This is a genomic window from Pseudomonas oryzicola, from assembly GCF_014269185.2.
Lineage (GTDB): Bacteria > Pseudomonadota > Gammaproteobacteria > Pseudomonadales > Pseudomonadaceae > Aquipseudomonas > Aquipseudomonas oryzicola.
In genome coordinates this window covers 2862912-2974627 of the sequence record NZ_JABWRZ020000001.1, presented here as the reverse complement: position 1 = coordinate 2974627, position 111716 = coordinate 2862912, and the positions used below count along the sequence as shown (strand labels likewise).

At 61.3% G+C, this 111716-nt stretch carries 105 protein-coding genes, 3 pseudogenes and 1 riboswitch (2 of these 109 cut by a window edge); of the genes and pseudogenes, 52 read left to right on the top strand and 56 right to left on the bottom strand.

The genetic code is table 11. The features are described 5' to 3' along the window. From gnuR to HU760_RS24715, 3 genes and pseudogenes are all read left to right on the top strand, one after another. A protein-coding gene (gene gnuR / locus HU760_RS13790; protein WP_186676847.1) for a transcriptional regulator GnuR crosses the window boundary here: on the top strand, window positions 1-936 show its 3' portion. 84 nt of this gene lie to the left of the window's left edge; only the last 936 of its 1020 coding nucleotides appear in the window; the start codon falls outside the window, past its left edge; the stop codon is at window positions 934-936. A gap of 66 nt (window positions 937-1002) precedes the next feature. Continuing rightward, a pseudogene (locus HU760_RS24720) lies at window positions 1003-1821 on the top strand (PAS domain-containing protein); the annotation flags it as partial. Between the two features lie 42 nt (window positions 1822-1863). Next, window positions 1864-2358, top strand: a complete 495-nt coding sequence (locus HU760_RS24715) for a methyl-accepting chemotaxis protein (protein ID WP_437179857.1) — start codon at window positions 1864-1866, stop codon at window positions 2356-2358. On the opposite strand, the gene HU760_RS13780 is transcribed toward HU760_RS24715, so the two are convergent. From HU760_RS13780 to HU760_RS13745, 8 genes are all read right to left on the bottom strand, one after another. After that, window positions 2333-5602, bottom strand: a complete 3270-nt coding sequence (locus tag HU760_RS13780; protein WP_186676850.1) for a transporter substrate-binding domain-containing protein — start codon at window positions 5600-5602, stop codon at window positions 2333-2335. The genes HU760_RS24715 and HU760_RS13780 overlap by 26 nt on opposite strands. Window positions 5603-5615: 13 nt before the next feature. Next, complete coding sequence (locus tag HU760_RS13775) at window positions 5616-6230, bottom strand: response regulator transcription factor (protein ID WP_186676853.1); 615 nt, start codon at window positions 6228-6230, stop codon at window positions 5616-5618. A gap of 218 nt (window positions 6231-6448) precedes the next feature. Beyond that, window positions 6449-6691 carry a DUF1272 domain-containing protein gene (locus HU760_RS13770; RefSeq protein WP_186676855.1) on the bottom strand — a complete coding sequence of 81 codons (243 nt, stop codon included), beginning with the start codon at window positions 6689-6691 and terminating at the stop codon, window positions 6449-6451. A gap of 65 nt (window positions 6692-6756) precedes the next feature. Further along, window positions 6757-7509, bottom strand: a complete 753-nt coding sequence (gene cobM / locus HU760_RS13765) for a precorrin-4 C(11)-methyltransferase (RefSeq protein ID WP_186676856.1) — start codon at window positions 7507-7509, stop codon at window positions 6757-6759. Window positions 7510-7543: 34 nt separating this feature from the next. Continuing rightward, the gene (locus HU760_RS13760) at window positions 7544-7930 is read right to left on the bottom strand and encodes a cobalamin biosynthesis protein (RefSeq protein ID WP_186676857.1); all 387 of its coding nucleotides are present in this window, start codon (window positions 7928-7930) and stop codon (window positions 7544-7546) included. Beyond that, complete coding sequence (locus HU760_RS13755; RefSeq protein WP_186676858.1) at window positions 7930-8616, bottom strand: CbtA family protein; 687 nt, start codon at window positions 8614-8616, stop codon at window positions 7930-7932. Before HU760_RS13755 ends, HU760_RS13760 begins: the two co-directional genes overlap by 1 nt. A 9-nt stretch (window positions 8617-8625) precedes the next feature. Then, window positions 8626-8814: a CbtB domain-containing protein gene (locus HU760_RS13750; RefSeq protein ID WP_186676859.1), complete on the bottom strand. Its 189-nt coding sequence runs from the start codon at window positions 8812-8814 to the stop codon at window positions 8626-8628. A gap of 92 nt (window positions 8815-8906) precedes the next feature. Beyond that, a riboswitch (cobalamin riboswitch) is annotated at window positions 8907-9128 on the bottom strand. Window positions 9129-9247: 119 nt separating this feature from the next. After that, window positions 9248-9727: a GNAT family N-acetyltransferase gene (locus HU760_RS13745; RefSeq protein WP_186676860.1), complete on the bottom strand. Its 480-nt coding sequence runs from the start codon at window positions 9725-9727 to the stop codon at window positions 9248-9250. A 124-nt stretch (window positions 9728-9851) separates the two neighbouring features. On the opposite strand from HU760_RS13745, the gene HU760_RS13740 reads away from it, so the two are divergent. The 5 genes from HU760_RS13740 (at window position 9852) to HU760_RS13720 (ending at window position 13892) form a co-directional block, all read left to right on the top strand. Continuing rightward, on the top strand, window positions 9852-10481 hold the full coding sequence (locus tag HU760_RS13740) for a LysE family translocator (RefSeq protein ID WP_186676861.1): 630 nt from the start codon (window positions 9852-9854) through the stop codon (window positions 10479-10481). A 21-nt stretch (window positions 10482-10502) separates the two neighbouring features. Further along, window positions 10503-11387, top strand: coding sequence for an alpha/beta fold hydrolase (locus HU760_RS13735; RefSeq protein WP_186676863.1), 885 nt, complete (start codon window positions 10503-10505; stop codon window positions 11385-11387). Between the two features lie 178 nt (window positions 11388-11565). After that, window positions 11566-12453, top strand: coding sequence for a pirin family protein (locus tag HU760_RS13730; RefSeq protein ID WP_186676866.1), 888 nt, complete (start codon window positions 11566-11568; stop codon window positions 12451-12453). Between the two features lie 63 nt (window positions 12454-12516). Beyond that, a complete protein-coding gene (locus HU760_RS13725; RefSeq protein WP_186676870.1) occupies window positions 12517-13428 on the top strand; it encodes a DNA-3-methyladenine glycosylase family protein in 912 nt (303 codons plus the stop codon). Window positions 13429-13631: 203 nt separating this feature from the next. After that, a complete protein-coding gene (locus HU760_RS13720; protein ID WP_063914185.1) occupies window positions 13632-13892 on the top strand; it encodes a DUF1652 domain-containing protein in 261 nt (86 codons plus the stop codon). A gap of 20 nt (window positions 13893-13912) precedes the next feature. On the opposite strand, the gene HU760_RS13715 is transcribed toward HU760_RS13720, so the two are convergent. From HU760_RS13715 to alkB, 3 genes are all read right to left on the bottom strand, one after another. Beyond that, entirely contained in the window at window positions 13913-14527 is a 615-nt protein-coding gene (locus tag HU760_RS13715) for a Yip1 family protein (RefSeq protein WP_186676872.1), read from the bottom strand. Between the two features lie 84 nt (window positions 14528-14611). Beyond that, window positions 14612-14899, bottom strand: coding sequence for a hypothetical protein (locus HU760_RS13710; protein WP_170030093.1), 288 nt, complete (start codon window positions 14897-14899; stop codon window positions 14612-14614). A gap of 168 nt (window positions 14900-15067) precedes the next feature. After that, entirely contained in the window at window positions 15068-15715 is a 648-nt protein-coding gene (alkB, locus tag HU760_RS13705; protein ID WP_186676874.1) for a DNA oxidative demethylase AlkB, read from the bottom strand. Between the two features lie 263 nt (window positions 15716-15978). Here alkB and HU760_RS13700 point away from each other — a divergent pair, with 263 nt between their 5' ends. From HU760_RS13700 to HU760_RS13680, 5 genes are all read left to right on the top strand, one after another. Then, window positions 15979-16998, top strand: a complete 1020-nt coding sequence (locus tag HU760_RS13700; protein WP_186676876.1) for a LacI family DNA-binding transcriptional regulator — start codon at window positions 15979-15981, stop codon at window positions 16996-16998. A gap of 66 nt (window positions 16999-17064) precedes the next feature. Then, entirely contained in the window at window positions 17065-17856 is a 792-nt protein-coding gene (locus HU760_RS13695; protein WP_186676882.1) for an AP endonuclease, read from the top strand. Beyond that, on the top strand, window positions 17849-18799 hold the full coding sequence (locus tag HU760_RS13690) for a sugar kinase (protein ID WP_186676883.1): 951 nt from the start codon (window positions 17849-17851) through the stop codon (window positions 18797-18799). The genes HU760_RS13695 and HU760_RS13690 overlap by 8 nt, the downstream gene beginning before the upstream one ends. A 58-nt stretch (window positions 18800-18857) precedes the next feature. Beyond that, the gene (locus HU760_RS13685) at window positions 18858-20150 is read left to right on the top strand and encodes an MFS transporter (protein WP_186676884.1); all 1293 of its coding nucleotides are present in this window, start codon (window positions 18858-18860) and stop codon (window positions 20148-20150) included. Window positions 20151-20160: 10 nt separating this feature from the next. Further along, complete coding sequence (locus HU760_RS13680; RefSeq protein WP_186676887.1) at window positions 20161-21135, top strand: 2-hydroxyacid dehydrogenase; 975 nt, start codon at window positions 20161-20163, stop codon at window positions 21133-21135. A gap of 29 nt (window positions 21136-21164) precedes the next feature. On the opposite strand, the gene HU760_RS13675 is transcribed toward HU760_RS13680, so the two are convergent. From HU760_RS13675 to HU760_RS13665, 3 genes are all read right to left on the bottom strand, one after another. Next, window positions 21165-22130, bottom strand: coding sequence for an endonuclease (locus tag HU760_RS13675; RefSeq protein WP_186676895.1), 966 nt, complete (start codon window positions 22128-22130; stop codon window positions 21165-21167). Between the two features lie 69 nt (window positions 22131-22199). Further along, window positions 22200-23384: an MFS transporter gene (locus HU760_RS13670; RefSeq protein WP_186676898.1), complete on the bottom strand. Its 1185-nt coding sequence runs from the start codon at window positions 23382-23384 to the stop codon at window positions 22200-22202. 125 nt (window positions 23385-23509) lie between these two features. Then, window positions 23510-24391, bottom strand: coding sequence for a LysR family transcriptional regulator (locus HU760_RS13665; protein ID WP_186676900.1), 882 nt, complete (start codon window positions 24389-24391; stop codon window positions 23510-23512). A 186-nt stretch (window positions 24392-24577) separates the two neighbouring features. Here HU760_RS13665 and HU760_RS13660 point away from each other — a divergent pair, with 186 nt between their 5' ends. From HU760_RS13660 to HU760_RS13640, 5 genes are all read left to right on the top strand, one after another. Then, window positions 24578-26221: an acetolactate synthase large subunit gene (locus HU760_RS13660; protein ID WP_217858970.1), complete on the top strand. Its 1644-nt coding sequence runs from the start codon at window positions 24578-24580 to the stop codon at window positions 26219-26221. Window positions 26222-26412: 191 nt separating this feature from the next. After that, a complete protein-coding gene (locus tag HU760_RS13655; RefSeq protein ID WP_186674053.1) occupies window positions 26413-27033 on the top strand; it encodes a dTMP kinase in 621 nt (206 codons plus the stop codon). 34 nt (window positions 27034-27067) lie between these two features. Then, window positions 27068-27502, top strand: coding sequence for a YeeE/YedE family protein (locus tag HU760_RS13650; RefSeq protein ID WP_186674054.1), 435 nt, complete (start codon window positions 27068-27070; stop codon window positions 27500-27502). 1 nt (window position 27503) lies between these two features. Then, the gene (locus HU760_RS13645; RefSeq protein ID WP_186674055.1) at window positions 27504-27923 is read left to right on the top strand and encodes a DUF6691 family protein; all 420 of its coding nucleotides are present in this window, start codon (window positions 27504-27506) and stop codon (window positions 27921-27923) included. A 134-nt stretch (window positions 27924-28057) separates the two neighbouring features. Beyond that, window positions 28058-29434, top strand: coding sequence for an LLM class flavin-dependent oxidoreductase (locus HU760_RS13640; protein ID WP_186674056.1), 1377 nt, complete (start codon window positions 28058-28060; stop codon window positions 29432-29434). A 42-nt stretch (window positions 29435-29476) separates the two neighbouring features. On the opposite strand, the gene HU760_RS13635 is transcribed toward HU760_RS13640, so the two are convergent. Beyond that, complete coding sequence (locus HU760_RS13635; protein WP_186674057.1) at window positions 29477-30241, bottom strand: SDR family oxidoreductase; 765 nt, start codon at window positions 30239-30241, stop codon at window positions 29477-29479. Between the two features lie 23 nt (window positions 30242-30264). Beyond that, a complete protein-coding gene (locus HU760_RS13630; protein ID WP_186674058.1) occupies window positions 30265-31062 on the bottom strand; it encodes an SDR family NAD(P)-dependent oxidoreductase in 798 nt (265 codons plus the stop codon). 110 nt (window positions 31063-31172) lie between these two features. On the opposite strand from HU760_RS13630, the gene HU760_RS13625 reads away from it, so the two are divergent. Together HU760_RS13625 and HU760_RS13620 are read left to right on the top strand one after the other, a co-directional pair. Continuing rightward, window positions 31173-32123: a GlxA family transcriptional regulator gene (locus HU760_RS13625; RefSeq protein WP_186674059.1), complete on the top strand. Its 951-nt coding sequence runs from the start codon at window positions 31173-31175 to the stop codon at window positions 32121-32123. 46 nt (window positions 32124-32169) lie between these two features. Next, window positions 32170-32631 (top strand): MaoC family dehydratase, encoded by a 462-nt coding sequence (locus HU760_RS13620; RefSeq protein WP_186674060.1) that lies wholly within the window; start codon window positions 32170-32172, stop codon window positions 32629-32631. A 45-nt stretch (window positions 32632-32676) separates the two neighbouring features. Here the strand turns inward: HU760_RS13620 and HU760_RS13615 are convergent, their stop codons facing one another. The 3 genes from HU760_RS13615 to HU760_RS13605 are packed head-to-tail and all read right to left on the bottom strand — an operon-like array spanning window position 32677 to window position 37901. Next, complete coding sequence (locus tag HU760_RS13615) at window positions 32677-34281, bottom strand: hypothetical protein (RefSeq protein WP_186674061.1); 1605 nt, start codon at window positions 34279-34281, stop codon at window positions 32677-32679. A 60-nt stretch (window positions 34282-34341) separates the two neighbouring features. Next, the gene (locus tag HU760_RS13610; protein ID WP_186674062.1) at window positions 34342-36078 is read right to left on the bottom strand and encodes a DUF8225 domain-containing protein; all 1737 of its coding nucleotides are present in this window, start codon (window positions 36076-36078) and stop codon (window positions 34342-34344) included. Further along, entirely contained in the window at window positions 36075-37901 is a 1827-nt protein-coding gene (locus HU760_RS13605) for a tyrosinase family protein (RefSeq protein ID WP_186674063.1), read from the bottom strand. The genes HU760_RS13610 and HU760_RS13605 overlap by 4 nt, the downstream gene beginning before the upstream one ends. 159 nt (window positions 37902-38060) lie before the next feature. Between HU760_RS13605 and HU760_RS13600 the strand changes: the two genes are divergently transcribed. Together HU760_RS13600 and HU760_RS13595 are read left to right on the top strand one after the other, a co-directional pair. Then, on the top strand, window positions 38061-38540 hold the full coding sequence (locus HU760_RS13600; RefSeq protein ID WP_186674064.1) for an Lrp/AsnC family transcriptional regulator: 480 nt from the start codon (window positions 38061-38063) through the stop codon (window positions 38538-38540). A gap of 107 nt (window positions 38541-38647) precedes the next feature. Then, window positions 38648-39208, top strand: a complete 561-nt coding sequence (locus tag HU760_RS13595) for a hypothetical protein (protein ID WP_186674065.1) — start codon at window positions 38648-38650, stop codon at window positions 39206-39208. A 133-nt stretch (window positions 39209-39341) separates the two neighbouring features. On the opposite strand, the gene HU760_RS13590 is transcribed toward HU760_RS13595, so the two are convergent. Further along, a complete protein-coding gene (locus HU760_RS13590; RefSeq protein ID WP_186674066.1) occupies window positions 39342-40910 on the bottom strand; it encodes a phospholipase D family protein in 1569 nt (522 codons plus the stop codon). A 293-nt stretch (window positions 40911-41203) separates the two neighbouring features. Between HU760_RS13590 and HU760_RS13585 the strand changes: the two genes are divergently transcribed. After that, window positions 41204-42112 carry a LysR family transcriptional regulator gene (locus HU760_RS13585; protein ID WP_186674455.1) on the top strand — a complete coding sequence of 303 codons (909 nt, stop codon included), beginning with the start codon at window positions 41204-41206 and terminating at the stop codon, window positions 42110-42112. Between the two features lie 161 nt (window positions 42113-42273). Here the strand turns inward: HU760_RS13585 and HU760_RS13580 are convergent, their stop codons facing one another. Beyond that, complete coding sequence (locus tag HU760_RS13580; protein ID WP_186674067.1) at window positions 42274-43281, bottom strand: zinc-binding alcohol dehydrogenase family protein; 1008 nt, start codon at window positions 43279-43281, stop codon at window positions 42274-42276. Window positions 43282-43462: 181 nt separating this feature from the next. Here HU760_RS13580 and arfB point away from each other — a divergent pair, with 181 nt between their 5' ends. Continuing rightward, entirely contained in the window at window positions 43463-43876 is a 414-nt protein-coding gene (gene arfB, locus HU760_RS13575) for an alternative ribosome rescue aminoacyl-tRNA hydrolase ArfB (protein WP_186674457.1), read from the top strand. A 56-nt stretch (window positions 43877-43932) separates the two neighbouring features. Here the strand turns inward: arfB and HU760_RS13570 are convergent, their stop codons facing one another. The 4 genes from HU760_RS13570 to HU760_RS13555 are packed head-to-tail and all read right to left on the bottom strand — an operon-like array spanning window position 43933 to window position 46300. Further along, the gene (locus HU760_RS13570; RefSeq protein WP_186674068.1) at window positions 43933-44400 is read right to left on the bottom strand and encodes a DoxX family protein; all 468 of its coding nucleotides are present in this window, start codon (window positions 44398-44400) and stop codon (window positions 43933-43935) included. A 10-nt stretch (window positions 44401-44410) separates the two neighbouring features. Next, window positions 44411-45166, bottom strand: coding sequence for an HvfC/BufC N-terminal domain-containing protein (locus tag HU760_RS13565; RefSeq protein WP_186674069.1), 756 nt, complete (start codon window positions 45164-45166; stop codon window positions 44411-44413). Beyond that, window positions 45163-45996 carry an MNIO family bufferin maturase gene (bufB, locus tag HU760_RS13560; RefSeq protein ID WP_186674070.1) on the bottom strand — a complete coding sequence of 278 codons (834 nt, stop codon included), beginning with the start codon at window positions 45994-45996 and terminating at the stop codon, window positions 45163-45165. The genes HU760_RS13565 and bufB overlap by 4 nt, the downstream gene beginning before the upstream one ends. A gap of 16 nt (window positions 45997-46012) precedes the next feature. Further along, complete coding sequence (locus HU760_RS13555) at window positions 46013-46300, bottom strand: BufA1 family periplasmic bufferin-type metallophore (RefSeq protein ID WP_186674071.1); 288 nt, start codon at window positions 46298-46300, stop codon at window positions 46013-46015. 228 nt (window positions 46301-46528) lie between these two features. Here HU760_RS13555 and HU760_RS13550 point away from each other — a divergent pair, with 228 nt between their 5' ends. After that, a complete protein-coding gene (locus HU760_RS13550; protein WP_186674072.1) occupies window positions 46529-47119 on the top strand; it encodes a sigma-70 family RNA polymerase sigma factor in 591 nt (196 codons plus the stop codon). After that, entirely contained in the window at window positions 47106-47747 is a 642-nt protein-coding gene (locus HU760_RS13545) for a DUF1109 domain-containing protein (RefSeq protein WP_186674073.1), read from the top strand. The genes HU760_RS13550 and HU760_RS13545 overlap by 14 nt, the downstream gene beginning before the upstream one ends. Before the next feature lie 41 nt (window positions 47748-47788). Here HU760_RS13545 and HU760_RS13540 read toward each other — a convergent pair whose 3' ends face one another. The 9 genes from HU760_RS13540 to HU760_RS13500 all read right to left on the bottom strand — a co-directional run bounded on the left by HU760_RS13540 (window position 47789) and on the right by HU760_RS13500 (window position 59575). Next, window positions 47789-48853, bottom strand: a complete 1065-nt coding sequence (locus HU760_RS13540) for a hypothetical protein (protein ID WP_186674074.1) — start codon at window positions 48851-48853, stop codon at window positions 47789-47791. Window positions 48854-48941: 88 nt separating this feature from the next. Further along, window positions 48942-51335, bottom strand: coding sequence for a hypothetical protein (locus tag HU760_RS13535; RefSeq protein WP_186674075.1), 2394 nt, complete (start codon window positions 51333-51335; stop codon window positions 48942-48944). Between the two features lie 10 nt (window positions 51336-51345). Next, window positions 51346-52500 (bottom strand): hypothetical protein, encoded by a 1155-nt coding sequence (locus tag HU760_RS13530; protein ID WP_186674076.1) that lies wholly within the window; start codon window positions 52498-52500, stop codon window positions 51346-51348. Continuing rightward, window positions 52479-53915: an alkaline phosphatase family protein gene (locus HU760_RS13525; RefSeq protein WP_186674077.1), complete on the bottom strand. Its 1437-nt coding sequence runs from the start codon at window positions 53913-53915 to the stop codon at window positions 52479-52481. Before HU760_RS13525 ends, HU760_RS13530 begins: the two co-directional genes overlap by 22 nt. Beyond that, complete coding sequence (gene eboE / locus HU760_RS13520; RefSeq protein ID WP_186674078.1) at window positions 53902-55137, bottom strand: metabolite traffic protein EboE; 1236 nt, start codon at window positions 55135-55137, stop codon at window positions 53902-53904. Before eboE ends, HU760_RS13525 begins: the two co-directional genes overlap by 14 nt. Further along, window positions 55134-56018: a TatD family hydrolase gene (locus tag HU760_RS13515; protein ID WP_186674079.1), complete on the bottom strand. Its 885-nt coding sequence runs from the start codon at window positions 56016-56018 to the stop codon at window positions 55134-55136. The genes eboE and HU760_RS13515 overlap by 4 nt, the downstream gene beginning before the upstream one ends. A gap of 58 nt (window positions 56019-56076) precedes the next feature. After that, window positions 56077-56817: an EboA domain-containing protein gene (locus HU760_RS13510; protein ID WP_186674080.1), complete on the bottom strand. Its 741-nt coding sequence runs from the start codon at window positions 56815-56817 to the stop codon at window positions 56077-56079. Then, on the bottom strand, window positions 56814-57704 hold the full coding sequence (locus HU760_RS13505; RefSeq protein ID WP_186674081.1) for a UbiA family prenyltransferase: 891 nt from the start codon (window positions 57702-57704) through the stop codon (window positions 56814-56816). Before HU760_RS13505 ends, HU760_RS13510 begins: the two co-directional genes overlap by 4 nt. Further along, a complete protein-coding gene (locus HU760_RS13500; RefSeq protein WP_186674082.1) occupies window positions 57701-59575 on the bottom strand; it encodes a 3-dehydroquinate synthase in 1875 nt (624 codons plus the stop codon). The genes HU760_RS13505 and HU760_RS13500 overlap by 4 nt, the downstream gene beginning before the upstream one ends. A 690-nt stretch (window positions 59576-60265) precedes the next feature. Between HU760_RS13500 and HU760_RS13495 the strand changes: the two genes are divergently transcribed. Then, window positions 60266-61003, top strand: a complete 738-nt coding sequence (locus tag HU760_RS13495; RefSeq protein ID WP_225932815.1) for a DEAD/DEAH box helicase family protein — start codon at window positions 60266-60268, stop codon at window positions 61001-61003. A gap of 702 nt (window positions 61004-61705) precedes the next feature. Continuing rightward, window positions 61706-62251, top strand: a complete 546-nt coding sequence (locus HU760_RS13490; RefSeq protein WP_186674083.1) for a hypothetical protein — start codon at window positions 61706-61708, stop codon at window positions 62249-62251. A 13-nt stretch (window positions 62252-62264) separates the two neighbouring features. On the opposite strand, the gene HU760_RS13485 is transcribed toward HU760_RS13490, so the two are convergent. After that, window positions 62265-62495, bottom strand: coding sequence for a hypothetical protein (locus HU760_RS13485; protein WP_186674498.1), 231 nt, complete (start codon window positions 62493-62495; stop codon window positions 62265-62267). 51 nt (window positions 62496-62546) lie between these two features. On the opposite strand from HU760_RS13485, the pseudogene HU760_RS13480 reads away from it, so the two are divergent. Beyond that, window positions 62547-62897: pseudogene (locus HU760_RS13480) on the top strand (IS3 family transposase); the annotation flags it as partial. On the opposite strand, the gene HU760_RS13475 reads toward HU760_RS13480, so the two are convergent. The 3 genes from HU760_RS13475 to HU760_RS13465 form a co-directional block, all read right to left on the bottom strand. After that, on the bottom strand, window positions 62894-63172 hold the full coding sequence (locus tag HU760_RS13475) for a hypothetical protein (RefSeq protein ID WP_186674084.1): 279 nt from the start codon (window positions 63170-63172) through the stop codon (window positions 62894-62896). The pseudogene HU760_RS13480 and the gene HU760_RS13475 overlap by 4 nt on opposite strands. A gap of 493 nt (window positions 63173-63665) precedes the next feature. Beyond that, window positions 63666-64031, bottom strand: a complete 366-nt coding sequence (locus HU760_RS13470) for a hypothetical protein (protein ID WP_186674085.1) — start codon at window positions 64029-64031, stop codon at window positions 63666-63668. Between the two features lie 158 nt (window positions 64032-64189). Next, entirely contained in the window at window positions 64190-64558 is a 369-nt protein-coding gene (locus HU760_RS13465) for a phage/plasmid replication domain-containing protein (RefSeq protein ID WP_225932861.1), read from the bottom strand. A gap of 12 nt (window positions 64559-64570) precedes the next feature. On the opposite strand from HU760_RS13465, the gene HU760_RS13460 reads away from it, so the two are divergent. Beyond that, the gene (locus HU760_RS13460) at window positions 64571-64777 is read left to right on the top strand and encodes a hypothetical protein (protein ID WP_186674087.1); all 207 of its coding nucleotides are present in this window, start codon (window positions 64571-64573) and stop codon (window positions 64775-64777) included. Window positions 64778-65136: 359 nt separating this feature from the next. On the opposite strand, the gene HU760_RS13455 is transcribed toward HU760_RS13460, so the two are convergent. Continuing rightward, the gene (locus HU760_RS13455) at window positions 65137-65385 is read right to left on the bottom strand and encodes a hypothetical protein (RefSeq protein ID WP_186674088.1); all 249 of its coding nucleotides are present in this window, start codon (window positions 65383-65385) and stop codon (window positions 65137-65139) included. A 1397-nt stretch (window positions 65386-66782) separates the two neighbouring features. Between HU760_RS13455 and HU760_RS13445 the strand changes: the two genes are divergently transcribed. Further along, window positions 66783-68063 carry a tyrosine-type recombinase/integrase gene (locus tag HU760_RS13445; RefSeq protein ID WP_186674089.1) on the top strand — a complete coding sequence of 427 codons (1281 nt, stop codon included), beginning with the start codon at window positions 66783-66785 and terminating at the stop codon, window positions 68061-68063. A 275-nt stretch (window positions 68064-68338) separates the two neighbouring features. On the opposite strand, the gene HU760_RS13440 is transcribed toward HU760_RS13445, so the two are convergent. Then, a complete protein-coding gene (locus HU760_RS13440) occupies window positions 68339-69103 on the bottom strand; it encodes a hypothetical protein (RefSeq protein ID WP_186674090.1) in 765 nt (254 codons plus the stop codon). Then, entirely contained in the window at window positions 69100-70743 is a 1644-nt protein-coding gene (locus HU760_RS13435; RefSeq protein WP_186674091.1) for a hypothetical protein, read from the bottom strand. Before HU760_RS13435 ends, HU760_RS13440 begins: the two co-directional genes overlap by 4 nt. 515 nt (window positions 70744-71258) lie before the next feature. On the opposite strand from HU760_RS13435, the gene HU760_RS13430 reads away from it, so the two are divergent. After that, a protein-coding gene (locus HU760_RS13430) for an IS3 family transposase (protein ID WP_186674092.1) occupies window positions 71259-72397 on the top strand; the annotation gives its coding sequence in 2 pieces (ribosomal slippage) (window positions 71259-71502 and window positions 71502-72397; 1140 coding nt in all). A gap of 344 nt (window positions 72398-72741) precedes the next feature. Here HU760_RS13430 and HU760_RS13425 read toward each other — a convergent pair. From HU760_RS13425 to HU760_RS13410, 4 genes are all read right to left on the bottom strand, one after another. Then, window positions 72742-73788: a Wadjet anti-phage system protein JetD domain-containing protein gene (locus tag HU760_RS13425; protein ID WP_225932814.1), complete on the bottom strand. Its 1047-nt coding sequence runs from the start codon at window positions 73786-73788 to the stop codon at window positions 72742-72744. A gap of 2 nt (window positions 73789-73790) precedes the next feature. After that, window positions 73791-78053 (bottom strand): coiled-coil domain-containing protein, encoded by a 4263-nt coding sequence (locus HU760_RS13420; protein WP_186674093.1) that lies wholly within the window; start codon window positions 78051-78053, stop codon window positions 73791-73793. A 63-nt stretch (window positions 78054-78116) separates the two neighbouring features. Beyond that, window positions 78117-78842 (bottom strand): hypothetical protein, encoded by a 726-nt coding sequence (locus tag HU760_RS13415; protein WP_186674094.1) that lies wholly within the window; start codon window positions 78840-78842, stop codon window positions 78117-78119. Next, window positions 78829-80307 carry a hypothetical protein gene (locus tag HU760_RS13410; protein ID WP_186674095.1) on the bottom strand — a complete coding sequence of 493 codons (1479 nt, stop codon included), beginning with the start codon at window positions 80305-80307 and terminating at the stop codon, window positions 78829-78831. Before HU760_RS13410 ends, HU760_RS13415 begins: the two co-directional genes overlap by 14 nt. Before the next feature lie 134 nt (window positions 80308-80441). Here HU760_RS13410 and HU760_RS13405 point away from each other — a divergent pair, with 134 nt between their 5' ends. Further along, entirely contained in the window at window positions 80442-81329 is an 888-nt protein-coding gene (locus HU760_RS13405) for a helix-turn-helix transcriptional regulator (protein WP_186674096.1), read from the top strand. Between the two features lie 248 nt (window positions 81330-81577). Here the strand turns inward: HU760_RS13405 and HU760_RS13400 are convergent, their stop codons facing one another. From HU760_RS13400 to paaY, 7 genes are all read right to left on the bottom strand, one after another. Beyond that, entirely contained in the window at window positions 81578-82006 is a 429-nt protein-coding gene (locus HU760_RS13400; RefSeq protein ID WP_186674097.1) for a hypothetical protein, read from the bottom strand. A 569-nt stretch (window positions 82007-82575) separates the two neighbouring features. After that, window positions 82576-83019: a hypothetical protein gene (locus HU760_RS13395; protein WP_186674098.1), complete on the bottom strand. Its 444-nt coding sequence runs from the start codon at window positions 83017-83019 to the stop codon at window positions 82576-82578. Between the two features lie 140 nt (window positions 83020-83159). Next, window positions 83160-83813, bottom strand: coding sequence for an HAD family hydrolase (locus tag HU760_RS13390; protein WP_186674099.1), 654 nt, complete (start codon window positions 83811-83813; stop codon window positions 83160-83162). A 72-nt stretch (window positions 83814-83885) separates the two neighbouring features. Beyond that, entirely contained in the window at window positions 83886-85232 is a 1347-nt protein-coding gene (locus HU760_RS13385; RefSeq protein WP_186674100.1) for an MFS transporter, read from the bottom strand. A 157-nt stretch (window positions 85233-85389) separates the two neighbouring features. Beyond that, window positions 85390-86448, bottom strand: a complete 1059-nt coding sequence (gene qhpR, locus HU760_RS13380; protein WP_186674101.1) for an AraC-like transcriptional regulator QhpR — start codon at window positions 86446-86448, stop codon at window positions 85390-85392. Between the two features lie 209 nt (window positions 86449-86657). Beyond that, on the bottom strand, window positions 86658-87581 hold the full coding sequence (gene paaX / locus HU760_RS13375; protein WP_186674102.1) for a phenylacetic acid degradation operon negative regulatory protein PaaX: 924 nt from the start codon (window positions 87579-87581) through the stop codon (window positions 86658-86660). A gap of 77 nt (window positions 87582-87658) precedes the next feature. Beyond that, on the bottom strand, window positions 87659-88258 hold the full coding sequence (gene paaY, locus HU760_RS13370; protein ID WP_186674103.1) for a phenylacetic acid degradation protein PaaY: 600 nt from the start codon (window positions 88256-88258) through the stop codon (window positions 87659-87661). Window positions 88259-88612: 354 nt separating this feature from the next. Here paaY and paaF point away from each other — a divergent pair, with 354 nt between their 5' ends. The 16 genes and pseudogenes from paaF to HU760_RS13290 all read left to right on the top strand — a co-directional run bounded on the left by paaF (window position 88613) and on the right by HU760_RS13290 (window position 104494). Next, window positions 88613-89386 (top strand): 2,3-dehydroadipyl-CoA hydratase PaaF, encoded by a 774-nt coding sequence (gene paaF / locus HU760_RS13365; protein WP_186674104.1) that lies wholly within the window; start codon window positions 88613-88615, stop codon window positions 89384-89386. A gap of 34 nt (window positions 89387-89420) precedes the next feature. Next, window positions 89421-90212 carry a 2-(1,2-epoxy-1,2-dihydrophenyl)acetyl-CoA isomerase PaaG gene (gene paaG, locus HU760_RS13360; RefSeq protein ID WP_186674105.1) on the top strand — a complete coding sequence of 264 codons (792 nt, stop codon included), beginning with the start codon at window positions 89421-89423 and terminating at the stop codon, window positions 90210-90212. 2 nt (window positions 90213-90214) lie between these two features. Further along, on the top strand, window positions 90215-91732 hold the full coding sequence (paaH, locus tag HU760_RS13355) for a 3-hydroxyacyl-CoA dehydrogenase PaaH (protein ID WP_186674106.1): 1518 nt from the start codon (window positions 90215-90217) through the stop codon (window positions 91730-91732). After that, window positions 91725-92165, top strand: a complete 441-nt coding sequence (gene paaI, locus HU760_RS13350; RefSeq protein ID WP_186674107.1) for a hydroxyphenylacetyl-CoA thioesterase PaaI — start codon at window positions 91725-91727, stop codon at window positions 92163-92165. The genes paaH and paaI overlap by 8 nt, the downstream gene beginning before the upstream one ends. Next, on the top strand, window positions 92158-93378 hold the full coding sequence (pcaF, locus tag HU760_RS13345; protein WP_186674108.1) for a 3-oxoadipyl-CoA thiolase: 1221 nt from the start codon (window positions 92158-92160) through the stop codon (window positions 93376-93378). The genes paaI and pcaF overlap by 8 nt, the downstream gene beginning before the upstream one ends. A 121-nt stretch (window positions 93379-93499) precedes the next feature. Next, window positions 93500-94819, top strand: a complete 1320-nt coding sequence (paaK, locus tag HU760_RS13340; protein WP_186674109.1) for a phenylacetate--CoA ligase PaaK — start codon at window positions 93500-93502, stop codon at window positions 94817-94819. Between the two features lie 258 nt (window positions 94820-95077). Then, on the top strand, window positions 95078-96067 hold the full coding sequence (gene paaA / locus HU760_RS13335; protein ID WP_186674110.1) for a 1,2-phenylacetyl-CoA epoxidase subunit PaaA: 990 nt from the start codon (window positions 95078-95080) through the stop codon (window positions 96065-96067). Between the two features lie 25 nt (window positions 96068-96092). Continuing rightward, entirely contained in the window at window positions 96093-96374 is a 282-nt protein-coding gene (gene paaB / locus HU760_RS13330; protein WP_186674111.1) for a 1,2-phenylacetyl-CoA epoxidase subunit PaaB, read from the top strand. Window positions 96375-96382: 8 nt separating this feature from the next. After that, window positions 96383-97141 carry a 1,2-phenylacetyl-CoA epoxidase subunit PaaC gene (gene paaC / locus HU760_RS13325; RefSeq protein ID WP_186674112.1) on the top strand — a complete coding sequence of 253 codons (759 nt, stop codon included), beginning with the start codon at window positions 96383-96385 and terminating at the stop codon, window positions 97139-97141. Next, window positions 97128-97661 carry a 1,2-phenylacetyl-CoA epoxidase subunit PaaD gene (gene paaD, locus HU760_RS13320; protein ID WP_186674113.1) on the top strand — a complete coding sequence of 178 codons (534 nt, stop codon included), beginning with the start codon at window positions 97128-97130 and terminating at the stop codon, window positions 97659-97661. Before paaC ends, paaD begins: the two co-directional genes overlap by 14 nt. A gap of 15 nt (window positions 97662-97676) precedes the next feature. Continuing rightward, on the top strand, window positions 97677-98753 hold the full coding sequence (gene paaE / locus HU760_RS13315; protein ID WP_186674114.1) for a 1,2-phenylacetyl-CoA epoxidase subunit PaaE: 1077 nt from the start codon (window positions 97677-97679) through the stop codon (window positions 98751-98753). Window positions 98754-98922: 169 nt separating this feature from the next. Next, window positions 98923-99231 (top strand): DUF485 domain-containing protein, encoded by a 309-nt coding sequence (locus tag HU760_RS13310; protein WP_186674115.1) that lies wholly within the window; start codon window positions 98923-98925, stop codon window positions 99229-99231. After that, window positions 99222-100790: pseudogene (locus tag HU760_RS13305) on the top strand (cation acetate symporter); the annotation flags it as partial. The gene HU760_RS13310 and the pseudogene HU760_RS13305, both read left to right, overlap by 10 nt. 39 nt (window positions 100791-100829) lie before the next feature. Next, window positions 100830-102062 carry an OprD family porin gene (locus HU760_RS13300; protein WP_186674117.1) on the top strand — a complete coding sequence of 411 codons (1233 nt, stop codon included), beginning with the start codon at window positions 100830-100832 and terminating at the stop codon, window positions 102060-102062. 38 nt (window positions 102063-102100) lie between these two features. Beyond that, complete coding sequence (paaZ, locus tag HU760_RS13295; RefSeq protein ID WP_186674118.1) at window positions 102101-104158, top strand: phenylacetic acid degradation bifunctional protein PaaZ; 2058 nt, start codon at window positions 102101-102103, stop codon at window positions 104156-104158. Between the two features lie 156 nt (window positions 104159-104314). Then, window positions 104315-104494: a hypothetical protein gene (locus HU760_RS13290; RefSeq protein ID WP_186674119.1), complete on the top strand. Its 180-nt coding sequence runs from the start codon at window positions 104315-104317 to the stop codon at window positions 104492-104494. A gap of 26 nt (window positions 104495-104520) precedes the next feature. Here the strand turns inward: HU760_RS13290 and HU760_RS13285 are convergent, their stop codons facing one another. Together HU760_RS13285 and HU760_RS13280 are read right to left on the bottom strand one after the other, a co-directional pair. Next, window positions 104521-104790, bottom strand: a complete 270-nt coding sequence (locus HU760_RS13285) for a DUF6555 family protein (protein ID WP_186674120.1) — start codon at window positions 104788-104790, stop codon at window positions 104521-104523. A 144-nt stretch (window positions 104791-104934) separates the two neighbouring features. Then, complete coding sequence (locus HU760_RS13280) at window positions 104935-105144, bottom strand: con-10 family general stress protein (protein ID WP_114170448.1); 210 nt, start codon at window positions 105142-105144, stop codon at window positions 104935-104937. Between the two features lie 263 nt (window positions 105145-105407). On the opposite strand from HU760_RS13280, the gene HU760_RS13275 reads away from it, so the two are divergent. Continuing rightward, window positions 105408-109547, top strand: a complete 4140-nt coding sequence (locus tag HU760_RS13275; RefSeq protein ID WP_186674121.1) for a CheR family methyltransferase — start codon at window positions 105408-105410, stop codon at window positions 109545-109547. A gap of 90 nt (window positions 109548-109637) precedes the next feature. Next, window positions 109638-110036: an NUDIX hydrolase gene (locus HU760_RS13270; RefSeq protein ID WP_186674122.1), complete on the top strand. Its 399-nt coding sequence runs from the start codon at window positions 109638-109640 to the stop codon at window positions 110034-110036. Between the two features lie 85 nt (window positions 110037-110121). Here the strand turns inward: HU760_RS13270 and HU760_RS13265 are convergent, their stop codons facing one another. Further along, a complete protein-coding gene (locus HU760_RS13265; RefSeq protein WP_186674123.1) occupies window positions 110122-110673 on the bottom strand; it encodes an ATP-dependent Clp protease proteolytic subunit in 552 nt (183 codons plus the stop codon). Window positions 110674-110723: 50 nt separating this feature from the next. After that, entirely contained in the window at window positions 110724-111110 is a 387-nt protein-coding gene (locus tag HU760_RS13260) for a low affinity iron permease family protein (protein WP_186674124.1), read from the bottom strand. Between the two features lie 191 nt (window positions 111111-111301). On the opposite strand from HU760_RS13260, the gene HU760_RS13255 reads away from it, so the two are divergent. Next, window positions 111302-111716, top strand: partial view of a DUF72 domain-containing protein gene (locus HU760_RS13255; protein ID WP_186674125.1) — the 5' end (the start) only. Its footprint extends 503 nt past the window's final position; 415 of the gene's 918 nt are visible here — the first part of the coding sequence; the start codon lies at window positions 111302-111304; the stop codon falls past the right edge of the window.

The following is a 111716-nucleotide window of genomic DNA, read 5'->3' as shown; positions in this document are numbered from 1 at the left end:
TCGCGCGCCTTGCGTGGCGTCAGCACGGTTGCCCCGGAGCTGGTGGAAAAGGTCCTTGCCGCAGCGGCGAGCCTGGGCTATGTGGCGAACCCGGCGGCCCGTGCCCTGGCCTCGGCCCGCAGCCAGTCGGTGGTGGTATTGATACCTTCGTTGTCCAACCAGCTGTTCATCGACACGCTGGAAGCCATCCACGATGTCATGCGTCCGCGTGGGTTGGAGGTATTGATCGGCAACTATCACTACGATCTGGCCGAGGAAGAGAACCTGATCCGCAATTACCTGGCCTACCAGCCCTGCGGCATGCTGTTGACCGGTTTCGAGCGCAGCGAGGCGTCGCGGCAAATGCTGGCGGCCAGTGGTGTGCCCTGTGTGCACATGATGGAACTGAACGGCGATGCCGGGGCATTGTCGGTCGGTTTTTCCCAGCAGCAGGCCGGCCGCGCTGCGGCGCGCCATTTGATCGAACGCGGGCGCAAGCGCCTGGCGTTTATTGCTGCGCAGCTCGACCCACGGGTGATGCAGCGCGCCGAAGGCTTCCGCCAGGCGCTGGCCGAGGCCGGCTTGCAGGCGGCCGAGCTGGAGGTGCTGGCGCCGGAACCGTCTTCCATCGCCCTCGGTAGCGCGCTGTTCAGCCAGCTGCTGCAACAGGCGCCGGATGTCGACGGCATCTTCTTCTGCAACGACGACCTGGCCCAGGGCGCGGTTCTGCAGGCGTTGCGCCAAGGGGTCGAGGTGCCACGGCAGGTGGCGATGGTCGGTTTCAACGACCTGCCGGCTTCGGCGCACATGGTGCCGCGGCTGACGTCGATTCGCACGCCCAGGGCCGCCGTAGGACGCGGTGCGGCACAAGCGCTGCTGGCGTTGCTCGATGGCAAGCGGGTACCGAACGCCCAGCAGGACCTTGGCTTCGAATTGATGGTGCGGGAAAGTACCTGAACGTCGAACGACTCTGTAGCGCGCAAAGGTGATGGCACTGTGCTTGCATGGCCCTGACGGCGATCTATGCTCAGGACACCGCGCATACAGGAGGCCGTCGCCATGTTCGATTTTCATCGCAAATCCGATCTGGTCGAGATCCGGCGCAGCCAACAGGCTTTGGCCGGCCTGCAGGCCAAGCTGGCGGCGATCAGCCACTCAATGGCCATGATCGAGTTCGCCCCCGACGGCACCATCCTCGACGCCAACGAACGTTTCTGCCAGGCCATGGGTTACAGCGCCGACGAATTGCGCGGCAAGCATCACCGGCTGTTCTGCCACCCGGACTATGCGAAAAGCGCGGAATACCAGCAATTGTGGCGTGAGCTCGGGCAGAGCAAAGCCATCAGCGGAACCTTCGAGCGCGTCGCCAAGGCTGGCCGCGAAGTCTGGCTGGAGGCCAGCTACATGCCGGTGCTGGATGAGCCGCAGCAGGTCAGCAGTGTGATCAAGATAGCGTCCGATATCAGCCAGCGGGTGGTCGAGGAACACGAGAGCGAAAGCCTGCTCAAGGCCATCAGCCGGTCGATGGCGGTAATCGAGTTCACCCCGCAAGGCCGGGTGATCACGGCCAACCAGAACTTTCTCGACACCATGGGCTATCGCCTGGAAGAGGTGATCGGCCGCCATCACGGGTTGTTCTGCCTGGCGCATGAGCGCGAGTCGGCAGGCTACCGCGAGTTCTGGGCATCGCTCAACCGTGGCGAATACCATTCGCACCGCTTCGAGCGCCTCGACAAGCACGGCCGGACGGTCTATCTGGAGGCTTCCTACAACCCGATCTTCGACAGCAAGGGCCGCTTGTACAAGGTGGTCAAGTTCGCCAGCGACATCACTCGCCAAGTCAGTACCCAGCAGAGTGCTGCCGATGCCGCCCATGCCAGCTCGGTGCAAACCGACGCCTGCGCACGCAAGGGCACCCAGGTGGTGCAGCAGGCCGTGCAGGTGATCGAACAGATCTCCCATGAGCTTAACGACGCTGCTCGCAGCATCGATGCGGTGAGTAAACAGTCGGATGTGATCGGCCAGATCGTGCTGACCATTCGCGGGATTGCCGACCAGACCAATCTGCTGGCGTTGAATGCAGCCATCGAGGCGGCCCGCGCCGGCGAGCACGGTCGCGGTTTTGCCGTGGTAGCCGACGAGGTGCGCAGCCTGGCGGCGCGGACCAGCAAGGCCACCCTGGAAATTGTCGAGGTAGTGCGGCAGAACCATGACCTGTCACTGTTGGCGGTGGCCAGCATGCAATCCAGCCTGACCCGCACCGGGCATGGCGTGGCCCTGGCCAACGAGGCCGGCACGGTGATCATGGAAATTCAGCAGGGTTCACGGCACGTGGTGGATGCCATCAGCCAGATCAGTTCGACGCTGCAATTGCACTGAGCGCATCGCCCAGCTCGCCTAGCAGCGTCTGCAAGCTGTGTTCAAGTTGCGGGCGCAGTTGCGCCGTTGGCAGGCCCTGACCCTGGGCCTGTTCGATGGCTTCGCACGCTTTGACCAGCGCGCGCATCTTGAGCATCTTCGCGCCGCCCTTGATCCGGTGAGCCAGGGCGCTCACGGCCTCGTCGGGAGCGTCTGCAGCCAGTGCGCGCAACGTGGCCAGGTCTTCGCTGACGCTTTGCGACAGTTGTTCCAGCAAATGCCGGGTCAGTTGTTCATCGTCCTGGGTCAGGTGGCGCAGCTCGCCGAGGTCGAACCCACTGGCGGGGTGTGCTGGTGGCTGGTGCCGGGGCTGGGCCTGGGACAGATGGGTCTTGAGCGTACGTAGGCCGATCGGTTTGAACAGGCATTCGTCCATGCCGCTGGCCAGGCAGCGGGCGCGCTCCTCGGCCTGGGCGTTGGCGGTCACGCCGAGAATCCGGCACGGCGCCAGGCCGCGCTCGCCCTCGAGGCTGCGGATACGACGGGTCAACTGGTGGCCGTCCATGACCGGCATGCTGCAATCGGTAATCACCAGGTCGAAGTGAGCGGTCTGCCAGTGTGCCAGCGCGACTTCGCCGTTTTCGGCCAATGTCACGCAGTGCCCCAGGCTATGCAGCTGGCGCTCCAGCAGCAGCAGGTTGGCGGGGTAGTCGTCGACCACCAGTATGTTCAGCGGGCCGCTGCTGCTTTCCAGTGGCGGGGCATCCTGTTCGGCCTGGGACGGTGCTGTACAGGCGGGCAGTTGCAGGTTGATCTGCACCTTGGTGCCCACGCCTTCGACGCTCTGCAAGCTCAAGGTACCGCCCATCAGCTCGGCCAGGGTTCGGCTGATGACCAGGCCCAGGCCCGCGCCCTGGCGGGCCCGCGGGCCCTCGGCCTGGACAAAGGCGCTGAACAGCCGGGCCTGGTCGGCAGGGCTGATGCCGATGCCTGTGTCCCGCACCGTCAGTTCCACCGTCAGTTGGTCGGTGTCGGAGGCCAGGAGCAGCAGGCTGGCCTGGACCTCGCCACGGTCGGTGAACTTGATGGCGTTGCTGATCAGGTTGGACAACACTTGCTTGAGGCGCAGCGGATCAGCCAGGACCCAAAGCGGCGCAGCAGGCAGTTCGCTGTGCAGGTGCAGGCCTTTGGCTCGCGCGTTGCCTTCGAACACACGCACACTGGCCCGTACCAGCTCGACCAGGTTGGTGGGCACCGGCTGCAGGGTGATATGCCCGGATTCGATACGGGAAATGTCAAGAATATCGCCGATCAGCTCAAGCAAGCCGATGGCCGAATCGTGCGCGGTTTGCAAGGTCTGGGAGTCGCAGTGGCCGCTGCGGCTATCTTCCAGGGCCAACTCGAGCAAGCCGATCACCGCATTCATCGGGGTACGGATTTCATGGCTCATGGTGGCCAGGAAAGTACTTTTGGTCTGGCTGGCCTGCTCGGCATCGTCCTTGGCCTGACGCAGTTGCTCCAGCAGGCCTCGGCTCAGTGCCAACTGCGCTTGCAGGGCATGCTGGGCCTCGGTGCGCTGATTGATCAGTTTGCGCAGGTAGCTGTTCCAGAACACCACCCCGGCCAGCAGCAAGGCCGACAGCACCAGTACCTGCAGGGCCAGGGTGCGGTAGTCACGCCAGGGGCTGTCGCTGACCAGGGTGCTGGTGCGCCAGCGGTTGATCAACTGGTCCAGTTCGTCCGGGGGGATGCTCAGCAGTGCCTTGTCGAGGATTGCCTGCAGCTGGGGCTGATCTGCGGCCACGGCAAAGGCCGCGACGGCTGGGTCTTCGTCGAGCACAGTGGTGATGCGCAAGCGGTCCTTGAACACGTGGTTGATGTAGTAGGCTGCATTGATATGGCTGCTGAGGGCGACGTCTGCATCGCCGTTGGCCACGGCCTCCATCAGGCCCAGCGGGTTATCCACCTCGACCACTTTGGCCTGGGGGTAGCGCCGCTGCAACATGGCCCGTTGCGGGGAGCCGCGTACCAAGGCAATGCGCTGGCCGTGCAGGGCGTTGGCCAGTACGGGCGACGTGGGCTCGCTGCGGGTGACCAGTACCCGTGGGCTGACCAGGTAGGGGCGGGTATAGCGCAATCGCTTCGAACGGTCCGCACCGTAACCCAGGGCACCGATCATCTGCGCATCACCACGCATCAGGCGCTCGATCATCGCATGTGCCGAAGGGCTTTCGACCGGCCGGAAGCGTAGCCCCGTGCGCAGCGATATCTGCTTGAGCAGATCGAGGGTGATGCCGCTGGGGTGATGCTGGGCATCGTTGAAGGTCAGCGGTGCCAGCGATGTATTGATCAGTACGCTGACGTTGGGATTGGCGGCAATCCAGGCTTCTTCTTCATCGGTCAGGGCGGCAAGGTGGCGCTGCAGCAGCAGGCTGGTGTTGCCGCTACTCCAGCGACGCAGGATGTTCAAGCGTTCGCTTTCGCTGATGCGCGTCAGCGCCTTGTCGACCAGCCGGCGCAGGCGCGGGTTGTCATTGGCCAGGGCGAAGGCAAACGCTCCGGGCGCGACCTGACAGAAGTGATCGATCTTCAATGTGCCCTGGTAACTCTTGCCAATCGTGAAGTCGGTGCTGATGGCATCGCCCAGGTAGGCGTCGGCCTCACCCAGTTCGACGGCAGCCAGGCCAGCGAGGGTGGAGCGATACAGGCTTAGGTGGGCCTTGGGATACAGGGCATGGACAGTGTTGGCGGGCAAGTAGTGGTCGACCATGGCCAGGCGCAGGCCAGCGAGGTCCGAGGCGCTTTTCAAGCGCTGTCCCTCGCGGGTGACGATGACCGGAAGGTCTTCGGCGTAAGGGGCACTGAGACTGAGCTGGGCGTCGGCCGCCTCGAATGCGTTGGAACTGCCCAACAGGTCGATACGGCCATCGCGTAGCGCAGCAATGGCTTCGTGGCGGCTGTCGAAACGGCGTACCTCGATATCGACGCCTAGCTGCTCGCCAATGATGCCTGCGTAATCGGCGCTCAGACCTTCATAGTCACGTTGGCTGACATTGATTTCCAGCGGCGGGTAGTCGGGCCGCGAACTGCCCAGCAGCAGACGTTGACGTTGCTGCAACCATTGCCGGTCCTCGCTGGAGAGTGCCAATGGAGCGGCGGCACTGAGCGAGCGGGCCAGCAACTGGCGGGGCTCGCTGTTGGCCAGCAGCGCACTGGAACTGGCCAGAGCAACGGCCAGGAGGGCGCTCGCCAGCAGGTGTTTCATCGCGGCTGCACGCTCACTGGGCACCGTTGCGCTTGGCCAGGTCGACCATTTCCACCAGGGATTCGGTCTTGAGTTTTTCCATGATGCGGCCCCGGTAGGTGCTGATGGTCTTGGCGCTGAGGTTCATGCAGAAGCCGATGTTCTTGTTGTTCTCGCCGCGCGCCAGGCGCCGCAGCACTTCCATTTCACGGTTGGACAGGCTGGCCAGGCGCACCGGCTCGCTTTCCAGGGAGTTGCTGTTGACCGACATCTGCGGGAAAGTCGAGTAGCCCTTGACCAGGGCCTTGAGGGCAAACAGCAATGCCTCGTGGTCTTCTTCCTTGGTGACGAAGGCACCGATCCCGGCGTCCAGGCAGCGCCGTACGTACAGGTCGGTCGCTTGCCCGGTCAGGACCATGATCTTGGGCACCGGCTCCAGGCATTGCAGGCGTTTGATCACCTCCATGCCATCCAGACCGGGCAGGCCGATATCGAGAATGACCACATCCGGGCGCAGTTCGCGCGCTACCTGCGCCACTTCACTGCCATTGCCGGTCTCACCGATGACATGGAAGCGCTCGCGCTCGAGCAGTATGCGCAAGGACAGCCGGACGATGGGGTGGTCGTCAACAATCAGTACGGTTGTCATGAGGGAAACTCCTGTCGGGATGTGGTCCGCTTCCTGGAACACTCAGGAATACGTCGGCAAGTGGGTTTATCGGAAGCGCTGCACGATACGACCATTCCCGAAATTTGGTAATGCCGAGTATAGAAGTGTTGAAAGTCCCCGCGCTTGTTGTTGAAAAGTCCTACAAATATGGGAAGCATCACCCTACCAAAGCGGTGATGTCCATTGGTTGAGGTCGGTCAAGCGCAGGCGGCATGCGCCTTGTTCACACGCTGGGTTGAGGCAGGATTGTTGGTCAGCGCCTGGCCAACCCGCGTCGGGCGGGCCACCAGCTGGCCGGAGCAGTTCGGGCAGCGCCCCTGGAAACGGGTTTCGGCACAGGTGCGGCAGAACGTGCATTCGAACGAGCAAATCAACGCATCAGGGCTGTCACCCGGCAGGTTGGTATCGCAGCACTCGCAGTTGGGGCGTAGATCCAGCATTGGCATGACTCCTGTTCGCGGTAGGAACAGGGAGTCTGCTATGCCTGCGACGAGCCTGGCAATGCTCAGTTTCCAGGGCGATACAGATGGGCGTGCCCGGCACGGTACAAAGCCGACTCGGCGAACGGTGTGTCGCCGAGCACAGGGCCGACCAGGATCAGCGTGGTACGCCGAAAGTCCTTCGCTGCTGCGCGTTGGACGATATCGCCCAAGGTGCCACGCACCCAGTCCTGGTCTGGCCAGGTGGCGCGATGCACCACCGCCACCGGGCAGTGGGCGCCGTAGTGCGGCAGCAATTCATCGACAATGCGCGGCAGGTGCCGGACCCCCAGGTGAATCGCCAGCGTGCTGCCATGCCGCGCCAGGTCGCCCAATTGCTCGCCGGGTGGCATTGGCGAGCTATCGCCATAGCGGGTCAGGATGATCGTCTGGGCGACGTTCGGCAGGGTCAGTTCGCAGCCGAGCAGGGCGGCGCTGGCCGCTGTGGCAGTGACCCCTGGAACGATCTGGTAATCGATGCCCAACGCCTGCAGGTGGCGGATCTGTTCGCCAATGGCGCCGTACAGGCTGGGGTCGCCGCTATGTACCCGGGCCACGTCATGGCCTCGCTCATGCGCGCTGCGCATGGCGGCGATGATCTGCTCCAGGTGCAGTTCGGCACTGTTGATCACGGTCTCGGCCTGATGGCCCGCGAGCACCGCGGCAGGGACCAGCGAGCCGGCATAGATGATCACCGGGCACTGGCGGATCAGCCGTTGCCCCTTGACTGTGATCAGTTCCGGGTCGCCAGGGCCGGCACCGATGAAATAGACCGTCATGGAAAGTCCTTGCAGAAAAGTTGCGGTGAAACCTTCAACAGGCCAGGGCGAGGGTCGCCGGGCCCAGTACCTGACGCGTCAGCAGCAACCTGGCGGTGCCACGTCGCTGGGTGGCCAACGCCAGTGCTGAGCTTTCTGCCACGCCCCAGCAGCCGCTGTGGGCATGCGCTGTGGCAGAGCGGTGGCTGAGCTGCGCCTGGTAGGCTTGTAGCTGCGCGGTAGGGTACAGCACCAGGGGCACGGCGAGGCGTTCGGCCAGCTGTTGCAGGCCAGGTTCGTCGGCCTTCAGGCTGATACTGGCGATACCATGCAGGTCGGCCAACGCCAGGCGCTGATTGCTCAGGGCCTGGTGCAGCAACGCTTCCAATGCCTCCGCCGGGCAACCCCGGCGGCAGCCGAAGCCGGCATAGAAGGCCGTCATCAGGCCTGTTTGGCGCGGCGGAACAGCCAGGCGCTGAGCAGGCCCAGGGCCAGCCAGAAGGCGGCGTTGGTCAGCCACGAGGCAAGCTTGAACTGGCCTTCCAGCGCCTCGGGGGCCAGGCTTTCATGCACCTCGGGTTGTGGCGCGCCAATCACATGCGGGACCACCAGCAGGGCGGCGCCCAGCACTTTCAACAGCCAGTGGCGGGCGAACACCAGCAAGGCCAGGCCCAGGGCGGTAGCGCTGGCCGTGCCAATCCACCAGGCCTGGCGTTGCTCCAGGTCGGCGGCAGCGGTGCCTGGCAATTCCGGCGGCAGGCCCAGTGTCGGGGCCAGGCAGAACACGGCAAAGCCGGCCAGGCCCCACAACGCACCGATGCTGACGCGCCGCGGTTCGCGCAGGCTGTACAAGGCGCTCAGGATCAGGGCGAAACCGACTGCGACCACCAGGTTGCCGCCGGTGGTCGACAGCACACGCTGCCAGCCGTCTTCCGGCGACCAGGCTTCAGCGTTGTGCTCATGGGCAGGCACTTCGCCGTCATGTTCGTGGTGGGTGGCGGGCGCCGACGACTCGTAGGTTTCCGCTTCAAGAATCAGCGGAGCGACCCAGAAGCTTTGCAGCAGGGTCAGCAGCAAGGCTGCCAGCAGCCCGCTGAAGCCCGCGACACGGGCAATGCGCATGATCATCAGGGGTACTCAGTGGCAGGGGAAGGCGGCGCTGTGGCGGGTGTCGTGGGCAGCGTTGTGCACGGCCTCGATGTGCGAGAAACCGGCGAAATACACCAGGCACAGGCCCAGCAGGCTGGCGCCGACGGCGATCACGACGCGCTGGCTGAGGGTGACGGGGGTGGTAAGGCTGTGTTGCTTGGCGCTGATGACGGGCATGACGCGTTCCTCTGCTGTTTGGGGCAATGGGCAAGCGCGGCAGCCCCGGGCGTGACGGCCCAGGGGGATGCAACAGCGCCCGCCCACCGCGGGGTGTTCATGAACGCCAGGCCGGTCTCCGGGCTTGCGAGGAGGAGTCGGGCTCCTGGAAAGCATCACCTTCCCATGCCCGACTACAGGGCACAGTGGTCTTGACGCTTCGCTCGCTTACCGTTGCGGGGGCAGCACCGGCTTTGCCCGGCCCTGCTGGAGAGCCATGACGCACCGGTTTCCCGTTTCACCCCCAAGGGGGCACCTGAACGCGAGGTGTAAGAAGAGCATGGGGCGGGCCTGGCGTCAATTGCCAGATGCCTCTGGGGCAGTGCATTGGCTGGCGCCGGGCATGCGCTGCGAAGGGCTGCGCGGCAGCCGCGGCAATGCGCGAATGGCCTGATCAACCGCGCGCAAATGCCGCCAGCTTTTCGCCATCCAGTCGATAGCGTACCCACTCATCCTGGGCCTCGGCCCCCAGCGATTGGTAGAACCCGATCGCCGGCTCGTTCCAGTCCAGTACGCTCCATTCAAGCCGTCCGCACTGGTTGGCCAGCGCTTCGCGGGCAATGTGTCGCAGCAGTTGCCGCCCGGCACCGTCGCCGCGTTGTTCAGGGGTCACGTACAGGTCCTCGAGATAGATGCCGTTGCGCCCCAACCAGGTTGAATAGCTGTAGAAATACACGGCAAAGCCGATCGCCCGGCCATTGCGCTCGCAGATCAGGCTGTGCACCGTGCTGCCTTCGCCGAACAGGCTGTGCTCGATATCGGCAACGCTGGCGATCACCTCGTGGCGGGCGCGTTCGTATTCGGCCAGTTCGGTGATGAAGGCCAGGATCTGCTCGGCATCGGAGCGTACGGCAGGGCGAATGGTGACGGTCATGGCGACGGCTTCCTTGGGCTCGTGATGTCGGTACAGTAATGTGTATCTACGTAATTTGTCGAAACTGTACCAGTCGCGGAGAAGGCAACTTCGCTAGTGTGGCAGCACCCATGAAGAAAATGGAATGCCCGCCATGCTTGCCTCTGCCGACCTGCTGACTGCCTTTGTGCTATTTGCCTTCGTATCCTCGATCACGCCAGGCCCCAACAACACCATGCTGCTGGCGTCGGGGGTGAACTTCGGTGTGCGCCGCTCGATTCCGCACGCCATGGGCATCAGTGTCGGTTTCATGGTGTTGGTGCTGGCTGTCGGCCTGGGCCTGGGCGAGGTGTTCAAGGCTTGGCCGACGCTGTACACGGTACTGCGCTATGCCGGCGCCGCCTACCTGCTGTACCTGGCCTGGAAGATCGCTACCTCCGGGCCGGTCGGCACGGCCTCGTCCAGCGCCCGTAAACCGTTGGGCTTCTGGGGGGCTGCGGCATTTCAATGGGTCAACCCAAAGGCCTGGGTGATGGCGGTGGGGGCCATTACTACCTATACACCGACGCAGGGCTACGTGGCCAACGTGATCGTCATTGCGGCCTTGTTCGCCTTGGTCAACCTGCCCAGCGTAGGGGTCTGGGTGATGTTTGGCAGCGCCCTGCGCAAGCTGTTGCAGAACCCGCGCTGGCTGATGCTGTTCAATGTCCTGATGGCCTTGCTGCTGGTGATTTCACTGTACCCATTGCTGTTTGTAGAATCGGCGTTTTCCTGACCCCGCGAGTACAGCAAGCCGATGCAGTTGGTTCCCTGGTCCCATGAATGCGCCGAAGGTTTCACCCTGCGTGGCTGGCGGACCCCAGCCAGTGGCAGGCCGTTGCTGCATTTTTTGCACGGCAACGGCTTTTGCTGCCTGGCCTATCAGCCACTGCTGATGCGTTTGAGCGAGCATTTCGACCTGTGGCTCAGCGATGTCCAGGGCCATGGCGACAGCGACCATGGCGGGGTATTTCGAGGTTGGAATCGTACCGCTGCGCTGGCTGTGGACGCTTTCGCCGCCGGGCGTGGCGAGTATGGCGACGTACCGCGATTTGCCGTGGGGCACAGCTTCGGGGGCGTGCTCACGGGGCTGATCCTGGCCAATGAGCCGCAACTGTTCAACCGCGCCGTGCTGCTTGATCCGGTATTGTTCAGTCGGCGCATGCTCGGGGTAATGGGCGCGGCCGCATTGCTTGGCCTGCACCGGCGCCACGCCCTCGCACGCAAGGCCGCCGGCCGCCGCAGCCACTGGCCTGATCGAGAGGCAGCGCTGGCTTCGCTGCAAGGCCGCGGTATTTTCAAGGGGTGGACCGATGCAGCGCTGCAAGCGTATGTCGAGCATGCCATCGGTGATTGCGGTGAGGCGGTGGTACTCAAGTGCCGACCCAGCCGCGAAGTGGAAATATTCAGTTCGTTCCCCCGACGCCTTTGGGCCAGCCTGACGGCGATCCGCACACCCACGCAGGTGTTGTATGGCGAGCACACGTATCCCTTCGTGCCGCATTCGGTCCAGCGCCTGGCCGCGCTCAATCCTCTGGTGACCGGCAGGCAGGTTGCCGGTGGGCACTGCTTCATGCAGGAATATCCCGAGGCTTGTGCCGATGCCGTGCGGGCCTTCCTGCTGCAGCAGCCGGCGGGGTAGTTTTCCAGGCAGCATTGGGCAGGACGGCGTGGGGAATGTTGGGCTTTGCCCGAGCCTACGCACACACGCCATATGCTTCTGATTGTCCTCCAGGTGGAACGATGTATGTCGTTTCAGCCAGCTACTGCCTGATTGGCATCGCTGGTAAGGTGATCGCAGTCAAGAGAGGAGTCTTCTCATGAAAAGCATACTGGGTATCCACCGCAGCCCTCACGCCCATTGGGTGGGTGATGGCTTCCCGGTGCGCAGCCTGTTCACCTACGACAGTCTGGCCAGCAAGATCAGCCCGTTTCTGTTGCTGGATTACGCTGGCCCTCATCCGTTCACCCCGACCAGCGCGCGGCGCGGCGTCGGCCAGCATCCCCACCGCGGCTTCGAGACCGTGACCATCGTCTACCAGGGCGAGCTGGAGCACCGAGACTCCACGGGTGCTGGTGGCTTGATCGGGCCCGGTGACGTGCAATGGATGACCGCTGCCAACGGCATCATCCATGAGGAGTTCCATTCCCAGGGCTTTGCCCGCAGCGGTGGCATGCTGGAAATGGTCCAGCTGTGGGTCAATCTGCCGGCGCGGGACAAGCGAGCAGCTGCTGGCTACCAGACGCTGCTGGCCAAGGATATCCCGGTGGTCATGCTGGACAGCGAGGGCGGTAGCCTGCGGGTGATCGCGGGTGACTATCATGGGTACTCGGGGCCGGCCCGAACCTTTACCGCCATGGATGTCTGGGACTTGCGCCTGAATGCCGGTGCCACGCTGCGCCTGCCGGTGGCCGCCGGGCGCAACGCGGCGCTGGTGGTGTTGCGCGGCAACGTGCGCATCAACCACGAGCGCGAAGCTGGCCCGGCCAGCCTGGTGTTGCTTGACCGGTCGGGTGAAGATGTCGCCGTCGAAGCGCTGGATGGCGCCAGCGTACTGCTGCTCAGCGGTGAGCCGATCGATGAACCGATCGTGGGTTATGGCCCGTTCGTGATGAACAGTCAGGCGGAGATTGCCGAGTCGTTCGATGATTTCCATGCCGGGCGGTTCGGGCAGATGCACGATGCGCGGGATACGGCGGAACCTTGACTGAAGAACCTGTACCGGCGAAAGGGCCGGTACAGGCAATGCATTTGCTGGCATGATGCGGCCATGGTCAAACTCACTTCCCTGCACATGGTGCGCCGATCACTGCCTGGCACCAGCCACCATACCCTGTGGCTACGCTACCGCGCCCCTTACCATTGGCCCTCGACCCTGGACTTCCTCGCCGCCCGCTGTATCCCTGGCGTCGAGACTTGTGTGAACGGCACCTACCGCCGGTCGCTGGTGGCTACCGGGCGGCATGCGGTGGTGCACGCCACACCTTCGGGTAACCAGTACCTGCGCATCCGTCTTGAAGGCGTTCCGGCCCGGGCGCTGCCAGGCCTGATCGCCAGGCTGAGGCGGGTCTTCGACCTTGATGCCGACCCCGCGTACATCAATGCCGCGCTTTCCCACGATCCGCTGATGGCCCGCTTGCTGCAGAAGCGCCCAGGCTTGCGCGTGCCACAAGGCTGGGACGCCTGTGAGCAGGCTGTGCGCACGGTGCTGGGCCAGCAGATCAGCGTGGCCGGGGCCATGACCCTGGCCGGCCGCCTGGTGCAACGCCATGGTGAAGCCCTGCGCCTGGCTGTGCCGGGCTTGAGCCACGTTTTCCCGGCACTGTCGGTATTGGCGGCTGCGCAGTTCGATAACATGGGGATGCCACGTGCACGTGCAGCGACCCTGGGTACGCTGGCCAACGCCTTGCTCGCCGAACCCGGGTTGCTGCAGCGCGGGCAACCGCTCGATGCACTGCTGCGCAACCTGTGCCAGCTCAAAGGGATCGGCCCTTGGAGCGCGTACTATCTGGCACTGCGCCAGGCCGGCGCAGCCGACGCCTTGCCGTTGGGCGACGTGGCCTTGGCCAAGGCGCTGCGCAGGCTGGAAGGCGATGAGGCGAACCTGGCCGAACGGGCCCTGGCCTGGCAGCCCTGGCGGGCGTATGCGGCCCAGCACCTGTGGGCTTCGCTGGGGGCCTGAGGGGACCGCTCGTCGTTAAATTCGCCATTGCATCCGAACACTCGGCGCGCACCGGCAATCTTCCACTAAGGTGCTAAAGGATTCCCGCATGATCATTGTCCAGGCGCTATGAATGGCTGCCCAGGCATGCGCAATATCAATTGGCACCCCGCCTGGCAAAGGTGTACTCACACAACAGGCCATCCCACAGAGAGGGTCATACCATGTCGTTGATAGGAGTTTCGATGCTGGAGATGCGGCAGATGATCGAGCAGGCCTGCCTGCCCGACCGCTGTGAAGTCAGCTGCCCGGACGGCGCCAACCTGACCATCCGCCTGGGTCAGGGCCAGAGTCTCGATGAGGGCGTGACCCTGAGCGGGGTCCCGCTGCAAAGCCTCAACAGCTGCCGCGACCTGGTCAACCTGGTCGGGCAGCTGCACGCGCTGCGTGACAGTCACCCCGCACCACTCAAGGCGATTGCCTGAGGGGGCCCTTTGCGCTCCGGTCAGCCCAGGCTGGCCGGGCGCACATATTCCGGCATCAGGCCGTTGAACCAGAACAGGATCATCGCCACCAGGATGGTCACCAGCAGCAACAGACCTACCCCCCACACACAGGTCGCGAACAGCATGGCCTGTTCTTTCTTCAGCCGCAGGAAGGTCTGCAATCCGCCATACAGCAATACACTGGCATACGCCGACGCCGCCAAAAGCGCGACCACGGCCAGCCAGCGGATCGGCAGCAGGCCGACCACCCCGGCAAAGAACCACGGCGTGGCGCAGTAGGCAGCAAAGCCGATGCACTGGTTAAGGCTGGGCTGAGCATCGAAACCTCGCGACATCCAGCGAATCATTACCCCCATCAGCATGACCCCGACCACCGTGGTGACGTAGAGCAAGGCGGCCAGCTGCGCGGCACTGCCCATGCTCAGGCGCACCCGCTCCTCGGCCGCAAGGCTCCAGCCGAACGTGGTGGTGCCGACGAACAGGCAAACGGCCGGGATCAATGCCATGACCAGCAGGCGCGGCAGGTATTGCTGCGGGTGGTCTTCTTCTGCCCGGCGGATGTCCAGCCAGGCGTCGGCGGGATGTGTGAAGAGCTTGAGCAACGGACTGTTCATGACGTTCTCCGGCAGGCGTGGGCTCTTTTGTATGGAGATGCGCCGTGCCTGGCAGGTTCAGCCGGGTTGCCCACCGTTGATCGGCTATTGCAGTTCCAGCAGCAGGTTCAGCCCGCCATCCCCGCACTTGCCCTGGTCGCGAACCACGCCGTGGTAGCTGCGCCCATCCCAGACAAACGCCACGCTGTGGGCGCGCTCCACCTTGTCGGGCAACGGCGGGCAGATGTGCAGGCGCAGGCCTGGGCGACCTTGCAGGTTGAGGGCGGCAATCTGGCACTGGCATTCCATGCTCTGCGCGACCGGGCCGAACAGGGTGTCGCGTACGTAATCGAGCTGCAGGGAGGCATTGGGCGCGCGGCAGGGCATTTTCATGGTCGCGCTACTCCGGTGCAAAGACGGCTGGCAGAGTACAGGTAGGGCATGGCGGGCTCCAGGCTGAAAATGGCGTGGCCTATCTTTTGAAGCTTGCCAGGCCAAGATGTTCAACCTGTTTCATGCGCGTTCATCCAATTTGCGCCGATGCTGCAGCACAGGCCTGGTTCAGCGCCCGGCCTTGCGCAAGGTCAGGTTGATCCGCCGTTCACCCAGGCGCGGATGCACGCCGGGCTTGATCGGCAGCACGCCATGGAAGCGCAAGCGGTCTTCACCACCCCAGACCAGCACATCGCCATGGTTCAGGGCGATGTGGCGGGTCTTGTCGGCGCGCTGCAAGCCACCGAACAGGAACACCGCCGGCAAGCCCAGGGACAGCGACACGATCGGTTGACTGAAATCCTGCTCGTCGCGGTCCTGATGCAGGCTGAGGCGGGTACCGGGAAGGTAGTGGTTGACCAGGCAGGCATCCGGCACGAAACCGTCGAACCCGGCCATGGCCGCCGCACGGCTGGCCAGGGCAAGCAGTACCGGGGGCAGGGCGGGCCAGGGTTGGCCGCTGAGCGGGTCGCAGTGGCTGTAACGGTAGCCCTGTTCATCACTGACCCAACCCAGCGTGCCGCAGTTGGTCAGCCCTACTGCCATGCGCAGGCCGCCCGGGGTGTACATGTGCCGGAAGGGCGCGGCACGCAGCACCGGGCGCAGGGCGTCGAGCAGAGGCTCGACTTCGGCCAGGGCAAAGCCGGGCAGCAGCACGGTGTGGCTGGCCAGGCGTTGCGCCTGGGTGCCGAACAGGTCGAGGTCGGACTGGATCATTGGCTGGAGTGTCGGGCCGGGTAGCAGCCATTGTACTGCGCTTGACGGGCCAGGCCTATTCATGGGCAAGCCCGTTGCTAACCACAAGTCATGTTGAGCGAAATGAAATCTATTGATAATTATCAATAGGTTGACGCTGATAATTAAAGTCAAAAATCACCATTTGCACGGCTTGTCGACCAACGGCAGGTTGACGAACGCGCACGGTTTTGCTGTATTGAAACCGGTTTCATCGCTACCAGCACAAGCATAAGGAACAACCCATGCCCGACGCGCCTGCCCATGCCCGTGAACGAGTCACCATCAGCGAAGTCGCACGTGTCGCGGGCGTTTCCAAGGCCACCGTCTCGCGTTATATCGGTGGCGATCGGCAGTTGCTGGCCGAAGCCACTGCCAAGCGCCTGGAGCAGGTCATCGAGCGCCTCGGTTACCGCCCCAACCAGATGGCTCGTGGCTTGAAGCGCGGTCAGACGCGGCTGGTCGGCATGCTGGTAGCCGATATCCTCAACCCCTATTCGGTGGCCGTTATGCACGGCGTGGAAACCGCCTGCCGCCAGCACGGCTACAGCCTGGTGGTATGCAACACCAACCGCGACGACGAGCAGGAACGTCACCACTTGGTGGCGTTGCAGTCGTACAACGTCGAAGGGCTGATCGTGAACACCCTCGGCCATCACCCCGGTGAACTGCTCAATCTGCAGCGCGACATCCCCATGGTGCTGGTCGACCGCCAACTGCCCGAGCTGAATGTCGACCTGGTGGGGCTGGACAATGCCGACGCAGTCGAGCAGGCCCTGGACCACCTGCAAGCCCAAGGCTACCGCGATATCCTTGCGGTCACCGAGCCGCTGGATGGCACCAGCTCACGCCTGGAGCGGGTTCAGGCGTTCGCCGCGTCGATCGGCCGTCGCCCTGGCATGCGCCAGCAGGTGCTGGAGAGCACCCCTGCCTTGAATGGCCAGCTGGCTTCGTTTCTCGCCGGCAATGGCCATGGCCCGCAGGCCATCTTCACTTTCAACGGCATCGCCACCCTGGCCGTGACCCGGGCCCTGCACGACGCCGGCTGCAATCTGTTCGCGGACGTCGGGCTGATTGCCCTGGACGACCTCGACTGGTACCCCTTGGTCGGCAGCGGCATCACCGCACTGGCCCAGCCCACCGAGCGTATCGGCATGGCAGCATTCGACAGCCTGCTGGCTCGTCTGCGCGGCGGTAGCGGTGCGGCCAGGCGCATCGACTTCAAGGCCAACCTGATCATCCGCGGTTCAACTCCCCGACAGTAGCCAACGGCAGGTGACTGCCTGCTGGTGCCGTCAAAAAATGAAACCGGTTTCACAAGGACAACAACAATGTACGCGAACCCCGTTTCCATCAGCCTCTCCAGTTACGGTGCCGATTTTGTCAGGCAGCGTGGCCAGGAGCAGTTCCTTGACCTGCTGGCTGCCGCTGGCGTTAGCCGGGTGGAATTGCGCGAGGAACTGTTTACCTGTGCACCGGATACTGCAGCGCTGGCTGCGGCCATTGCCACGCTGCGCCTGGACTGCGTGTATTCCACACCACTTGAACTGTGGACGGCGCGAGGCCTGCCTGACCCACAACTGGTGCACAAGCTGGCAACCGCACACGCCCTTGGCGCGGTGGCACTCAAGGTTTCCCTGGGGCACTACCGGGAAGGTTGCGATATCGCGGCCCTGGCACGGCTGTTGCCAGGGCCCGGGCCGGTGTTGCTGGTGGAGAACGACCAGACCGTGCAGGGTGGCAGAATCCAGCCGCTGCAGCAGTTTTTCCAGCGTGCGGAAGACCATGGGCTGAGCCTGGGCATGACGTTCGACATTGGTAACTGGCAGTGGCAGGGCGAGCCTGCCCGGCAGGCCGCACGCCTGCTCGGCCGCTGGGTGCGTTACGTGCATTGCAAAGCCGTGCAGCGCCTGGCCGATGGCCGCCTGGTTGCCGTACCACCCCAGGCCGCGGACCTGCAGGAATGGGTTGCGCTGCTGGCCGAGTTTGTCCCCGGTGTGGTGCGCGCTGTCGAATATCCCTTGGCCGGCGATGATCTGCTGGTGCTGACCCGCACCCACGTGCGCAACTTGTCGGCGCTGGGGCGGCGTGCAACAGCGCACGAGGAGCCGAGCCATGCATGAACATGACGTGCTGTGTTTCGGGGAGACCATGGCCATGTTCGTCGCCGAGCAGACCGGTGACCTGGCCAGCGTCGACCAGTTCGGCAAACGCATCGCCGGTGCTGACAGCAACGTGGCCATCGGCCTGGCGCGGCTCGGCTTCAAGGTCCGCTGGCTGAGCCGGGTGGGTGACGATTCGCTGGGCCGTTTCGTGCTCGACAGCCTGCGCCGCGAAGGCCTGGATTGTTCGGGCGTGGAAGTCGATGCCAGCTATCCCACCGGCTTCCAGCTCAAGGCCCGCTGCGACGATGGCAGTGATCCGGCAGTGGAGTACTTCCGTCGTGGCTCGGCGGCCAGCCGACTGTCGCCGGCAATGATTCGCCCGGGCTGGCTGCAGGCTCGCCACCTGCACGCCACCGGGATCCCGCTGGCTCTGTCGGAAGGTTCTCGGGCGCTGTCCCATGCCCTGGTGGATGGCATGCGCGCCGCCGGGCGCAGCATTTCCTTCGATCCCAACCTGCGTCCCTCGCTGTGGCCTGACCAGGGCAGCATGGTGCGCGAAATCAATGCCCTGGCGGCCAAGGCTGACTGGGTGTTGCCAGGCCTGGAGGAGGGCCGGCTGCTGACCGGCCAGCAGGCTCCAGCAGACATCGCGGCGTTCTACCTCGACCTGGGGGTGAACCGGGTGGTGATCAAGCTGGGCGAGGCGGGTGCCTACTTCCGCGGTGCCGAAGGCGAAGGCCTGGTCGCGCCGGTGCCGGTCAGCCGCGTAGTGGACACCGTCGGTGCCGGCGATGCCTTCGCTGTCGGCGTGCTCAGCGCGCTTCTGGAAGGGCGGTCCATGGCCGAGGCCGTGGCGCGTGGCAACTGGTGCGGCAGCCGCGCCGTGCAGTCGCGGGGTGACATGGAAGGGCTGCCGCTGCGCCATGAACTGGAGGCTCACGACTTGCGCAGACGTGCATGAACACCTCGTACCTCGAATCACCTGCTGCAACAAAAACAACAAGCTCAGGAGAAATCACATGCAAAAGCAAAACCTGGCCCCTCGCCGCTGGTGGTACATCATCCCGATCGTGTTCGTTACCTACAGCCTGGCGTACCTGGACCGCGCCAATTACGGCTTCGCCGCCGCTTCCGGGATGGCCGAAGACCTGCACATCACGCCCGTACTGTCATCGCTGCTGGGGGCGCTGTTCTTCCTCGGCTACTTCTTCTTCCAGGTACCCGGCGCTATCTATGCCGAGAAGCGCAGTGTGAAGAAGCTGATCTTCGTCTGCCTGATCCTCTGGGGCGGCCTGGCCACGCTCACCGGTATGGTCAGCAACGTATACATGCTGGTCGGCATCCGTTTCCTGCTCGGGGTAGTGGAGGCGGCAGTGATGCCGGCGATGCTGGTGTACCTGTGCCACTGGTTCACCCGTGCCGAGCGTTCGCGTGCCAATACCTTCCTGATGCTTGGCAACCCGGTGACCATCCTGTGGATGTCGGTGGTGTCGGGCTATCTGATCAAGCATTACGACTGGCGCTGGATGTTCATCATCGAAGGCCTGCCTGCGGTGGTCTGGGCGTTCTGCTGGTGGCGCCTGGTCGACGACCGCCCGGCCCAGGTGGACTGGCTGAGCGAGCAGGAAAAGACCGCCCTGCAGCAGGCGCTGGCCGCCGAGCAGCAAGGCATCAGGCCGGTGAAGAACTACCGCGAGGCGTTCCGTTCGCCGCAAGTGATCATCCTCGCGCTGCAGTATTTCTGCTGGAGCATCGGCGTATACGGCTTCGTGCTGTGGCTGCCGTCGATCCTCAAGCAGGCGGCCAAGGTCGATATCGTACAGGCCGGCTGGCTGGCGTCAGTGCCGTACCTGGCGGCGGTATTGGCCATGGTTGGCGTGTCGTGGGCGTCTGACCGCTTGCAAAAGCGCAAGCGCTTCGTCTGGCCGCCGCTGCTGATCGCCGCCGTGGCCTTCTATGGCTCGTACGCCTTGGGTAGCCAGCACTTCTGGCTGTCTTACGCGCTGCTGGTGGTGGCCGGCGCCTGCATGTACGCACCCTATGGGCCGTTCTTCGCGATCGTGCCCGAAATCCTCCCGGCCAATGTCGCTGGCGGCGCCATGGCGCTGATCAACAGCATGGGGGCGCTGGGCTCGTTCGGCGGTTCGTGGCTGGTGGGCTACCTCAATGGCGCCACCGGTGGGCCCGGTGCCTCTTACCTGTTCATGTGTGGCGCGCTGCTTGTCGCAGTGGCGCTGACCGCCGCACTGGATACTTCCCAGACGTCCGGCCAGGCCAAGCGCGGCGGTTCACGTCTGGCCATGAGCCAATAGGAAACCTGCAATGAAGAAGCGAATCGTGCTGTACAAACGCCTGTCCGATGACCTGATGGCGCGCCTGCAGGCGCGCGTCGAGGTGACCTGGGTGGATCTCGGTCAGCCTGACGGCCTGGCCCGCCTGCGCGACGCCTTGCCGGGGGCGCACGGGTTGCTGGGGGCCAGCCTGCGGCTGGACGCTGGCCTGCTCGACCTGGCACCACAGCTGGAAGTGGTTGCCAGCGTTTCGGTCGGCGTGGACAACTATGACATTGCCGAACTCAACCGGCGTGGGGTGATGCTGACCAACACCCCCGACGTGCTCACCGAGACCACCGCCGACACTGGCTTTGCCTTGATCCTGGCCACTGCCAGGCGGGTTGTGGAACTGGCGAACTGGGTCCGCGCCGGCCACTGGCAGGCGAGTCTGGGCGCGGCGCATTTCGGTAGCGATGTGCATGGCAAGACGCTGGGCATCGTCGGGATGGGCCGCATTGGCGAGGCCTTGGCCCGGCGCGCTGCGGCTGGCTTCGGCATGCGTGTGCTGTATCACAGCCAGCGGGCCAAGCCCCAGGTGGAGGCGCGTTATGCGGCGCGTCAATGCAGCCTGGACGAGCTGCTGCAACAGGCGGACTTCGTCTGCCTGACCGTGCCGCTGAGCGCCGCCACCGAAGGCCTGATCGGTGCACGGGAACTGGCGCTGATGAAGCCTGATGCCATCCTGGTGAACATTTCCCGCGGGCGGGTGGTGGATGAGGTCGCGCTGACTCAAGCACTGCGCGGGCGGCGCATACGCGGCGCCGGGCTGGATGTGTTCGTGCAGGAGCCGTTACCGCTGGGCTCGCCACTGCTGCAGCTCGACAACGTGGTGGCGACCCCGCATATCGGCTCGGCGACCGAGGAAACCCGCCAGGCCATGGCACGTTGCGCGGTGGACAACCTGCTCAGCGCACTGGCGGGGGAGCGGCCGGCGAATCTGGTCAATGAGCTGCGCAGGGCTTGAGTGGAGCGCGATGGAAGTGGGCAGCTGGCTTACCGGCAGTTGCCCGCCTTGCGATAACCCGCCGCCTGCGCTTCACCCTCGGTAGCAAACGTGACCTGGTTCTTTGACGTAACCTGGGCATACCCCGGGCAGCCGTTGGCCAAGTGATAAACGTGGCTGTTGCGGTTGCCAAGCACTGGCCCCGCCGCCCCGGAGCTGGCCAGGCTCGGCTTGCCTTCGGCTTTGGCGGGCTTCGCCGTTACCGCTTGCACCACGCCGTTACCCACCGGCTTGTAGTCGGCTGTCCATTTGCGCTCCCCGGTCACGAACGGGTTGCTATGTCCCATGATCGCAGCGATGCGGCGATCACGCTCTTTTTCCCAGGCCGACACCGGGTACTGCCTGTCCCAGGCCATCAGTACCTGTTGCTGCTGGCGCGACATGTTCAGCTTGTAGCGGTCGTACATGTAGAACGTGGTGCGCGCCACCAGGCCCTTGACTTCATCCCGCGGCTCGGCAGCACGCTGCTCGAAGTCGACCTTGGTGCTGCACTGCCCGTATTGCCCGGCATTGCCACTGACCATGGCGTAGTTGAAGTTGCTGCGGTCACCGTTGACCTCACCCACCGCCGGGTACAGGTTGAACAGGTCGGCCTCCATGGCGCGGAACACCGGGTCGTCATCCACGCAGTGTTCGCGGCCGCCGTTCTTCCAGCACTGGCGCTGGTTGCCGAAGGTGTAGGCGGGCACGATGTGTTCCCACTCGGTGCGCTCGGCGCGGTTTTGCTGCTTGCGTGTCTGGTAGCCGCACGAGGCGGTATCGATACGCCCACCGGACTTGCCCACCCAGGTCCACTTGCAGCCGCAGTAAAGCTCGCCCATGGCGCTGCTGGCCTGGTCCATGTAGACCTTCTGCTTGGCCACTACCTTGGCTTCGGTGAAGGTCGCTGGCGGATTGGCCAAGGCAGGGAGGTTGAAGGAAAACAGTAAGGTTATGGCGTAAAGCAGTGATTTCATGGGGAAAACATATTTCAGGGAGGGGCCGGCATTGTAATGGTTTCGCCGAGGCTGACCAGCCCGCTGAACTTAATGCCCGCCTTTCATCCGCCGCGCCGCCAGGTAGATCAGCAGACCGAGCAAGGCGGTCGCCGCGCCGATGTACCCGGTGCTGGTCCAGCCCATGCCTGCGCTGATCGCCAGGCCACCCAACCATGGCCCAAGCGCATTGGCCAGGTTGAACGCCGCATGGTTCGATGCTGCCGCCAGGCTCGGCGCTTCATGAGCGATGTCCATCAGGCGGATCTGCAGCGGTGCTGCCAGGGCAATCATGGTCCCGACCAGGCCAATGCCGAGCAGCAGGCTCCACAGTGCCTGGGCAGCGAAGGTGAAGAACAGCAACACGGCCATCGACCACATCAGCACCAGGCCCACGGCGCGGAACTGCAGGCGGTCGAACAGCTTGCCGCCAGCCAGGTTGCCGACGATGCCGCCCACGCCGAACGCAGCCAGGCCGAACGGAATCCACTGCGGCGACACCCGGGTCACCTGCAACATGGTCGGCGCCAGGTAGCTGAACACGCAAAACATACCGGCAAAGCCGATCGCGGCGATGGCCAGCGCCATCCATACCTGCGGCAGGGTAAAGGCTTGCAGTTCCTTGCGCGGGTCGCTGCGCACTTCATCGTGGCGTTGGGGCACGAAGCGCCAAACCAGCGCCAGGGTGCACAGGGCGATAATGCCAACCAGCACGAATGCCGAACGCCAGCCGAAATACTGGCCCAGCAACGTGGCGACCGGGTTGCCGAGCAGCATGGCCAACGTCAGTCCCAGCATTACCCGTGCCACAGCCCCGGCCCGCTGGTTGTTCGCCACCATGCTCGAGGCAACCACCGCCGCAATACCGAAATAGGCACCATGGGGCAGGCCACTGATGAAGCGGAAAGCGACCAGGCCGCCGAACGAGGGGGCGAAGGCGGTCGCCAGGTTGCCGAGGGCATACAGTGCCATCAATAACAGCAACATGTGCTTGCGCAGCAACCGGGCACCGAGAATGGCCAGTGTCGGGGCGCCGACGACCACCCCCAATGCATAGGCGCTGATAGCATGGCCTACCTGGGGCTCGCTCAGTTGCAGGTTGCTGGCGATGTCCGGCATCAGGCCCATGATGGCGAACTCGCCGGTGCCGATGGCAAAACTGCCCAGCGCCATGGAGGCTTCCATTTTCGCCACGGTGCTTTTGTGCGGGAGAGGGGCTAATTCCTGAACTGACATCTGAATCCTTGTTGACACATGCTGAAACGTTCCAGGCGGCATGATAGTCAATTCAACGCGGCAGCGTCGATGAGACGCGCGGGGTAGCACTGGCATTGGCTGCGAAAGAGCCGACCGGGCCGCCCTCAGCGCTCCAGATAATGAGTTTGCGCGGCAAAGTCGATGAACCGCTTGCTGGCCAGTGACAGGTATTCCCCCGAGCGCCAGCACAGGCGGAAGCTCATCAGCTGCGCTGGCCGGAACGGTACGCCGACGATGCCTGGCGTGCGCTGCTGCACCGAGCGCAGCAGGGTGGCCACACCCATGTTGTCCAGTGCGGCTTGCACCACCAGCGAGACGAAGTTGCTCTGCAGTGCCACCTGGTAGGTGATGCCGTGTTCAGCGAAGAACGCGTCCAGCAGGTGACGCTGCACGAAGGTGCGGTCGAACACCACCATGTCGGTATTGCGCAAGTCCTCGGCGGTGAGGAAGGCCTTGTCGGCATACGGGTGATCGGGGTGCATGCACGCCAGCATCTCGTCGCTGCCCAGCAGGATCGATTCCTTGTCGGGCGGCACGCGTCTGGACTCCAGCAGCGCCAGGTCGATTTCCCGCTGTTCCAGGCGATGGCCAATGTCCTCGGCGCTGCCTTCGAACACGGTCATGGCGATGCCTGGGTACAACCGGCGGAAGGCGTTCATCAACCCGGGTACATAGTGCAGGCCGAACATCGGCGGGATACCCAGGCGTACTTCGCCGCGCTTGAGGTCGGCCATGTCGCGCAGCTCCTGCCGGGCCACGTCCATTTCGCGCAGGGCCGAGGCAATCCGTGGCAGGAACCGCTCGCCCTCGGCGGTGAGGATGACTTTGCGGGTTGTGCGGTTGAACAGGGTCACGCCCAGTTCTTCTTCCAGGCGGGTAACGGCCATGCTCAGCGCCGGCTGGGCGATGTGCAGGTGCTGCGCGGCCTTGGTGAAGCTGCCCTGGCGAACGATTTCGACGCAGCAACGCAATGCCTTGAGATTCATTGTGGGGGACTACCAATTCAGAGGAGTTGCATTCATAACGAACTGTGATGTCAGGCATCATAACAATATATTTATTATTATTAACCAGAGGGCCTACGATGCGCGCCACTGAGACATCCTGCAACATCTCAGTCACGCAGCTTGATAAATCTGCAATCCCACGAAGATTTTGAGGTAGTACCCTAAATGGCCAAGGCCGCCGATGTCGTTGTGCAATGCCTGGAAAACGAAGGTGTCGAGTATGTATTCGGCATTCCAGGTGAGGAAAACCTCGATTTGCTGGAATCCCTGCGCAAGTCGAAGATCAAACTGGTACTTACCCGTCACGAGCAGTCCGCAGGTTTCATGGCTGCCACCTACGGTCGCCTGACCGGCAAGACCGGCGTCAGCCTGTCCACCCTCGGCCCTGGCGCCACCAACCTGGTTACCGCCAGCGCCTATGCCTACCTGGGCGGCATGCCGATGATGATGATCACCGGCCAGAAGCCGATCAAGAAGTCCAAGCAGGGTCGTTTCCAGATCATCGACGTGTGCGGCATGATGGACCCCATCACCAAGTACACCCACCAGTTCGCCTCGGCCGACAACATCCCGGCCCGCATGCGCGAAGCCTTCCGCCTGGCTGAAGAAGAAAAGCCGGGTGCAGTCCACCTGGAACTGCCGGAAGACATCGCCGCCGAGCAGACCGACGCACTGCCGATTCCGCCAAGCCTGCACCGCCGCCCGCTGGCCGAGCACGTGGCCATCGAGGCTGCCGTGCAGAAGCTGCAGAACGCGCGCAACCCGATCCTGGTGATCGGTGCCGGCGCCAACCGCAAGATGACCGCCAAGGTCCTCAAGCAGTTGATCGACAAGACCGGTATTCCGTTCATCACCACCCAGATGGGTAAAGGTGTGGTCGACGAACGCCACCCGCGCTTCCTCGGCAACGCTGCGCTGTCGTCCGGTGACTTCGTCCACCGTGCGATCGAAGCGGCCGACCTGATCGTCAACATCGGCCACGACGTGATCGAGAAGCCGCCATTCTTCATGGTCCGTGGCGGCACCGAGGTCATCCACATCAACTTCCGCTCCGCTGAAGTCGATGCCGTGTACTTCCCGCAGGTGGAAGTGATCGGTGACATCGCCAACGCCGTCTGGCAGATCAGCGAAGCGCTGACCGACACCTCGCACTGGGACTTCACCCGCCTGATGGCCATCCGTGAAGCCAACGAAGCACAGATAGCCGAAGGTGCCGACGACAACCGCTTCCCGGTCTACCCGCAGCGCCTGGTGGCCGACATCCGTCGCGTGCTGCCGTCCGAAGGCATCGTGGCCCTGGACAACGGCATCTACAAGATCTGGTTCGCCCGCAACTACAAGGCGCACAAGCCCAACACCGTGCTGCTGGACAACGCCCTGGCGACCATGGGCGCCGGCCTGCCATCGGCGATGGCGGCGCACCTGGTGCACCCGGACCGCCCGGTGATCTCGGTGTGCGGCGACGGCGGCTTCATGATGAACAGCCAGGAGCTGGAAACTGCAGTACGCCTGGGCATGCACATCACCGTGGTGATCCTGCGTGACGACGGCTACGGCATGATCCGCTGGAAGCAGGCCAACATGGGCTTCACCGATTTCGGCCTGGACTACGGCAACCCGGACTTCGTCAAGTACGCCGAAGCCTATGGTGCCAACGGCCACCGTGTGGAAAGCGCCGACGGCCTGCTGCCACTGCTCGAGCACTGCATCAAGACCCCGGGCGTGCACGTGATCGACTGCCCGGTCGATTACAGCGAGAACGACCGCATCCTCAACAGCGAGCTGCGTGAGCGCGCGCTGGCGGTGTAACGCCTGAAAGGAGCGGCGCCAACTCGACACTGGCGCCGTTCCCCCTGCCTTGTAAACCCGCTGTTCCCTCGCCCTGTTCAAACCCTTGCACCGATGTCGGAGTATCCTACGCTCTGAGAGAGCAGGGGAGCCTTGCAGTCATGCCTCGATCAATGGTCTCATCCCGCGCCTAAACCGACTGGTATCGAGCAATGACCCGCCCGCTGTTTGTTTCCCTCGATGGGCCCAAGGGCACCGGCAAGACCACGCTGCTTGAGGCCGTTACCAGAGCCTTGAGGGCCGCCAATCAGACCGTCATCCGGCTGAGCGAGAAGAAAAACGACCCCTGCCGGAGAGAAACCATGGCCCTCGTCAACCAGCTGGCCAGGCATCCCTGCCGGGACCTGGAGTTGAGCGTGTGCGAGCGCCTAGCCGAAAGCCGTGCCTGGATTTCCCGGCAGGTGCTGCCGGCGCAACCACCGGGCAGCATCATTCTGATTGATCGCTGGTATCCCTCGGATGCCGCATTCCGCCGCACAGTACCGTTCGACGAGATCCTGCGGCTGAACATCGCACGAAGTGTGCGGGTGCCGGACTTGCATGTCGGGGTTGTCACCGCCGCGGTTACCTCATGGGCACGGGCGGCGGCACGCACGCGAGGGTTGGGCAGTACGGTAATGCACAGCCTGGACGAGCAGGTGGCTTGTACCGAGGCGTTCGAACGTGCGGTTGTGGAGCATGGCTGGGTACTGTGCCGTAATGAAGGGCCGATCGAGCAGGCAACGCGGCAGATCGTGGCCGAAATCACCGCCTGCATCGATCGTCTCGCCTGATCTTGGCCCCATTTCTGTTGCAGGGAGAAATACGATGGCAATTGATTCGCTGGCGTTCACACCATGGTCCGCGCTGGCCGGTGGTGTGTTGATCGGGCTCGGCGCAGGCCTGTTCGCAGTGCTGAACGGCCGTATCGCCGGGATCAGCGGTTTGCTCGGTTCGTTGTTGCAAGGTGGGCAAGGGCGCGGTGAGAAGCTGGCCTTTATTCTGGGGTTGCTGGCTGCACCGCTGCTGTGGGGGATGTTCGCCACAGTGCCTGTCCCCCGATTCACTGCGGCAGCCGGCACGCTCGTGGTGGCTGGGTTGCTGGTCGGGCTTGGCACGCGCTACGGCAGCGGCTGTACCAGCGGCCATGGTGTCTGTGGCCTATCGCGGCTGTCTCCCCGTTCAGCCGTGGCAACGCTGTGCTTCATGGCCAGTGGTTTTGCCACGGTGTATGTCGTCCGACACCTCGTACAAGGGGCCTGACATGCGTGCTCTGAGTGGATTTATCGCCGGGCTGCTGTTCGGCGTAGGGTTGCTGCTGGCGGGAATGGCCGACCCGGCCAAGGTCCTTGCCTTCCTCGACATCGCCGGGCGGTGGGACCCTTCGCTGGCGCTGGTGATGATCGGTGCTATTGCTGCGGCATGGTTGCCGATGCGCTGGGCGCGCGGGCATTCGACGGCGTTGTTGGGCGGGGCGATACAGTTGCCTGACCGACGTGACGTGGATCGCCGCCTTGTTGGTGGCAGCCTGGCGTTCGGCATTGGCTGGGGGCTTGCCGGCATGTGCCCGGGCCCAGCGTTGGTGCTGCTGCCGGGAGGCTACTGGCAGGCCTGGCTGTTCGTGGCAGCGATGCTGGGCGGCATGGCTGTGTTCGAGTGGCTGCAGGTGCGCCGGCGCATGTAGATGCATTCGCGCTGTCAGGGCGCGGCGGGCGACCTATAGCCCAGTGGTACATGCTTATTCGATATCGGTAGTTCAAATCGTTTTTATATTTCTATTTACTATTTAAAAACCTTTTGCCTACCGAGTAACCGCCGATGTCCGACCCGAAACCCCTATTGTTTGCGCTTTACGAACAGGCCAGTGTCGGCTGCGGTGGCGCACCGAGTCTGTGGACGCATCCGGCTGATGAACGTCTGACCGCCAATACCTTCGATTTCTGGTCCAACCAGGCCCGTATCGCCGACCAGGCCAACCTCGACATGTTGTTCTTCGCCGACGTGCTGGGTTTCTACGATGTATTCGGCGGCAACGCGGATGCAGCGGTGAAATGGGCCGTCGAGGCGCCTGCCAACGACCCGTTGATGATCATTCCCGGGCTAGCTGCCATCACTCGGCAATTGGCGTTCGGCGCCACTGTTACCACTACCTACGAGCATCCCTTCACCCATGCCCGGCGGTTCAGCACGCTGGACCACATGACCCATGGCCGGATCGGCTGGAACATCGTCACGTCGTATCTTTCCAGCGCGGCGCGCAATTTTGGCCTGGAACAGATGATCCGGCATGGCGATCGCTACGCGCGTGCCGAGGAATTCATGGACGTGGTGTACAAGCTGTGGGAAGGCAGTTGGGCGGAAGATGCGGTCGTCGCCGACAAGGTCCGCCAGGTGTATGCCCAGGGTGACCGGGTCAAGCCTGTCGACCACATTGGCGAGTATTATCGGGTGGCCGGGCCACACCTCTGTGCACCGTCACCACAGCGCACGCCCTTGCTGATCCAGGCAGGCTGGTCAGGCAGGGGCCGCGAGTTCGCCGCCAAACATGCCGAGCTGATATTCATTGCCAAGTCCGACCCCCACGAAATTCGCCAGGGCCTGGAAGAAATCTGGGCGATGGCCGAGGCCCGCGGCCGCAACCGGGGCGATGTGCAGTCGTTGACGGTGTTGCGGATCGTCACCGCGAAAACCGAGATCGAGGCGCGGCGAAAGTACGATGAGCTGCAAAGCCACTACCACCTGGAAGCCCAGCTCGTCAGTTACGCTGGCGACACCGGCTTCGACCTCAGTCGCTATGCCGACAGTGATGCACTGTCGAATCATACCGAGGGCCTGACCTCTTACATGATGCGACCGGATGGCAGCGGCAAGCCATTGACCGCGGGGGATGTCAGAAAACGCTTCGCCAGCGTCACTCGGGGCACCGACCTGATCCTGGTGGGCACGCCGCAGCAGGTCGCCGATCGAATCGAAGCACATGCGCGCATTTCGGGTACCAGTGGCTACATGCTCAACCCGTTGACCAGCCCCGGCACGCTGGAGGATTTTGTCGAGTTGGTAGTACCTGAGTTGCAGAAGCGTGGGCTTTACCGAAGCCAACCGCAGGCCGGGACCTTCCGCTCCCGGTTGAGAGCGGATGGTGCCAGCCGGTTGCCACCCAGTGCCTATGGCGCGTCATTCCGTTCGGCCTGGTGACGGCCTGGCCGTGAATGGGTGCGGGTGGCCTGCGGGGCCAGTTCAGGCAACCGGGATCGGGTTGTCGACCAACGCCTGGTTGAACTGGTCGATCAGCGCGTGCTCGTTGATCCCCTGGTTGGCGCGCAGCGCGACCACTCGGTCCACCAGCACCTCGGTTGTCGCGCTCTCGAGCTTGACCAGGGTTTCCTCAATGAAGGCATCGAGCGGCATGGCACGTTCATCGCCGCTTTTGTGGACCAGGTCGGTATCGACCCAAGGCGGGGCGATTTCCAGCACTTTCACGCTGGTGTCGCGCAGGCTGAAGCGCTGCGACAGGGAATAGGAGTGCAGGGCAGCCTTGGTCGCCGAATACAGTGCGGTGGCCGCCAGTGGCAAGTAGGCCAGCACCGAGCTGTTATTGATGATGTAGGCATCAGGCTGGTGTTTCAGGTGCTCCACGAAAGCGGCACTGACACGCACCGGGCCGAGCAGATTGGTCTGCAGCAGGCTCACTGCCTGGGCGTCGTCGTAGTCGCCTGATGCCGGGTTGTCGAAGGGCATGATACCGGCGTTGTTGATGATCACGTTCAGCGAAGGGTGGCGGCGGATGACTTCCTGGGCGACTTGCCTGATCTGCTGCGGGTCGTTGATGTCGAGCCTCACGGTATCGATACCGGGGTTGGACTGGGCGATCTCGTCCAGCAGTGCCTGGCGGCGGCCCGCCACGATCACCTGATTGCCACGCTGATGGAAAGCCTCGGCCAGGGCGCGACCGATGCCCGAGGTGCCGCCGGTAATGAAAATGGTGTTGGCGCTGAGTTTCATCGGTGGGGTTCCTGTCCTGGCGATCAATTGGTGGCGTAGCGCGGGGCCAGCCGGTTGCTGGACAACTGGCTGAACAGGGCTTGACGGCTGGCTTCGTAGCGCTCGAACGCCTCGAGGTCATGCAGCGAGGGGATGGAGATCAGTTTGCCGGCGTCGAAATCCTGCAGGGCGCCGTCTACCAGGTCTTCGGCCGACATCACGATAGCGGGGTCCAGGCTTTCGACCGGCAAGCCGCCTATCTGCCAGAAGTCGGTCGCGGTGGCGCCGGGCAGTACCGCCTGGATCCTGATGCCTTGGTCGGCAAGTTCCCTGTGCAGGGAATGGCTGAAAGCGGTGACATAGGCCTTGCTGCCGCCATACACGCCATTGAGCCGCTCGGGGGCGAGGCTCACCACCGAGGAGATGTTGATCACCGCGCCTTGCCGGCGAGTGACAAAGCCCGGGACTGCTGCGTAGGTCAGGCGGGTGAGGGCGGTGACGTTGAGGGTGATCATTTCGGCCATGCGCTCGACATCACTGTCCAGCAGGCTGGTATGGGTGCCGATGCCGGCGTTGTTCACCAGCAGGCTGATACTGGCGTCTTCGCGCAGCTTGCGCTCTACCTTGGCCAGGTCATCCGCACTGGCCAGGTCTGCCGGAAACACTTCTACATTCTGTCGGGTTGCGGTGGTAAGGCGGCTGGCCAGGTCGTTCAGGCGCTCCCGGTTGCGCGCCACCAGTACCAGGTCGTAGCCGCGACGGGCCAGGCGTTCTGCGTAGATCGAGCCGATTCCGGTGGACGCGCCGGTGATGAGCGCGGTGCCTTTGAATTGCTGCGTCATGGTCATGCTCCAGTGGCGGGGTGCGGTGTGGAGCCATGATGACAAGGGTTACGCTTGTCTCAAACGACGTATATGGTACGCTTTCGAGACATTGCAGCAGGAGTTTGGCGATGCACCGGGTCGGCTATCTGATGACCGAAGGCTTCCAGGTCATGTCCCTGGCGACGCAGGCAGTGTTCGAGTTTGCCAATATCGTCGCGGGCGAAGCGGTCTACAGGATTCAGAACTTTTCCATTCACGGCGGCACCGTGCGCTCTTCCCTGGGCATGCACATCGATACGCTGCCCCTGGGTGCTCCAGGCCTGGCCGACACCTGGATGGTCACCGGTACCTTGACCCCCTTGACTGCCCCTGATGAGGCCGTGCTGGCCAGCGTGCGCGCTTTTGTCGAAGGCGCCCGGCGCACCGCTGGCCTGTGCACCGGCACCTTCGTCCTGGCCCATGCGGGAGTGCTGGAGGGGCGACGAGCGACGACGCACTGGGCCTATGCAAAAAAGCTGCGCGAAATGTATCCGCAGGTCGAGGTGGAGGAAGACCGCATTTTCATCGTCGATGGGCCGCTATGGACCTCCGCCGGCATGACTGCAGCCCTGGACATGGCGCTGGGCATGGTAGAGAAAGACCTTGGCGCAGAGGTGGCCAGGTCGGTGGCGCACAAGCTGGTCATGCACCAACGCCGCTCAGGCGGGCAATCCCAGCATTCCGAGCTGCTGGCGCTGTCGCCCCGGTCCGACCGTATCCAGGCCGCGCTGGATTACGCCCGCAGGCACCTGAACCGTTCGTTGAGCGTCGAGGAGCTGGCCGGGGTAGTGCATCTGAGCCCGCGGCAGTTTACCCGGGTGTTCACCGCCGAAACCGGGCAATCACCGGCCAAAGCCGTGGAAAGCCTGCGCCTGGAGGCCGCCCGGTTGCTGATCGAGCAGAGCCGGCACAGCCTCGATGTGGTCGCCAGGGAGACTGGCTTCAGGGACCGTCGGCACCTGCGCGAGGTATTCATCCGCGGCTTCGGCGTGCCGCCGCAAGCGGTGCGCAGGGATGCCAGGCGGGTAGTTTCTGCATGAACAACAGGGCGCCAAAGGCCCTTCACACCGAACCAGGAGCGTGCATATGGCTGCTGTCGAGCAGAACAAGCTGTTTTTCGAAGACCTTGCGGTAGGTGCGTCCTTCGTCAGCGAGTCCTATGAAATGACCACCGAGCGCATTTTGCAGTTCGCCTCCGAGTTCGACCCGCAACCGTTCCATACCGATGCCGAGGCAGCGCAGGCGAGTTTTTTCAATGGCCTTGCGGCCAGCGGGTGGCACACGGCGGCGGTAACCATGCGCTTGCTGGTTGAAAGCGTTCCGCTGGCTGGCGGGCTGATCGGTGCCGGCAGCGAGATCAGCTGGCCGCGGGCCGTGCGTCCGGGCGATTGGTTGCGGGTCAGGACGACCGTGAAGGAACTGGTCACTTCCAAGTCCAGGCCAGAACGGGGCATGGCGGTGCTGGAAAGCGAAACCTGCAACCAGGACGGTGCCGTGTGCCAGCGCAGCGTGGCCCGGGTGCTGGTGTTTCGCCGCGAACCAAGCTAGGGCGCAGCTGGAGGCGGGGCGATCGATGATCGCCCCGTTTGCGCATCAGCGACGGTCCTTCAGGGTTTCGAAGGCTTGGACACGCTTGATCAGGCTGTGCTTGCTGGCGGAACTGGCACTGTTGAACAGGAACGAGAAGTCCGAGGCCAACGAGTTGCTGCCGGCAATCGTCGCGTACTGATGGCACTGGTTGCAGCCATCACCTTGCACATAGGTTTCCAGGGTGGTGTTGGCCACCGGTACGTTGCCCTGGCTGATGAACGGCCCGTACGACAACGGCACTGGCGCTTTGGCGCCTGGTTCCGGGCTAGGCGGATTGGGCGCGAGGGTCCAGAGCACATTGATCAGCTTGTAATACTGGAACACCGACTTGCCCTGGCTGTGCTGCGCGAAATTGGCTTGTACGGCGCTGTTGAGCGCTTGCAGGTCGCCAGGCAGAGGATGCTCGCGGGTGGTCTGGACCGGCTGGTCCCGGGGGAACAGATCGGTGCAGTCCCTGTCGGGGTGGTGCTGATTGCATTTGATGCGGGGCTCGTTCGGTTGACACTCAGGGCCGCTGCCACAGTCCGGGTTGTTGAAGGCGAAGCCGTTCGGCGGGGTTTGTTGCGGCGGTACCTGACCCGGTTCGGGTACGTTGTCGACCTGCTCGAAGGTGGTCCAGATGAAGTTCGGTGAGGCCTGGGTCTTGTTGATGATATGCAGGCCCACCAGTCCCACCACCTCCTGGGTACACGCCAGCGTGTCGGGGCGCTTGAGCCAGGCGACGGTGGTCAGGTAGCGCCCGAACAGTTCGGGTTTGCCGGTCAGTATGCGCCAGGCAGCCTTGAGTTCGATCGCGCCGAGTTGTTCCTGTGGCACGGGAGATGGCGGCAGTGAGCGCATCGGTTCGCCGATGGGAAGCGACAGCCCTTGCGGTGTAGTGCCGTCGGCGTTTTGCGCGACCTTCAACTGGTTGGCGGCGTCGTAGAGGCCCTTGGCGACGATGTAGTCGAACTCGGCCTTGCCCACCTTGCGTTCGAAAAACACCAGGTTGCCCGCCTGATCCGTCAGCCAGCCGCCAGACGCTTCCATGACCGAGTCGGGAATGGACGCGAGCGTGCCGCTGGACAGGTGGAAACCGTGCACGGCGTTGATCGCAGCTTCGGAGGTGGCGTTCATGAACTTGCGTGCACCGACCTTGAGGGCCTTGAGGCTACCCTGGGTGCCGCAACCGGATGGCACCAGGGTTTGGACGCCCCAGCCGCTGGGCTTGGGCGCGCCAGGCAGGAAGATGTCGTTGGCGTCCTTGTAGCTTGCCCACACCGGCGCGACGCTCATCGGCTGGCCCGGGTCGGAGGGCACACCGAACTGGGCCAGGGTACTGTTCATGTCGGGTTCGCCGGCCAGGCTGGGGGTCGCTGGCCAGCCGGGGTTCACCGGCCAGTTCAGGGCAATGAACAACTGCCAGCCAAAACAGTTCATGAACGCCTGGTTGCTCGCATTGAAGTTGTTGACCGGCAGGAATCCGCCACTGGCCGGGTTGAACACCAACTGCTGCTGCACGCAGGCGTCGGCTTCCGACATTGGCGCCGCCGAAGCGGGTGGCAGAGTCGACAGGCACAGCAGCATGCCGCTCAGCAGCGACAGAAGGCTCAAGCGTAACCTGGACATCATTGCGCTCCTTGCAAACAGTGAAGCCGCACCCGAAGGTGCGGCGATAGGGGGCGTGGTTCAGGCACCAGGCACCAGCGCCAGGCCGGACTCCCAAGGGTGGTCTGCCGCACTCACGTTCACGTCCTCGCCCGGATTGAGCGCACGGACCGTCACCAGGCCGGGGGCTGCGCTGGGGCTGACCGTGATGGTCAGGATATAGGCCTGGGTGCCGCCCGCGTTGGTTTGCCCGGGAATGGCCGAAGCGTCAGGCAGGAACCGGGTGACCTGCGCGGTAATGCCGGGGTTGGAGAATTGCACCCTGGCGGTCTGTGCCGTGGTGTTCGGGTCGGCGCCTTGTACCACCAGCACGAACTGATTGCTGCTGCCCGGTGCAAGCCAGGCCGGCAGGTCGGTGGGGGATTGGCCGTAGAACAGGTCCAGCGGCAGCAGTTGCACCGGCCAGGGCTGCTGACCGGTGACCCGGTCCTGCACGCAGAAGAAGGTTTGCGGGGGGGCGGTGAGTGGTTTGGCGGTGACGCTCAGGCCCACCAGCAGCTGTTCGGCGATGACCCACACATAGTCGATCGGTTGCTTGTTGATGGTGATTTCGTTGATCGAGAAGCCTGCGCTTTCCGGCACTTCGAACACCGCCTGGAGGATCTGGTCGGAACCATTGGCAGCCGACTTGGCAGTGCCGCGCGTGACCCGCCAATACTGGCTCACGTCCTGCCCTTGCGGGCCTTTCCAGGCACTGAAATTTGTGGGTTGCTGAAGGTACAGGCCAATGGGGTTGGTCAGTGACAACCGGTTGTTCACTGCCTTGGAATTGGCGATGAAGCCGATGTGCGGGTCGGAGTTGCGATAGTTCTGCCCATACTGCGCGCAGCAGATCAGCGACTGGGCGTTCTGGCTGCTGGTGATCGGGCGCAGGATGGTGGCGGCGGCGGCCAGGTATACCTCGGCGCTGAGGGTGTTGGGGCCGGAGGTCAGGTGCATCGCCCCGCCATACTGGCCGGGCACACAGGCCGTTCCGGCGTTCCATTTGTTGACCGTGTCATAGGCCGGCAGGCCAGTGGTGGGGTCGATGACCGGGTCGCCGGCCTTGCCGGTCGGGCAGTCTGCGGTGTAGCGCAGGTACAGGTCTTCGAGCTGCACGTTGGGGTCGATGTATTCGCGGTACAGGCCCAGAACTGCGTTCGGGTCGATGCGCCACATGGCCAGGTAGTACGCGGGGTTTTCGCAGGTAAAGGTGATCTTGCGCATGTTGCCTTTGGCATCGCGCACGATCGACCATTCGCAGTATTCGTCAAGCCAGCCCCGTGGGCCGGAGGGCGAGAACGCGGTGTACTTGCCGTTCCAGTCGATGCTGGGGCAGCGCTTGGCCGGCAGTTGCAGCAAGGTGCCCTTGTTGTCTGGGTCGTAGAGCGTGTAAAGGGTGTTGTCGAGGGTGATCTGGCCATGATCGGCCAGCGCCATCACCTGTTGCAGAGTCATGGCTTTGTCGCCCAGCTGGGGTACGACCGCCGCACCGTTGTTATAGAAGAATGTCCAGAGCCGGTTGGGGAAGGGCGCCCAGGTGATCGCCGGAACAACCACGGCACCGAAACCTTCCACCAAAGGGTTGTAGTAGCCCGAGCGAGGGGCGTCGTACAGGCTCGACCACGGGTTGCCGATGATGGACGATTCGGTCCAGCCGGTGAGGTAGTTGTTCCAGTCGCTTTCGAACTGTGGGAGCTGGTCCTCCAGGCCCAGCTTGTTGTAGTCCTTGGGCGCTTGTTCGGCGGGAGAGGTGAACTGGTTGAAGGGCGTGCTCATGTCGGTTCTCCAGGTGTGCGTGAGGTGGAAACGGAGCAGCAACCGGCGACCGGAGGCGGGCCGGCGAGGGTTTGGCGTGGGTCGCTCCACACCAGTTGGGCGATGAAACCGGGCAGGTGGGCGTATTCGTCAGGTGTCAGCACGTGGCCACTGTCGGGGTGGGTCACCACCAGCGACAGCTGTACCGCATCGCCGGGGCCAAGGCCCAGCGCAGTGGCGTTGCGGGCCGCATTCAGTGCGCGCGACACGCCATGGGTGATGCAGCGGCCCTTGTCGTCCACCAGGCCCATGCCGATGCGGCTGAAGCGTCCCACGTAGTGAGGGTTGTCGGCGCTGACGTGCTGCATGGTGGCGTCGGGCTGGTCGAGAAACACGTCGATCAGATAGGTGTCGTGAGTGCAGCGCACGTGATCGAACACCACCCACGGTCCGGGCTCCGCGGCGTTGTTTTCGGAGGTGCCGGCCACTGCGCCGTGTTTGCAACAGGCATGGGTAGCCGCCTTGCGCGTGCCAAATTGGGGCGCCACCGGTACACCGTAGTCGTAGCCGATATGGCGGCTGTCCTGGGCCATGTCGCCGAGGGTGGTGTAGCGCCAGGCGTCGGCGCTGGTAAAGGTGACCTGCGTGGCGTCGCGGCCAGAGAATGGCTGGAGTAGGCACTGCGTGGTGAATTGCGCCCCTGGGTTGGCCCTGATCCAGACTTCGAGCATGCGGTCGATGTTGGCGTGATAGGAGCAGAACACTGGGTCGAAGGCGGTGTAGGCGTTGTCGGCCATGTCGCCGCCGATCCAGCCGTGATAATTGTCGTGGGGTTGCTCGTACAGGCCGTCGAAGTTGAGGGCACGGTTGGGGTAAAGGCTGTCCTCCTGGGGCGGGTCGAACACCGGGATGTTGGCCCAGGGATAACCGGGCACACCCTGTGGCTGGCTGAAGGTGGTGAATCTCAGGGCATCCACCACCTGCTGCTGGAAAATCCGACTCATGCCGTACAAGCGGGTGCGATCCAGGCGCGATTCTTCTCCGCGGGTGTAGAACAGTGGGTTGCGCTGCACATACCGGCAGTCCACGTCATTGGCTGCGCTGCTGGCGCATACCTTGGAGCGCCCGTCCTTGGCGGCGGCAAAGCGCAGGGGGTTGAGTCGGGTTTCGCCGCTGTGCGGGTGCACATAGGTTGCATCGAGAAACGCCTGGGGCAGGCCGGCCTGCGGGCTGCCATCGACGCTGGCATCTTCGGCCATCCAGTCCCAGTACGGGATGGCGCAGTCGAGCAGTTGTTCGAGGTACAACAGGTACGCCCGGTGCCAGAGGGCGAACGCCTCCTGGTAATGCAGGCACCAGTTGGTATGGATGTAGGCGTAGCGTTGCCATGGCGAACCTCTGTCGGGGTCGCCCACCTGCATCACGTCGTCCAGGCGGGCGCGGTACAGGTTGAGTTCCTCCAGGCTCAGCGCGCGAATGTCCTGCCGTACCCGCTTGAGCGGGTGGGGCAGGTCAGGTGGCGGGATGCGCTCGGCCACATCGAAGGGCGAACTGGCGTCGAGTCGCCAACCCTGGTTGACCCACAGCCTGAAGGTTTCCAGTGCATCAATGGGCCAGAACTGTTGCTGGTCGAGGGTCAGCGGCATGTTGCGCGAGGCCAGGTGCTGGTAGATGGTTTCTGACCAGGCCTTCACCGACGCCGGGTCATCCAGATACACGAAATAGCCGTTCATGCACCCGGCCCAGGAGGCAGCCACGGCCGCACGCTGCGCAGCAGGGATCCAGTAGGGGGCGGTAAAAAGGCCGAGGATGTCCGCCGTCCACGTCGGTTTGGCAATGATCATAAGGTCCCTCTCATGCGCCCTGGAGGCCAGGTCTGGCCGGGCTGCTAAGCTGAGTTGATGTTAGAGGGCCAGCGCGCAGGGAATCGTGCAACTTGGCGCGTCCGTGCGGCGGATTCATTGCATTTTTTCAAGGAAGACACGGGAAAAATGACAGACGCCATGGATCTGAAGATTCTGGGAAAGCTGCAAAAGGATTGCTGCCAGAATCTGGAACTGCTCAGTGACAGCGTCGGGCTGTCCTCTACCAGTTGCTATCGGCGGATCAGGCGCCTGGAGAGCGAGGGCATCATCAAGGCCAAGGTCGCGATACTGGACGAGCGCAAGCTGGGCATTCAGGTGACCGCCCTTTTTCTGGTCAAGCTGGACCGCGACAGCAACGACATCGACCGCAAGATGCAGCACATCCTGGCCAGCCACCCGGAGATTCAGGACTGTTACCTGATGACCGGCGAGTTCGACTTCGTCATGGTGGCCAAGTTTCGAGATGCTACCGAGTACACCGACTATATCTACCGGTTTCTCGATACGTACCGGAATATTCCGATTCGTACGTATACCTCTACCTTGGTAGTGCGTACGGTGAAGAAATCTTATGAGTTGCCACTGGGAGGAGGGTTGCAGCACGCCGTCGATGCCTGAAGTTGGAAGGCGCTTATCGATCGGCGCGAAGAAGTCAGTGCAGGCCGCTCAATCTGTGCTGTAATAGCGCTCCGTTCAGTCAGTTTTGAAACTCACAGGAGTGACCCATGTTTGAATGTTTGACCCTTTCTTCGACAGGTGTCAATTTTAAAAATTGCAAGAAATTTTTGATGGTGATGTTTGCATGGGTTATCTCGAGCGATGTCTTGGCATCGAGCGCGGTCATGAAAACAGAGTCTATTCGTTCACTGCAATTGACCGTTCAACTTCCGGAGCAGTTGAATGTTATGCCTGAAGATATGGCCAAGATAAAATACCCATCAGAACGAAGGCCGCAGGTCATTTACGGCAACGAAAATGGCACTGTGTCGTTTGGCATATCAAAGCTTAAAAAGCCTGAGCTGGTTCAAATCGATGAAGTAAAGGATGGGCTAATGGAGATGATGAGCAATCTGGAACCTCAAGCCTCACCGGTTACCGTCGACGGCCATAAGGGATGGATAATACAGTTCACAACAAAGGGTTTGGATGCCAATATTCTGAACATGCAGTTATACCTGATGACCAATGAAAATCTGGTCATTGCGACCTTTAACATGACAGTCGAAAAACTCAGTGAGTTCCAGGCGCTCGGAGAGAAAACGCTTCGGTCGATTGTTTTTAACTAAACTGCAGGGCGCAAGGGTGTAGCGCTGGAGCTGGTCGAGTTTCGCAGGCTTGCCGTCCTTGCGACGCCTCCTTGGCAGATACTGGCGCAAACACTCGGTAGGTGAGCCAACAGCGAGTTGGGGTACAAGCACCTCATAACATTTTTTCCAACCCAATCGTGCTGCTGAGCCATGAGTTGAAACGTCGCCACCATCCCCCCGGCTCCTTGTACAACGTATGTTGTATGCCATTGTCTTCGGTGACCCAGACCAGATGGTTATTTTCCAGCCGGACGTGATAACTGAGAGCAGGTGTCATGCCTTCGAGGGCCAATCTGCGCACCTGCCCGGCGAGCGCTGGATCATCGACCAGAACCCCCACCTCGGTGTTCCACAGCAACGAGCGTGAATCGAAGTTGAACGAACCGATAAACGCTTTCTGCTGGTCGAAAATCATCGCCTTGGTATGCAGGCTGGAGTCGGAACTATTGGCGGAACCCTTGTGCGAAAGGCGCGGCCTTCCGTGGCCAGTGTCACCCGATTGGCGGCGTAATTCGAACAACTGTACACCATGCTCCAGCAAGGTTTTGCGGTAAGGGGCGTAGGCACCCTGCGTGGCGGGCACGTCGTTGGCTTCCAGTGAGTTGGTCAGCAAACTGATCGACACCCCAGCGTCGGCACGGCGGGTCAAGTACAACACTCCCGGTTGGCCGGGCACCATGTAGGCCGAGACCAGGATCAGTTCCCTGCCGACCCCGTTGAGCTCGGGCTCCAATTGGGTGGCCAATAGCAGGTACGGGGCTGGTTCGCCACTTGACAGGACTTTGCTCGGTGCATCCCACATCGCTTTATTCCAAGCCCAAATCAACTCCCCTCGCCAGTTGTTCAGGCGTGGCTGTGTGGTATAGCTCATCAGCTTGCTATAAAGCGCAGGGTTCTGTTTGCGCGTTTCCTCGAGAGATTCGTCAAGCCGGGCCCGAAGTTTGCTCAGCTCTCTGGCCGTCGGTTTGATCGAAGTAAACTGCTCGATGGGCTTGCTCAGGACACTGTTCCAGTACTGGTCAAAGCACTGTCCCAACTGTTCTGCAACTGGGCCGACACTGAGCATGTCGATGTCAGTGAAGTTCCTGTTGGGCTCGGCATCGAAGTATTCGTCGCCTAGATTGCGTCCTCCGACGATGGCCACGCTGTTGTCCACCAGCCACAGCTTGTTGTGCATACGCCGGTGCTGCTGCGACAGGTTGAACAGCCGGCCCAGTGTACGTGTCACCACGGTACTGCGGCCCAAGTGCAGCGGATTGAACACGCGAATCTGCATATGCGGATGCGCCGCCATTGTTGCGATCATGCGCTCAAGGTCGTCGCTAGTGGTGTCATCGAGCAAAATCCTCACGCGGACGCCGCGATTGGCGGCGGCGAGCAACTCGCGCATCAGTATCCGTGTACTGAAACCGTCGTGGACGATGTAGTACTGCAAGTCGATGCTGCTTTGTGCGTTGCGAATCAGCTCGGCGCGGGCGGCGAAAGCCTCGGCACTATCAGGGAACAAGCGAAACCCCGATTGACCTTGATGGGGAGCAGCCTGGGCCTGGACCGAACGACCGAACGCCGAATCGTTCGCCGGCAAGGCCTGACTCGGTTCTTGAGCGATTCTGGCTGTCGTACAGCCCCCAGACAGCAGTATGAGTAACAGTAGGGCAAGCAGGGGCTGGTTGGTTATCACGGAGCGTACCCGGCTGATGGTGATGAAGGTATCGGATTCCGAAGAATGGCCATTCCCTTACCACCAGCATTGGGCCGTCACGACCGTGTGCAATGCTTCTTCGATCTGCGGTGTTGTTTGCAAAGCGTAGTTCAACCCGCGATGACTGCGCTGCTGCCACTGCTCAGCCTCACTGCTGGATACAGCACAGGGACCCGGCTCCCATTCTTGCGCGTGAAGGCTGGGCGTGAATCGACAATGTCGCTACCCTTGGGCCCTCGCGCCCAGGTCAAGAATTGTCCACTGTAAAGAAAATAGTTCGGGTTGATGATCTTCAGGTCTTCGTCACCACAGCATCTGCAGGGAGTTTCTCGGCAGCGGCCAGGTTACTGGATATCTCGCCGGCACTGGCCAGTGGGGCCGTCCAGCGCCTGGAGGGCAGCCTGGGCGCCAGGTTGTTCGTGCGCTCCACGCGGCGCTTGCGGCTATCGGACGATGGCGAGCGATACCTGGCCCATGCTCGCCAAGCCCTGGAGGCACTGGGTAACGGTGAGGTTGCCCTGACCGAGGGCCGTGATGAAATCGCCGGCGTACTACGCCTTTCCATGCCTTCGGATCTCGGCAGAAATGTGCTCCTGCCCTGGCTTGATGAGTTCCAGCAGTCGCATCCCAAGTTGCTGCTGCAACTGCGGGTCAGCGATCAGGTAGCTGATCTTGTCGGCCAGCAACTGGATGCGAGTATCAGATATGGGCAGCTTGCAGATTCCAGCCTTGTCTCGCTGATGCTCGCCGCGAAAAATCGCAGAACGGTTTGCGCGTCACCCGACTATATCGCTCGACATGGCGCGCCAGCCACTCTGCAAGATCTGGCCCGGCACAACTGCCTGCGCTATGTGATGGGCGAACAGACCTACGAGCGATGGAGCTTCGATACGCACGATGGAGTCAGTACCGTACAGGTGACCGGCGACCGCGTTAGCGACGACGCCGATATCGTTCGGCGCTGGGGCGTTGCAGGTTTCGGCATCATCTACAAATCCAGGCTGGACGTTCTGACGGACCTGCGCGCAGGGCGCCTGATCGAGTTGTTCGCGGGTGATTGCGGTCAACCTGCACCTTTGCAACTGGTGTGCGCTCACCGAACATCGCTCACGCCGGCTGTTCAGGCGCTGAGAGCGTTCTTGACCGAGCGTTTCGAGCAGATCCTGGCTGTTGGTGGATGAAGATGACAGGGCTGGCGGCCCCGTCTTTCCATGCGGCTATCTCACTACCTCGGCGCTGGCTCGGCGTTTGTCTTGCCCGTCGTTGACGCTGCAGGGCGTGTGGGCCCGGGCGAACTTCGCATTGCCGCTCACAGCGCAGCAAGGTTTGAGCGGCTGAACGATCAGAAGCCTTCCAGGACAATCTTGCCTTTCGCCTTGCCGCTTTCAATCAGCGCGTGGGCCCGTTTGAGGTTGCTGGCACTGATGCTGCCGAAATGCTCGCCGACGGTAGTCCGGATAACCCCGTCGTCGATCAGTGACGACACCTTTTCCAGCAGCTGGTGCTGCTTGACCATGTCCTCGGTCTGATACAGGGATCGGGTGAACATGAGCTCCCAGTGCACTGACAATGATTTGCGCTTGAACGGCACTATATCGAGCTGCGCTGGGTCATCGATCAGTGCGAGCTTGCCCTGCGGGCGCAATACTTCGACGATCTGCGCAAGGTAGGTATCGGTGTGGGTCAGGCTTATGACGTAATCCACCGGGTGGAGCTTGAGTTGCTCCAGCTGCGGGGCAATGGGTGCCGAATGGTCGATGACGTGATGCGCCCCGAATTCAGTGACCCATGCCAGGGTTTCAGGGCGCGAAGCGGTGCCGATCACCTGGAGCTGAGTGAGCTTGCGTGCGAGCTGTAGCAGGATCGAACCAACACCGCCGCCAGCGCCGATGATCAACAGGCTCTGACCGGCGCCGCCATTTTCCTGCACACCCAGACGGTCGAACAGCAGCTCCCAGGCAGTGATGGAAGTCAGGGGCAGGGCAGCGGCGCTGGCGTTATCCAGGGTGCGAGGCTTGTGCCCGACGAGGCGTTCATCGACCAGGTGGAATTCACTGTAGGCCCCAGGGCGGTCGATTGCGCCGGCGTAGAACACTTCATCACCAGGCTGGAACAGCGACACCTGGTCACCGACCTGGCGAACGATACCGACTGCATCCCAACCCAACACTTGAGGGCAGTCGCCGCCACGGCTGGCTCTGACCTTGGTGTCGACCGGGTTTACCGCGATGGCTTTGATTTCGATCAGCAGATCCCTGGCGCCGGGTGTGGGCTTGGGCAGTTCGTGCTCGAACAGTGACCGGGCATCTTGAATTGGAAGGCCTGGGGTGTCGTAGACGATGGCTTTCATGCGGCGGTGACCTTGCAGGTTAGGAGTAGTGACAGGTTAGTCGTCGGGCGTTTTCCGAAAAACAAGGCTCGTGGCGGAAGTCTTTCCGCGTTTCGCTGAAAATCAGGTGAAAGAATTTTGTGTTGTTCTATGGCAGCGCGGCGGGGGCGGTGATAATGGGGGCAATTACCAGGGCCATGCCATGCTGACCATCTCCAACCAAGTGCATCTGCCGGATGCCGAAATCGAACTGACATATATCCGCGCGCAAGGCGCGGGTGGGCAGAATGTCAACAAGGTGTCCAGCGCCGTGCACCTGCGCTTCGACATCCCGGCCTCATCGTTGCCCGAATTCTACAAGGAGCGGCTGCTGGCGCTGCGTGACAGTCGCATCACCGGCGACGGCGTGTTGATCATCAAGGCGCAGCAGTACCGCACCCAGGAGCAGAACCGTGCTGATGCACTGGCGCGCCTTGCCGAGTTGATCATCGCTGCCGGCAAGACCGAGAAGAAACGCCGCCCGACCAAGCCAACCCTCGGCTCGAAGACCCGCCGCCTGGAAGGAAAAGCCAGGCGGAGTACCGTCAAGGCAGGGCGGGGGAAAGTGGAGTTCTAGTGCTGATAGCCGATGGCCACGTCCTGGTTGCCATCCATTCATTGCAGGCGAAGCATTCAGCGAATGCCCAGCACTCGGTCCAGCGACCAGCTTCCAGCCCCTCGACCGACCAGCAACAGCAGCAGGCCCGCCCAGACCAGATGGGTGGGCCAGGCATCCGGGTAGACGAACACCTCGATCACCGTGGTCATGCCCAGCAGCGCCAAGGCTGACAGGCGAGTGAACAGGCCCAGTACCAGCAGCATCGGGAAGAAGTGCTCCGCGTAGGTTGCCAGATGCGCGGCGATGTGCGGTGGCAGCAGCGGCAACATGTATTCGGTGCGGAACAACTCGTAGGTGCTCGGGGTGATGCTCAGGAGGCCCTCGACCTTGGTGCGCCCGGAGAGAAAGAAGGTCGCGGCGATCCCGAATCGCGCCACCAGGAAGAGAAACGCGTCGCCGAGCCGGTGCTGCAAGATGTCGGCCAGGCGATTCCAGCGCTGGCGCAGGCCGCTGTGGTGAAGGGGAGTGCGGGCGATATCCATGGTGGCTTTCTCAGGTGACGTTGATGGGACGGAACACCCCGGCGCCGAGCAGGTGGCCGAGCAGGTCGTGGAAGTCGAGATCAGGTTGTGCAGCGAGCGCCAGGGCTGAGGCTCGGTCCAGGTCGTTGCCGGCTGCGCAGGCGTCCAGGAAGGCGCAGCCGCCAGCCTCCAGCGCATGCCAGGTGACGCCTTCGGCATGCCCGACGAGCAATGCGCCCTCGCCTCGCCAGGGCAGTTCCTCGGGTATCGGCAGGGCTTCGCGGTTGCAGCGCCAGATGCTGTAGATCGGTTGCCCGCTGAACCAGCTCCAGCGCACGCAGGTGCGCGGTGCCAGGTGGCAGGCGGCGAGGTCGGAGGTGGTCATGCCGGCGAGGCTGGGGAGTTCCAACAGCGCTTGCGCAGGGGCGATGAAGGCCTCGGTCCACAGCCGGTCCAGGCGCGCCACGGGGCCAAGGTAGGGTAGTTCCCGCGCGGGTTCGAACGCTTCGAGGAAGTCTGCGAAACCCTCCCCGTACAGAATCAGCCGGGCGTCGCTGGGCGGCGTCTCGCGGGCGTGGATGGCGGCCGCTGCACGAAGCCAGGCTGTCCCGACCAGGCGTTCGATGGTCGGGAAGTTGTCGCACAGCGCATCGACGCAGCTGTTGAACACGGTATTGCGATACACCTCGAAGGCTGCCTGCACGGTGACGCTTTGCAGTGCCGGGGCAGCGCGCTGGTAGAGGGCGTCGACGAAGGCGTCCTGGAAGGCACCGAGTGCGGTTTTCATGTGCTCACCTGAGCCAGGTTGAGGATCGCCTGGGCGCGCTCGCGCTCGGCCTGCAGGACGTCGAAGGCTGGCAGATGGTCGTCGCGCTCGATCAATGTCGGCCTAGGCCCGATACGTTGAATCAGGTGCCCGTAAAGCGCCCAGACCGCTTCGGCGACAGGTGCATCGTGGGAGTCGATCAGCAGCTCGCCGCCGCCGTCGTGACTGTATCCGGCCAGGTGGATTTCGAGGATGGCCGCCGCCGGGAAGCGATCAAGATAGCGCTTGGCATCGAAGCCCAGGTTGTGTGCACTGACGTGCACGTTGTTGACGTCCAGCAGCAGGCCACAGCCAGTGCGCAGTGCCAGTTCCGCGAGGAAGTCGATCTCATCCCAGTCGTGGCCCTGCAGGCGCAGGTAATGGCTGGGGTTCTCGATGGCGATGCGCCGGCCCAGAGCTTCCTGGGTGCGTTGGATGTTCTCGGTTATGCGCGCCAGGGCCGCATGGCTGCGTGGGAAGGGTAGCAGGTCCGGGAGATACTGGCCGCGCCAGCTCGACCACGCCAGGTGCTCGGAAATCAGCGGCGGTTGCACGCGCTCGACCAGCGCGCGCAAGCGCTGGAGGTGTGCCTCGTCAGGTGGGGCATCGGCCGCCAGGGACAGCGAAACCCCATGCAGCGACAGCGGATGCCGCTCGGCGATCCGCTCCAGCCAGGCAAGGCGGGGGCCGCCGACCATGTAGTTCTCCGGATGCACTTCGAACCAAAGCCCCTGAGCGGAGCAGGCGAGGGCCGGGGCATAATGTTCGCCCCTCAGCCCCAGCCCGGCGCCCGGTTGATGGAATGCGCTCATGGCCGGTGGCCTTGGCTCAGGCTTTGCTCGGGGTCAGCGAGCCCATGCCCTTGGGCGTCTTGATGGTGGTGCAGGTCCCGGCAGGAACGTTCTTCCAGTGCATGCCGTCGTAGTCCTTCCTGGCACTGCCCGCACAGGTGGTCCCAGCACCGGCTTTGCAGTCGTTCTTGCCGGCCAGCGCGACACCGTAGCACTTTTCCATGGCCGCGCCATTGCTGGCCTTGGTGTTCATATCGTCGGCCAGAGCGCTACCGGTGATGGCGACAAGGGCAAGGGCGGCGCTGGCGATGGTCAGAGTTTTCATGGTGCGGTCTCCCGTTCGAGTGAGGGGCCGCGGAAGACTTTCCGGCGGCTCGATGAGTAGTTCGCCAGGAGAAGCGATCCGGTTACAGCGGCACAAAATTTTTTGAGAATTCTTTGGTGCAGCGCTAGCGTATTGAACGACAGCCTACTTTTACCGCTGGTCAGCAGCACGCCAGTTGGCAGGGGCGAGAGCGGGGAAAATTCATCTGCGGTGTAACCAGGACGGCCGATGCAACGAACTACCAGCCAGGAAGTGCTGATTGCGCGTGAGGCTCAGCTGCAGGCGTTGCTGCTGCGTGGCATGGACGGTGACGGCAGAGCGTACCGCGAATTCCTCACTGAACTTGGCTCGCACCTGAGGGCTTTCCTGGGCCGGCGCCTGCGCCAGCGCCCCGGCGAGGTCGAAGACCTGCTGCAGGAAGTGCTGCTCGCGGTCCACAATGCCCGCCACACCTACCGCGCGGATCAGCCGTTGACTGCCTGGGTGCAGGCTATCGCGTGCTACAAGCTGGCTGACCACTTCCGCGCCTTTGCGCGCCGGGAGTCCCTGCACTATCCGCTGGCGGACGACGAGGGCGAACTGCTCGCCGTCGAGGAGGGTGAACCCGCTCAGGCCAGCCGTGATCTGGGCAAGCTGCTGCGGCAGCTACCCGACAAGCAGCGCCTGCCGATCGTCCATGTGAAGCTGGAGGGTCTTTCGGTGGAGCAAACCGCCAGTCTGACCGGGCTTTCCAGTTCGGCGGTGAAGGTCGGCATCCACCGTGGGCTCAAGGCTCTTGCGGCTATCATCCGAGGATTGCGAAGCGATGAACACCAATGAACTGATCGACCTGCTGAGCGCCGGTGAGGGCGCGGTGGACCGACACGTCTCTGGCAAGCGTTTCGCCATCGGCCTGGTGGCCGGAGCTCTGGGCGCGCTGCTGCTGATGGCGGCCATCTTCGGTGTGCGACCTGACCTGGGCGAGGTCGCACGCACGCCGCTGTTCTGGGCCAAGGTTGCGTTACCCGGCAGCCTTGCCTTTGTTGCCCTGTGGCTGAACAGTCGCCTGGCGCGGCCGGGAGTGAAGGGTGGGGCGGCCTGGGTGCTGCTGGCGCTGCCCGTACTGCTGGTCTGGATCGGCGCAGCGGTAGAGCTGACCGGAGTACCTGCCGACGCCCGCGCCGGCCTGATCCTTGGCAAGACCTGGCGCACCTGCCCGCTGAACATTGCGCTGCTCTCGGTGCCGACCTTCGTCGGCGTGTTCTGGGCGCTGCGCGGCCTTGCGCCAACCCGCCTGCGCATTGCCGGCGCGGCGGGCGGGCTGTTGGCGGGAGCCAGCGCAACCCTGGCGTACTGCCTGCACTGCCCGGAGATGGGCATTCCATTCTGGGGCGTCTGGTATCTGCTTGGCATGTTGCTGCCGACCGTCATGGGCGCGCTACTCGGACCTCGCTTGTTGCGCTGGTAGTGCAGCATTTCCGGCCTGGATGAGGCGACAGGGCATCGGCACTACCGATCGTGCAGTTGGACCCGACGCAACCGGCCATCCAGTGGCACCACCTCACCCTCCGGCGCAGGCAGGGGGCGGCCGGACAGGCCCATGCCTTCGCTGACCAGCACCGCACCTTGTACCAGGCACAGGTTCGACGGGGTATCCAGCTCGCGGGCCAGTACGCTCACCGCGCCGCTGTGCAGGTCGCAATGCAGCAGGCGCCCACTGAAGCGGGTGAAGCCTCCATGCCGGGCGTCGCCGTTCCAGGCGGGAGGCAGAGGTTGCTGCAGGCTGGCGCAGAGTTCCAGGACCAGTACATTGCCTTGTACATCGAGGGCCAGGCCGGTGGGTAGTTGCAGGCCGTCGATCAGCACCTCGGTGCGCCCGCTGTCGGGCCAGAGCCGAATCACCTGGCCGGCCTTGTCGGCGAAGTCCATGCCCTTGCGCGCCGGATCAGTGTGCAGCTCGCCGGAGAACAGGCTGATCAGCACCGCCGTGGTTGTCGGCTCGTACACCAGGGTGACCGGTACCGCCTCCTGGCCCTGTTCCAGGTTCGGCAGGTGCGCCAGCACCCGCTCCTCCTTGCCAGGGCGCAGCTCCACCAGCTCGTTGGTATCAGGCTTGACCGCCAGCCAGCTGCGCAGGCCGGGGTGATAGCACAAGGCATTGAGGTTGCCCTGACTGTGACACACCGGCTCGGGCGGGCTGAAATGCAGGTCGAGGAGTTTCGAGCCGGCGACGTAGTCGGTCTGACTGACCAGGCAGCGACCGTCGCCATAGGCGATGTCCGACAGGCCCATGATCTCGTCGCGCAGCATGCGCGCCTGCATGTTCATGGCCCGGAAACCCTCGGCCAGGGTTTCGCGCGGCAGATAGGTGCCGGGGTGGTGCGGGTCGGCAGGGAGACGGCTGATGCGCCCGCTGAACGGATCGTCGGGCAGGCCAGTGCCGGCTTCGACCAGCAGCAGGCTGCCGTCGGCCTCGGCATGGACACCGCGAGGGTTGCGCAGGCCTTCGGCGATGATCGAGGTGGGACGCAGGGTTTCGCGGGGTTGGGGCGGGATATGGAGCGTCGTTGACATAGATCCTTCCTGTTGCACGGCTTCTTGAAACGTATTCACTGAACGATGAAAAGCGCCGGGTGACATCCCTGCCACCCGGCGCCCTGCATCAGTTGACCTTCAGATGGTTGTAGTCGTCCATGCTCAACGGCTTCGGCGGATATTTCAGTTGCACCAGCTTTTGCGCCCACAGCTCCAGCACCGAACGACGGCTTTGCGGCATGTCCCGAGTGATCGGCATCGCCACGGTGCTTTCTTCCTGGTACGCCTTGCTGATCAGGCGGATCAACTGGTCCACCGCGCCTTCGATGCGCGACAGGTCGTTGAGTGGCATGTACTTGCCCATGATTGGGTACAGGTAGTAATAGGGTTCGAAGATCCTCGGGTAGATGAAGCTGTCCCAGATTAGCTGCCCGGAGTCACTCTTCTGGTACACCTGATTCCACTGCTCGACGAACTCCCGTTGCAGGTCGGGTTCTGCCGGCAGCACCCGCAGTGGGGCGAGGAAGTCCACATAGGCGTCGAGGTACGTGAAGCTGAAGGCGATTTCGGCCTGGCCATCCTCGTTGGGGAAAAAGCGCAGGGTCGGGAAGCCGGGGAGCTTGCCGGTGACGATCACGTTGGCGATACCGTCGTCGTCGGTGGTGATCTGCGCGTAGTTGTAGATCACCTGTTCGTTGGCCGGTTCCTGCAGGTAGCGGGTCTCCACTTTGGCGCCCTCGAGGATCAGGCAAGCACCCAGCGAAATTCCGGCCGGGGTCTTCCTGTAATCCTGGTACATCACGTCTGTCCCGTCATCGTTCGTCGCTTCGCGGCGCAAGCCAACCAGCTTGCGACCCGCGCCCTCGGTCGCCACGGCATCCACCTCGGCAGCACCGACGAACTGCGGCAAGACTTCGCTGTTCAGCATCCGGTTGGCCGGAAAGTCCTTGAACAGGGTGAAGTTCGGGTTGTTACTGAAACCCAGGTAGTAGCTGGAGGTGCCCAGCAGATAGGGATTGTTGTATTCCGCCACCAGCAGGTTGGTGTTCTTCGCCGGTACGCCGTTCTTCTGCACCATGATCTGCAGGGTCCTGGTCTCGCCCACGTCGATGAAACTGCCACTCTGGATCACTTCGGCGGTCCAGACCGCCTGCTTCGAAGCATTGATCCCGGTCGCCTGCTGTTGCAGCGCCAGCGGTGCGCCGCTGGTCAATTGCGCCTGCTGGGTCTGGCTGAGGAGCAGGTCAACGATGCCGGAGCGCTGCTCGAACATGCTCTGCTGGTAGTCCGCATAGGTGAAATGGGTCACCGGGACGAACGTGCCGCCCTGATCGATGCCCACGTCGAAGCTGCCGAAGTCGAGTTTTTCCGCTGTCGGAATAGCGGGATTCTGACCCGCCTGCGGTGTGGCGGGGATGAACGGGATGGTATTCATCAGGTCCAGCGACAGGATGCTGCCGTGAACCTGCGCCGAGACGACACCCAGCTGTACCGTCTTGGGCCTCTGGTTGTATTGCGCAGGCACCGCAATCGCGACATCGGGCACCAGGCGCACGCCGGCCGGAGCGGTCGGGTACTCGCCGTCGAGCCACAGGCCGAGAACACCGGAGGTGCAACTGTAGGCCGGGTTGAAGAAGATGTCCGCAGGATTGCTCAGGCCTTTCTGGTACAGCTCCTGGACCCTGGCCATGTCCACCGGGTTCTGGGATTTGGCACTGATCGGCGGCTGGTCGTTGAACACGCCGTTCTTGTCGTAGAAGGTCAGGTAGGTGCAGAAACGGAACATCAGGCCCTGGACACCCGGCTGGTCCAACTGCGCCTGGAGGTTCTTCAGCAGTGCCGAATCGCCGACCACCCAGCTCAGGTTTTCTTTCGGGAAGCAGGTCTGCCAGGTAGTGGTGACGTAGTTCAGCCCGCCGAAGGCGCCCCAGTTGAAGTTGAGGAAGCGGTCAAGCATGCGGTATTCGCGCTTGGCGGTCAGGCCGCAGGTGTCGTTGCCCAGCACCAGCCTGTCGAAGTACAGCGCGGTGAAGGTGTTCTGCCAGGGGCTGACGTCGACGAAGCGCGCCGGGCTCGGGTTGGTGCTGCCGAACGGGTTGCCGTACAGGTTGTAGGGCAGGGCGATCAGCGGGTCGCTGTCGACGTAGCCACCGGTGGGCAGTTCGCCGCCGATGATGGTGGAGGTGGTCTCCTTGTAGGTCACCGTGCCGCAGCCGTTGTCGCCGAACAGGTCCCACTCGGCGGGCATCATCACCGGGTAGGGATTGCTCGGCGACGGCGCGTTGGGCGGGGCTTGGGTGACGTAGTCCGGCGCCTCGTGCAGTGCCCGGGGTGTGATCATCCAGTTCGCCAGCAAGTCGCCGGCATTGTCCCTGTTGATGTTGTAGTGCTCGAGGAAGCGCCAGTTCATCTCCATGTTCACCGCATCGTAGAGCGGGAACATATCGTTGTTGTTACCCGTTGGCGGGTTCCAGAACATGTGGCCTTTCATGTAGATGCGGGGGAAATTCAATACGCTCATGTCGTGCTCCTCAAGGACGCTGCCACTGGGCGCGCTTCAGCGACCAGACAAAATCCAGTTTGTTGTAGCCCTTGAACTCGGACTCAGGCACCGGTTCGGTCGGGTAGACGATGCCACCCTGGCCGGCATCGCCACCCTGGGCAAAATTGAAGTACCCGTCGGTCTTCGAATAGGCCGCCGTGCCGTGGCAGGCGAAGCACGAGGACTGGCTCTGGAAGGCCGATTCCAGTTGGGAGTTGGCCAGCAGCTTGGGGCTGGTCTGCAGCTGGGTGCCGATCAGCTCGTAGCGCGACAGATCCTTGTACCAGCCCTGGAACTGGGCGTTGACCGGTACCGCAGCTGGGGTCGGCCCGGTGCTGTTGGTCATTGGCTGGGACGGGATGGCGTTGGTCACGGTGTATTTGGGGTTGTTGACGTTCTCGAAGGTGGTCCAGACCCAGCCATCGACCAGCTTGTTGATCACGTGCAGGGCCGAAAGCGCGGCATAGCCGACCTCGTAGCTGCCGTCCTTGTTCTGGTAGTAGGCCTGGGCGATGTAGTAGCCGTCATTCGCCAGTTGCGCCTGGTAGGCGCTGTCGCTGCCGATCCACAACCAGCCGGCCTTCACTTCCCACGAGGTGGCCGGGAAGTACAGGTCGCTGGTCAGGGCATCCTGGCCGTTCATGTTGTAGACGCCCTGGTCGACGATGTAGTCGAAGGTGGACTCGCTCATCAGCAACTGGAAGCGCACCGGTTTGCCACGCTGCGATTCGGGTACCGAACCGCCCATTTCCAGGGGCAGGCCATCGACCTGCAGGGTGGCGTTGAGGTTGTGGAAGGCGCGCTTGAGGTTCATCCCCGGGATCTTGGCGGCCTTGTCCGTCACCTCGCTCGGAGGGATGAAGGGGGTGCCGTAGGGCGTGGGTTTGGAACCATCGGCCAGGTACACCTGGTCTGATGGCTTCAGGGTTTCCCAGACCCGGTCAAGCCCATTCGGCGCAGGCTGGTTCAGGCAGTTGAACCAGTTCCAGCTCAGGGTTTCCTTGCTGGTATTGAGCTGGTCCAGGGCCTGGGCCGGATTGTCGTTGAAGTTCAGGAAATCGTTGCAACTGAACGGATTGGTGTCGTCAGCCTGAGCCAGTCCGGCCAGTGTGCTGAGAACGGTTATTGAGATGGCTCGCCGCATGTGTGCTCCTTGGCATTGGCCAGGTCGTTTTGGTTCTGCCCCAGGAAATGCTGAAGGAGCAGGTGTTTGACCGCCGTCGCCGCAATGCTTCGCGGCAACGGTACGTCGCAATCGGTGATCAGCAACGGGCCCGCCTGCTCGCTGGCGGGCGGGCGACCGTGACTGCCACGGACCAGGCCGCTGTCCAGCGGGATCAGGTCGATGTAGTAGCGGAAGCCGAGCTTTTTCTGCAGCAGACGGCGCGCCATTTTCAACCTGGGGAAACGGATGGCCGGGTCGACGAAAAGCTCCACCGGGTCGTAGCCAGGCTTGCGGTGGATATCCACGGTGCGGGCGAAGTCCGGCGCCTTGCGCTCATCGAACCAGTAGTAGTAATCGAACCAGAACCCTGGCGCGGCTATTGCTACCAGTTCGCCGCTGCGCGGATGATCCAGCTGCCAGAAGCGTTGCTCGGCGCGGTCCAGTACCTGCTCGATGCCGGGCTGGCGCTGGAGCAGGGCCTTGATCCGCGCCACATCCTCCTGGCGCCTGACATAGATATGGGCGATCTGGTGATCGGCCACGGCGAAGGCTGCGCTGGCACCGGGGTCGAGCAGTTCCCAGGTCAGCGATTGGCGCACCTGCAACAGACCCTGCTCGCGCAGCACGCGGTTGATGGACACCGATTGCCCGACCGCCTCGATGCCGTACTCCGAGAGCAGCATTACCGCCGCGCCCTGGTCCTGGGCAAAGCTGAGCAGGCGCCCGACCTCATGGTCGATTGCGCGCACCTCATCGGCGATCGACGGGTGCTCGGGGCCGACCTTCTGCAGGCAGTAGTCGAGGTGAGGCAGATAGACCAGTTGCAGGTCGGAGCGGTTGAGCTGGAATTCGAGCAGGGCGCAATCGACGATCCAGCGGCTCGAGGCGATGCCCGCCGCCGGGCCCCAGAAGCTGGGGAAGGGGAATTCGCCGATCTGCGCCTCGATCTGCTCGTGCAACCCCGGTGGCGACGAATACAGCCCGAAGCGCTTGCGCCCGTCGGCCGGGTAATGCGGGCGCGGGGTGATCGAGGCGTCGACGTTGGCGTACATGTTGTACCACCAGAACAACTGGCTGCAGCGGAACCCGGGCAGTTCGCGCTTGAGCGTGTCCCAGACCTTTTCACCCTGGATCAGTGCGTTGGGCTGCAGCCAGAAGCGCACTTCGGCCTGGTCGCGGAAATACCAGCCATTGCCGACGATACCGTGCTGCGACGGCGGTGCCCCGGTGAGGATCGAGGCCTGCACCGTAGAGGTCACCGCCGGAAACGACGGTTGCAGGCTGGCCATCTGCGCGGTTTTCAGCAGCTCGTTGATATGCGGCGTATTGGCGCCCAGCAGCGATGGCGTCAGGCCGACCACGTTGATCAGCAGCAGGGGTTTACCGGCAGGCATCGGCATGCACCTCGCATACTTGCGCCTGCAGCAGATGGCGCTGGCGCAGTTGTGTCTCGACCCAGTGCAACTCTGCGGCGATGCCGCGCAGTTGCGCCTGCTCGTCGCCCGGCCGCAGTTGTGCGGGCAGGACGCCCCAGCTGTAGGTCTCCACTTCCAGTACCGGGCGCAGGTCGTCGTGGGCGGCCAGATAGTCGAAGGTCTGGCTCAGGGCGACCTGGCTGCCGCTGAGCTCACGCATCAGCAGATGCTCGCTGAACAGCGGGACATGGAAGTGAATGCGCAACTCGGCGTAGCGCCCGGGGTCGCTGGCGCAGTCGGCCAGCGCGGCAGGCAGGTCGGCCCAGGCCGCCAGGCGACCCCGGTTGTCCCGCGCCTTGACCTGGTGCAGGTAGGTGGCTTCGGAAAATTCCCCGAGCACGCCGAGGACCTCGGCGAAGCGCTGCGGGTCATCCAGCGGCAGGCGGCAGATCATGGCGCTGGACAGCTGAATCTTGCCGATCGGCACCCCGGCCTGGCGCAAGCGGCCCAGCGAGCGATAGCAGTCCTCGAACATCACGGCCTGATGACAGACGTCGAAGCACAGCGCCAAGTATTCATGGTGCGGGTCGCTGGCTCGCCAGTGGGTGAAGAAGGCGATGGCCTGGTCGGTGTGTTCCAGCACGCAGTCCGGTTCCATTTCCAGGCAGAACACCACCTTCCTGCCACTTTCGCGATGCAGCCTGGCCAGCCCGGCGGTAAGTTGGCGCAGCTGGCTCTCGGCGCGCTGCTGCAAGGCCGGGCTCCAGCTGGCGGCGTAGCCCAGTGGCACGGTGGAAATCACCCCCTGCCGACAGTCCGCCGGCAGGGCCTGCGCCAGGATGTGCGCGAGGTTCAGGCTGTAGGTGAGGCGCTCCGGCATGGACCAGTCGGGCAGGTAGACCTCGGCCTTCACCGCGCCCTGGTGGAACTCGCCATAGGGAAAGCCGTTCAGCGAGGTCAGGCGCAGCCCGGTGTCCTGCAACAGCCCGAGAAAGCGGCTGCATGCCGACGCCTGCTGCAACTCACTGGCGGCCCCGGCGCAGATCCACAGGCCGCTGTCCTGTCGGTGCAGGCCGCGCAAGCGGCGCACGCCCTGGAAGTGGCACGCGATCGAGGCGCGCAGCCCGGCCAGGTCGCGGGTCGGGTGGACATTACTGCAATAGCCGACCTGGGCGGCTGTCCAGCACTGGGCAGCACTCATTTGACAACCGGGTCCTGGCCGCGCAGGGCGGAGTTTTCCTGCCAGGTCTTGCGCTGGTCGATGGACAATGGCGTGCTGACCAGGGCCTTGTCCAGCTGGCCGCTCTGGGCAAAGAAGTCGACCGGGTTATGGAACAGCACCTGTTCGACCTGGGCCTCGGTGAAGCCGGCTTCAAGCATGACCTGGCCGGTCTTCGGCACTTTCAGCGGGTCGCTCACGCCCCAGTCGGCGGCGCTGTTGACGATCATCTTTTCGGTGCCGTACTGCTGCAGCAGGGCGACCATGCGTTGTTCCGACATCTTGGTGTTGGGGTAGACCGAATGGCCGCGCCAGCAGTCGGTTTCCAGCACTAGCGGCAGGGTCAGCTCGTTGAGATGGTCGATCACCACCCTATGTTCGGGAATGCCGACTTCACGGATCACCGCCAGGGTGCGCTTGGTCCCGCCGATCTTGTCGCGGTGAGGGGTGTGTACCAGGACTGGCAGATCGAACTGCATGGCCAGGTCCAGCTGCACGGCCAGAAAGCGGTCCTCCTCTGGGGTGATGTCGTCATAGCCGATCTCGCCGACAGCCACCACGCCATCCTTGACCAGGTAGCGCGGCAGGATGTCCAGCACGTCCTGGGCCAGCTGGGTGTTGTTGGCCTCCTTGGGGTTGATGCCGATGGTGCAGAAGTGGTGGATGCCGAACATGCTGGCGCGGAAGCGCTCCCAGCCCACCAGGGTGTCGAAGTAGTCGGCGAAGCTGCCGACGCTGGTGCGCGCCTGGCCCTGCCAGAAGGCTGGCTCGATCACCCCGGTGATGCCGGCGGCCGCCATGTTCTGGTAGTCATCGGTGGTGCGGCTGACCATATGAATGTGCGGATCGAAATACTTGGGCATGGTGAATCCTCATCAAGGGCAAACAGATGTCGGGTGTGCGGGTCTGGCGGTGGATCGGTCAGCTGCCGGCGAGGTGCTCGCGCCACTCAGCCGGCAGGCGTTGCTGTTGGTACAGGCCCGCCAGGCGCTGGCGCTGTGCCGGGCTGAGCAGGGAGAAGGCGATCAGTCGCGGCAGGCTGGGCGATACCGGGCGCCCGGCGGCGAGCTGCTCGTCGATCAGGTCGAGGGCCAGCTGGTTGAGGGTGGTGCCCTGGCGCTGCGCCAGGCCGATCACCCGTGCGGTATCCAGGCCCATGCCCAGCGCCTTGAGCAGCAGTTGATGGAAGGCCCGTTCCGGGTAGTGACGGGACGGGTAGGGCGTGTCCAGGGCCAGGGCGGCGAACACCCTGGGGTTGCTGGTGCGACCGGCGCGCAGGGCCAGGTCGAGGCAGCGACCGTCGCTGTCGAGATTATCGAGGACCTTGAGCAGGGCGATCTTTTCCTGGTCGTCGCCCCATTGGAACAGTTGTTCCAGCAGTGCCAGGCGGGCCTGTTGCGGTTGCAGGCCGACGACCTGGGCCAGCAGCAGGGCGCGGGCCAGCTCGATGGAGTTCCAGCCTTCGACACCGGGCACCGACCGTTCCTGCAGATGGCGCCTGCATTGGCTGCTCAGCATCGCGGCGGTATTGGCGTCAGGCGACTGGTCAAGGCGTTCCCGGGCCTGCTGCCACCAGCGCAGCTCGGTTTGGTTGAGCAGCCGGTCCAGGGCCTGGTTCTGTTCGGCCAGCTGTGCCTGGCGCAGGGTGACGTCCATGTTCATGTCGGTTTGATCCAGCGCTGAAAATGTGGAAGCAGGAAAAACACCAGCACGCAGAACAGGCTGCCCAAGGGCTGGTTGGCTACGGCCATTACCAGGGCATCGAACAGGGGCAGGGCGGCCAGGCCCGCACCGATGAAGGCGCGGACCTTCAGGCGCTGCGGATTGGCCAGGTGCAGCCAGTAGTGGCGACCGAGCCAGCCCAGCCAGAGCAGCAGCACCGGCCAGAACCACAGGGTGTCGGCGTAGATCGCCAAGGCCAGCGGGCTCAGCATCAGCAGCAGGGGCAGGCGGCTGAGCAACTGGTTGCGGTGCTCCTGGCTGGCCAGGTAGGTCAGCCCGCTGATGTACACCCCGAGCAGGGTCGCGCAGAGCCAGATGGGTTCCGGCGGCACCGCCAGGCTGGCCGCTGCGGTGAGGTACAGCGCCGAGCGGCAGGCGCCCATCAGCCAGACGCTGTGCACGTACTTTTTGTGCAGCAGGTTGTAACCGAGGATGCAGCCGACCAGCAGGGTGATGCTGCCCAGCATCCACCGGGGCTGCTCGATCAGCTGGCTCAGGCCCAGTGCCGAAGCGCCGGCCAGGGCCAGCAGAAGCAGGGTGGCCAGGCGCACCTGGCGGCGGCTGACCAGGCCCAGGGTGATCGGGCGGGGGTTGTTGTGCTGCTGGTCCCAATCGGCGTCCAGCAGGTCGTTGAGCAGCATGCCGGCCAGGTACAGGAGCGACAGCGTCACCAGCAGCAGGCCCCATACCAGCCACGACGGTGGCGCCAGGGCGCCGGCGCTGCTGGCCAGGAGCGCGGCGGCGAGGGAGTTGGTCCACACCGTCGGCAGGTTGGAGACCCGGCCCAAGGTCATCCAGGTCTTGAAACTCGCCTGGGTCTGGCTCATTGCGCGCAACCCTCGCTCAGGCCGAAGGGGGCGCTGTCGCGGCTGGCGAGGCGCAGCAAGGCCTGTTCCATCAGGCGGTCATCGATTTCGTGCAGGTCGATCGAGGCGCCGATGCGGTTGAGCATGGGGATCGACAGCTGGCCACCCAGGTGCTGGCGGAACTCCTCCAGCCCGAGCATCACCAGCGAGCGGCCCGTTCCGTCCTTCACGTTCAGTTCCGCCGGGCACAGATTGAAGCCGAGCCTTTGCAGCAGGTTCATCACCCGCTCGCTGTCGCTGTCGCTCAACAGCCCCAGGGCGTTCGCATAGAGCGCGTCCAGGGCCATGCCCACGGCGACCGCCTCGCCATGGCGCAGGCGGTGCTGGCTGAGGTTTTCCAACTTGTGCGCGGCCCAATGGCCGTAATCCAGTGGCCGGCCGTTGCCACGCTCGAACGGATCGCCGGCACCGGTGATATGCCCCAGGTGCAGTTCAGCGCAACGGCGAATGGCATAACGGCTGGCGGGATGGTCGAAACGGGCGAGGGCGTCGGCCTGCTCTTCCATCCACTGGAAGAACGCCTCGTCCTTGATCAGCGCCACCTTCACCGCCTCGGCCAGGCCGGCGATCTGGTCGCGGCGGCTGAGGCTGGTCAGCAACTGGAAGTCGTTGATCACCGCAGTGGCGGGGTAGAAAGCGCCCAGCAGGTTCTTCTGGCCGAAGGCGTTGATGCCGTTCTTCACCCCGATGCCAGCGTCGTTCTGCGCCAGCACCGTGCTTGGCAGACGGATCAGGCGGATGCCGCGGTGGAAGGTGGCGCAGGCGTAGCCCACCGAATCGAGCAGGGCGCCGCCGCCCATGGCCAGCACGTAGCAATGCCGATCTAGGCCGTGCTTGAGCATGTCGGCATACAGCTGCTGGAGTACATCGGCGGTCTTGCTCAGCTCGCCGGCAGCCACGGCGATCGGCGCGGCCTGCAGGTGCAGGTCGCGGGCATGGCTGGCGAACCAGGCCTCGATCTGTCCGGGTAGCTGCGGGTTGCATTGCAGCAACTGCTCGTCAGCAAATATCAGCACCGTTACTCGCCCGTGCTGTCCCGCGGTGAGTTGTTGGTGCAGGCAAGGGTTGCGTAGGTCGAACAGGTGGTCGGTGAAGTGCACCGGGTAGTCGTAGGTCACTGCAAAGCGGCCGTGCAGGGGCTCCTGCGTAACGGGCTTTCGCAGCTTGCGAAACAGGCTGTAGCCAGCGATGAACAGCCCCGGCAGGACCATGCTGGCAAGCAGCGTGACCAACAGCGCGTCCTCTTCGACAAGGAAACTGCCGATGGCGCTGTAGGCCAGGGCCAGGCCGGCATTGGCCAGGGTTGTTACCACGACGAATGCGCCCAGCGGGTAGCGCTGCATGCCGGCGGCGACCACCGAGGTCTCCGCCAGCACTGGCACGCCGCGCAGGCAGATCAACGACAGGGTGCCGAGCTTTTGCGCCAGTTGCCCGGGCTTGCGCTGATGCAGGCCGAGGCGGCCGGACAGCACCCGGAAGTAGCCGGCGCCCAGGGCATAACCCAGCCAGGCGCCGAGGCACAGGCCGACGAAGATTACCAGGTAACCGCCGACGCTACCCAGGGCGGCCACGGCGAGCAACGCCACCACGCTCGATGGCACCGGCAGCACCACATCCAGTGCTAGCAGGGCGATAAGCAACAGGGCCAGATTGGCTTTTTGTGCAGGGGTATCGGGCAGGTACAGCTCAAGGTGAGCCAGGAAGTTCTGGATTTGCTGCTCGAACAGCAGAAAGCTGGCGATCACCAGTGCGGCGAAGCAAAAAAGTGAGACCCAGAAATGTTCGGCAGGTACTCTTTTGCAGAGCATACGATGCCAAAGGCCGCGCTTCATCAAGCATCCCTCTTGATATTTGTATGACTGATTTCCGTTTCAGTATCTGGGCAGAACCTTAATGCTTGGGCGGAATAAAAAACTCCAGGCTGAGTGATAGTGTTTTTATTTTTGTTTCGATGGTTTCCGACAAAATTAGACGCTCGCCGGGCTTTTGCAAGGCGCGATTGAACTAATTTTTTCCTTAGCTGTCGGCGATGTTGCACACGCCGCTTGCCGGCCGCGTCCGGACGCTCTTTTCCAACCGTGCAGGCTCAGCTCGCACGGGCAGAACCGCAACGCATAAGGGGCCAGGCCTGAGCCTAAGCCGCATCGATCCCAAGGGCGATTCACCTGTTGAGTGTTGATGTCAGTTCATAAGCTCGCTGGTAATCGAATCTGTGGTCGACCACTTTTTCGGCAGTCAACAGGAGAAGCTCTTTTTCAAGGTCAAGGAAGTTTCCGATGACAAGGTGGTAACTCTCTTCCATGTTTAAGGCAGCTCACAAGGTTTGGCGGGCATTTGCAATTTTTTTCGTATTCACCTTCGGTTATTTCTACGATGGGGAATTGTCCGAGTGCGGCTATTTTCAGGAAAAAATCATGCCCAAAGATTTTTTGTGTTAGGTATTTTTTTCCTATCCCTATGCATTCGGTGGAAGTCACTAGCTCTGAGATTCCCTGCCGTACGACGGCTACCGACTCCAGGACATGGCGGTCAAAGGCCTGGGCAGCGGCCCGGTCACGCCCTACGCCGAATGTCGAAAACTGGCCGAGCTGGTTCAGACCGTCGCCAGTGGCAATGAGCGGGACCTGTTCCTGTGCACGTCGATCTTCAGCTACGCGCTGGGCAATACAGCGGCTCAGCTGCTGGACAGTACCCGGCAGTTCGAAGAGTCGATGCCCCAGTATCGGCACTTGATGGCGCCATTGGCCCGGCAACTCAGGGCCATGAATAGCAACTGCAAACCGGCAGACCTCAAACGCAAGGTCAAGGACGTGTGGATGCAGGCCCTGGGCAAGATGTTGCCGCGTTTCGACCTGGTGATTGTGGACGAAGCGCACAACTTGCGGGCCGGCCGTGAAAGCAGCGACCGTAACCGTTTGCTGGCGACCTTGCTGGGCGACAACCAACGCATCAAGCGCCTGTTGCTGTTGTCGGCGACGCCCTTCGACCGCGACCTGGGCCAGTTGCGCAACCAGCTTGCCCTGTTTGGCTTCAAGGCGCAGGCCGACTTGCCATCGGGCAATGATCCGGCCGCGCCCGACATGCACGCAGCGCTCGCTCGCTTGCTGGTTCGTCGCTTGAACACGCTCACCCTTGGCGAGGTAGCGCACACCCGCAACAACTGTTCGCCGCACTGCTGCAAAAGAAGGTCAGCGAGCATTTGCAGGAAAACTGCTCGAACCAATTGGTGGACTTCCATGTCGATCAGGATGAGGCACTGAGCGTGCGAGCCTGCCACCCGGTGCAGCACCTCAATGAGGAAGAACTGATGTACATCGCCCATCAAGTCGCGTCCCAAGCAGACCGGCTGGAGCACGTACTGATGGGGCGGGAAGGGGAGATCGGCGGGGACGACTGATCAGTCTGCCGGGCGTATGTAGCGTTCGAGTGCCTCGTGCAGCTTCTCGCACACATACTCCCGGCGGGGGCCAGAACTTCGATATCTGCCGCGTTGCTGAGCAGAACACCCTGGTCGCAGGCCATTACGAAGATCAGCCATTGGACCGCTCGCAAAGAAGGCGGAGGGGTGTGAGTCATGGAGCTGCACCTTGAGTGGGGACCGATATAGAAAAACGGATCAGCCCTTCACGCGCAGCAGGAAATAGGAAACAGAGGATGCTCGGATTTTTTGATAGGACTAGAGGAATCTCTTCTTGAAGAGAATCTTCACTAGGATCACAATCCTGCCCTCGAGGAGAAACAGTTGCGATGGTGAAGAGGGAGGTTCGGCCATTCATCGAAGCGTTACCGGTCCGAGCAGTGTCCTTCGGGAAATAGACACCACCTCATATGAAATATGCATGAGGCATTTTCCTGGTTAGTGCAAGCCGCCTTGAACTAAATCAAAGTCCGTTCAGTGCGGGTTTCGTTAGTGGCGAGAGGTGGTGTATTCCCGTCTGCAGACAGTTTATAGGATATAAGTCATGCGATACAAGAAATGCATTTGGAAATGTGGTTCGATTTTTATTTCGATATTGATGCTGTCCGGCTGTTCCACGATGGCAAATCTAAAATCTTTTACCACGGCATACCATGAGCCGTCGGCTACGACCTCAAGTAGGCTAAGAGTTATAACTGATCAAACGGTTCGCTTGGTACCAAATAGTACCTGTGTCGATTGGTCCTTGCCTGGTGCTGGAATAGTTAATTCAAGGTCGTTGGCTGTTGCAAATAGTCGTAAGTTCAATGATCGCATACTGGGAGTGCCGGATGGTGATCAAGTAGAAAATAGCTCCGAAGTTTATATTCAGCCGGGCAGTCCGATTGTTCTGGTTTATGCAGGGGAACCATCAAGCCGAAGGTATCAGTGCTTTACCAGCCTGTACTTTATTCCAGAGGCCGGAGCTGATTATGAGGCAATTACTGGTTTGTGTTACATCAAAATCGCAAAGATCGTCAAGGATGAGGGGGCGGGAGAGATCCGTCGCGAAACTGTTGTAAACCGCAAAGCCGAGATTTGCTCCCCTTGAAGGAAGGGGAGGGTCATTCGACTAGGCGACCGATGTACTGCCCTGATGGTAGGAGCTCATGGCCGTATTGTTCGAGGGCAAGGTACCAGCGACCGCTTGGATGCCGGTTCGAGGCAGTGACCGAGCGGCTTACTAGGCGGGTGCCGTTCCAGTAGACCACGGTGTCGTCATTGGTGATTTCCCGAGCTGGCACGCGTTGGACGGTGAACTGCTGGCCAGCGCGGTCGTCGACTTCGATGAACACCGATTGCCGACAGGTGCGACAAGTCCAGGTGCTCTTATCAAGGTCGGTACGGTGATGGCCGTTTGGCGACGCAAGCCACAGCAGCAAGTGATGATTCACTCAGACCAAGGCAGTTAGTTCAGTAGCTCAGATTGGCAAAGCTTCCTTAAGGCCAACAATGTGGTCAGCAGCATGAGCCGACGGGGAAACTGCCACGACAATGCAGTAGCCGAGAGCTTTTTCCAGCTTTTGAAGCGAGAGCGAATCCGACGAAGGATCTACGCAACGCGTGACGAAGCTAGAAGTGATATTTTCGATTACATTGAGATGTTCTATAACCCAAAACGTCGACACAGCAGTGCCATGCAGCTGTCTCCAGTAGAGTATGAGAAACGCTATTTCCTGAGCTTGGAAAGTGTCTAGGAAACCAGGGGCGATTCAGGTGAAACTTGGCGTATGAAAAAGCACCAGATCAGCAATTTTTCCAATATCGACGCGAATTTTTTTATGCGCTGATTTGCGTAGGTATAGCGCTTAAGCGCGATCAGGGCGCGAACGCTGGCATAAGCCTCAGGCGCCTGTATGGAGCTATCCAGGGTTGCCAGAGCGTGACGAATCAATGCGCTTTCGTCAGCACTCGATGATGGTGCATCTGATCCGGGATCCCAAGAGTCACCAAACAGCGGAATCAAATTCATAGCCTTTCGAGAGAGGTCACCACGAGTGGAGACAAGGTTAATCCACGAGAGCGTGTTGTCAATTTTGGTAGAAAGAAGCGTTTTCTTTATCAATCAATTAATGAAAGAAAAAGGCTCAAAAAGGGCCGGTTAAATTTCGCAGAGATCTAGCGCTTGGGATCGGAGGTGCACTGTAGGCTACGAAAATCGGGGGTGGCTGGGTCTGGGGGATGGGCCGATTAATTTTCAACGCTTACAACAGGCTGGTGACATCATGAACATTTCTGACATGGCACGTTATTTAACATAATACTCATTATGCGAATCCACTGATCAGTTCTTACGCCACGGCCTACGGCCAAACTCAGAGTCAGAAACAATCACCGGCTCAGTCGCCGAATGAACTAAGCCACTGCGCGCACCAGCACTGACCGTACCGCCTCGTACCTCCGTCGGCTCGGCCAGCTCCGGAGCTTGCTCGGCAGATCGAACTCAATGAGGTTGGACACGCTACTCATGAAAGAACCTCGAGAATCGTCAGACTGGCTAGGTCAGACTGATAACTGCCGCACTCAGGACGATCAACGTCAATCAGGATCAAGCTGTGATCAAACCCATGCTCAGAGCTGGCAAGGGTCACAGCAACAACTGTAGAGGTAGTTATAAATGATTGATAAGCATCACCTTCAAATAAACCAACCTCACATTCGACGAGTTCGGCAACCTTGATGGTTTTGCCGATAAGCTCAAGCGGATGAATGTGAATTTTTTGACGAGTTGAACATGATATTTTTTCAAGTTCAGGCGCCGCGAGAAAGCCCGAAGGGAAAGCAGCAGAGCCCGATATAGCATCGTTTGCAGTAAAATTGAGCATAGCCATTTGCGATCCTCCATAGATCGTTTTTGGTAGCTGCGCTGGAGAGCGGCAACTCTCCGGCGCAGCATCTAGCCCTTAATGGGCTGGATTATTCGAATTCAAGGCACGCGGCAACATGCCAAGAAATTCAATATTCAGATTGAAACAGGAAAGATAATCTCTCAGACAAAGGGCTTGGCAATATCAAAACCAAGCTTTCTCAAGCGCGCACGATGCGTTTGAACACTTCGGTCAGAAACATCAAATGACTGACCCTCTCGCCAAAGTTGATAATAAATGGCCGAGACGTAAGCGGAACGCTGATCAGTCACGATGCCATCAGAAAGCAAACGCTCAACAAGCTCTCTACAGTTCAAATAGAACACCTCAATACCGAAGATATCTACGGTAGCGCAAAGGAAAAGCGATAGCAAGAAAAGACCGCAGAAGTCTACGGCGAGGGAAGGCAATCCGAAGAATTCTTCGGTAAAGTGGGGGTGTAACAGCACCCCCACCCCCTCGCCGCCTTCGGCGGCTCCATCCAATCCCATCAAGGAACCATCATGGAAGACGACCTGCGGGCCGTAATGGACGACGACGCGCCTGGACGGCGCTATGCCTCGCATCAGCGCAGCGGCAACTGGCTGGCCAAGCAGATCGCGCTGGGAATCATCATGGGCGGCTGCACTCTATGGGTGCTCGATCTGGTCATCAAAGTCCTGGCTGCAACAGCAGTGATCAAGGGCATCAGCGGGCTGCGGCTTCACTGACGCAGAAGATCAAAAGCGCCTCCGGCGGGCATCCCTTTGATGCATCGGCGGGAGGCCGGGAGGAAAAGCGCCTCCCAGCCACCCACCTCAGAGGATAAAGGGGCGAGGTGTGGTAAAGGGGCGCTGCGCTCCGGGACTCCGTTTATCGCGACGATGAAGCGCTGTCGCGACAAGCCGGGGTCGCGGCCCTTGACCATTCGAGGGCGGCGCCGGGGCGGTTTGGCGAAGAGCAGAAGCGGGCTATTGGCGTCTTTGCCGTCGGGGTCCGCGCTACGCTTAACCCCGCCACCAATGACGCCTCCCGACCGGTACCGAAATGTCGCCCAGGGCGACGGCGCCGGCGGAAGAGTTGGTACCAATCAGATAAGTTGACCAGTGCGCTCAAGCAGTTCTGACGCTGCGGCACGGGCGCGCTGGATGGTCCTTTCAGCGGCCTCGAGTCTAGCCGTCAAACTGGCTTCCTGTTCGCGAAGGCGTTTGATCGTATCGCACTGGGCTATGTAATCGATTGCTGCCGCCTCTACGGCGCCTGATCCAGTCCGCTTGCCGGTAATAGCCTTGAGCATCTCAACGGTGGATTCGTCCATATCCTGAATCTTCACGAGCATTTTTGGTACCTTTCCTTGTGATCCAGGATCATCCTGGGTTGTCACAATGGTACCATTTCATATCGATAGAAACCACCTTTTGGTACCAGATTAGTCCAGCTCCAGCGAACCAGGTCGAGTAGATTGGTACCTTTCATAGATCGTCGATTAGTCGGGCGACCTCTCTCGGCGGACTCATCGTCCAACTGGCGAACCCTGGCGCGTAGCTTACGCAGGTCGCTGACAAGGTTGCCGTAGGAGTCAATGAGGGATTCAACCGCGTGTTCCGGGTCAGGGTTGGCCATGTAGGCCTTGGCATCGCGCACGGCGCGTTCTGAGAGCGTGATGGGGATTCGCATAATCGACCCTATGTTACGCGACGCCCGGAGCCGTTGGCAGTGTCCGGGCACCGCTCAACATAAGGTCTGTCCATTATGCGAATCTTTGTATGGAGTTACCGGGGCCGTGGGTGGGCAGATTTCAACACAGCTTCACGTCTGTGGCGTTCAGCTAAAACTGGGACGATATTCAGGTAAAACTGGGACCGCTAGGATTCTCAGCCGCTTAGGTCGAAAAGCTCATGGCGTATGGAGCTTTTGCAAATGGCGCCCTCACTCTGAAACATGGCCAGCGCTTGGTCCCGCTGAGGCGTCAAGCCTTTGATCTAGAGCGGCCTGCGCGATTCAGCAACAGCCAGGTTCAATTGAATCGTGGAAAAAACTACAGATCAGGCCAGTTCAACTAAAGATGGGACGCAGATGATCCGAGACACGCCCGAGGCAAAAACCTGGGCTCTGTACGAAATTACGAGAAACCCAATCGGCGCCCCTCGGAAGATGCTCGAAGGTGTGCTCTGGGTACTCTATTTGGGCGCTGCGTGGCGAGATATGCCGGAACGGTTCGGCCCATGACCAACGGTGTATCAAAGGCTCCGGGGCTGGCGAAACCAGGGAGCATTCGAATCGTTTAGCCCACCGAAAACTGGATTTCATGAACAGATTCTGGTCAGTTAAATCAGGGAGAAAACGCATAGGGTTTGCAAATTACCGGAATTAGTCCGTCTTTCGGCCTAGCAAAAGGTGCTGGATATGCTGTGTTCAAGGGGTTTCATAAGTTCAGTTGAGATTCAGAAAAAACTAAAAGCTCAATTAAATATTGGACGAGTTGACCGTCTATCTTACTTTAGATGCGAATTATGCCGCACCTCACCTTTTACGCCTCCCCGATACCATTGGTCTAGTCATTTTGTGGGCGCCTTGACAATAACTACACTAAATGAATATTTAGTGTAGTTATCACTACGCAACTCGCGAATATCACTTCGAAACGCGAGATTATGCCCTTCTACATATCCGATAATTGCCAGGCTCGGATGTCGCGCAACTTGATAGTTTTCGTCTTATTAATAGGCTTGCACCATGTCTTCCAATCCCCAGCCGCTCTTTGACACCTACCGACGCTTCCTGGAACTGAACTTCCACCAGCTGAGCGATGAACTCCCTGCGGTCTGCGATTACCTGACAGTTTTTGCCGACGAACTGGACGCCCGCCAGGGTTACCTGGCCGCTCGCGCCTTCCTGCGCTCGTACGCCGGCAACGAATCCACCTTCAATTCCTATCGTACCAATATCGAGCGCCTGTTGCTCTGGTCTCTGCTGGTCAGGGAGAAACCGTTGCTGCAACTCCGTCGCAGTGACGCCGAAGCCTTCATGGAGTTTTGCCTGCGGCCACCCAAGGCCTGGATTGGCCCCATGGTCAAATCCCGTTTCGTGCGAACCCACCAGCAGCCCGCTGGCAACAAAACGGCATGCTTGCCCAACCCGGACTGGCGTCCCTTCAGCCAGACGCGGCCCAAACGCGAGAAGCACCTGCCGTCATCGACTGCTATGCCGAACCGCTACAAGATGGCGCAAGGGTCCGTGGCTCAGGTGTTCGCCGTGTGTGGCAGTTTCTATCAATATGCCATCGACGAAGGCCTGACTGAGGTGAACCCGTTCCGCGCTGTGAAGCAGAAGTCGGTGTACAAGCAGCGACACACCCAGGACGCCAATGGTCGCGCACTGACCCACCTGCAATGGGACTATGTGATCGAGACCGCTGAAGACATGGCCAACCAGGACCCGGTGCATGAGCGCACGCTGTTTGTGCTCACCACCTTGTTTGCCATGTACCTGCGCATTTCTGACCTGGTGGGCCGGGATAACTGGGAACCGACCATGGGCGATTTTCGTCGCGATACCCTGGGCAACTGGTGGTTCCATGTGGTGGGTAAAGGCAACAAGTCAGCGAAAGTCAGTGTGCGGGACGACTATGTGCATTCCTACCTAAGCCGTTACCGGGTACACCTGGGCTTGACTCCCCTGCCCTCGCCCCATGATCCGTATCCGCTGCTGTCGAAGCTCGATGGGCGCGGTGGCTTGTCCAGCCGGCATGTGCGCGTGTTGCTGCAAGAAGTGTTCGACCGCGCGCTGACGAAGATGATGGTTGAGGGGCGTAGCGAGGACGAGATCGATAACCTGCGCTCGGCTTCGCTGCACTGGCTGCGGCACACCTCGGCGACCTTCGATGCGCCGTTTCGTGACATGAAGGATTTGCAGGCGGATCTGCGCCACAACAGCCTCAGTACCACCCAGAACACCTATTATAACTCGCTGGATGAACAGCGGGCGCACTCAGTTAAGCACCTGAAATTAAAGTGAAACCGAGCAACGAAGGCGGCTCCGTCCTCCTCTTACGGCCTTCATCGCAAGCGATCTAACCACCTCAAACTCCGCAATAACACCAAAGAGTACACTTGTACTCTTTGGTTGCTGCATCAAGCGAACAGCGCATCCGAACACGTCAAAATCTGTAGGCAGTCAGGCGGCATTCAGTTTGCGTCAAAATGGTGTTGAGGGTGCCTGGGAGGCCTGGAGATACGTGCTTGTTCTCAAAGTGAAGAAATAATCTTTAAAAATAGGTACTCCTGTGATTTTTAGAAAAAATTGCTATCTGCTTCATCACTGTCATCATTCACGACATCATCATCAGATTCTCCATCTTGAACTTCTCCATGCGGTCGATCTCCGAGGTGTGATCGATCAGGAAAAGCACTGCTCGTAGAAGTGTCGTTGGGGCTATCAAATAACAGCATAGCTTCTGAGTCCGCCAAAAGCTTTTCAAAATCTTTTTTAAAGTCCGTGCCGAAATACCCTATGGCTTCCTGAGCGTCTTTTAAGCCAAAGAGCATGTCTGCGGCGCTCAAGGCCCTGCTTGTGGTCATGCTGTCATACGCAGAATTTGAGAACTTAAAAATGTCTGAGGCGGCCTTAGCGGTTTTTGCAAAGAACATGGAGCTTTCGTATTTTGAGCTAAAAAATACAGATGTAGTGAATGCAAATTGTCCATAGAGGTTTGTGATTGCTTCTAACTCCGATTTTTGATCAGCATTTAATGGGCTTTTCCCAGAGATTAACGTGTAGCCACCCAATGTGATCAATGATATGGCAGCAGCACCACCTATTATAAAAGCACTAGCCCCAATTGCTAGACTCGCCGCCCCTATTGCAGTAGCTTCTGCTGCTAGTGCAGATGCAGTTGCTGCGTAAGAAATAAATGATCCTGCAAGGGCCATCCCCCCGCTTTCAAAATAAGCTCGCGCAGAGATTGGGCTAAGTGTTGCAGTTATTCCGCACTGAGCTGCCTCTTGAGATGATAGTTTGTTCCCCTTGTAGCCTGGCTTAGCAGGCTTGAGTTTCATATAGATATACCCTTGGGCAGCAGCCTTAACCGCAAATGGAGAAATAAGCCATTTATAGTGTTTCGTGTCATCGATAGGTTATGTGTTGGATCTTGAGGGTCACCTGAATCCCAGCCAAAGTGAATTAGTGCTCGCTTGTCGATCTCAATTTTCCACAGCCCCTCAAAGGGCTTTACATTTCGGCAAGCAGGGTCAATTTTAATTTCAACTGAGTTGTCGCCTCGCTCATACCCTAGATTGTTATAAATCATAGGTAGTCTTTCGTATGAGAATATTTCCCCCACCATGAGGTTTGGGAATGAAATAATAGCGTTGAATTTTTTATTCATCTCTGTTGCGCTAAATTTAGCAGCCTTCTCAACTTCTGCTTTTCTGGAGTTAAAGTCCCTCTCAGTTTTTATTTCAATTGGCCAAGAGCCAGATAGCTGTTTATGGTAGGTGAAAGGTGTAAGCAGGTGTTCATAGCCGGATACTGAAATGCCAACTCCAATCAAGCGTATTACATCATATTTTTCATGGAAGGGAAGCATTTGTGGTATGAGGTAAAAACTAACCTGGCCATTGCCAGTAACAGCGTCCATAGATTGCTTTATAAGGGAGCTGGATAGAGGTTGATTTGGATCCGGGTAAAGATCAGAAAGCCAGTATTGGTTTAGTGGAAGTGTAATTGTATCTTCGCTCTCATATTGAGCAATTCTCTCAAGGTCTCGCATTGTATCTCTTGTCCAAAGCACAAGAGCATCTAATATATCCGACGCAAAATAGTCCCCAAAATTTGCAAATTGAGAGCACCAGATACCAACGCTGGGGTAATCTTCAAATAGCGGCACATCAATTTTTGGAAACTTATGTATTCTAAAGCACTGTCTAGCTCCAAGGCAGGCAGAATAGATTTTCCTGTAAGATTCGCTTAGGTCCTCTTGAAATAACCTTCTCGCTCTGGTGTAGCGTTCAGCAAAATTTTGAGCGTTACCCGGTGTGGTGTAGCGTGAGAACATCGCGGTCTGCATGTCGTCAGTTATCGCGCCCTTGTTTTTTATGAGGTTTCTGCGGCGCTCTTCGATAAGCTTCAACTCTTCGTAATCAGCCGCAGAGCCTAGAGCTTGCTCACGTAAACCATTAGCGACAGGGGTATCAAGACCAGGAGGCTTTGCTGTATACGCCTGAGCAGCTTTCTCCATGGCATCATGCATATTATTAGCACGCTTGTCCTGTAAGGCACACATTTCCAGTTCATCCGTGATTGGGCGAAGTTTTCGATAGCTCAGATAGTCCAAGGCCACTTTTATTCCGGCTATTTCCAATTCCGCCATGTCTCTTTTGCTTGCCAGGCATCTGTCAAGCAACGGAGCGCAACTTTTTATAAGAGATTCAAACAAGTGGGGTTCGTATGGTGGTCTTAGATTGCTTTCGCGAAACCCTGTTAGTATTGAAGAGGCCGCCTTTGCTACTACTTGATTTGCAAATTCTTCGAATGGTCGGTCAAATGTGGATAGCCAGAATGAAATTTGATTTTCTCCTAGATTGTCAAACTCTTCCTTGATATGTTTTTTTACGTCATTCCAACTGTTAGTTTTATTTGCAAAAAGACTGATGATATTATCTTGGCTTTCATTCAGGGCACAGCTTTTTGTTTTCATTTTTGAATCTCTGTGTGGTAGGTATTTGGTTCTTTACTTTCTAAAGCCATTGGGCAAATTAATATCAATGTATACGTCTTTGTCCATGATGATCGAGTATAGATTGGCTTCTGCTTAGCGTCAGTCCTACCCCTCCTTCCAATATTGGACAGTTCCCCAGGTCACCCGTAACAATTTCCTGATTGACTACAATCATCGCCCCTAGGTGGGAGAGAATTCCTTGGCGCATCAGGTGGTTGATGCGTTGCGCCGATATCGCGAATCTCGCGATGCAGGCGTTGCAGCAGAGGAGATCAAACGGCTGCGGCTTGAGTCCTAATGGATTTTCCAGTGCGCAAGCGACTGCATGCGCCGGGCGATAAGCGGTCGAGGTGAGACCCTGCAATGACGCACGGGGGCAATGAGGGCAGACCTGTTTGGCATCAGCTTAAGGCTGAGAGCGGTCATCGAGTTGAATCGCTCCTAGTTTCGTAGACACCTCCAAGCCTCATAATGAGGCCCAAATAGGAGGTGCCATGAGTCGTCAGCGTTACCCCGAAGAATTCAAGATCGAAGCGGTCAAGCAAGTGACCGAAAAAGGCAAACCTGTGGCCGATGTCGCTCAGCGCCTGGGCATGTCCGTGCACAGCCTTTACGCCTGGATCAAGGTCTACAGCAAGCCCCAAGAGCAGCGTCAGCAAGACGATGATCAGCAGGCCGAACTGCGCAAGCTGCGCGCTGAACTCAAGCGGGTGACGGAAGAGCGAGACATCTTAAAGAAGGCCGCCGCGTACTTTGCCAAGGAGTGCGGCTGAAGTACGCCTTCATCAAGAAGCACTCGACGGATTACCCAGTGCGTCGCCTTTGCCAAACCCTCAAGGTGCACCCCAGCGGCTACTACGCTTGGTTGGCCGAGCCTCAGTCTGCCCGAGCAAAAGAAGATCAACGTCTGCTTGGCTTGATCAAGCAGGCCTGGTTAGAAAGCGGAGGTGTGTATGGCTTTCGCAAGATTCACGAAGACCTGCGAGAGCTGGGAGAGGTCTGTGGGCGAAATCGAGTCGGACGCTTGATGCAGGCAGAGGGGCTGCGTTCACAAACGGGTTATCGACGGCGCCCAGGATTTTATGGCGGAAAGCCAACCGCTGCCTCGCCGAATCACCTTGCGCGGCAGTTCAAGGTCAGTGAGCCGAACAAGGTCTGGGTGACAGACATCACTTACATCCGCACCTATGAAGGATGGCTGTACCTGGCGGTAGTGCTGGATCTGTTTTCCCGCCAAGTGATTGGCTGGTCAATGAAGCCCAGGATGTGCAGCGACCTGGCGATCGACGCGATGTTGATGACCGTATGGCGACGCAAGCCACAGCAGCAAGTGATGATCCACTCAGACCAAGGCAGTCGGTTCAGTAGCTCAGATTGGCAAAGCTTCCTTAAGGCCAACAATGTGATCAGTAGCATGAGCCGACGGGGAAACTGCCACGACAATGCCGTAGCCGAGAGCTTTTTCCAGCTTTTGAAGCGGGAGCGAATCCGACAAAAGATCTACGCAACGCGTGACGAAGCCCGAAGTGATATTTTCGATTACATCGAGATGTTCTATAACCCAAAACGTCGACACAGTAGTGCTATGCAGCTGTCTCCAATAGAGTATGAGAAACGCTTTACGTGTCGCTAAAGGGCTAAAGGCTACTCATTTGAACGGGGCGAAGCCGCTCTGGAGTTCATCATCGCTTTAGCCATTGAGAAGGTGCGGCTGCATAAAGAGGTGGACAAGAAGCTCAGAGCCTCGCTGAAAGAGGCATTGGGAACCCGGATTGCAGATCTTCCTCTGCTCCTGGATGGCGAACCTTCACCATTCTGACCTGCTGCTGTCGATGGGAGGAAGAACGTCGTTAGCCCGCCTTCCCATCACTCGTTCACAACTGCGGGTAGTCAATCTACCCGCATCCCCAACGCTCTTGCAGGCTGAGTTTGCGCAGCGCGCGCGTGACTCACGCGACGGCCCTGGGTTAACAATGTTCAACGGTTTTGAGCTGGCGAGATCAGGGCATGTTTGGACAGCTGCTCAACGCTGGAGCCCGAGACAGTTGCCATCAGCTGTTCTAGTCCTACACCCTCTTGAGGCAACCAGCTCCCCTCCTCCCAGAGCTCACTGATCGGCTCAAACAAATCCGGCAACCATGCCTTCACTAGATGTCGGTGGTCAGTGGGGAGTGCAACAGGATCCCGACGCCGCCCTACCTCTAGCAAAAGACGGTAAAAGCCAATGCTCGGTGTCAATTGAAGTTCATGCAGGCGATTGAATTTCAGAGGAATGTTAACGCCTTCAGGGTCGATGTCACCGAAGTATTCTGCCCTTTGGGCATCTCGCTCTCTCATGACCTCCAGCAGAGCCAGGCCAGACGCGCAAATTGTATTTCCTCCACCATAAACGACGGCGCTGTAGCGCTTGGCATGCTCATTCCACTCTCCCAGGCTCCAGAACGTGTGGTGGTTCTCGACCACGAGCACAGGTGCGCCTACGGCGTCTGAAGGTCGGTAAGCAAGCGGATGCTCAACACGCATTGCTCCGATGACACTTAAGGGCATGCGACCACCAAAGAGCGCTCCATTGCGCACCCGGGCATCAAGAAACTTCTCATCCCCGAAAATATCCAGCGACCGCTCACGCAAGGGCACCTGCAGGAATCGACCGCGACGCTTGATCAGCCACTCGTTGATCATGAAAGCTGTTGCTTGCTCGCTTAATGACAGGCTCGGCCAGAACCCAATCTCTGGCAGCCACGAAACGCTGTTGTAGTCGAATGTCGGCTTCGACTTTTCTGCTCGCACCAAGGTAATGGCCTTGGGCATTGGAGGGTGCCCAAGCTTTTCGAAGCCACCCGCGCCGGGTAGTTTCAACAAACCCTCTGCCTCTCCTAGCCGCAACGCTTCAAGCAGCTGAGCATCCCGGTTCGGCGTCTCGACCTGCTCCGGATAAGCTGCAAGCCAGAGGGTTCTGAGCGTCGGTAGCGTCACACGCTTCCCTGCTTCCAGCTCAAGCGTTTTCAGAAATGCAGCGCTCATCGTTATACCGCTGCCTCAGCAAAGGTTGCCCTGGCCATCTCGATATGAGTGCGTTTTGTCTTGCTATTAACGCCCGCCTTACGAAGCCGGATGATCCGCCTGAACCCTTCGAGGATGTTGGCATCCGCATTGGCGGTAAAGCAGATCAGCTGGATACCGAGGCTAGTCGCCAGCTTTCTCTGCGCATCGATGAGGGCTCTGGTCTGGACGTTTGCGAAGGGGTTGTCGAGAAGCAAGGGCCCGCCACCGCCGCGTTTCGCTTGTGTCTGTGTACTCACACGCATATGACTGACCAGCATGTAGAGGAATGTCGCGATGACAGTCCCTTGGCCACCTGACTTCTTCATGGCATTCACAGGCTGATACTGAAAATCGATGTTCTGCTCCATTTTCAGCATATGCAGCCCAAACGACTTCTCGTTCGTAAAGCGCAACAGACACTGCGTGATGATGTCCGCCCCACTGCTTGGAACAACGCCATCCTCGATCTGACTGTTCAGATAGTGGCGAATTTCGAGCTTGCGCTGCTCCGAGCTCTTCGCAGAAAGGTTGGCCGACATCTTCAGGATTTCTTTGCCACCCACATAAGGCGTTCCGGCGGGCATGGTGATTCCTGAAGCATATTTGATCAACGAGCTCGCCGACGTCGCCTGGTTGTAGACCTCGTTCACGCAGCTCTCGAAGTCGGGGATCATTTCGTTCAGCTGATCCGTGACCGAAGCAATCCGGTCATGGATCATTTCAGCCAAGCGATCATGGTCGGTACATGCTTTGTCAAAATCGTCCTGACTGATGTGCATCGAGACCTCAGGCTCTACGGCGATGAAATCGCTGTGCGTGGCGACCCTGACCAAGTCTCGATGCGCCCTGCTTGTCTCCAAACTGCAGTTTTTCACTGCTGCATCTCGCGCGGTTCGCGTTTCGACCAAAGCGGTTACGCGCCGTTGGATATCTCCGTCCAGCGGAATGAGTTTGGGTTCGGCAGTGGTTGCGGGGAATGCCGACGCTACAAAATTGACCTGGACGACCAGGCCATCCTTGCGCTTCTCATCAGCGGCGCTGTCGATGCGTTGTTGAGTGATTTGCCGGCGAAGAGTTTCGGCCTCAGCGCCTCGCGTGATCGCAGCAGCCAACTCACGCTCCAAGGCATTAGCGACTTCCTCATCACCGAGTCTGTGCATGTCTTCTGAAGGCTCTTCAGGGGCGTGCTCGCGGATGAAGCTGTTCAACACTGAGCCCGTTACAGCTGCGTCATGAACCGCTCTCTCCTTCTGGCTATCAAGGCGTGTGTTCAGCTTTTTCTGCGAGTCGATTTCTGCTCCGATATCGATGTCACTCCGGGCGAGCTCCGTGATGAACACATCGTCAAGATGGCCATACTCCTTGAGGAACAGCGCTGCCAATTGAATAGATCGTTCGCGCTGGTCTACCAGTTGGTAACTGACGACACCGAGCTTATGATTCTCCTCTGCGGTCAGCATTCTCATGGCGTTTGAATACAATGTTCGAATGACGCTGAGGTCATATCCCGTTTCGTGTAGGCAGCCCTCTGCATCGAAATCGGCGTCATACCGCATAACTTGCGCAAACTCACGTTGTAGCTCGGAGACAGTAGCGGCAACGTCAACCAGATCCAGGCGAACCTCCTCCAATCTCAGTGAGTGAACGCCTTCATCCTCCCGAAGCGCCTCCAGCAGCGCGGTGGTTTGATGCATCTCTCGGTTGATTTCCAACAGCTCACGACGACCCGATTCAACCTGAGGCTCCCAGGTCGCCAAGTAATCAGACAGACGCTTAAGGCCGTTCTCGTGGGCCTGAATTTGAGCAGGGAGCACTTCGATACGCGCACTCAGCGCTTCAAACTCATGAGTCAAGCGTTCAGTAAGCTCAAGCAGCGCAGCCCGCTTCGCCGTCGCAGCCTCGATTTCTTCTTGGCGTTGCTCAACTTCCAATTCGATTTGTTGAATAGCCTCGTGCGTGAAATCGCGCTGAAAGCGTTGAAGGGCGGCAAGCGCCGCTTGAGCTTGCTTCTCCCGGGCAGAGAAAGCGTCATGCTCGACGTGGATTTGCTCGATCAGGGCCTGGCAATCTACCAACAACTGCGCGGCAGCGGCCTTATTGAAAAGCGAGTCCTTTTCTGGCCCAAAAACATAACGATCTTCAGAAGCAGATTCAGCATCCAGACTCGCCACTGCCAGCGTCACAGGCAGGGAGAGTGGCAGCTGCAGGGACTGTCCGACTTGAATCGCTTTGTTCCACTCTTCCTTCGCGACATTGACGCCGAGAAACCGTGCCGGATCTGACAAGACGAGCGCTCTCGCCTCCTCAGCGTCGATTCGCAGATCAGCGACATAGGTATTGGCTGCTCTGGCAGAGCGTATGCCTGCCGAGTTGAGCGCACGCACTACCCTATTAACGTCATCACTGCGCCCAGCCAAGCCAGTCTGTTCAATCGACTCCTGCTGTTCGTGCAGCTGTTTGAGGCGGATGGCGCAGTTGGATATCTCGCTTCGGGTCGACTCGATAAACTGCTGAACATGAGTGACCAGTGCGGACGAGTGGGGATCACATTGACCTTCGACCAGCGAGGTCAGAATAGGGTCATTGTGCAGGCTCTCAACGTTACGATCATAGTCGTTCAGGCGCTGCTTCAACGTAGCCAATGCATGTTGCGCATGAGTGATGTCTTGCTGTGCCGAAGAGCTTTGCGCTTGCGCATCATCCAAGGATGCTTTTTTTACCAGCCGCTGATCACGCAACTCATCGAGCGTGGATTCAAGCTCGGTGATCACTGTCCTCAGGCGCGTAATCGCTGCGCTTACGTCGATATCGGTTGGCAGCAGCCAGCCATTTTCGATCAACCCGTCCAGTATCTGGCTCGCTGCCCGAATACGCTCTTCAATCTTACCCTTCGTGCCACTGAGCACAGCCACCCTGGTACTGCACTGGTTTCGTTGTTGAGCGATGCGCAAGAGGCCCGCTTTCAGCTCTGTCTCCTGCGTAAGCAATGAAGATCGTGTCTGCTGGTGCCTTTCAATGTGCTGTTGAATCAGGAAGCGAAGCATGGCGCCATTCTGAGAGGCCTCATTCTCAAAAGGCCTCAATTCTTCCTTGAGCGCAGTTGTTTGACTTTCCAGCTCGGCAATGACCTTCTCCACATTGAAGATGTCTCTCTTGACCAGCGCGCCGCTGAGGCAGTCAAGCCGCACCAGTGCATCTTTGAATGTCTGCTGCAATTCATCGGTACGTTGCTTGGCAGCCTGATCTTCACGAGACAGCTTAAGCCTCTGCAGCGAGAAGTGATTACGTTTGGCAACAGCTGCGTCGTCATCTGCTTTGCTTGCGAGTTGCTCAAGCTGGTCGACGGCATTGTTCGCCTTCGTCAACCGAACATCCAGGGCACTTATCTGATCACGCATCGTGAATACGATGTCAGCCGCATCCTGCTCCACGGCCAACAGAGCGGCCTTGGCTCCAAGGAAGGCAGCTGCGCTCTCTCCGAAGGGTGTCATGGCCTGCTGAAGGCGCTGCAGTTCGTACAATCGAGCTTCATACTTTGGCTTTGCCTTAAGTCTATCCATCGTCTGGACGACCATGTCTCTGAGCGCGCTGGTGTGCTCTTGATTCATCGACAAATTCAGCAGTTTCGTAACGAGGTCGCTTTCGGAGCTGAAAGACAGAAAGCCCTCTTCGCTCCCCCCTTCACGGCTGTTAAACGACAGCTGCATGCTCAGCAGCTCAACGTCGATCAGTCGGCGCTGTTCCAGGTGCGAAACCCACTCTCCCTGGTTGTGGGTGATGTAGAAGTCGCCCTGACTTTCCAGCCGAGCTTTCTGAAGTGCCCAATTCAGGAAGGCCTGCATCGACTGAACTGGCGCGAGGGAGAGGCCTGGTACCGGCAAGTCTTCCCATGCCAGGCCAGAGCTGGATTCATAAGCAAAAAAACGCCGATCAACCTCTGACGCCCGGTCTGCGGCCTCCTTCACCTGAACGGCCTGACCGATGACCACTCGGTAAGACTGCCCGTTAGCGCTACGTGGAGGCATAACCCATTCAATGGCGATAAAGGACGGCCTGACATCGCGGGAGAAGTAATCCCTGAAACTGTGGGATTTGGACTGCAGATGCTGCAACCAGCGTTCCTGCTTCGGTTCAAAGCAGCTGAAAATGTATGAGAGCAGCGAGGTCTTGCCCCCAGCATTCTCAAGGTTCATGCAGCTGTCGATCGGCTCACCTGTGGCAGGGTCGCACAAGTCGAACGTCATCTCCTCATACCAGCTAGTGGGAGATCCGAACCGGTCTACGTAGATCCTTGAAATGCGCATAGGTCATCCTTGATTGGAGGGAGCGGCAGCTGCGGCGACAGCTTTAAAGAGGTTCGGTAGTGTCAACTCGCGCAACTGCACGCGTAGCTGGTGTGTGGGCGTAAAGACGGTCTTATCGAGCATTTCCTCATCGCCCTCATTCCTGACCAATCCATAGTCCTGCAGCCGGCGCAGGCTAACCCTCACGAGACCTTCCACAGACTTCATTGACGCCCGCTCAGCACCAGGTATGAACACTGGAAGATCCAGTAGGAAGCTCCAGCCCGGGCGAAGCTGTTCCGCAGCGTAACTATCGCCTTCAGCGGATGAACGCAGGGAGTTCGCGATAGCGAGAACCTTGTCTCTTATCTCGGCCAAGGTGCTCGGAAATGGGGCTCGCCCCTCGTCTTCTATGTGGTCTGTGGTGGGATAGAAAACTGCAGCAATCGCGAGATGGATCAGTACCATGGCCACCTTGTCCTGCTCTGACATGGATCGCCTCAAGTCAGTCGGGCGGAGTGAAAAGCGGCTGTTCCTACCCGTAGGAGCAATCACCAACCCTCGCTCACTCACGTCGAGAATGACCAACTCCATACCGGCAGCGACTCCGTTGACTACTTCGGCGAACATGCGTTCACCGCGAAACCTTGCCACCAAATGCCGGTAGTCTGGGTCGTTTGCAGGATTGGCCGATATCGCCATTGCCTTGTAGAGCAGCCTAGCTGCATCCTGGCTATCACTGCTGCTCATTACTGCTCTCCTGCTTGATGACATATTTCAGGTCGTCGCCTGATACCACGGACGTCTCGAACTCACCGCTCACTTGGGCATGAAGATGGGGGTAGCGTGACTCGCTGTCGGCGTAGGCGCGATAAAGCTCGTAGGCAACAGCTTTACGTTCGACGAACGTCAGGCCTTCACGTTCAGCGAGTTCGATCAGTTGCCGAAGGTGCCAGGTCTGTCCGGAATGCATCTTCACGTCGAGCCAAGCAAGAGCCGTTGCAATAACCTCGGTCGAGAAGGGATTGGGGATCTGCACAAACTCCGCAATTTCCCCATCAACTTCTTCTTCGTCGCCCTCGTACACGTATGCGTCCCGGCGCTCCAAAAGCGCATCCAGCAAGGTCGACAAATCAAAAATCCTGGGGGGGACAGCAGGGTAAAAGCTGAGTAGAAGGTCTTCTGTGACGCTTGCGATTGCACTCAGAGGCTTTTCCATGAGCGCTGGCAGCAGCTGAAGGTCGATGTCGGGCAAGCCAGAGCGGCGCCGTGCCCGAAAGCCCAACGCCTGCCCCTGAAGAAAACGATCACCCGCCCCTCCAATTTCATTCAGCAAATTCAGACGCTGCAGGTTGGCGCTTTGTAGTTGAAGGTTGAGCTTGACCAGTGGGGCGATGGCGTTCGGGTTGTCCATGCCACGAATTTTGGTGGCAAGCGACTCCATCATGTGATGATCGACCGACTGGCGCTCTGAGACGTGATGGCGCGCTTCATTCAACCGCGGGCTGATGTCTTTGCGCCAATTTACAGTGCCCGGTGAACGATTGGCCTGCCGAATCATCTCCCGGATCATTTGCCGGTGCTCAATAGACAGCAAGCGTGCTCGATTCGCGAGCTCCAGTGCTTGCTCAAAGCGTCCGTTTTCGATGAGGTGAACCAGCATCTTTTCGATGAGAACCTGATAATCCTCAATTTCAAGATCAAGCATCCCCATGAGCACCACGTAGCCCTGCTCAGTCGGGGTGAACCGGACGGTACCTTCGTGATCCTGCTCCAGGCGAACCAGCTTAAAGGTTAGCTCTTTGGTCTCACCGGAGGGCGCGTGAAAATACGATTCTCGGTGCGCAGCGTATCTGTTAGTGGCATTGCTCAACGTGTCGAGCACGACCTCCGCAACACGCATTCTGGCGGGTTCGCTGAGCTCGGCGCGCATCTTTCCGGCTGTGACCATCAAGTGATCACGTACTTCGGTGAGGGTGTACCCCTGATTGATTGCCGCGCCTTCCATCATGTAGAAAAGCGAGGCAAGACAGAGGTAATTGGTATCCAGTCCCTCCAACACCTTGGAATCATCGTCGCCGCGATGCATCGACTTATTGACATCAAGACGCAAAATCGGGCGCAAGAGCAGCAAGTTACGTTGGTGGGCTGTCAGATCGACCAGGTCACCATTCCTCGTGTCAGGAGGCTCTGCCATGTTAGAAAGGTCGTTCATATTCAGCCCACGAATTCCTTGTCGAGCCGTCGGTACCAATCAAGCCGTAACCGAATCATTATGAGGTGGTGTGACTGATACTAGCTTTATGCCTCTAAGCATCGCAACCAAAAAAATAGAACGTAGACGATTTGATGACCAAAGACATTGCAGATCACTCGCAGGCGCAGCAGGAGCGCCTTGCCTACATCGAGCTGAACCTGTGGTTTCTAGGGGAAGTGCGACGGCAGATGCTGGTGAGGCGCTTCCAGATAAAGGCTGCGTCAGCAACTCGGGATCTTGCCCTCTATGCCAGCTTGAACCCAGGCAACCTGACGTACGACGTCAGCGCCAAGACCTTTTTCATTACCCCGAGCTTCCAGCCTATGTACAGCTTCAGCTCGCAACGGGTGATGACTTGGCTGTCTCAAGGGTTTGCGGACGGCTTTCCTGGTGTCTGGGCTGCCGGGGTGCCGGCTCTACAGCCCGCACGCCTGGGCAATCCAAGCCTTGAAACGCTGGGCGTAGTGACGCGGGCCATCTTTCAACAGCAGCCCCTACTCATACGCTACGAGTCTTTAAGCGGTGCAAGCGAGCGTGTAATTGTGCCGCATGTGCTGGTAGACAACGGGCTGCGATGGCATGTACGTGGCTTTGATCGAAAAACGCAAGAGTTCCGGGATTTTGTTGTCACTCGGATCATCGAGCCGCGGATTCTCGATAACGATGTGCCGCTGGACTATGAAACACGGGAGTCCGATAACCAATGGAACCATCAGGTGACGCTGGAAATGGTGCATCATCCTGACCAACCACGACCTGAAGTCACTCACTTGGACTACGAGATGCAGGAGGGCGTGCTGAGGATGACTGTTCAAGCGCTGACTGCCGGCTATACCCTGCGCCAGTGGAGTGTTGACTGTTCACCTGATCACAGCCTCAGAGGCCCGGAGTACCGACTATGGCTCAGGAATAATGAGGTGCTCATAGGCGTGGATAACGCGCTGCTTGCCCCAGGATTTTCAGAGTCGACTGCGGGTTAGTATCACCTGCAGCTTCGCATGCAGACCTGCTTTGAAATGGCGGTGCGATACTCCGTCGTCCTGCGACTCATGTGCGTCGGTCATGAGTTGCGGCGCGGTACCACGTGGTAGGCGCCTCAACTCTAACCGGACAAACACACCGCGCGCGGGCTTGGCGCCTTACCACTCATTCAATTGCTCATGATCACTCTAGCGGTCAAAGCTCACGCTCCCGGGCCATCAGCCCTGCTGCGATAACTGCGGCTCATTCACAACTCAGCGCTGCAGAACCACTCATCATCGACCAAAGCCGTATACATGACCTTCCTCCAATGATTAGCGGGCAGGCTTTGGCTTTGCGCAACGGAACGCAGTTGTTCACGAAATACTTCAGGCGACAGGTTTTTCATGAAACCTCTCCGCTGATCAACCAGGGTGCCCAGGTCTTCAGCAGCGCGCACGAGGTAGCGACGCGCGATGTTAAAAAATTCGAAGTGATTCGACGCTCGCCTTTTATTCACCTCTAGCCACTCATCAGGTGGGCACACCTTATACTGAATAGCGCAGGGAACTTCGTGAGTCACCTCGGCTCTGATCCACATGTCCTCGTGGAAGCACGCGTGATCATAGTTTTCAGCGCAATAAGCATGGGAATGAGCATCCTGGTTTTCGGCGTGGTCCTGGAAGGACTTGGCCACGCAATAGGTGGATTCAGGCTGCGGTAAAGATCAAAAGCAGTTACGCCTTCGCTGCGACAACAGTGCACAGCCCCTGCGGTCCAGGCCCTACCCGAATCGGGCCCGATGCGGGAACTGTCAGAGATTCGCCCAAAGGTCGAAGGACACTCGCTCTTCGGCTGCGCTGAATTGCACCAGGTTCACCCTACTATTTTCAAACGTCTCGGGCTTCCTCAATGCAATGATGCATCGCACATCCCTGTCTCCAAATCCGCTTATCAAGGCCACGAAGTAGGCTTTATCTACATCACCCAATCCATGGCCTAGGCTCTGTGTGAAAAGCCTTGATATTCGGTGATGCTGCGTTGAAAACAGCCCCGGAACGCTCATTTACAACCCGTAAACTCCGCTTCCTCGGCTGTTTTCGCCTTGCCTGACCTTCGTCGCAAGACTTTTCACACAGAACCTAGCACGCAAACCTCAGTTATGGAGTCGAGCCCTGCCCTCTCTACAGCCCCTGAGCCAGTCCGTTTGCCGGTAGCAGAATTCTGTTTCAGACGCGTGCGCTTATGGAATTGTCGCGTCATACGTTACTGTCTGCGCGCTATCACATCCAACAGCTTCTGACTGCCTTTGCGATACCCGATGGTCTCGCCATCATCTTTTTTGAATTTGATCCCGATAACCTCATCCCCAAGCTTCACCGCGCTGACCGATGCGCGAATAACCTCTTGCGGATGCGAGATCACCGCGGGCGAATTGTCACTCGTAACCGAGACGTCATTGACAATCTGCTCGAACAGGTTGCGTTCAGGGTCATACGACCAGGTTGACTGCTGAACAATCCGCTGCGAATGATTCTGGGCATTGATTACCAAGTAGTCAGTGGCCGTACCGTCGTCCTTCAGTACAAGCAGCATCATGGCTCTGGAATCGCCCTCATCCAGCGTGGAGTACCACACCCCGTACAAGTCCTCTTTTTCATAGCGAACCGCTGCGCTATTGGGCTCGCTGGGTGATGGTTGGCTGGCCATGACAGCACCTGTGGGCATCGTCAATGAACACAGCAGGGTTGCCGCTATCACAAAATTTCTCATTTCAACCTGATATCCATTCAGAAAGGTGCGCCACCCTAACAGCGTTTATCTCAATGGAATAGAGCCAGGTTTACCTATCAATGCCACCGCAGAATCGGCCATCCCGTCGCGTCAGCATGCGCCCGCAGCGCTGGATCAGGATTGACTGTATGCGGTTTGGCGACCAGCGAAAGCAACGGCAGGTCATTGCGCGAATCCGAGTAGAAGTACGCACCGTCCAACCCCTCGCCCTGCTCTCGCAGCCAGCTGTGAAGCCGCGCCACCTTGCCGTCCCGGTATGTCAATATCCCGCTGGTATTGCCGGTATAGACGCCCTGCTGGTGTTCAAGGTCAATCGCCAGCACTTCTTCTACGCCCAGTCGCTTGGCGATACGGCTCACCAGGAAGTGCGCAGACGCCGAAATGATCAGCAGGCGGTCGCCCCCTTCGCGATGTCGCGCCAGGCAGGCGATGGCGTCTTCATGGATGCGCGGGGTGATCACATCTTCCACGAAGGGATCCACCGCCTCGGCTACCTCCTCTATCGTGCGGCCCACCAGCGGCGAGAGGCTGAAGGTCATGTAGGTTTCCATGGCCAACTGGCCTTGCGCATAGAGCGCCATGAGTTCGCGGTCGCGCTCGATGAAGCTAGGCCCATCGACCCAGCCGAGCGCGGCCATATGGCTGCTCCACAGGCTGGCACAGTCGCCATCGATAAGGGTGTCGTCCAGATCAAACAGTGCAAGGGCCATCGGCCACCTCCAGGATGCGAAGTCGAGGGGCGAGGGCCTTTTCAACCTTCGCCGGGTGAAATGACAGTAGGATCAGCGAGTGGATTGCGTGGGTGTCGCGACACCGCCAGGCGTCGCCTCGAGTTCACTGACAGGCGTATGACTTGCCGGGCGGCTGTTCCAGAACGGTACCAGCAGCAAACTGGCGAGCAACGCAGCGCCGGTGAAGACGAAAAACACAGTGATGGTGTCGAAGTAGCCAGGCAGCAGCCCACCGAGGATTGCCCCCACCGAGCCGCACCCATTGACGAAGCCTGTGGCGGTGCCCGCGGACTCGCTGGTGCCGAAATCAATGGCGGCGGCGCCGCTGATCATCGAGTCAGGGCCATACAGCGTGACACCCATCATGAACAGCAAGCCGACCACCAGGTAAATGTTGCCGCTTTGCATTGTCGGCACGAACAGTATCAGCCACAGGGTCAGAGCCATCAGGCTGATCACACAGGCCGGCATGCGTCGAGCGCCAAACAGTCTGTCGGAGGCGATGCCGATTAGAATCGGGCCGACCAGCCCCGCGACTTCGAACGCGGACGGCACAATGGCCGAGGCCACTTTGCCGATACTCGGCATGCGCTCGTAGACGATCACCGGCCCCCACATCAAGATGGCATAGCGGGCAGGCTTGAGCAGGAAATACGCTATCCCCAGCATAAGGACCGTACGGTTGGCGAGTACCTTGCGCAGTGCGGCCCGGTAGTTCTCCCGGGGGGCGTCGCTTCGCCCGGGCGGCTGGTCCTCGTCTTCGACAGCAGGCAATCCTACATCCTGCGGGCGATTGCGTTGCAACAGGAAAAACAGCACGGCAACCACGAGCACGACGCCTGCCGAAGCAATGAACGCCATGCGCCAATCATGGGAGATCTGGTACGCCCACCACCCGGCGAACGGCGTTGCAACCAGCCCGCCGAACGCGTAACAGGTGCTCCAGTAGCCCAGCACGCGGCCGCGCTCACGGGTAGCGAAGAAGCATCCGATGTTCTTGCACAGCCCTGACCAGCCTGTGGATTGCGCCAATCCCTGAATCACCATGCAGCTGGCGAAGATCGGTAAAGTCGCGAAGGTGCCCATGGCCAGCGCGGCCAGGGCCGACACCACGAGCCCGCCAAGCACGACGACGCGGGTACCATAACGGTCGGCGAAGACCCCCCAGGCGAACTGGCCGACGGCGTAGGCGGCCAGATACAACGCGTCGAGGTTGGCCATGGCCGCTTTGTCGAGCATGAAGCTTGGGTCTTCGGCGATTCCCAGCTTGGCAACCGAAAAGGCCTTGCGGGTGAAATAGAACGCGGCATAGGCCAGCCACGTGATGATGAATATCTGAATGCGCCAGTGTCGAAGGGACTTCCAGGCATGGCGGGCGTTCTCAGGACTCTTGTACATGTTGTTGTCCTCTGCTGATTACCGCGACGTAGGTCTGGCTCCCCTGCTCTGCTCGATCAGGGCGCCTGCTGGTAGGTATCCGTTTCCTGCGAACTTGATCTTATAGCTTGGTCTAGACCAAGACTTGACCCTGCACGGGGGTGTTCAACATGCAAAGTCAATTTTCAGTTCGGCAGTCTTCGCTACGCCACTGCCGCGGGCTTACGCCAAACCAGCGGCGAAAAGCACGGGAGAACGCACTGGTTTCGGAGTATCCGAGCAACCCCGCCAGGTCAGACACTGGCCGCTTGGGCTGGCGCAGGTAATGCACTGCCAGTTCCCTACGGACCCTTTCGACCAGCTGGCTGAAGCTCAAGCCTGCCTCGCGCAGGTGGCGCTGCAACCCAGCCGAACTGAGCTCCAGCGCCTGCGCGATCTTCTCCAGGCAAGGCTCTCCACCGCTCAGGGCAAGGCGCACCTGAGCGTCAGCCTCATCCAGCAGGTTGCGCCGCTGATCGTGCGCGCCCAGGCGCTGCAGCACGTCCTGGACCAGAAACAGCAAATTGGCATCGCCCTCTGGCATCCGCTGGTCTTTGAGGTCAGCCTTGGGGATGAGCATCGAGTTGCACCCGCGGCCAAAATAGACAGGCGCGCCAAACGCCTGCTGATGCACCTGCCAGTCCTGTGGGCGAGCGTGCTCGAAGCTGACCGCGAACGGTGCCCAGCCTTTACCCAGTACGTGGCGTATCAGGTTAAGCGCCATGCCCATGGTCAGTTCAGCATCCTGTCGACGCTCCAGAATGGCGCTGTGCCGTACTTGGTAATCGAAGCGATAGCACTTGCCGCAGTCAACCAGCCGAATCAAGGTATCGTGCTGGTGGTAAGGAAACGCTGCAGCGAAATTGCGCAGGGCCTCCTCCAGCGTATTGGAAAACAACCCGACATAGCCCAGTAGCCCAAGGGCTTGGGGCTGAAACTGCAGGCCGTAGTGCAAACCAAAGTTATCGCAGTGCGACTGGCGAGCCGCCTCTTCCAAGACCTGGCAGTAATTGGTGAGCGGCAGGCTCAGCGTGGGTTGGCGCAGGCTTTCGGGATTGACCCCTGCGCGCCCCAGTATCAGGTCAATATCGCCTCCGACACCTGTGACGAACCCCTCAAGCCCACTGGCAGCAGCTGACAGAACGCCGAGGTTGCCCGTGACTGGCGAGACGGTGCAGCAGTGCAGTGGAGAGCCCATGGTCTATTCCAGTTGAGGTTCGACGTCTGGGCAATGCAAACACCATGCCCTGCGTTCCTCCCGCAAAAAAGCCCTTTGCAGCTAGAACGCGGCAACGGAACTGGGGTAATGGGTAACATCGAGTAACAATCAGCGGCGCGATTGCAGAGGGTGCTAGTTCTGGTCTAGACCTGCTGGGGAACCTTCATATGAATGCCTGCGCCCAATCCTCAAACAAGCCCGCCAAAACGCCTGTAAAAGCCTTCATTCACATCCGGTAAAGGCCCGTCAGCAGTCTCCAGCGCCGCATTCAGCCACTCTTCAGCCTTGGCGAACACCAGGCGATACAGGTTACGACACAACTGCCGCGCGGCTCTTCCCTCCCAGTCCCCTGGCAGCAGCTCGTCCGGCAGTTGCGGATCGCGTAGCAACAGTCGGCGGTATTCGTGAATCAGCAGCGTACGGGCCAGGAAGCAGTCCTGCGCATCGAGTTGTTGCTGCTCTTTCAAGCCTTGCCACAGTGGCCGGAACAGCTGAATGAATTCACTGTACTGCTGCCCCAGTTCGTCGATACGCCAGCTTTCCCGGACCTGCGCACGCATGGCCTTGGAGGCAAGCACCTCCTGAGCGTGGGTTTCGAACACAATGCTGTCGTCGCTGGCTTCCAGGTCATGCAAGGTGGCCGCCAGGTCGGCGCGGTCCGCCCGTGGGCAGCCCAGCAGGTTCGGTGCCATGGCAGCAAACCCCTGCCACTCCAGCTCCTCGCGCAGTGCCTTGCGCTTGCCAGCCTCGAGTTGCGACAGCAGAACCAGGGTCCAGGCGCCGTCCCAGGCCGGTTGGCTGGGGCTGTAGACCCTTTTGAACGCTTTCTCGAAACGACGCCGGCCGGTACCTGTCAAGCTGTAGTAGCTGCGCCGACCAACCTTTTCGGCGGTCAGCCAGCCTTCCTTGGTCAGGCGGAAGATCGACGTGCGAATCAGCCGTTCGTTGATGCCGATCGGCTCCAGCAGGTTGATCAGGCTACCCAGCCAGACGGTGCCGCCGTGCGGTTCGATGGCGTCGCCGTACAAGGTAATGATCAGGGAACTGGCGCGGATCGGCGTCTGTTCCTGGAAGCGGGTGATCAGGTTGTTCAGTGGGGCGAGATTGCTCATGGGCGAACTGTGCGCGAATAAAGCATTGACTATACCTGCGCGGCGGACCGTCTGACCATGGCATGACGCTGCCAGGCTCATGCCGGTGCCGGGCCCTTGGGCCTGACGCCGGTGTCTTGCATGCGTTGGCGTTCGGGCTCGGCTTGGTTCAGTGGCAGGCATTCCACCATGCTATTCATGCAACGTTGTGCCAGGTGTTGGTACTCGGCCGTGCCGCGTTGCTTCCAGGCCAGTTCCTGTTCGCCCAGTGAACGTTTGACCTGGGCTGGTGAGCCCATCACCAGGCTTTGTGCTGCGCATTCGAAACCCGCCTTGACGAATGCAGTGGCCGCTACGATGCAGCGCGGCGCCACCCGGGCACCGTCCATGACCACGGCGTTCATGCCGATCAAGGCGTCCTCACCGATGCGGCAGCCATGCAAGACGGCGCCGTGCCCGATGTGCCCGTTGCGTTCGACCACGGTGTCGCCACCGGGGAAGCCATGCATCACGCAGGTGTCCTGCAGGTTGGCCCCTTCTTCCAGCACGATGCGGCCGAAATCCCCCCGCAGTGATGCCAGCGGACCTACGTAGCAGCGAGGGCCGATGATGACATCGCCAATCAGCACGGCGCTGGGATGCACATAAGCTGTCGGATCAACCACGGGCGTCAGGCCGTCCAGTCGATAGCAAGGCATGGCGTAAAGCTCCTGAAATCATGAGAAATTCAGCTGAATCTTGTATCGAATGCTGGATGTCGTCAATCGTCGGATTTATGTATCGCTTTTTCTATCGAGGATTGCATATTTCTAGCGAGAGGATTGGGGCGCGCACCTGCCTTCATTCAGGTATTGGCGGATTTGACCGTGCCGTCGTTGTCTTTCAGGGACCACCGTAAGAGATACGTAAAACGATTTTAGATATTGCGTGAATGTATCACATGATGCATATACTGATACCACCTGGACGTGACCCAGCATCACGCCCCTGCAGACAATTCCAAGAAATGCCGGCCCCACGATGTGCCGTGCGTGCAGCCAGAGGAACCCGACATGCCGCGATATCTCGATGTGCAGGCGCCTGAACACGGCGTCCAGCTCATTACCCTGCAACGGCCCGAGGCGCTCAACGCCCTGTGCACCGAGCTACTGGCAGAGCTGGCCGCTGCGCTGGAAGCGGCCGGGCAAGACGAACAGACCCGCGCGGTGGTCATCACCGGCAGCCGCAAGGCATTCGCCGCAGGCGCCGATATCCGCGAGATGGCCGAGCGCGACCTGGTCGGCATCCTCAACGACCCCCGGGTGGCCCACTGGCAAAGCATCGCCGCCTTCGCCAAGCCACTGATCGCCGCCGTCAACGGCTACGCCCTGGGTGGCGGCTGCGAACTGGTGATGTGTGCCGACATCATCATCGCCGGCAGCGACGCCCGTTTCGGCCAGCCGGAAATCAACCTCGGCATCATCCCCGGTGCCGGTGGAACCCAGCGCCTGCTACGGATAGTAGGCAAGCCGCTGGCCATGCAAATGGTGCTGACCGGTGAAGCCATCACCGCCCCTCATGCATTGCAGGCCGGGCTGGTCAGCGAAATCACCCAGCCGGAACTCACCGTAGAACGCGCCCTGCACATCGCCCGCAGCATCGCCGCCAAGGCCCCGCTGGCAGTGCGCCTGGCCAAGGAAGCGTTGCTCAAGGCCGGCGATACCGACCTGGCCAGCGGCCTGCGTTTCGAACGGCATGCCTTCACCTTGCTGGCCGGCACTGCCGACCGCGACGAAGGTATCCGTGCCTTCCAGGAAAAACGCCAGGCCCGCTTCCAGGGCCGCTGATCATCTTTCCCCCGACTGACGGAGCGAGTCTGTCATGACTTTCCAGCACATCCTGTTTTCCATCGAGGACGGCGTCGCCCTCCTCTCGTTGAATCGCCCCGAGCAGCTGAACAGCTTCAATACCGCCATGCACCTGGAGGTGCGCGAGGCGCTCAAGCAAGTACGCCAGAGCAGCGAAGCCCGGGTGTTGTTGCTGACTGCCGAAGGCCGGGGTTTCTGCGCCGGCCAGGACCTGTCCGACCGAAACGTCGCCCCGGGCGCCGAGATGCCGGACCTGGGCGAATCGATCGACAAGTTCTACAACCCGCTGGTGCGCACCCTGCGCGACCTGCCGCTGCCGGTGGTTTGTGCAGTGAACGGCGTGGCAGCCGGCGCCGGTGCCAACATCCCGCTGGCCTGCGACCTGGTGCTGGCGGCCCGCTCGGCCAGCTTCATCCAGGCCTTCTGCAAGATCGGCCTGGTACCCGACTCCGGCGGCACCTGGCTGCTGCCGCGCCTGGTCGGCATGGCACGGGCCAAGGCTCTGGCGATGCTGGGCGAGCGCCTGGGCGCCGAACGGGCTCAGCAATGGGGGCTGATCCACCGCGTGGTGGACGATGCCGCGTTGCGTGACGAAGCCCTCACCCTCGCCCGCCAGCTCGCCACCCAGCCCACTTACGGTCTGGCCCTGATCAAGCGCAGCCTGAACGCCAGTTTCGACAACGGTTTCGATGAACAGCTGGAGCTGGAGCGCGACCTGCAGCGCCTGGCCGGGCGCAGCGAGGATTATCGCGAAGGCGTGAGTGCCTTCATGAACAAGCGCACGCCGGCATTCAAGGGGCGTTGATCATGAGCGCACTCGCAAGCAATGCCCAAGTGGCGGTGATCGGTGCAGGCGCCATGGGCGCAGGCATCGCCCAGGTTGCGGCCCAGGCCGGCCACCCGGTAAAGCTCTACGACAACCGCCCGGGCGCTGCCGCCCAGGCGGTGGCCGGCATAGACCGGCAACTTGCCCGCCTGGTGGAAAAAGGCAAGATGCAGGCTGCCGAGCGGGAAGCCATAAGCGCCCGGCTTTGCCCGGTAGACGCCCTCGAAGCCCTGGCCGATGCTCGCCTTGTGATCGAGGCCATCGTCGAGAACCTGCAGGTCAAGCAGGCGCTGTTCAGCCAGCTGGAAGCCTTGTGCGCCACCGACTGCATCCTCGCCAGCAACACTTCGTCGCTGTCCATCACCAGCCTCGCCGCCGGGCTGAAACGCCCGCACCAGGTGGTTGGCATGCACTTCTTCAACCCGGCGCCGCTGATGGCCCTGGTCGAAGTGGTGTCAGGCCTGGTCACCGCCCCGGCCATTGCCGCGTGCATTCATGCCACCGCCCAGGCTTGGGGCAAGCAGCCGGTGCACACGCGCTCCACGCCGGGCTTCATCGTCAACCGCGTGGCGCGGCCGTTCTACGCCGAAAGCCTGCGCCTGCTGCAGGAAGGCGCAGCCGATTGCGCCAGCCTCGATGCGCTGCTGCGTGATGCCGGTGGGTTCCGCATGGGCGCATTCGAACTCACCGACCTGATCGGCCACGATGTGAATTACGCCGTTACCTGTTCGGTCTTCGATGCGTTCTATGGCGACTTCCGCTTCCAGCCTTCGCTTGTGCAAAAAGAACTGGTGGACGCGGGCCGCCTCGGGCGCAAGACCGGCCAGGGCTTCTATAGCTATGCCGAAGGCGCCGAACGCCCGCAGCCAGCCGAACTGCATAGCCCCGCCATAGTCGATGCCTGTGTCGTCGAAGGCGACCTGGGGGTGATGCAGCCTCTGGCCGAACGCCTGCGCCAAAGCGGCGTCGCCGTGACCCAGCGCGCCGGCAGCGGCCTGATCCAGGTGGGCGATGCCACCCTGGCGTTGTCCGATGGCCGCCTGGCCAGCCAGCGCGCCCGGGAAGATGGCCTGCGCAATCTGGTGCTGCTCGACCTGGCCCTGGACTACAGCACCGCCACCCGCCTCGCCATCAGCTGGTCGGCCGACACCAGCGATAACGCTCGCGACCAGGCGGTGGCCTTGCTGCGGCGTGCCGGCCTGAAGGTAACGGCGGTCGCCGACCTGCCCGGCCTGGTGGTGCTGCGTACCGTGGCGATGCTGGCCAACGAGGCCGCCGATGCCGTGCTGCAAGGTGTCGGCAGCGCCGCCGACATCGACCTGGCCATGCGCGCCGGCGTCAACTACCCCTGCGGCCCGCTGGCCTGGGCCGCGAACCTCGGCGTCCCCCACACCCTGCGCGTGCTCGACAACCTGCAGCGCAGCTACGGCGAGAGCCGCTACCGCCCTTCCCTGCTGTTACGCCGCTGCGAAGCCAAAGGAGGCACCCTGCATGACTGAAGTCGAACTGGCACAAGCCTGTGCCGAGGCCATGTACGCACGCGACCAGGCCACCCAGGGCCTGGGCATCCGCCTGCTGGAAGCCGGCCCGGGCCAGGCATGCCTGCGCATGCCGGTACGCGCCGACATGATCCAGGGGCATGGCACCTGCCATGGTGGCTTCCTGTTCGCCCTGGCCGATTCGGCGTTTGCCTTCGCCTGCAACAGTTACGACCAGGCCAGCGTAGCGCTGGGCTGTAGCATCGACTACCTGGCCCCGGCGCTGCGCGATGACGTGCTTACCGCCCGCGCCAGCGAGGTCAGCCGCAAGGGCCGCACCGGCCTGTACCACGTCCGCATCGAGAACCAGCGCGGTGAGCTGGTGGCGATGTTCCATGGCAAATCCTACAAAGTGCGCGGCACCGTGCTGGCGCAGGAGACGCAAGATGACTGAACACACCCTGGCCGATGCCTTGATCATCGACGCCGTGCGCACCCCGATTGGCCGTTATGCCGGGGCCTTGAGCGGCGTGCGCGCCGATGACCTGGCCGCCATCCCGCTCAAGGCCCTGATCCAGCGCCACCCCGAACTGGACTGGAAAGCCATCGACGACGTCATCCTCGGCTGCGCCAACCAGGCTGGCGAGGACAACCGCAACGTCGCGCATATGGCCAGCTTGCTGGCCGGGTTGCCGATCGAAGTGCCGGGCACCACCATCAACCGCCTGTGTGGCTCCGGCCTGGACGCCATCGGCAATGCGGCCCGCGCCCTGCGCTGCGGCGAAGCTGGGCTGATGCTGGCCGGCGGCGTGGAGTCGATGTCACGCGCGCCGTTCGTCATGGGCAAGTCGGAGCAGGCGTTCGGCCGTGCGGCCGAACTGTTCGACACCACCATCGGCTGGCGTTTCGTCAACCCGCTGATGAAGGCGGCCTTCGGCACCGATTCGATGCCGGAAACGGCCGAGAACGTTGCGCAGCAGTTTGGTATTTCTCGCGCCGATCAGGACGCCTTCGCCCTACGCAGCCAGCACAAGGCCGCCGCTGCACAGGCACGCGGGCGCCTGGCACGGGAAATCGTGCCGGTCGAGATCCCGCAGCGCAAAGGCCCGGCCAAAGTGGTCGAGCACGACGAACATCCCCGCGGCGACACCACCCTGGAGCAACTGGCCATGCTGGGTACCCCGTTCCGCGACGGCGGCAGCGTCACCGCCGGCAATGCCTCCGGGGTCAACGATGGTGCCTGCGCCCTGCTGCTCGCCAGCAGCGCCGCCGCCCGCCGCCATGGCCTGAAGGCTCGCGGCCGCATCGTCGGCATGGCGGTGGCCGGGGTCGAACCACGGCTGATGGGCATCGGCCCGGTACCGGCTACCCGCAAGGTGCTGGAGCTTGTCGGGCTGTCGCTGGCCGACATGGACGTCATCGAACTCAACGAGGCTTTTGCCGCCCAGGGCCTTGCGGTACTGCGCGAGCTCGGCCTGGCCGACGACGACGCGCGGGTCAACCGCAACGGCGGTGCCATCGCCCTTGGCCACCCGTTGGGCATGAGCGGTGCACGTCTGGTCACCACCGCGTTGCACGAGCTGGAAGAAACCGCCGGACGCTACGCCCTGTGCACCATGTGCATCGGCGTTGGCCAAGGCATCGCGATGGTCATCGAACGCCTCTGAGCAGCTCAGACCATCGGCTTGTTACCGAACCGAACGCAGCCGTATATGCTGCTTCCATGACACTCACCACGCGGCCTGCAACCAGTACCGCGCGGCGTACAAGAACAATTCGAGTGAAGCCATGAACATCTACCATGATGCCGATCGTGCCCTGCTGGACCCGATGGAAACCGCCAGCGTCGACGCCCTGCGCCAGCACCAGCTGGAGCGCCTGCGCTGGAGCCTGAAGCACGCCTACGACAACGTGTCGCTGTATCGCCAGCGGTTCACCGAGTGCGGCGCCCACCCCGACGACCTCAAGTGCCTCGAAGACCTGGCGAAGTTCCCGTTCACCGGCAAGAACGACCTGCGCGACAACTACCCCTACGGCATGTTCGCCGTGCCCCAGCAAGAGGTGGTGCGCCTGCACGCCTCCAGTGGCACCACCGGCAAGCCGACGGTGGTGGGCTACACCCAGAACGACATCGATACCTGGGCCAATGTGGTCGCCCGCTCGATCCGTGCCGCGGGTGGACGCAAGGGCGATAAGGTGCATGTCTCCTACGGCTACGGCCTGTTCACCGGCGGGCTTGGCGCGCATTACGGTGCCGAGCGCCTGGGCTGCACGGTGATTCCCATGTCTGGCGGTCAGACCGAGAAGCAGGTGCAGCTGATCCGTGATTTCCAGCCCGACATCATCATGGTTACCCCGTCCTACATGCTTAACCTGGCCGACGAGATCGAGCGCCAGGGCATCGACCCGCAAGACCTCAAGCTGCGCCTGGGCATATTCGGCGCCGAACCTTGGACCGACGAGCTGCGCCGCTCTATCGAGCAACGGCTGGGCATCGATGCCCTCGACATTTATGGCCTGTCGGAAATCATGGGGCCTGGAGTGGCGATGGAGTGCCTTGAAACCAAGGATGGCCCGACCATCTGGGAGGACCATTTCTACCCCGAGATCATCGACCCGGTCACCGGTGCGGTGTTACCGGACGGCCAACTGGGCGAACTGGTGTTCACCTCGCTGAGCAAGGAAGCGTTGCCCATGGTGCGCTACCGCACCCGCGACCTCACTCGCCTGCTGCCCGGTACCGCCAGGCCAATGCGGCGGATCGGCAAGATCACCGGCCGCAGTGATGACATGCTGATCATTCGCGGGGTCAACGTGTTCCCGACCCAGATCGAGGAACAGGTGCTAAAAATAAAACAGCTTTCCGAGCTTTATGAGATTCATCTGTATCGCAATTGCAACCTGGATAGCGTCGAGGTGCATGTGGAACTGCGTGCGGAGTGTCAGCACCTCGATGAAGGCCAGCGCAAGCTGTTGACCGGGGAGCTGACCAAGCAGATCAAGACCTATATCGGCATCAGCACCCAGGTGCGCCTGCAGCCCTGCGGCACGCTCAAGCGTTCCGAGGGCAAGGCCTGCCACGTGTTCGACAAACGGTTGGCCAGCTGATTCTTTCGGCTGCCTTTTCGGCCCCGGCATCGTCCGGGGCTTTTTTTTGCTTTTTTTCGGCTGGCCTCTTCGCGGGTAAACCCGCTCCCACAGGAATTGCATGATGCCTGGGGGCTGCACATGACCTGTGGGAGCGGGTTTACCCGCGAAAGGGCCGCCAATGTGATACACAAATCTAATGCGATACACATAAAACTGTTTGACGTTATGTTTTGTATCGCTTACAAATGACTCATGCCTTAGCAGGAGTCGCAGCACATGTACGCACAGCTAGTGGAAACCGGAGTCAAGCGCGTCAAGTCGCTGGAAGAGATGTCGCCCGAGGAGCGCAACTTCCAGGAAAAGATCGACGCCGAAATCAAGATCGAAGCCAAGAACTGGATGCCCGAGGCCTACCGCCAGACCCTGATCCGGCAGATCTCCCAGCACGCCCACTCGGAAATCGTCGGCATGCTGCCCGAAGGCAACTGGGTCACCCGTGCCCCCAGCCTCAAGCGCAAGCTGCAGCTGATGGCCAAGATCCAGGACGAAGCCGGCCACGGCCTGTACCTGTACAGCGCCATGGAGACCCTGGGCGCCGAGCGTGACGAAGAAATCGCCAAGCTGCACAGCGGCAAGGCCAAGTATTCGAGCATCTTCAACTACCCCACCCTCAGCTGGGCCGACATGGGCGCGGTTGGCTGGCTGGTGGATGGCGCCGCCATCGTCAACCAGGTGGTGCTGCAGCGCACCTCATATGGCCCTTATTCACGCGCCATGATTCGCATCTGCAAGGAAGAGAGCTTCCACCAGCGCCAGGGCTACGAAATGCTCCTGACCATGATGCGCCACGGCACCCAGGCCCAACGGGACATGGTCCAGGACGCTATCAACCGCCTGTGGTGGCCGGCGCTGATGATGTTCGGCCCCAGCGACGAACATTCCCCCAACAGTGCCCAGTCCATGGCCTGGAAGATCAAGCGCCAGACCAACGACGAACTGCGCCAGCGCTTCATCGACCAGACCGTGCCGCAGCTCGAACTGCTCGGCTGTACCGCCCCCGATCCCGAGTTGAAGTGGAACGCCGAACGCGGCCACTACGACTTCGGCGAGATCCAGTGGGACGAGTTCTACGAAGTGATCAAGGGCAATGGCCCGTGCAACCAGGAACGCGTTGCCACCCGACGCAAGGCCATCGAGGACGGCGCCTGGGTACGTGAGGCTGCGGTGGCGTACGCGCGCAAGCAACAGAACAAGAACGCCGCCTGAGCGGCGATTGATGCGGAGATCGAATATGTCTGTCTGGACCCTCTACGAAGTGTTCGTGCGCAGCAAGCACGGCCTTAACCACAAGCATGTCGGCAGCGTGCACGCTGCCGATGCGGCCATGGCCATCGAAAACGCCCGTGAGCTGTATACCCGCCGCAGCGAAGGCGTAAGCCTGTGGGTGGTACCCTCGGCCCTGATCACCGCCTCCTCCCCCGACGAGAAAGACCCGCTGTTCGCCCCGGCGGACGACAAGGTCTATCGCCATGCCAGCTTCTACCAACTGCCCGACGAAGTCGGGCACATGTGAGGTTGGCCATGCACAAGCACGATCTGATCCCTTATCTGCTGTTGCTCGGCGACAGCGCCCTGGTGCACGGCCAGCGCCTTTGTGAATGGTGTGGCCGGGCCCCGGCCCTGGAAGAAGAACTGGCCTTGATGAACGTGGGCCTCGACCTGGTCGGCCAGGCGCGTAACTGGCTGGAATACGCCGCCGAGTTGCTGGATGACGACCGTGATGCTGACGCCCTGGCCTTCCGTCGTGACGAGCGGGCCTATCGCAATCTGCTGCTGGTCGAGCAACCCAATGGCGATTTCGCCGTGACCATGACCAAGCAGTTCCTCTATGACGCCTGGCATTTCGCTGTGCTCCAGGGCCTGGCCGGTTCTCGTGACGAGCGTATTGCAGGCATCGCTGGCAAAGCCTTGAAAGAGGTCACCTACCACCTGCGCCGCTCCGGCGAATGGGTACAGCGCCTGGGCGGCGGCACCGAAGAAAGCCGCCAGCGCATGCTGGCAGCCATCCCGGCCCTGTGGCGCTTTACCGTTGAACTCACCACCGGCAGCGACAACGAGGCACAACTGGCCCAGGCCGGCATCGCTGCAGACCCGGCTACCGTTGGCGCAGCCTGGCTCAAGAAGGTTTCCGAGCTCTTCAGCTCGGTCGAACTGCCACTGCCCAAGGCCGCCAGCCACTTCTACCTGGACGGCCGCAAAGGCCTGCACACCGAGCACCTGGGCCTGCTGCTGGCCGAGATGCAGTTCCTGCCAAGGGCCTACCCCGATGCAACCTGGTGAGCTGATTGTCGGCGACCGTGGCGCACGCGCGCCGCGCGGTGATGACCTGGCCCGCGCCTGGGCGGTACTGGCCCAGGTCATGGACCCGGAAGTGCCCGTGGTCAGCGTGGTCGACCTGGGCATCGTACGCGAACTCGACTGGCGTGCCGGCCACTTGCACCTGGTGGTCACGCCGACCTACTCCGGTTGCCCGGCCACCGAAGTGATCGAGGCGGATATCCGCCAGGCGCTGGAGCAGGCGGGTTTCCCGGCGCCTGAACTGGAGCGCCAGCTGACGCCGGCCTGGACGACCGACTGGCTCAGCGAGCTGGGTCGCGAACGCCTGCGTATCTATGGCATCGCCCCACCGCAAGGCAGTGCCAACAAGCGCAGCCTGCTCGGCGAGGCGCCCCAGGTGTGCTGCCCGCAGTGCGGCAGCGCCCAGACCGAATTGCTCAGCCAGTTCGGCTCCACCGCTTGCAAGGCGCTATACCGCTGCCGCGAGTGCCTGGAGCCGTTCGACTATTTCAAATGCATTTGAGCCGTGGAGAACGCCATGAGCCTGTTTCACAGCCTGACCATCAAGCAAGTGCGCAACGAGACGCGCGACGCGGTGTCGATTGCCTTCGACGTGCCTGAACACCTGCGCGATACGTTCCGCTTTACCCAGGGCCAGTACCTGGTCATGCGTACCCAGCTGGACAACGAAGAAGTCCGCCGCTCCTACTCCATCTGCAGCGCCGTCCAGGACGGCGAGCTGCGCGTGGCAGTCAAGCGCGTGCCAGGTGGGCGTTTCTCGGCATTCGCCAATGACCTGCTCAAAGTTGGCCAACAACTGGAAGTGATGCCGCCATCCGGCAGTTTCTTCGTGCCGCTGGACCCAGCCCGCCAGGGCAACTACCTGGCGGTGGCCGCCGGCAGTGGCATTACCCCGATCCTGTCGATCATCGCCACTACCCTGGCCAGCGAGCCGCTCAGCCGCTTCACCCTGCTGTACGGCAACCGCTCCAGTTCCGGGGCGCTGTTTCGCGACAAGCTCGAAGACCTGAAGAACCGCTACCTCGAGCGCCTGAACCTGATTTTCGTGTTCAGCCGCGAGCAGCAGGATGTCGACCTGTACAACGGCCGCATCGATGCCGACAAGTGCGGCCAGTTGTTCTCGCGCTGGATGGACGTTGTCAGCCTGGATGCTGCATTCATCTGCGGCCCACAGGCGATGACCGAGACGGTGCGCGACAGCCTGCGGGCCAATGGCCTGGCCAAGGACCGCATCCATTTCGAGCTGTTCGCTGCAGCCGGCAGCGAAGCCCGCCGGGAGGCCCGCGAGGCGGCGCGTCAGGTGGACTCGGCGCTCAGCCACATTACCGTGATCAGCGACGGCCGCGCCCTCACCTTCGACCTGCCACGCAACACCCAGAACGTGCTGGACGCCGGCAATGCAATCGGCGCCGAGCTGCCGTACTCGTGCAAGGCCGGCGTGTGCTCGACCTGCAAGTGCCGGGTAATCGAGGGCGAAGTGGAGATGGACAGCAACCATGCCCTGGAGGATTACGAAGTGGCGGCCGGGTATGTGCTGTCGTGCCAGACCTACCCGGTGAGCGACAAGGTGGTGCTCGATTTCGACCAGCTCTGAGACCGCGTCGCCTGCTTCGCGGGCGCGCCCGCTCCCACAGGGATAGCACAAGTCTCAAGCACACCGCCGCACCTGTGGGAGCGGGCATGCCCGCGAAGAGGCCCTAAGCAACACCGCAACACCCGCGTGACCTCACCAAAACAATTACAACACCCAGAGATCGCAACCCATGACACCCGAACGCATCGAAAGCATCGCCAACCACCCCGACTTCCAGCACCTGGTGCAGCGCAAACGCCGCCTCAACGGCAGCCTGACCCTGGCCATGCTGGTGATCTACTACGGCTTCGTCCTGCTGGTGGCATTTTCCCCCAGCACCCTCGGCCGGTCCCTCAGCGGTGGCGTGACCACCGTCGGCATGCTGGTGGGCGTGCTGATGGTGCTGCTGTCCTTCGCCCTGACCGGTATCTACGTGCACCGCGCCAACAACGTGCTCGACCCGCTCAACGACAAGGTCAAGCAGGAGTGCGCACAATGAACTGGACCGCCATCTCGATGTTCATGGTGTTTGTCTGCTTCACCTTGCTGGTCACCCGCTGGGCGGCCATGCGCACCCGCTCGGCCAGCGACTTCTACACCGCTGGGGGGGGCCTGAGCGGCATGCAGAACGGCCTGGCGATCGCCGGCGACATGATCAGCGCCGCGTCGTTCCTGGGCATCTCGGCAATGATGTTCATGAACGGCTACGACGGCCTGCTGTATGCCCTGGGCGTACTGGCCGGCTGGCCGATCATCCTGTTCCTGATCGCCGAACGCCTGCGCAACCTGGGCAAGTACACCTTCGCCGACGTGGTCAGCTACCGCCTGGCGCAAACCCCGGTGCGCCTGACCTCGGCCTTCGGCACCCTGGTGGTGGCGCTGATGTACCTGGTGGCACAGATGGTCGGTGCCGGCAAGCTGATCGAACTGCTGTTCGGCATCAGCTATCTGTACGCGGTGATGCTGGTCGGTGTGCTGATGGTCGCCTACGTCACCTTCGGCGGCATGCTCGCCACCACCTGGGTGCAGATCATCAAGGCGGTGATGCTGCTGTCGGGTACCAGCTTCATGGCCTTCATGGTGCTCAAGCATTTCGGCTTCAGCACCGAAGCGATGTTCGCCAGCGCCGTGGCCGTGCATGCCAAGGGCCAGGCGATCATGGCCCCGGGCGGCTTGCTGTCCAACCCGGTGGATGCCATTTCGCTGGGGCTGGGCATGATGTTCGGCACGGCCGGCCTGCCCCACATCCTGATGCGCTTCTTTACCGTCAGCGATGCCAAGGAGGCGCGCAAGAGCGTGTTCTATGCCACCGGTTTCATCGGCTATTTCTACCTGCTGCTGATCGTCATCGGCTTTGGCGCCATCGTCATGGTCGGCGCCGAGCCCTCCTACCGCGATGCCACCGGCGCGATCATCGGCGGTGGCAACATGGTCGCCGTGCACCTGGCCCAGGCGGTGGGTGGCAACCTGTTCCTCGGCTTCATCTCCGCCGTGGCCTTCGCCACCATCCTCGCCGTGGTCGCCGGCCTGGCGTTGTCCGGGGCTTCGGCCGTATCCCACGATCTGTATGCCTGCGTGATGCGCCAGGGCAAGGCCAGCGAGCAGGAGGAAATGCGCGTGTCGCGTATCGCCACCCTGCTGATCGGTTTGCTGGCGGTGATCCTCGGCCTGATGTTCGAGTCGCAGAACATCGCCTTCCTCTCCGGCCTGGTGCTGGCGGTGGCGGCCTCGGTCAATTTCCCGGTACTGCTGCTCTCGATGTTCTGGAAAGGCCTGACCACTCGTGGCGCGGTGTGCGGCAGCATGGCCGGCCTGGTCTCGGCGGTGCTGCTGGTAGTGCTGGGCCCGGCGGTGTGGGTCAACGTGCTGCATCACGAACAGGCGCTGTTCCCCTACAGCAACCCCGCACTGTTCTCCATGAGCCTGGCGTTCCTCGGCGCCTGGGTGTTCTCGGTTACCGACGGCTCCCAACGCGCCAGCGAGGAACGTGGCCGTTACCTGGCGCAGTTCATCCGCTCCATGACCGGCATCGGCGCTGCCGGTGCCAGCAAGCACTGACTTCAAGGAAGAACAACCATGTCGGGTAAAACAACAACAATGAACCGTACACACTTCATGTCAGCCGCCTGGCTGGCCGCCCTCGCCCTGCCGGTACCGGCAATGGCGGACTTCATCGGTGACAGCCACGCCCGGCTGGAGCTGCGCAACCACTACCTCAACCGTGACTTCCGCCAGAGCAACGCTGCGCAGGCCAAGGCCGAGGAATGGGGCCAGGGCTTCACCGCCAAGCTGGAATCGGGCTTCACAGAGGGCACGCTCGGCTTTGGCGTCGATGCCATGGGGCAACTGGGTATCAAGCTCGACTCCAGCCGCGACCGCCGCAACACTGGCCTGCTGCCCTTTGGCCCGAACAGCCATGAACCGGTCGACGACTACAGCGAACTGGGCTTGACCGGCAAACTGCGGCTGGCCAAGAGCACCCTGCGCCTGGGCACCCTGCAACCGATCCTGCCAGTGGTGGTGTACAACGACACCCGCCTGCTGGCCTCCACCTTCCAGGGCGGTCTGCTGACCAGCCAGGACCTAGCAGGCCTGACCTTCAACGCCGGCCGCCTGACCAAGGCCAACCTGCGTGACTCCTCGGGGCGCGATGACATCGGCTACGGCGCCGCCAGCAGCGACCACCTGGACTTCGGTGGCGGCAGCTATGCCATCACCCCTCAATCCAGCGTCAGCTACTACTACGCCAAGCTCGAAGATATCTATCGCCAGCAGTTCGTCGGCCTGGTCGATACTCGCCCGCTGGGTGAAGGCCTGAGCCTGCGCACCGACCTGCGCTACTTCGACAGCCGCGAAGACGGCGCCAAACGTGCCGGCACCATCGACAACCGCAACTTCAACGCCATGTTCACACTTGGTGTGCGGGCCCACAAGTTCACCGCCACATGGCAACAGATGTCCGGCGACAGCGCGTTCCCGTTCGTCAACGGCGGCGACCCGTTCACCGTCAACCTGGTTACCTACAACACCTTCACCCGCGCCGGGCTGGATTCTTGGCAGTTGCGCTACGACTACGACTTCGTTGCCATGGGCATTCCCGGCCTGAGCTTCATGACCCGCTACACCGACGGCCGTCACGCCGAAACCGCCACGCTCAGCAACGGCCGCGAGCGCGAGCGCGACACCGACATTACCTATGTCATCCAGAGCGGCCCGTTCAAGGACGTCAGCCTGCGTTGGCGCAACGTCACCTTCCGCTCCGGCAATGGCCTGACCAACGCCGTGGACGAAAACCGCCTGATCATCGGCTACACCCTGGCGCTGTGGTAACAGCGCCTTCCTCATCTCTGAACAGCATGGAGAACAGCATGTCTGCCGCCCCTACCCTGCAAAGCTTCATCGCCGGCCGCTGGCTCGGCCAGCACGGCGCCCAGGCCTTGCGCAGCGCCCTCGACGGCCACGTGCTTGCCTACAGCCATGAAGAACGCCCGGACTTCGCCGAAGCCATGGATTTCGCCCGGGCCCGAGGCCTGGCCAGCCTGATGGCCATGGACTTCCAGCAGCGCGCCGCACGCCTGAAGGCCCTGGCCTTGTACCTGGCCGAGCGCAAGGAGCAGCTCTACGCGCTGTCCCACCACAGCGGCGCCACCCGTGCCGACAGCTGGATCGACATCGAAGGTGGCAATGCCACATTGTTCTCCTATGCCGGCATCGGCAGCCGTGAGTTGCCGTCGGGCAACCTGGTGCACGAAGGCCCGGCCATCCCGCTGGGCAAGCAAGGCCATTTCGCCGGCAGCCACATCCTGGTGCCGCGCGCCGGCGTGGCGGTGCACATCAACGCCTTCAACTTCCCCATCTGGGGCATGCTGGAGAAGTTCGCCCCGACTTTCCTGGCCGGCATGCCATGCATCGTCAAGCCGGCGACCTCGACCAGCTACCTGACCGAGGCCGTGGTGCGTCTGATGCATGCCTCCGGCCTGCTGCCCGAAGGCAGCCTGCAACTGGTGATCGGCAGCACCGGCGACCTGCTCGACCGCCTGCAGGGCCAGGACGTGGTGACCTTCACCGGCTCCGCCGACACTGCCGCCAAGCTGCGCGTCACGCCGAACCTGGTGCGCAACGCGGTGCCGTTCAGCGCCGAGGCCGACTCGCTGAACTGCGCCATTCTCGGCCCGGACGTGACCCCGGACAGCGAGGAATTCGATCTGTACATCAAGGAAGTGGTGCGGGAAATGACCACCAAGGCCGGGCAGAAGTGCACCGCCATCCGCCGCGCCATCGTCCCGGCCAGACACATCGACGCCGTTGCCACGCGCTTGCGCGAGCGGTTGCGCAAGGTGGTAGTCGGCGACCCTTCGCTGGAAGGCGTGCGCATGGGTGCCCTGGCCTCGCATGACCAGCAGCACGACGTGGCCGAGCGCGTGCGCAGCCTGCTGCAGAGTTGCGACCAGCTGTTCGGCGCCAGTGATGGCTTTGCCCCGCGTGGCGAAGGCGTGGCCGAGGGTGCATTCTTTGCCCCAACCCTGCTGCAGGCCCGCGACCCGCATGCTGAAGGCGGAGCCCACGATATCGAAGCGTTCGGCCCGGTCAGCACGCTGATGGCCTATGACGACCTCGACGAAGCCCTGGTGCTGGCCGCGCGGGGCAAAGGCAGCCTGGTGGCCACCCTGGTCACCGCCGACCGTGGCGTCGCCGCCAAGGCCATCCCGGTCGCCGCTGCCTGGCATGGCCGGTTGCTGGTGCTCGACCGCGAAGCGGCCAAGGAATCCACCGGGCATGGCTCGCCATTGCCGCAACTCAAGCACGGTGGCCCGGGCCGCGCCGGTGGTGGTGAAGAACTGGGTGGCCTGCGTGCGGTCAAGCACTACCTGCAACGCGCTGCGGTGCAGGGTTCGCCGAGCATGCTCACGGCGGTTACCGGCGAGTACGTGCGTGGTGGCGAAGTGATCGAAAGCGAAGTGCACCCGTTCCGCCGCTACTTCGAGCAGCTGCGCATCGGCGAATCACTGCTTACCCACCGCCGCACCGTGACCGAAGCCGACCTGGTCAACTTCGGCTGCCTGTCGGGCGACCATTTCTACATGCATTTCGACGAGATCGCCGCCAGGGAATCGCAGTTCGGCAAGCGTATCGCCCATGGTTACTTCGTATTGTCGGCAGCCGCCGGGCTGTTCGTTTCCCCGGGTGCAGGGCCGGTATTGGCCAACTATGGCCTGGATACCCTGCGCTTCATCAACCCGGTGGGCATCGGCGATACCATCCAGGCGCGTCTGACCTGCAAGCGCAAGATCGACCAGGGCAAGACCAGCCCGCTGGGGCAACCGCAGGGTGTGGTGGCGTGGGACGTGGAAGTGACCAACCAGCTGGGCGAACTGGTGGCGAGCTACGACATCCTGACCCTGGTGTTGAAACTGCCGCGGGCATGACCGCTGCCATTGGTCGGCCTCTGCCTGGGCGCGACCGATCGCACGCCACGTCGTCGGGTTCTGATGCATTGAGAGGTGGTCAATGGCTTCGCCTCTCACTCCTGTGTTGGCCCGCCGGCCTGGCGGGCCTTTTTTACCGAAACGGAGGCCAAGGGCATGAACGACAAGCAGTGGCTGGGCGGCGGGAATGTGCAGGATGACTGGCCGGAACTGGATCCGGACGCGCGCAATGACCGCAGTGACAAAGTGGACGATCCCGACACCGACCCGAACCTGACGGATGATGAGCAGAACCGGCCTGGGGTACCCGCCAGCGATCCCGAATCCGGGGCCTGAGCTGTCGGTGTGGCGGCAAGATCTGGTCAGGCGGTGGTGGCAGGGTCTTCCAGCGACTGGCCTGGCTTGCTGCCGGAGGCTCGCCAGCTGACCTCTGTTACCCCATAGCGCTCGGCCATGGGTTTGCTCACCTTGCGGATCTTCTCGCGGCCGAACTTGGGAATGATGCCGATACCGGCGTCGCAGCTGGCCCAATGCCAGGCCTCGGCATTGTCCATACGTTCCAGGCGGATGATGAAGCTGCGCGGTTTGCCGTGTAACCGGTAGTCGATGATGTACAACTGCGGATCAGGCATTGCGTGGCCCTCCTCTTTTCCATGGATGACTTGGTGTTGAGTCGAGCGCGCAGCGAAGATTCAAAAAGATTGCGTAACGGTTCGCAGGAGCGATGACCCGGCGGGATGCCCGCCGGGTCATCGGTGCTGTTGCCAGCGGGTGCATTATTGGTTGCGACCGCCGCCGTGGCTGTTCTGGCCACCCTTGCGCCCGGCTTCAGAGGCGCGTTCGCGGTCATTGGCGAAATTGCCGCCGGAGGCCTGGCCACCTTTTTGCCCGGCGCGGGACGCTTTTTCGCGGTCGTTGGCGAAGTTGCCCGGGTTGGTTTCCTTGGTGCCGCCACGTTGGCTGGTTTGATCTTGATCGCGAGCCATGTCGTTTCTCCTTGCGGTTGGAATGGTAGTCACGGTCGTATACCGTGCCCTTACTCCGAACCCAGGCGGTGCTGTGCGCTCACTCTAATACGGGGTTTGCGGACGAGTGGCGCCAAATGACTGGCAGGTCGCAAATTGGCGCGCTGCCTATTGGTCCTCCGTCCAACCTCTCGCGATTGCCGTGCCAGCTTGCCTATAATGGCCTTTCACAAGCCCGGCGATGCGTCGATGGGCCATCTGTCAGGTCTGTACAAGGCACCGCCATGAAGTCGTCTGCTAACCAGCCCGCCTCGCCGCAAAACCCCAACCTGAGTCCAAGCCATCTGGACTTCCCTGTGGTCGGCATAGGCGCCTCGGCAGGTGGCCTCGAGGCCTTGTGCACGTTGTTCCGGCAAATGCCGGCCGATTCAGGCATGGCCTTCGTCATCGTCCTGCACCTGTCTCCCGACCACCAGAGTGTGGCGGACCGCATCATCCAGGAAACCACCGCGATGCCGGTGCGCCAGGTGACCGAGCCAGTGCCGATCGAGCGCAACCATGTGTACGTGATATCGCCCGCCAACCGCTTGTCGACCAATGACGGTTACCTGCGGGTGACCCCAGCCAACCGGCGACGCGGCGACCACGTGGCCATCGACCTGTTCTTTCGTGACCTGGCTGACGTGCACAAGGACCATGCCTTTTGCGTGGTGCTGTCCGGTAGCGGTGCCGACGGTGCGGTCGGGCTCTCGCGCATCAAGGAGCAAGGCGGCGTCACGCTGGTGCAGGCGCCCGATGACGCGCAGTACGACAGCATGCCCCGCGCGGCCATAGACACCGGTATGGTCGATATCGTCCTACCGGCCGCGGAAATCCCCCAGAAACTGCTGGAGCTATGGCGGAACGCTAGCCAGGTAAAGCTGCCGCGGATCGATGACGATACCCTGCCACCCGCGCTGGGCAGTCGCGCAGGCGACCCGCAGGCCTCCGAGCCGCTGCTGGAGGAGATTCTCCTGCAGTTGCGCAGTGTCACCGGGCATGACTTCCAGCATTACAAGCGCGCCACCGTGCTGCGGCGCATCGAGCGCCGGCTGCACGTGACCGGGCAGGCCGACCTTGGCGCCTACCTGCGCTACCTGGAAGACCACCGCGAAGAGGCCACGGCCTTGTTGGCCGACATGCTGATCGGTGTCACCAACTTCTTCCGTGACCGCGAGGCCTTCGAGGCGCTGGAACGCCATGTGCTGCCGCAGCTGGTCAGCGAGCCCGAGCCAACCGAGGGCGCTGGCGAAATACGCATCTGGTCGGCCGGCTGCTCCACCGGCGAAGAAGCCTACAGCCTGGCCATGCTCGCCTGCGAGCAACTGGCCGTGGAACAGCGAGCCAGCCAAGTCCAGGTGTTTGCCACCGACCTCGATGAGCGTGCCATCAGCATTGCCCGGGGTGGTTCGTATCCGGAGGCGATCGTCACCGACGTGCCACCCTCGCGGCTGCGCCAGTTCTTCGTCAAGGAAGACCAGCACTACCGGGTACGCAAGGAAATTCGCGAGAAAGTCCTGTTCGCCCGGCACAACCTGCTGTCCGACCCGCCGTTCTCGCAGATCGGCCTGATCGTCTGCCGCAACCTGCTGATCTACCTCGACCGCGAGATCCAGCAGGACATTCTGCAGATGTTCCACTTCGCCTTGCGGCCCGGGGGGTTCCTGTTCCTGGGCTCAGCCGAGTCTGCCGACCTGGCCAATGAACTGTTCGCCGTGGTCGACAAGCGCAACCGTATCTACCGAGCCCGCGACGTCAGCACCCTGGGCCGCCGCTCGGGCCGCCAGTTGCCGGGGCCGGACCTCACCAGCCCGCCCCAGGTCGCACGCGGGCAGGACAAGCCCGGGCGCAAACCCGTCTACGCCGAAGTGCACCACCGGGCCTTGGCGCGCCGGAACCCGCCCAGCCTGATCATCGACGGCGAAGGTACGATCCTGCACCTGAGCGAGGGCGTTGGCCGCTTCATGCAACTGGCCGGCGGTGAACTCAGTCGTAACCTGTTGAGCCTGGTGCTGCCGAGCTTGCGCCTGGCCCTGCGCAGCACCTTGTTCCAGGCCCGCCAGGGTACCGAGGCGGTGACCTCGCGGCCGGTGGAACTCGGCGAAGGTGCCGACCGGGTGCAGGTGGAAATCACCGTGCAGCCGCACAAGGACCAAGTGAGCGCTGGCGAATACCTGCTGGTGGTTTTCGAAGAGCGCGCAGCCGGCCCGTCGTTGCCCATTGCCGGGTCGCTTCGCCAGACCGACAGCATGGTCTTGCACAACCTCGAGCACGAGCTGCAGCGCACCCGCCTGCAATTGCAGGAAACCATCGAACAATGGGAAATCTCCAGCCAGGAACTGACCGCCTCCAATGAAGAAATGCAGGCCATCAACGAAGAACTGCGCTCTGCCAGCGAAGAGCTGGGCACCAGCAAGGAAGAGCTGCAGTCGATCAACGAGGAATTGCTGACGGTCAACTTCGAGCTGAAGAACAAGGTCGAGGAAACCGACAAGGTCAACGATTACCTCAGCAACCTGATCGCCAGTACCGATATCGCCACGGTGTTCGTCGACCGCAACCTGCATATCCGCTGGTTCACCCCGCGTGCCACCGACTTGTTCAACATGCTGCCGGTCGACACCGGGCGCTCGCTGCTCGACATCACCCATCGCCTCGACTACCCCGCGCTGGCCGAGGATGCCCGTACCGTGGCCCAGGGCGAACACATCATCGAACGCGAGGTCGGCGGCCACGACCAACGCTGGTATCTGGCGCGGTTGCTGCCGTACCGCTCGAGCGAGCAGGACAGCGATGGCACGGTGCTGACCTTCATCGACATCAGCAAGAGCCGGGCGGCGGAGGAACGCGTGCGCCTGGGTGAGGAGCGCATGCGCGTGGTGGCCGAAAGCACCCACGATTTCGCCATCATCCTGCTCGACGAACAGGGCCTGATCACCGACTGGAACACTGGCGCCAGCCTGATGTTCGGCCACAGCAAGGCGGATGTGCTGGGCCAGCATTACCGCTTGATCTTCACCGAAGAGGACCGTGCGCGCGGCGTTCCCGAACAGGAACTGCATGCCGCCCGGGTCAATGAGCGCGACCAGGACGAGCGCTGGCATGTGCGCAAGGATGGCAGCCGCTTCTACTCCAGCGGCGAGATATCCCAGCTCAAGGGCAGCACCCTGCGCGGCTTCGTGAAGATCGCCCGCGACCTCACGGGGCACAAGCGCCGGCATGACGAGCAGAGCAAGCAACTGGCCGAGTCGCAGAGCAGCAGCCACATGAAGGACGAGTTTTTCGCCATCATGTCCCACGAACTCAAGCACCCGCTCAACCTGATCCAGCTCAATGCGGAAATCCTCCGGCGCTTGCCGACGATCGCCCACAGCGCAGCGGCGAGCAAGGCTGTGGCCAGCATCCGCGAGGCGGTCAACAGCCAGGCGCGAATCATCGACGACTTGCTCGATGTCGCCCGTATTCGTACCGGCAAGCTGAAGCTCAAGACCGAAGCGGTGGATATCCGCGCCATCCTGCAGGGCATCCATGCACTGGTGCAGAGTGAACAACCTGCCTGCAATGTGCTCCTGGAGCTGCCGGCTGACGGCTTGCCCTTGATTATCGAAGGCGACAGCACGCGGCTGGAACAGGTGGTCTGGAACCTGCTGAACAACGCGCTCAAGTTCAGCCCGCCGGGTGGCCTTGTCCGCTTGGTATTGAGCCATGATGAAGCACAGGTGTGGTTGCGCGTCATTGACCAGGGTGCTGGCCTGACAGCGGATAGCCTGGAGCACATTTTCGACCTGTTCAGCCAGGTCGCACCGCAAATGGGCAGCCATCCGCGCGAAGGCCTGGGTATTGGCCTGTCCCTGGTCCGTCAGTTGGTGGAAGCCCATGGTGGTAGCGTGAGTGCCGATTCGGCGGGCATCGGCCAGGGCTGCACCTTCACCGTCAGCCTGCCATGGTCGGACAGCGGTCAGCTCCCCGTCGCAGCGCCAGCGGATACAGCCACCGAAGGCCGCCTGAGCGGCATCCGGGTGCTGTTGGTCGATGATTCGCCAGACGTGCTGGAAGTGATGCAGCAGTTGTTGGAAATGGAGTGCGCCGAGGTCAGTGCGTTCAGCGATCCACGCCAGGCGCTGGCAGCGGCAGCGGCCGCCAGCTATGACATCATTCTGTCCGACATTGGTATGCCGGTCATGGATGGCCACGCGTTGATCAAGGCCTTGCGTGGCCTGAGCCACTTGCAGCACACCCCGGCGATCGCATTGACGGGCTACGGCGCCAGCGCCGATCAGCACAAGTCACGCCAATCGGGCTTCGACCGGCATTTGAACAAGCCGGTCGGTTACGACGAACTGGTCGAGGCGATCGAGACCTTGTACGGGTCCGTGCCCTACTGACCATCCATCTTGTTCCGCTCAGATAAACACAACGTTCATTGCGCTCCTGGTGACTAATTCCGTATAGGAATAGCTTCACCAGGAGGTCGCATGAAACCGGTCAAGGCCCGCGCAACCGTCATTTGCCGCCACGCCAGGCACGCTCATAAATGGCTCTGGGTCAGAAAGCCCAAGGCCGCCTGGACCCTGCCAGGCGGCAAGGTCGAGCCGGGTGAAACGCCGTTGCAGGCTGCTGAGCGCGAGCTGCTGGAAGAAACCGGCCTGCAGGCGGACACATTGACCTTGTTGATGCGCCACGAAACCCCAGAGCGTATGCATTTCGTATTCGAAGCCGAGTTCGCCGACGCGCCCCGGCCTAGTGCCCAGCACGAAATTGCCGACTGCTGTTTCGCCCATATCGACCAGGTGCCGGTGCTCAAGGATGACATCAGGTTGCTGATCCGCTCACTGCTGGCCTGTGACCAGGCGATCGCCGCGTCCATTCGCTAGGCTCTGCGTGAAAGTCTCTTTCACAGAGAGCCTAGCGCATGGCACCGGCTATGCCGGTGCCATTTTTCACAGTGCCTTGGCCTTGTCAGGCATGCACGCTCCATTGGCAGGCATCGGCCTCGATCGGCAGTTCGTCGATGGCGTGAATCATGCCGCTCTCCAGCGCCTCGCGCGGGCCCAGAATGCGTGGATACGCCATCAGGTAGCGCGGCACGTCCAGCACCTCGGTGCTGCCCTCGGTCCGCTCGGCGACAATCTGCGCGTACAGGCGCAAGTCGTAATCCAGGCTCATGGCGTATTCGGCCATGCGCGAATGGTCCACCGAACCGTGCAGTGTCCAGTGGAACGGGTGGAACAGGAACTTGCTGTGGGCGCAGGCGGTACGGTGTTCGCCGGCCAGGAACAGAATGTTGCCCATCGACTCCACGGTCCCCAGGTTATGCGTGTGCAGGGGGACCGGCAGCCCGCGCAGGAAGTTGTACAAGGTGAAGCCATAGCTGCATTCACCACCCATGGTGGCAATGTTCAGCTGCAAGAGTTCGGCGCCCTGTTGCAGGGCTTTGGCACAGGTGCCGATGAGGTTGCCACAGGTGGAGGAATTGATCGGGCCGGTAAAGTGGATGATGTGTCTGGGCATGCTTGCCTCCAGGAGTCAGCGGTGTTCATTCCAGTGAAATGGGCAGGCCTTCAGTCTGCGGGCGGGTCATGTCGCCGGTCGCGACCCTCCTCGCGCTCGCCCATGCGTTGGTACTGCTTGCGCAGCGCATGCAGTTCGGCAGGGTCCATGTCCTCCAGGTCGAGTAATGCCTTGTGCGCGCGTCTGGTCGTGCGCAGCAGTTCGTCGATCTTGATGTGCAGTTCGTCGTTGTCGCGGTTTTGCGTGTTCTGGATGAGGAACACCATCAGGAACGTGATGATGGTGGTCGAGGTGTTGATCACCAGTTGCCAGGTGTCGTTGTAATCGAACAACGGCCCGGTCAAGGCCCAGGCCATTATCAGCAACAGGGCAATGGCGAAACTCAGCGGGCGGCCGGTCCAGTTCGCCAGCCATTGCGCGAAACGGTCGAATTTCATGGCATCGCTCCTCACCGTAACCACAGCGGGGGCAGCATCCACCACCCTCAGGCTGCTAAAGGGTGGAATCGCCGCTGGCGGCAAAGTTCAATCCGGCGCTGGCTGCACCGTCGATCAATCCTGCTTGAACCCTCGCACGGCTGCACCGGTCGCAACTGATGAACTGGTGCAACAAGCAATTAGGAGGCAGCGTGAGCGAAGTGCGCATTGGCATTTCAGGATGGCGCTACGGCCCCTGGCGCAAGGACTTCTACCCCAAGGGCTTGCCCCAGGACGACGAGCTGGCGTTCGCTTCACGGGCAGTGAATACCATCGAGATCAACGGGTCGTTCTATAGCTTGCAGACACCAGAGCGCTATCGCAGCTGGGCTCAGGCAACCCCGGAAGATTTCGTCTTCGCGGTCAAGGCGCCGCGCTACATCACCCATATACGGCGCCTGAAGACTATCGAACAGCCGATGGCGAACTTCTTTGCATCCGGGCCGCTGCTGCTCGGGGACAAGCTGGGGCCGTTCCTGTGGCAGTTCCCGCCCAGCATGAAGTTCGATGAAGCGCTGTTCCAGGCGTTTCTCGAACTGCTGCCGCGCGACCGCGCCGCTGCGCGTC

What these genes read in the sequence shown, in the direction of transcription:
- HU760_RS13780 (WP_186676850.1), bottom strand. Translation starts at nt 5,602, where the DNA reads ATGAAACACCTGCTGGCGAGCGCCCTCCTGGCCGTTGCTCTGGCCAGT.
- HU760_RS13775 (WP_186676853.1), bottom strand. Translation starts at nt 6,230, where the DNA reads ATGACAACCGTACTGATTGTTGACGACCACCCCATCGTCCGGCTGTCC.
- HU760_RS13770 (WP_186676855.1), bottom strand. Translation starts at nt 6,691, where the DNA reads ATGCTGGATCTACGCCCCAACTGCGAGTGCTGCGATACCAACCTGCCG.
- cobM (WP_186676856.1), bottom strand. Translation starts at nt 7,509, where the DNA reads ATGACGGTCTATTTCATCGGTGCCGGCCCTGGCGACCCGGAACTGATC.
- HU760_RS13760 (WP_186676857.1), bottom strand. Translation starts at nt 7,930, where the DNA reads ATGACGGCCTTCTATGCCGGCTTCGGCTGCCGCCGGGGTTGCCCGGCG.
- HU760_RS13755 (WP_186676858.1), bottom strand. Translation starts at nt 8,616, where the DNA reads ATGATCATGCGCATTGCCCGTGTCGCGGGCTTCAGCGGGCTGCTGGCA.
- HU760_RS13750 (WP_186676859.1), bottom strand. Translation starts at nt 8,814, where the DNA reads ATGCCCGTCATCAGCGCCAAGCAACACAGCCTTACCACCCCCGTCACC.
- HU760_RS13745 (WP_186676860.1), bottom strand. Translation starts at nt 9,727, where the DNA reads ATGACCGTCACCATTCGCCCTGCCGTACGCTCCGATGCCGAGCAGATC.
- HU760_RS13740 (WP_186676861.1), top strand. Translation starts at nt 9,852, where the DNA reads ATGCCCGCCATGCTTGCCTCTGCCGACCTGCTGACTGCCTTTGTGCTA.
- HU760_RS13735 (WP_186676863.1), top strand. Translation starts at nt 10,503, where the DNA reads ATGCAGTTGGTTCCCTGGTCCCATGAATGCGCCGAAGGTTTCACCCTG.
- HU760_RS13730 (WP_186676866.1), top strand. Translation starts at nt 11,566, where the DNA reads ATGAAAAGCATACTGGGTATCCACCGCAGCCCTCACGCCCATTGGGTG.
- HU760_RS13725 (WP_186676870.1), top strand. Translation starts at nt 12,517, where the DNA reads ATGGTCAAACTCACTTCCCTGCACATGGTGCGCCGATCACTGCCTGGC.
- HU760_RS13720 (WP_063914185.1), top strand. Translation starts at nt 13,632, where the DNA reads ATGTCGTTGATAGGAGTTTCGATGCTGGAGATGCGGCAGATGATCGAG.
- HU760_RS13715 (WP_186676872.1), bottom strand. Translation starts at nt 14,527, where the DNA reads ATGAACAGTCCGTTGCTCAAGCTCTTCACACATCCCGCCGACGCCTGG.
- HU760_RS13710 (WP_170030093.1), bottom strand. Translation starts at nt 14,899, where the DNA reads ATGAAAATGCCCTGCCGCGCGCCCAATGCCTCCCTGCAGCTCGATTAC.
- alkB (WP_186676874.1), bottom strand. Translation starts at nt 15,715, where the DNA reads ATGATCCAGTCCGACCTCGACCTGTTCGGCACCCAGGCGCAACGCCTG.
- HU760_RS13700 (WP_186676876.1), top strand. Translation starts at nt 15,979, where the DNA reads ATGCCCGACGCGCCTGCCCATGCCCGTGAACGAGTCACCATCAGCGAA.
- HU760_RS13695 (WP_186676882.1), top strand. Translation starts at nt 17,065, where the DNA reads ATGTACGCGAACCCCGTTTCCATCAGCCTCTCCAGTTACGGTGCCGAT.
- HU760_RS13690 (WP_186676883.1), top strand. Translation starts at nt 17,849, where the DNA reads ATGCATGAACATGACGTGCTGTGTTTCGGGGAGACCATGGCCATGTTC.
- HU760_RS13685 (WP_186676884.1), top strand. Translation starts at nt 18,858, where the DNA reads ATGCAAAAGCAAAACCTGGCCCCTCGCCGCTGGTGGTACATCATCCCG.
- HU760_RS13680 (WP_186676887.1), top strand. Translation starts at nt 20,161, where the DNA reads ATGAAGAAGCGAATCGTGCTGTACAAACGCCTGTCCGATGACCTGATG.
- HU760_RS13675 (WP_186676895.1), bottom strand. Translation starts at nt 22,130, where the DNA reads ATGAAATCACTGCTTTACGCCATAACCTTACTGTTTTCCTTCAACCTC.
- HU760_RS13670 (WP_186676898.1), bottom strand. Translation starts at nt 23,384, where the DNA reads ATGTCAGTTCAGGAATTAGCCCCTCTCCCGCACAAAAGCACCGTGGCG.
- HU760_RS13665 (WP_186676900.1), bottom strand. Translation starts at nt 24,391, where the DNA reads ATGAATCTCAAGGCATTGCGTTGCTGCGTCGAAATCGTTCGCCAGGGC.
- HU760_RS13660 (WP_217858970.1), top strand. Translation starts at nt 24,578, where the DNA reads ATGGCCAAGGCCGCCGATGTCGTTGTGCAATGCCTGGAAAACGAAGGT.
- HU760_RS13655 (WP_186674053.1), top strand. Translation starts at nt 26,413, where the DNA reads ATGACCCGCCCGCTGTTTGTTTCCCTCGATGGGCCCAAGGGCACCGGC.
- HU760_RS13650 (WP_186674054.1), top strand. Translation starts at nt 27,068, where the DNA reads ATGGCAATTGATTCGCTGGCGTTCACACCATGGTCCGCGCTGGCCGGT.
- HU760_RS13645 (WP_186674055.1), top strand. Translation starts at nt 27,504, where the DNA reads ATGCGTGCTCTGAGTGGATTTATCGCCGGGCTGCTGTTCGGCGTAGGG.
- HU760_RS13640 (WP_186674056.1), top strand. Translation starts at nt 28,058, where the DNA reads ATGTCCGACCCGAAACCCCTATTGTTTGCGCTTTACGAACAGGCCAGT.
- HU760_RS13635 (WP_186674057.1), bottom strand. Translation starts at nt 30,241, where the DNA reads ATGAAACTCAGCGCCAACACCATTTTCATTACCGGCGGCACCTCGGGC.
- HU760_RS13630 (WP_186674058.1), bottom strand. Translation starts at nt 31,062, where the DNA reads ATGACGCAGCAATTCAAAGGCACCGCGCTCATCACCGGCGCGTCCACC.
- HU760_RS13625 (WP_186674059.1), top strand. Translation starts at nt 31,173, where the DNA reads ATGCACCGGGTCGGCTATCTGATGACCGAAGGCTTCCAGGTCATGTCC.
- HU760_RS13620 (WP_186674060.1), top strand. Translation starts at nt 32,170, where the DNA reads ATGGCTGCTGTCGAGCAGAACAAGCTGTTTTTCGAAGACCTTGCGGTA.
- HU760_RS13615 (WP_186674061.1), bottom strand. Translation starts at nt 34,281, where the DNA reads ATGTCCAGGTTACGCTTGAGCCTTCTGTCGCTGCTGAGCGGCATGCTG.
- HU760_RS13610 (WP_186674062.1), bottom strand. Translation starts at nt 36,078, where the DNA reads ATGAGCACGCCCTTCAACCAGTTCACCTCTCCCGCCGAACAAGCGCCC.
- HU760_RS13605 (WP_186674063.1), bottom strand. Translation starts at nt 37,901, where the DNA reads ATGATCATTGCCAAACCGACGTGGACGGCGGACATCCTCGGCCTTTTT.
- HU760_RS13600 (WP_186674064.1), top strand. Translation starts at nt 38,061, where the DNA reads ATGGATCTGAAGATTCTGGGAAAGCTGCAAAAGGATTGCTGCCAGAAT.
- HU760_RS13595 (WP_186674065.1), top strand. Translation starts at nt 38,648, where the DNA reads ATGTTTGAATGTTTGACCCTTTCTTCGACAGGTGTCAATTTTAAAAAT.
- HU760_RS13580 (WP_186674067.1), bottom strand. Translation starts at nt 43,281, where the DNA reads ATGAAAGCCATCGTCTACGACACCCCAGGCCTTCCAATTCAAGATGCC.
- arfB (WP_186674457.1), top strand. Translation starts at nt 43,463, where the DNA reads ATGCTGACCATCTCCAACCAAGTGCATCTGCCGGATGCCGAAATCGAA.
- HU760_RS13570 (WP_186674068.1), bottom strand. Translation starts at nt 44,400, where the DNA reads ATGGATATCGCCCGCACTCCCCTTCACCACAGCGGCCTGCGCCAGCGC.
- HU760_RS13565 (WP_186674069.1), bottom strand. Translation starts at nt 45,166, where the DNA reads ATGAAAACCGCACTCGGTGCCTTCCAGGACGCCTTCGTCGACGCCCTC.
- bufB (WP_186674070.1), bottom strand. Translation starts at nt 45,996, where the DNA reads ATGAGCGCATTCCATCAACCGGGCGCCGGGCTGGGGCTGAGGGGCGAA.
- HU760_RS13555 (WP_186674071.1), bottom strand. Translation starts at nt 46,300, where the DNA reads ATGAAAACTCTGACCATCGCCAGCGCCGCCCTTGCCCTTGTCGCCATC.
- HU760_RS13550 (WP_186674072.1), top strand. Translation starts at nt 46,529, where the DNA reads ATGCAACGAACTACCAGCCAGGAAGTGCTGATTGCGCGTGAGGCTCAG.
- HU760_RS13545 (WP_186674073.1), top strand. Translation starts at nt 47,106, where the DNA reads ATGAACACCAATGAACTGATCGACCTGCTGAGCGCCGGTGAGGGCGCG.
- HU760_RS13540 (WP_186674074.1), bottom strand. Translation starts at nt 48,853, where the DNA reads ATGTCAACGACGCTCCATATCCCGCCCCAACCCCGCGAAACCCTGCGT.
- HU760_RS13535 (WP_186674075.1), bottom strand. Translation starts at nt 51,335, where the DNA reads ATGAGCGTATTGAATTTCCCCCGCATCTACATGAAAGGCCACATGTTC.
- HU760_RS13530 (WP_186674076.1), bottom strand. Translation starts at nt 52,500, where the DNA reads ATGCGGCGAGCCATCTCAATAACCGTTCTCAGCACACTGGCCGGACTG.
- HU760_RS13525 (WP_186674077.1), bottom strand. Translation starts at nt 53,915, where the DNA reads ATGCCTGCCGGTAAACCCCTGCTGCTGATCAACGTGGTCGGCCTGACG.
- eboE (WP_186674078.1), bottom strand. Translation starts at nt 55,137, where the DNA reads ATGAGTGCTGCCCAGTGCTGGACAGCCGCCCAGGTCGGCTATTGCAGT.
- HU760_RS13515 (WP_186674079.1), bottom strand. Translation starts at nt 56,018, where the DNA reads ATGCCCAAGTATTTCGATCCGCACATTCATATGGTCAGCCGCACCACC.
- HU760_RS13510 (WP_186674080.1), bottom strand. Translation starts at nt 56,817, where the DNA reads ATGAACATGGACGTCACCCTGCGCCAGGCACAGCTGGCCGAACAGAAC.
- HU760_RS13505 (WP_186674081.1), bottom strand. Translation starts at nt 57,704, where the DNA reads ATGAGCCAGACCCAGGCGAGTTTCAAGACCTGGATGACCTTGGGCCGG.
- HU760_RS13500 (WP_186674082.1), bottom strand. Translation starts at nt 59,575, where the DNA reads ATGAAGCGCGGCCTTTGGCATCGTATGCTCTGCAAAAGAGTACCTGCC.
- HU760_RS13495 (WP_225932815.1), top strand. Translation starts at nt 60,266, where the DNA reads ATGGCGGTCAAAGGCCTGGGCAGCGGCCCGGTCACGCCCTACGCCGAA.
- HU760_RS13490 (WP_186674083.1), top strand. Translation starts at nt 61,706, where the DNA reads ATGCGATACAAGAAATGCATTTGGAAATGTGGTTCGATTTTTATTTCG.
- HU760_RS13475 (WP_186674084.1), bottom strand. Translation starts at nt 63,172, where the DNA reads ATGAATTTGATTCCGCTGTTTGGTGACTCTTGGGATCCCGGATCAGAT.
- HU760_RS13470 (WP_186674085.1), bottom strand. Translation starts at nt 64,031, where the DNA reads ATGGCTATGCTCAATTTTACTGCAAACGATGCTATATCGGGCTCTGCT.
- HU760_RS13465 (WP_225932861.1), bottom strand. Translation starts at nt 64,558, where the DNA reads ATGGGATTGGATGGAGCCGCCGAAGGCGGCGAGGGGGTGGGGGTGCTG.
- HU760_RS13460 (WP_186674087.1), top strand. Translation starts at nt 64,571, where the DNA reads ATGGAAGACGACCTGCGGGCCGTAATGGACGACGACGCGCCTGGACGG.
- HU760_RS13455 (WP_186674088.1), bottom strand. Translation starts at nt 65,385, where the DNA reads ATGCTCGTGAAGATTCAGGATATGGACGAATCCACCGTTGAGATGCTC.
- HU760_RS13445 (WP_186674089.1), top strand. Translation starts at nt 66,783, where the DNA reads ATGTCTTCCAATCCCCAGCCGCTCTTTGACACCTACCGACGCTTCCTG.
- HU760_RS13440 (WP_186674090.1), bottom strand. Translation starts at nt 69,103, where the DNA reads ATGAAACTCAAGCCTGCTAAGCCAGGCTACAAGGGGAACAAACTATCA.
- HU760_RS13435 (WP_186674091.1), bottom strand. Translation starts at nt 70,743, where the DNA reads ATGAAAACAAAAAGCTGTGCCCTGAATGAAAGCCAAGATAATATCATC.
- HU760_RS13425 (WP_225932814.1), bottom strand. Translation starts at nt 73,788, where the DNA reads ATGAGCGCTGCATTTCTGAAAACGCTTGAGCTGGAAGCAGGGAAGCGT.
- HU760_RS13420 (WP_186674093.1), bottom strand. Translation starts at nt 78,053, where the DNA reads ATGACGTTCGACTTGTGCGACCCTGCCACAGGTGAGCCGATCGACAGC.
- HU760_RS13415 (WP_186674094.1), bottom strand. Translation starts at nt 78,842, where the DNA reads ATGAGCAGCAGTGATAGCCAGGATGCAGCTAGGCTGCTCTACAAGGCA.
- HU760_RS13410 (WP_186674095.1), bottom strand. Translation starts at nt 80,307, where the DNA reads ATGAACGACCTTTCTAACATGGCAGAGCCTCCTGACACGAGGAATGGT.
- HU760_RS13405 (WP_186674096.1), top strand. Translation starts at nt 80,442, where the DNA reads ATGACCAAAGACATTGCAGATCACTCGCAGGCGCAGCAGGAGCGCCTT.
- HU760_RS13395 (WP_186674098.1), bottom strand. Translation starts at nt 83,019, where the DNA reads ATGGCCAGCCAACCATCACCCAGCGAGCCCAATAGCGCAGCGGTTCGC.
- HU760_RS13390 (WP_186674099.1), bottom strand. Translation starts at nt 83,813, where the DNA reads ATGGCCCTTGCACTGTTTGATCTGGACGACACCCTTATCGATGGCGAC.
- HU760_RS13385 (WP_186674100.1), bottom strand. Translation starts at nt 85,232, where the DNA reads ATGTACAAGAGTCCTGAGAACGCCCGCCATGCCTGGAAGTCCCTTCGA.
- qhpR (WP_186674101.1), bottom strand. Translation starts at nt 86,448, where the DNA reads ATGGGCTCTCCACTGCACTGCTGCACCGTCTCGCCAGTCACGGGCAAC.
- paaX (WP_186674102.1), bottom strand. Translation starts at nt 87,581, where the DNA reads ATGAGCAATCTCGCCCCACTGAACAACCTGATCACCCGCTTCCAGGAA.
- paaY (WP_186674103.1), bottom strand. Translation starts at nt 88,258, where the DNA reads ATGCCTTGCTATCGACTGGACGGCCTGACGCCCGTGGTTGATCCGACA.
- paaF (WP_186674104.1), top strand. Translation starts at nt 88,613, where the DNA reads ATGCCGCGATATCTCGATGTGCAGGCGCCTGAACACGGCGTCCAGCTC.
- paaG (WP_186674105.1), top strand. Translation starts at nt 89,421, where the DNA reads ATGACTTTCCAGCACATCCTGTTTTCCATCGAGGACGGCGTCGCCCTC.
- paaH (WP_186674106.1), top strand. Translation starts at nt 90,215, where the DNA reads ATGAGCGCACTCGCAAGCAATGCCCAAGTGGCGGTGATCGGTGCAGGC.
- paaI (WP_186674107.1), top strand. Translation starts at nt 91,725, where the DNA reads ATGACTGAAGTCGAACTGGCACAAGCCTGTGCCGAGGCCATGTACGCA.
- pcaF (WP_186674108.1), top strand. Translation starts at nt 92,158, where the DNA reads ATGACTGAACACACCCTGGCCGATGCCTTGATCATCGACGCCGTGCGC.
- paaK (WP_186674109.1), top strand. Translation starts at nt 93,500, where the DNA reads ATGAACATCTACCATGATGCCGATCGTGCCCTGCTGGACCCGATGGAA.
- paaA (WP_186674110.1), top strand. Translation starts at nt 95,078, where the DNA reads ATGTACGCACAGCTAGTGGAAACCGGAGTCAAGCGCGTCAAGTCGCTG.
- paaB (WP_186674111.1), top strand. Translation starts at nt 96,093, where the DNA reads ATGTCTGTCTGGACCCTCTACGAAGTGTTCGTGCGCAGCAAGCACGGC.
- paaC (WP_186674112.1), top strand. Translation starts at nt 96,383, where the DNA reads ATGCACAAGCACGATCTGATCCCTTATCTGCTGTTGCTCGGCGACAGC.
- paaD (WP_186674113.1), top strand. Translation starts at nt 97,128, where the DNA reads ATGCAACCTGGTGAGCTGATTGTCGGCGACCGTGGCGCACGCGCGCCG.
- paaE (WP_186674114.1), top strand. Translation starts at nt 97,677, where the DNA reads ATGAGCCTGTTTCACAGCCTGACCATCAAGCAAGTGCGCAACGAGACG.
- HU760_RS13310 (WP_186674115.1), top strand. Translation starts at nt 98,923, where the DNA reads ATGACACCCGAACGCATCGAAAGCATCGCCAACCACCCCGACTTCCAG.
- HU760_RS13300 (WP_186674117.1), top strand. Translation starts at nt 100,830, where the DNA reads ATGAACCGTACACACTTCATGTCAGCCGCCTGGCTGGCCGCCCTCGCC.
- paaZ (WP_186674118.1), top strand. Translation starts at nt 102,101, where the DNA reads ATGTCTGCCGCCCCTACCCTGCAAAGCTTCATCGCCGGCCGCTGGCTC.
- HU760_RS13290 (WP_186674119.1), top strand. Translation starts at nt 104,315, where the DNA reads ATGAACGACAAGCAGTGGCTGGGCGGCGGGAATGTGCAGGATGACTGG.
- HU760_RS13285 (WP_186674120.1), bottom strand. Translation starts at nt 104,790, where the DNA reads ATGCCTGATCCGCAGTTGTACATCATCGACTACCGGTTACACGGCAAA.
- HU760_RS13280 (WP_114170448.1), bottom strand. Translation starts at nt 105,144, where the DNA reads ATGGCTCGCGATCAAGATCAAACCAGCCAACGTGGCGGCACCAAGGAA.
- HU760_RS13275 (WP_186674121.1), top strand. Translation starts at nt 105,408, where the DNA reads ATGAAGTCGTCTGCTAACCAGCCCGCCTCGCCGCAAAACCCCAACCTG.
- HU760_RS13270 (WP_186674122.1), top strand. Translation starts at nt 109,638, where the DNA reads ATGAAACCGGTCAAGGCCCGCGCAACCGTCATTTGCCGCCACGCCAGG.
- HU760_RS13265 (WP_186674123.1), bottom strand. Translation starts at nt 110,673, where the DNA reads ATGCCCAGACACATCATCCACTTTACCGGCCCGATCAATTCCTCCACC.
- HU760_RS13260 (WP_186674124.1), bottom strand. Translation starts at nt 111,110, where the DNA reads ATGAAATTCGACCGTTTCGCGCAATGGCTGGCGAACTGGACCGGCCGC.